69 protein-coding genes and 3 tRNA genes (1 of these 72 only partly in view) are annotated in these 81,362 nt (G+C 32.4%); 34 read left to right on the top strand and 38 right to left on the bottom strand.

The features are described from left to right. Positions 1-2,929, bottom strand: a 2,929-nt coding sequence (locus SLH33_RS07580) for a VCBS domain-containing protein (protein WP_320418479.1), incomplete at its 3' end; no start/stop codon positions are given. Between the two features lie 367 nt (positions 2,930-3,296). Continuing rightward, positions 3,297-4,031 carry a TerB family tellurite resistance protein gene (locus SLH33_RS07575; RefSeq protein ID WP_320418478.1) on the bottom strand — a complete coding sequence of 245 codons (735 nt, stop codon included), beginning with the start codon at positions 4,029-4,031 and terminating at the stop codon, positions 3,297-3,299. A gap of 147 nt (positions 4,032-4,178) precedes the next feature. Here SLH33_RS07575 and SLH33_RS07570 point away from each other — a divergent pair, with 147 nt between their 5' ends. The 5 genes from SLH33_RS07570 to SLH33_RS07550 all read left to right on the top strand — a co-directional run bounded on the left by SLH33_RS07570 (position 4,179) and on the right by SLH33_RS07550 (position 7,810). After that, positions 4,179-4,589 (top strand): BrxA/BrxB family bacilliredoxin, encoded by a 411-nt coding sequence (locus SLH33_RS07570; protein ID WP_320418477.1) that lies wholly within the window; start codon positions 4,179-4,181, stop codon positions 4,587-4,589. A gap of 94 nt (positions 4,590-4,683) precedes the next feature. Continuing rightward, positions 4,684-5,145, top strand: coding sequence for an Lrp/AsnC ligand binding domain-containing protein (locus SLH33_RS07565; RefSeq protein ID WP_320418476.1), 462 nt, complete (start codon positions 4,684-4,686; stop codon positions 5,143-5,145). A 9-nt stretch (positions 5,146-5,154) separates the two neighbouring features. Next, a complete protein-coding gene (locus SLH33_RS07560) occupies positions 5,155-5,736 on the top strand; it encodes a HupE/UreJ family protein (protein ID WP_320418475.1) in 582 nt (193 codons plus the stop codon). Between the two features lie 57 nt (positions 5,737-5,793). Next, a complete protein-coding gene (locus SLH33_RS07555) occupies positions 5,794-6,219 on the top strand; it encodes a dCMP deaminase family protein (protein WP_320418474.1) in 426 nt (141 codons plus the stop codon). Continuing rightward, positions 6,209-7,810, top strand: coding sequence for a S41 family peptidase (locus SLH33_RS07550; RefSeq protein WP_320418473.1), 1,602 nt, complete (start codon positions 6,209-6,211; stop codon positions 7,808-7,810). The genes SLH33_RS07555 and SLH33_RS07550 overlap by 11 nt, the downstream gene beginning before the upstream one ends. On the opposite strand, the gene SLH33_RS07545 is transcribed toward SLH33_RS07550, so the two are convergent. The 7 genes from SLH33_RS07545 to SLH33_RS07515 are packed head-to-tail and all read right to left on the bottom strand — an operon-like array spanning position 7,811 to position 13,819. Continuing rightward, positions 7,811-8,371: an MOSC domain-containing protein gene (locus tag SLH33_RS07545; RefSeq protein WP_320418472.1), complete on the bottom strand. Its 561-nt coding sequence runs from the start codon at positions 8,369-8,371 to the stop codon at positions 7,811-7,813. Between the two features lie 3 nt (positions 8,372-8,374). Beyond that, positions 8,375-9,871: a GH3 auxin-responsive promoter family protein gene (locus SLH33_RS07540; protein WP_320418471.1), complete on the bottom strand. Its 1,497-nt coding sequence runs from the start codon at positions 9,869-9,871 to the stop codon at positions 8,375-8,377. Between the two features lie 46 nt (positions 9,872-9,917). After that, positions 9,918-10,781, bottom strand: a complete 864-nt coding sequence (locus SLH33_RS07535; RefSeq protein ID WP_320418470.1) for a M23 family metallopeptidase — start codon at positions 10,779-10,781, stop codon at positions 9,918-9,920. Positions 10,782-10,827: 46 nt separating this feature from the next. Continuing rightward, positions 10,828-11,412: a nicotinate (nicotinamide) nucleotide adenylyltransferase gene (gene nadD, locus SLH33_RS07530; protein ID WP_320418469.1), complete on the bottom strand. Its 585-nt coding sequence runs from the start codon at positions 11,410-11,412 to the stop codon at positions 10,828-10,830. Then, positions 11,413-12,021 (bottom strand): guanylate kinase, encoded by a 609-nt coding sequence (gene gmk, locus SLH33_RS07525; protein ID WP_320418468.1) that lies wholly within the window; start codon positions 12,019-12,021, stop codon positions 11,413-11,415. It lies immediately after the preceding gene. Position 12,022: 1 nt separating this feature from the next. Beyond that, positions 12,023-12,889 (bottom strand): YicC/YloC family endoribonuclease, encoded by an 867-nt coding sequence (locus SLH33_RS07520; protein WP_320418467.1) that lies wholly within the window; start codon positions 12,887-12,889, stop codon positions 12,023-12,025. Positions 12,890-12,919: 30 nt separating this feature from the next. Next, positions 12,920-13,819, bottom strand: a complete 900-nt coding sequence (locus SLH33_RS07515; RefSeq protein WP_320418466.1) for a DMT family transporter — start codon at positions 13,817-13,819, stop codon at positions 12,920-12,922. A 91-nt stretch (positions 13,820-13,910) separates the two neighbouring features. Here SLH33_RS07515 and SLH33_RS07510 point away from each other — a divergent pair, with 91 nt between their 5' ends. Then, a complete protein-coding gene (locus SLH33_RS07510; protein ID WP_320418465.1) occupies positions 13,911-14,942 on the top strand; it encodes a glycosyltransferase family 9 protein in 1,032 nt (343 codons plus the stop codon). 170 nt (positions 14,943-15,112) lie between these two features. On the opposite strand, the gene lysM is transcribed toward SLH33_RS07510, so the two are convergent. Then, positions 15,113-15,583 (bottom strand): peptidoglycan-binding protein LysM, encoded by a 471-nt coding sequence (gene lysM, locus SLH33_RS07505; protein WP_320418464.1) that lies wholly within the window; start codon positions 15,581-15,583, stop codon positions 15,113-15,115. 95 nt (positions 15,584-15,678) lie between these two features. Then, positions 15,679-16,731 carry a thiamine-phosphate kinase gene (gene thiL, locus SLH33_RS07500; RefSeq protein ID WP_320418463.1) on the bottom strand — a complete coding sequence of 351 codons (1,053 nt, stop codon included), beginning with the start codon at positions 16,729-16,731 and terminating at the stop codon, positions 15,679-15,681. Between the two features lie 97 nt (positions 16,732-16,828). On the opposite strand from thiL, the gene SLH33_RS07495 reads away from it, so the two are divergent. The 8 genes from SLH33_RS07495 to sufD all read left to right on the top strand — a co-directional run bounded on the left by SLH33_RS07495 (position 16,829) and on the right by sufD (position 25,339). Continuing rightward, a complete protein-coding gene (locus tag SLH33_RS07495) occupies positions 16,829-18,064 on the top strand; it encodes a choice-of-anchor B family protein (RefSeq protein ID WP_320418462.1) in 1,236 nt (411 codons plus the stop codon). Further along, positions 18,064-19,377, top strand: a complete 1,314-nt coding sequence (locus tag SLH33_RS07490) for a hypothetical protein (RefSeq protein WP_320418461.1) — start codon at positions 18,064-18,066, stop codon at positions 19,375-19,377. Before SLH33_RS07495 ends, SLH33_RS07490 begins: the two co-directional genes overlap by 1 nt. Positions 19,378-19,379: 2 nt before the next feature. After that, a complete protein-coding gene (locus SLH33_RS07485) occupies positions 19,380-20,138 on the top strand; it encodes an MbnP family protein (RefSeq protein WP_320418460.1) in 759 nt (252 codons plus the stop codon). Then, positions 20,138-21,202 carry a cytochrome-c peroxidase gene (locus SLH33_RS07480; RefSeq protein WP_320418459.1) on the top strand — a complete coding sequence of 355 codons (1,065 nt, stop codon included), beginning with the start codon at positions 20,138-20,140 and terminating at the stop codon, positions 21,200-21,202. The genes SLH33_RS07485 and SLH33_RS07480 overlap by 1 nt, the downstream gene beginning before the upstream one ends. A gap of 101 nt (positions 21,203-21,303) precedes the next feature. Next, positions 21,304-21,633: an iron-sulfur cluster assembly accessory protein gene (locus SLH33_RS07475; protein WP_320418458.1), complete on the top strand. Its 330-nt coding sequence runs from the start codon at positions 21,304-21,306 to the stop codon at positions 21,631-21,633. 35 nt (positions 21,634-21,668) lie between these two features. Next, positions 21,669-23,117, top strand: coding sequence for a Fe-S cluster assembly protein SufB (sufB, locus tag SLH33_RS07470; protein WP_320418457.1), 1,449 nt, complete (start codon positions 21,669-21,671; stop codon positions 23,115-23,117). Positions 23,118-23,168: 51 nt separating this feature from the next. Next, the gene (sufC, locus tag SLH33_RS07465; protein WP_320418456.1) at positions 23,169-23,918 is read left to right on the top strand and encodes a Fe-S cluster assembly ATPase SufC; all 750 of its coding nucleotides are present in this window, start codon (positions 23,169-23,171) and stop codon (positions 23,916-23,918) included. Between the two features lie 107 nt (positions 23,919-24,025). Further along, positions 24,026-25,339: a Fe-S cluster assembly protein SufD gene (sufD, locus tag SLH33_RS07460; protein ID WP_320418485.1), complete on the top strand. Its 1,314-nt coding sequence runs from the start codon at positions 24,026-24,028 to the stop codon at positions 25,337-25,339. Between the two features lie 31 nt (positions 25,340-25,370). Here the strand turns inward: sufD and SLH33_RS07455 are convergent, their stop codons facing one another. The 8 genes from SLH33_RS07455 to SLH33_RS07420 all read right to left on the bottom strand — a co-directional run bounded on the left by SLH33_RS07455 (position 25,371) and on the right by SLH33_RS07420 (position 33,202). After that, the gene (locus SLH33_RS07455; protein WP_320418455.1) at positions 25,371-25,889 is read right to left on the bottom strand and encodes a GNAT family N-acetyltransferase; all 519 of its coding nucleotides are present in this window, start codon (positions 25,887-25,889) and stop codon (positions 25,371-25,373) included. A gap of 3 nt (positions 25,890-25,892) precedes the next feature. Then, positions 25,893-26,264, bottom strand: coding sequence for a VOC family protein (locus SLH33_RS07450; RefSeq protein ID WP_320418454.1), 372 nt, complete (start codon positions 26,262-26,264; stop codon positions 25,893-25,895). Positions 26,265-26,274: 10 nt separating this feature from the next. After that, a complete protein-coding gene (locus tag SLH33_RS07445) occupies positions 26,275-26,721 on the bottom strand; it encodes an SRPBCC domain-containing protein (protein ID WP_320418453.1) in 447 nt (148 codons plus the stop codon). Between the two features lie 58 nt (positions 26,722-26,779). Further along, a complete protein-coding gene (locus SLH33_RS07440; protein WP_320418452.1) occupies positions 26,780-27,436 on the bottom strand; it encodes a hypothetical protein in 657 nt (218 codons plus the stop codon). A gap of 263 nt (positions 27,437-27,699) precedes the next feature. Further along, entirely contained in the window at positions 27,700-28,287 is a 588-nt protein-coding gene (locus SLH33_RS07435; protein ID WP_320418451.1) for an acyltransferase, read from the bottom strand. Between the two features lie 47 nt (positions 28,288-28,334). After that, positions 28,335-29,084: an energy transducer TonB gene (locus tag SLH33_RS07430; RefSeq protein ID WP_320418450.1), complete on the bottom strand. Its 750-nt coding sequence runs from the start codon at positions 29,082-29,084 to the stop codon at positions 28,335-28,337. Positions 29,085-29,185: 101 nt separating this feature from the next. Then, positions 29,186-30,397 carry a 2-oxoglutarate dehydrogenase complex dihydrolipoyllysine-residue succinyltransferase gene (gene odhB / locus SLH33_RS07425; protein WP_320418449.1) on the bottom strand — a complete coding sequence of 404 codons (1,212 nt, stop codon included), beginning with the start codon at positions 30,395-30,397 and terminating at the stop codon, positions 29,186-29,188. Between the two features lie 78 nt (positions 30,398-30,475). Next, positions 30,476-33,202, bottom strand: coding sequence for a 2-oxoglutarate dehydrogenase E1 component (locus tag SLH33_RS07420; RefSeq protein WP_320418448.1), 2,727 nt, complete (start codon positions 33,200-33,202; stop codon positions 30,476-30,478). 269 nt (positions 33,203-33,471) lie between these two features. Between SLH33_RS07420 and SLH33_RS07415 the strand changes: the two genes are divergently transcribed. The 5 genes from SLH33_RS07415 to bioA all read left to right on the top strand — a co-directional run bounded on the left by SLH33_RS07415 (position 33,472) and on the right by bioA (position 36,910). Further along, positions 33,472-33,545, top strand: a tRNA-Asn gene (locus SLH33_RS07415). Positions 33,546-33,606: 61 nt separating this feature from the next. Further along, a tRNA-Asn gene (locus SLH33_RS07410) sits at positions 33,607-33,680 on the top strand. A gap of 50 nt (positions 33,681-33,730) precedes the next feature. After that, positions 33,731-34,870, top strand: coding sequence for a pyridoxal phosphate-dependent aminotransferase family protein (locus SLH33_RS07405; protein WP_320418447.1), 1,140 nt, complete (start codon positions 33,731-33,733; stop codon positions 34,868-34,870). Positions 34,871-34,946: 76 nt separating this feature from the next. After that, positions 34,947-35,561: a dethiobiotin synthase gene (bioD, locus tag SLH33_RS07400; RefSeq protein WP_320418446.1), complete on the top strand. Its 615-nt coding sequence runs from the start codon at positions 34,947-34,949 to the stop codon at positions 35,559-35,561. An 83-nt stretch (positions 35,562-35,644) separates the two neighbouring features. Next, positions 35,645-36,910, top strand: coding sequence for an adenosylmethionine--8-amino-7-oxononanoate transaminase (gene bioA, locus SLH33_RS07395; protein WP_320418484.1), 1,266 nt, complete (start codon positions 35,645-35,647; stop codon positions 36,908-36,910). Here bioA and SLH33_RS07390 read toward each other — a convergent pair. Beyond that, positions 36,896-37,342, bottom strand: a complete 447-nt coding sequence (locus SLH33_RS07390) for a cytochrome c oxidase assembly factor Coa1 family protein (protein WP_320418445.1) — start codon at positions 37,340-37,342, stop codon at positions 36,896-36,898. The genes bioA and SLH33_RS07390 overlap by 15 nt on opposite strands. A gap of 78 nt (positions 37,343-37,420) precedes the next feature. Between SLH33_RS07390 and SLH33_RS07385 the strand changes: the two genes are divergently transcribed. The 3 genes from SLH33_RS07385 to SLH33_RS07375 all read left to right on the top strand — a co-directional run bounded on the left by SLH33_RS07385 (position 37,421) and on the right by SLH33_RS07375 (position 40,708). Then, positions 37,421-38,587, top strand: a complete 1,167-nt coding sequence (locus SLH33_RS07385; protein WP_320418444.1) for a beta-ketoacyl synthase N-terminal-like domain-containing protein — start codon at positions 37,421-37,423, stop codon at positions 38,585-38,587. 52 nt (positions 38,588-38,639) lie between these two features. Continuing rightward, positions 38,640-39,737, top strand: a complete 1,098-nt coding sequence (gene bioB / locus SLH33_RS07380) for a biotin synthase BioB (protein WP_320418443.1) — start codon at positions 38,640-38,642, stop codon at positions 39,735-39,737. 101 nt (positions 39,738-39,838) lie between these two features. After that, positions 39,839-40,708 (top strand): cupin-like domain-containing protein, encoded by an 870-nt coding sequence (locus tag SLH33_RS07375; RefSeq protein WP_320418442.1) that lies wholly within the window; start codon positions 39,839-39,841, stop codon positions 40,706-40,708. 293 nt (positions 40,709-41,001) lie between these two features. On the opposite strand, the gene SLH33_RS07370 is transcribed toward SLH33_RS07375, so the two are convergent. From SLH33_RS07370 to SLH33_RS07350, 5 genes are all read right to left on the bottom strand, one after another. After that, the gene (locus tag SLH33_RS07370) at positions 41,002-41,217 is read right to left on the bottom strand and encodes a hypothetical protein (protein WP_320418441.1); all 216 of its coding nucleotides are present in this window, start codon (positions 41,215-41,217) and stop codon (positions 41,002-41,004) included. 80 nt (positions 41,218-41,297) lie between these two features. Further along, entirely contained in the window at positions 41,298-42,839 is a 1,542-nt protein-coding gene (locus SLH33_RS07365; RefSeq protein ID WP_320418440.1) for a glycine--tRNA ligase, read from the bottom strand. A gap of 99 nt (positions 42,840-42,938) precedes the next feature. After that, entirely contained in the window at positions 42,939-43,841 is a 903-nt protein-coding gene (locus SLH33_RS07360; RefSeq protein ID WP_320418439.1) for a hypothetical protein, read from the bottom strand. 92 nt (positions 43,842-43,933) lie between these two features. Continuing rightward, positions 43,934-44,833 (bottom strand): hypothetical protein, encoded by a 900-nt coding sequence (locus SLH33_RS07355; RefSeq protein WP_320418438.1) that lies wholly within the window; start codon positions 44,831-44,833, stop codon positions 43,934-43,936. 51 nt (positions 44,834-44,884) lie between these two features. Further along, positions 44,885-45,445 carry a class I SAM-dependent methyltransferase gene (locus SLH33_RS07350; protein ID WP_320418437.1) on the bottom strand — a complete coding sequence of 187 codons (561 nt, stop codon included), beginning with the start codon at positions 45,443-45,445 and terminating at the stop codon, positions 44,885-44,887. 50 nt (positions 45,446-45,495) lie between these two features. On the opposite strand from SLH33_RS07350, the gene SLH33_RS07345 reads away from it, so the two are divergent. Then, positions 45,496-46,188 (top strand): ComF family protein, encoded by a 693-nt coding sequence (locus SLH33_RS07345; RefSeq protein ID WP_320418436.1) that lies wholly within the window; start codon positions 45,496-45,498, stop codon positions 46,186-46,188. Positions 46,189-46,229: 41 nt separating this feature from the next. Continuing rightward, positions 46,230-47,828: an Ig-like domain-containing protein gene (locus SLH33_RS07340; protein WP_320418435.1), complete on the top strand. Its 1,599-nt coding sequence runs from the start codon at positions 46,230-46,232 to the stop codon at positions 47,826-47,828. A gap of 54 nt (positions 47,829-47,882) precedes the next feature. Here SLH33_RS07340 and SLH33_RS07335 read toward each other — a convergent pair whose 3' ends face one another. The 6 genes from SLH33_RS07335 to SLH33_RS07310 all read right to left on the bottom strand — a co-directional run bounded on the left by SLH33_RS07335 (position 47,883) and on the right by SLH33_RS07310 (position 56,284). Then, on the bottom strand, positions 47,883-49,574 hold the full coding sequence (locus SLH33_RS07335) for a glutamine--tRNA ligase/YqeY domain fusion protein (RefSeq protein ID WP_320418434.1): 1,692 nt from the start codon (positions 49,572-49,574) through the stop codon (positions 47,883-47,885). A gap of 155 nt (positions 49,575-49,729) precedes the next feature. Continuing rightward, positions 49,730-51,583 (bottom strand): M1 family metallopeptidase, encoded by a 1,854-nt coding sequence (locus SLH33_RS07330; protein WP_320418433.1) that lies wholly within the window; start codon positions 51,581-51,583, stop codon positions 49,730-49,732. Positions 51,584-51,688: 105 nt separating this feature from the next. Beyond that, positions 51,689-53,329: a S8 family peptidase gene (locus SLH33_RS07325; RefSeq protein ID WP_320418432.1), complete on the bottom strand. Its 1,641-nt coding sequence runs from the start codon at positions 53,327-53,329 to the stop codon at positions 51,689-51,691. A gap of 10 nt (positions 53,330-53,339) precedes the next feature. After that, positions 53,340-54,185 (bottom strand): MBL fold metallo-hydrolase, encoded by an 846-nt coding sequence (locus tag SLH33_RS07320; protein WP_320418431.1) that lies wholly within the window; start codon positions 54,183-54,185, stop codon positions 53,340-53,342. Positions 54,186-54,267: 82 nt separating this feature from the next. Beyond that, complete coding sequence (locus SLH33_RS07315; RefSeq protein ID WP_320418430.1) at positions 54,268-55,197, bottom strand: hypothetical protein; 930 nt, start codon at positions 55,195-55,197, stop codon at positions 54,268-54,270. Between the two features lie 127 nt (positions 55,198-55,324). Beyond that, complete coding sequence (locus SLH33_RS07310) at positions 55,325-56,284, bottom strand: hypothetical protein (protein WP_320418429.1); 960 nt, start codon at positions 56,282-56,284, stop codon at positions 55,325-55,327. Between the two features lie 245 nt (positions 56,285-56,529). On the opposite strand from SLH33_RS07310, the gene SLH33_RS07305 reads away from it, so the two are divergent. Both SLH33_RS07305 and SLH33_RS07300 read left to right on the top strand, forming a co-directional pair. Then, on the top strand, positions 56,530-57,423 hold the full coding sequence (locus SLH33_RS07305) for a serine hydrolase (RefSeq protein ID WP_320418428.1): 894 nt from the start codon (positions 56,530-56,532) through the stop codon (positions 57,421-57,423). A 21-nt stretch (positions 57,424-57,444) separates the two neighbouring features. Next, the gene (locus SLH33_RS07300) at positions 57,445-60,237 is read left to right on the top strand and encodes an Npt1/Npt2 family nucleotide transporter (protein WP_320418427.1); all 2,793 of its coding nucleotides are present in this window, start codon (positions 57,445-57,447) and stop codon (positions 60,235-60,237) included. Positions 60,238-60,263: 26 nt separating this feature from the next. Here the strand turns inward: SLH33_RS07300 and SLH33_RS07295 are convergent, their stop codons facing one another. From SLH33_RS07295 to SLH33_RS07275, 5 genes are all read right to left on the bottom strand, one after another. Continuing rightward, on the bottom strand, positions 60,264-61,514 hold the full coding sequence (locus SLH33_RS07295) for a serine hydrolase (protein ID WP_320418426.1): 1,251 nt from the start codon (positions 61,512-61,514) through the stop codon (positions 60,264-60,266). Between the two features lie 6 nt (positions 61,515-61,520). Further along, positions 61,521-64,406 carry a PEP/pyruvate-binding domain-containing protein gene (locus tag SLH33_RS07290; protein WP_320418425.1) on the bottom strand — a complete coding sequence of 962 codons (2,886 nt, stop codon included), beginning with the start codon at positions 64,404-64,406 and terminating at the stop codon, positions 61,521-61,523. 119 nt (positions 64,407-64,525) lie between these two features. Then, positions 64,526-64,596, bottom strand: a tRNA-Cys gene (locus SLH33_RS07285). A gap of 52 nt (positions 64,597-64,648) precedes the next feature. Next, positions 64,649-65,011 (bottom strand): dihydroneopterin aldolase, encoded by a 363-nt coding sequence (folB, locus tag SLH33_RS07280; RefSeq protein ID WP_320418424.1) that lies wholly within the window; start codon positions 65,009-65,011, stop codon positions 64,649-64,651. A 30-nt stretch (positions 65,012-65,041) separates the two neighbouring features. Then, positions 65,042-67,870 carry a VPS10 domain-containing protein gene (locus SLH33_RS07275; RefSeq protein ID WP_320418423.1) on the bottom strand — a complete coding sequence of 943 codons (2,829 nt, stop codon included), beginning with the start codon at positions 67,868-67,870 and terminating at the stop codon, positions 65,042-65,044. A gap of 81 nt (positions 67,871-67,951) precedes the next feature. On the opposite strand from SLH33_RS07275, the gene SLH33_RS07270 reads away from it, so the two are divergent. The 7 genes from SLH33_RS07270 (at position 67,952) to SLH33_RS07240 (ending at position 75,784) form a co-directional block, all read left to right on the top strand. After that, positions 67,952-68,854 carry a RimK family alpha-L-glutamate ligase gene (locus SLH33_RS07270; protein WP_320418422.1) on the top strand — a complete coding sequence of 301 codons (903 nt, stop codon included), beginning with the start codon at positions 67,952-67,954 and terminating at the stop codon, positions 68,852-68,854. Next, on the top strand, positions 68,821-69,786 hold the full coding sequence (locus SLH33_RS07265) for a succinylglutamate desuccinylase/aspartoacylase family protein (RefSeq protein WP_320418421.1): 966 nt from the start codon (positions 68,821-68,823) through the stop codon (positions 69,784-69,786). The genes SLH33_RS07270 and SLH33_RS07265 overlap by 34 nt, the downstream gene beginning before the upstream one ends. A 168-nt stretch (positions 69,787-69,954) precedes the next feature. Beyond that, on the top strand, positions 69,955-71,289 hold the full coding sequence (locus SLH33_RS07260) for a DEAD/DEAH box helicase (protein WP_320418420.1): 1,335 nt from the start codon (positions 69,955-69,957) through the stop codon (positions 71,287-71,289). Between the two features lie 22 nt (positions 71,290-71,311). Next, a complete protein-coding gene (locus SLH33_RS07255) occupies positions 71,312-71,896 on the top strand; it encodes a Crp/Fnr family transcriptional regulator (protein ID WP_320418419.1) in 585 nt (194 codons plus the stop codon). Positions 71,897-71,969: 73 nt separating this feature from the next. Next, positions 71,970-73,265, top strand: a complete 1,296-nt coding sequence (locus SLH33_RS07250; RefSeq protein ID WP_320418418.1) for an aminopeptidase P family protein — start codon at positions 71,970-71,972, stop codon at positions 73,263-73,265. 64 nt (positions 73,266-73,329) lie between these two features. Continuing rightward, entirely contained in the window at positions 73,330-75,075 is a 1,746-nt protein-coding gene (locus SLH33_RS07245) for a DUF4153 domain-containing protein (RefSeq protein WP_320418417.1), read from the top strand. Continuing rightward, positions 75,068-75,784, top strand: coding sequence for a 3'-5' exonuclease (locus tag SLH33_RS07240; protein WP_320418416.1), 717 nt, complete (start codon positions 75,068-75,070; stop codon positions 75,782-75,784). The genes SLH33_RS07245 and SLH33_RS07240 overlap by 8 nt, the downstream gene beginning before the upstream one ends. A gap of 85 nt (positions 75,785-75,869) precedes the next feature. On the opposite strand, the gene SLH33_RS07235 is transcribed toward SLH33_RS07240, so the two are convergent. Both SLH33_RS07235 and SLH33_RS07230 read right to left on the bottom strand, forming a co-directional pair. After that, positions 75,870-77,603: an SGNH/GDSL hydrolase family protein gene (locus tag SLH33_RS07235; protein WP_320418415.1), complete on the bottom strand. Its 1,734-nt coding sequence runs from the start codon at positions 77,601-77,603 to the stop codon at positions 75,870-75,872. A 14-nt stretch (positions 77,604-77,617) separates the two neighbouring features. After that, complete coding sequence (locus SLH33_RS07230; RefSeq protein WP_320418414.1) at positions 77,618-80,368, bottom strand: TonB-dependent receptor; 2,751 nt, start codon at positions 80,366-80,368, stop codon at positions 77,618-77,620. A 179-nt stretch (positions 80,369-80,547) separates the two neighbouring features. Between SLH33_RS07230 and SLH33_RS07225 the strand changes: the two genes are divergently transcribed. Beyond that, positions 80,548-81,362 carry the 5' portion of a bifunctional riboflavin kinase/FAD synthetase gene (locus SLH33_RS07225; protein ID WP_320418413.1) on the top strand. Its footprint extends 118 nt past the window's final position, so 815 of the gene's 933 nt are visible here — the first part of the coding sequence; it begins with the start codon at positions 80,548-80,550; its stop codon lies off the right edge, out of view.

Genomic DNA, 81,362 nt, shown 5'->3' with positions numbered 1-81,362 from the left:
TCACTCCTGTAGTAGGGGAACTCGTATCGGCAATCGTTGCCGTTCCACTGACAATACTCCATATTCCTGTACCTACCGTAGGCGTATTGGCTGCCATGGTAAACCCTGGGGTGTTACATTGGGTTTGGTCGGTGCCTGCTGCCGCTGTTGTAGGCAACGCATCGTTGGTCAGTACCACATCATCCGTACTATCGGTACAGCTTCCGTTGCTGATCGTCCATCGTAAAGTCACCGTATCGCCTGCCGCTACCGTCACTCCTGTAGTAGGGGAACTCGTATCGGCAATCGTTGCCGTTCCACTGACAATACTCCATATTCCTGTACCTACCGTAGGCGTATTGGCTGCCATGGTAAACCCTGGGGTGTTACATTGGGTTTGGTCGGTGCCTGCTGCCGCTGTCGTAGGCAACGCATCGACCGTCGTGGTGATTCCCGTACTTAAAGACTCACATCCTGTGGTGGTATTTACCACGCGAACCGTTACCTCTTGGCCATTACTTAAGCCTGTAGTCGTATAGGTAGCTGTAGCTGATTCCGCTTGTACGCTTACTCCGTCTACAAAGAACTCATACACATCTCCTCCCGTACCCGTAAAGGTCACACTTTCTCCCGCACAGATCGTGTTGTCTGCGTCACTACTGCTTAATCCTGCTGTGGGTAACGCATTAACCGTAATAGTACCGGTTGCTTCACCCGAAGTACATGCTCCTGTTAAGGGAATGGTATAATTAAAAACTCCTACAGCAGATGGAGTTCCTGAAATTGTAATAGTATCAGCATTCCATGTAGCGCTAACACCAGCTGGCAATCCGTTAGCTCCTGAAACTCCGTCATTTGCTATACCTGTAGCTCCCGCTGTTGTATGTGTAATATTTGTCATAACTGTATTGACACATGCATCAGGTTCACTAGAAGGTAATGATGCCGTACAGTTAGTTCCGTTTATTGTTATAATTAAGTTCGCATTATCTGAATTAAGTCCATCAAAAATTACATAATTAAATGTTTCTGTTAATGTTTGACCCGCTTCAAGGTTGTTTACATCTGTATTTGCTATGTCTAGGGTATAACTATACGTTCCGTCTGAATTAATGGTAATTGTACCATATGTTCCTACATAAGTTAAACCTGTAGCAGGGGGTACTACATTTCCTTCTAATTCTATTACTAAAACAGAAGATTGGTCTTGCCAAAAAATATCAGATACTCCAGCTATTTGTCCTCCTGGGTCTGGATCTGTTACATTAGGCCCGTAACTATATATAAGTTTTAGCTGATCTATAGGCTCTGTAAAAAACACATTAATATTACCTGTTGCATCTTCAGGTGGTGCAACACCAGTACCATAAAAAGTAGGGTTTCCAGAATCATTAACATCTGCAGTAGTTACATAGGTAAAAGCAGATGCTGTGCCCGACAAACTTCCTTCAATTCTAATTTGATCTTGCCAAGAAGTAGCTTGGGAATAATCTATATCAACTAATAAAAATCCAAGATTATAAACCGGTTCACTAAAGGCAATTGTTAAATCTGTTGTTGCTCCCGGAATATTGGTTGCTGGATCAATATTATAAAGTAAATAACCATAATGACCTCCATTTGTAGAATAATATACAACCTGATTATCTATAGTACCAATTGAATTTATATCTTCTGTAGTAAAATTGAGTGTTACCCCATTAACCACCTTAACTTGACCTCCAACAGCTTCAAAATTAGCAAATTCATTTTCCCATGTTAAGGTTGACAACCCTCTATCTATAGCATCTGCTCCGCTCGGACCATCATCTGTAATTACATTTCCTGTAGTGCTATTATTTACATTAAATGTTACGGTATTGGTATTATCTTGTGCTACTGGTGGCTCTGTAACCCCAGTGATATCTATTTCTAGTATTCCATAATCTGAGGCTCCTACTGAATTTACTGCTGTATAAGAAAAAATATCTTGAATTATTTCTCCATCTCTAAGACCTGTTACAGTTGGGTTTGTTTCATCAACATCATATGTATAGCTTCCATTTGCTTGCATTGTAATTGTACCATATAAAGTAGAATATGTGGATCCTATAACACTTGAATATAAGTTTACATCATCAACTATTAGTGGAGAAGCTGAAGTACTATCATTAGTTAGCACATTCCCCGTAATTACACCTGTGTTACTTGCAGAAACAGAATTAACATCATCAACAATGTTTGTTGTATGCACTCTTACTGTTGTTTGTGCACTTGCTGTATCTCCATTGCCATCTTGTATAGTTATACTCATTACTCTATCACCATTAGAGTATGGATTTGCTAAATCTCCATAATATAAAAGTGATAGAAAAGTTTCAAATTCGGCATTTGAAATTATACCGCCTGAATTCTCTGTTATGGTAAAGGTTGTATTTGTGTTTTGAGTAACTCTTATTACTGAGCCTCCTATACTATAAAGAAAGGTATCAAGGGTTGGATTAAAATAAAAAAGGTTAAACCCAGAACCATTATATATGGCCAGTAACTCTTCATTGGGTGTATCAAGTATCCCTGTAAAATTAATTGTTGCAGTAACAATACCTGTGTCTGAGGTAACTGTTGCACCATCTGTTAATGGAAAAACATTTGTAGTTGTTGGTTCTAACGTATAGGTATAGTCTGTTCCTGCTCCTGACCCATTTAAATCTATTGTTGGTAAAGCAAAAGAATTAATGCTCCTTGAAAGTTTTAAATTTTCAGAATCATTTATCTTATTAAACTCATAAAATAGCTTATTAGGTTTTTCTTTGAAAGGTGTTTTGCTTTTTACAACTGTATGTAATAAAGAATCTTTTAGTGATTTAGAAAGTAAATAATTAGCGCTTGCTATGGTTGGATTTAATAAAACTATTAAAAGCAACCAAATTATAGACGCTTTAACATTTTTACGAGTATACTTTTGCTCCATAAAACAATAATTTTGCCTATTGTTATTTTAACTTTAGGTTAATATTTATTTCATAGGGAAAAGTATCCTAATCCACACTTTATATTTTCTATAAAGAATAGCAATTCTCCCCCACTATGTAAATCATTTCCTTAGCTTAAGTATCTTATTTTCACAAGTATAAATATAATTAAAAATAATTAATGTAATTACTTTTAATTTTTTATTTGTAAATAATAGACCTTAATTAATATAAAAACTAAAATTATTGAACTTGTGAAGTATATTTTTAATTAATGGTTGAATGTTACTTATTATTCTGTGAAATGCATTTATATGTCGACGAAAAGCATTTTACTTTGGTTTAAAAAGAACAAAGAGGGATGAGTTAACTCATCCCTCTTTGTTCTTTTATTTTTTCATAGGCCGATTGTATTTTCTGGAATTTCTCTTTGGCGGCTATCTTATCTTCTTTTGATGCATTTTCTAATCGGTCTGGATGATATTTTTTTGCTAACTTCCTATATGCTTTTTTTATTTCATCATCTGTAGCTTTTTCTGACACTCCTAACACTTCATATTCATAGTCTGAATTTTGTGAATAGGTTGTTGACTGACTTTGTCTTTGTTGATAATAAAGAGAACGCAAATACAAATAATCTTGCATTCTTATAGACATGTAACTTGCAATTTTTCTAATCTCCAGCTCTTCTGCTGGTGTTACTTGACCATCTGAATACGCTACTCCAAATAAAAATTTTACCAATTGTACTCTTGCACCGTAAGGCATGAACTGACCAATTCTAGCGCATGTTTCACGAGTAGAAATTCTTTCTTTCATTACTTCTCTAAACTGAGCAAATGCTCTGTTTGCCTTATCTTTACCGTAGGTATTAGCAAAATACTGCCTTACATAATCTAATTCAACTTTATTAATATATCCATCAGCTTTTATAATTACTGATGCCAAAACAAGTAAACTGGTTTCAAAATCTTCCGGACGGTCATAAGAAGATCTTCTTGAAGCTCCAGGACCTCTATTAGTGTATATAGTTGTAGATGCTGATCCGAAAAATTTAAAAAGGAAAAAGAGTAAAATCAGTATAAGAAAAATTCCGTTCATAATTTTATTTAAAAGCTTCAAAGATAATGAGATTATTACTTTATTATCTATTTACCTTTTCTTTAATGTTTTGTTTTTATTAATTTTTCATGACTTGTTTAGTGGTTGTGTTTGGTGTATCTTTGCTTTGATAAAATTTGAATTATTATGTATCCAGAAGAATTAGTAAAACCAATGCGCGACCAATTAATTAACGCTGGTTTTGACGCATTATATACTGCTGAAGATGTTGACAATGCTTTAGCAAAAGAAGGAACTACGTTAGTAATGGTAAACTCTGTTTGTGGTTGTGCCGCAGGTACAGCACGCCCAGGAGCTATTGCTTCTTTAAAAGCAAACAAAAAGCCTGCTAACTTAACAACTGTTTTTGCTGGAGTTGAAAAAGAATCAACGGCCAAAGCACGTGAGTATATGATTCCTTTTCCTCCATCATCGCCAGCTATTGCGTTGTTTAAAGACGGAAAATTAGTGCACATGTTAGAGCGTCATCATATTGAAGGTCGTTCTGCTGAAATGATTGCTGAGAATTTAGCACAAGCTTATGAAGAGTATTGTTAGTTGAGAAACAAGACTTTTAAAGATAAGATTAAAGACTAAAAATCCACTCGATTGAGTGGATTTTTTTTACTTTTATCACTTATGTAAAGAGAATATGAACAAAAAACTTAAAATAGACGGTATTGATAAAATTATCATCAAAAGATTGGTTGAAGATGCTCGAACCCCTATATTAAGCATTGCACGTGAAGTAGGTATTTCTGGTGCTGCCATTCATCAACGGTTACGAAAATTAGAAGAATCTGATTTAATTGATGGCTACAAAATGGTACTGAATCCAAAAGCTTTAGGGTATTCCACCACCGCTTTTGTAGGAGTTTTTCTAGATTCTGCCAGTTTATATTCTTCAGCAATAAAACGCTTAAAAGAAATCCCAGAAGTTGTTGAAAGCCATTACACCACGGGTAATTATGCCGTTTTTATTAAAATAATGTGTAAAAACAATGAAGACTTGATGCACTTACTTAATAAAGATATTCAAACTATAAAAGGTGTTTCAAGAACAGAAACATTTATATCTTTGGATCAACAAATAGACAGACAAATTAAAATTTAATCCCTCTCTATGAACGAATTTATTTTCTACTTTAAAATGGGCTTATTTCATGTTTTAGACATTAAAGCCTATGACCATATTTTATTTTTAATTGTATTAGCCGTAGTATATCAATTTAAACAATGGAAGAAAGTTTTATGGTTAATTACATTATTTACTATTGGACATTCCTTAACCTTAGCGCTTTCTGCCTATGGTATTTTAAACGTTAGGGCTGCTCTAGTTGAATTTTTGATTCCTCTAACTATTTTTATCACAGGATTAATGAATGTATTAACAGCCAGAAAAGCATCTGTTGGTAAAGAAAATCAAAATTTATTTTTTGCTTTGTTCTTCGGATTGATTCACGGACTTGGTTTTTCTAATTATTTTAAGATGATGATTGGAAAAAGCTCTGATAAATTAGTGCCTTTATTAGAATTTGCTGTGGGAGTAGAAGCTGCACAAATTATTATTGTTGTTGCTATTTTATTAATTGGCGCATTAGTTCAATCAATTTTTGGAGTAAATAGAAGAGATTGGATTTTAGTAGCTTCATCCATCGTAATTGGATTTGCAATACAAATGATGATTGATCGTGTTTTTTGGTAAATAATTAACGTAATTACACTTAATTTCTAACTATTTTAGCTACATAAACCTAAAAATTTGACGCAGAAAGAACTAAAATACGCTAAAACTTATTTGAAAATGGCGTTTGAATGGGGGCAATTATCTCATTGTGAGCGCAAAAAAGTTGGAGCTATTATTGTAAAAGACCGAATGATTATTTCTGATGGTTTTAACGGAACTCCAACAGGTTTTGAAAACCCTTGCGAAGATGAAGAAGGATATACCAAATGGTACGTTTTGCATGCAGAAGCTAATGCTATTTTAAAAGTAGCTAACTCAACACAATCATGTAACGGAGCCACTCTTTACTTAACATTATCTCCTTGTCAACAATGTAGTAAACTTATACATCAAGCAGGTATAAAAAGAGTAGTATATGCTAATAAATACAAAGATATTTCCGGATTAGAATTTTTAGAAAAAGCAGGTGTAGAACTTATTTATTTGCCAAATGAACAATAATAACTTACCCATATATTTAGCCATAGCCGTGGTTTTTGGAATACTATTAGGAACGTTTTTTAACGCTAGTGCTCCTATACCATTAATTCAAAGTTCTGCCAAAGAACAAAAAATAAAACGATTGATCAATTACATTCAACATGATTATGTAGACGATGTAAATACAGATGAATTGTTAGACGAAGCTATTGCCAAAATTTTAGATAAGTTAGATCCTCACTCTGTGTATATCCCAAAAGAAAACCTACAAGCAATTACAGAAAGTATGCAAGGTAATTTTGTGGGAATTGGTGTACAATTTAGAATGATAAATGATTCTATTACTATAATTCAGCCTATAAAAGGTGGTCCAAGTATTAAAAAAGGAATCAAAGCTGGAGACAGAATTTTACTAGCTGATAAAGACACATTATTTGGAAAAAAACTAAGGAGTAATCAAATTCTTAAAATTTTAAAAGGAAAACCGAACACAAACGTTAAATTACAACTATACAGAAAAAGCAATGATAGTATTTTTAATGTTACTATAACACGAGATAAAATAAATATTAAGAGTGTAGATATAGCCTATATGCTTAATGACAGTGTTGGGTATATTAAATTAGATCGCTTTGCCCGTAATACTTATGATGAATTTAAAACCTCATTAAATAAGTTGTTAAACAATGGTATGACCGATTTAGTGTTAGACTTACGTGGTAATGGTGGCGGTTATATTGATATTGCCAATAGTATAGCTGACGAGTTTTTAGAAGATGGAAAATTGATTGTTTTTACCAAAAACAATAAAGGCAGAGTTAATAAATCTTATGCTACAGATGAAGGTGATTTTGAAAAAGGCGGATTGTACGTTTTAATTGATGAAAATTCAGCCTCTGCATCAGAAATTGTAGCGGGTGCACTTCAAGATAATGACAAAGGAATTATTATCGGTCGACGTTCTTTTGGTAAAGGTTTAGTGCAAGAAGAAATGGAATTAGGTGATGGTTCTGCGGTTCGTTTAACAACTGCACGTTACTACACTCCTACAGGACGTTCTATTCAAAAACCATACAAATCATTAACTGATGAGGAAGATGCTACTGCTTATTTTGCTGAAGATTCTCAAAACGACTCTTATGATGATGATATTCACCAACGTTATCAAAGTGGAGAACTATTTAATAAAGACAGTATAAAAACTGTTGATAGCTTAAAATACACCACTCCAAAGGGCAAAACAGTTTATGGAGGTGGCGGAATCATTCCCGATGTATTTGTAGCTATTGATACTACCGATTATTTACCAGCTATCTTTTTTAAGCCGTTAAATGATTTTGCGTTTACGTATGTTGACGAAAACAGAAGAAAATTAAAAAACTATAACATCAATGGTTTTATAAAAGATTTTGATAGCGACAATTCAGTATCAAACAAATTTCTGTCTAAACTTAAAGATTTCAACCCTTCTCAAAGAACAAAAGATAAACTGCGTAAATTTTTGAAAATTTCAATTGCTCGTGAGCTTTTTGATGATGAAGGTTTATATAAAATCAATCATTTAGACGATAAAATGATTGAAAAAGTATTGGAATTAGAAAAAGAGAATTAATTAGTTTTCTCCTTTTTCTTCTCTTTTAGATTGATAAACCTCAGCAATGGTTTTGTTTTTAGGATAGCTTTTTATTTGTTCTAAAGTATCACCTGCTTTTACATAACCCGTTTGTAATACTTTAAAATAAACTCCCGGATAATCTTGTTGCCAAAATTGTTTAACAATTTTCATATTATTGAACCGAACACCTAATTTCATACAAGGTTGACGTGGTTTGGTTGCTTCTAAAACCACTTCTCCTATTTTAAATGTATCACCAACATGAATTTTGCTTTCATCTAAATCATCAATCGTTAGGTTTTCACCAAACATACCTAACTCCCATTCTAAATTCGGATACAACTCTTTCCAGTAATCGTAATGTTTTAGTGAATATCCATACACTGCTTGATCAATACCACCGTGGTATTTTCTGTCACAAATTGAATCGTCTCTTACATCTTCAATATCTAAAAATATAGGATCTTTTACCGAAAATTTGTAAATCCCGGTAGTTACCAACTTTCCTTTCCAGTTGATTTCTTTTTTATTGCCAATATTTGTTGAGATAATTTTCATTTTTTATTCTACTAAAAAGTTTTGCAAAACATCTGCAATTTTACGATTATCTGATAATTGCGGAATTTTATTTTGACCTCCAAACTTGCCAATCGATTTCATATACTCATGAAACCCTCCTTTTTTTACCTTTCGGATGATAAGCGGACGCAATACTTTACCATCAATCAAATCTTGATAATAAATATTTTGTTCTTGCATAGAAGCATCAATTTTTGATGCCATTTCTTCAAGATTTTCAGGCTCATTTTCAAATTCAATAAACCATTCGTGATAGGGTAATCCGCTTTCCGGATTTACTTGTGGAGCCACTGTAAACTCACTCACATTTACATCTGTACCCACAATAACACCATTCAAGGCTTTTTCAACTTCTTTACCAATTACATGCTCTCCAAATGCTGAAATAAAATGTTTAATTCGTCCAGTTACCTTAATTCTGTAAGGATCTAACGAGGTAAATTCAACTGTATCACCAATATTATAGCCCCAAAGTCCTGCTGTAGTATTTAATATAATTACATAATTCACTCCAAGTTTTACATCTTTCAATGAAATACGAGTTGGATTTTCATCAAAGAATTCTTCCGCAGGAATAAATTCATAAAAAATACCAGAATTTAACTGTAATAGCATTCCTTTTTCTTGCTGGGAATCTTGATATGCAATAAAACCTTCAGAAGCTGGGTATAGCTCAATATAATCGATCTTTTTACCAATTAAAGCTTCAAATTTGTTCTTGTAAGGCTCAAAATTTACGCCTCCGTAAATAAAGAAGTTGAAGTTTGGAAAGATCTCTGAAACCGTTTTGCCAGTTTTTTCAATCAACTTTTCAAAATACATTTGTACCCAAGACGGAATTCCGCTAATCACGGTCATATCTTCAGGTAATGTTTCTTCAACAATTTTATCAACTTTGGTATCCCAATCTTCAATACAATTGGTTTCCCAACTTGGGAAACGATTTTTAAGTAAATAATTAGGTACATAGTGTGCAACAATTCCACTTAAACGTCCTAATTTTATTCCGTTTTTATCATCTAACACAGGACTTCCTTGTAAAAAAATCATCTTACCATTTACAAAACTAGCATCGTTTTTTTCGGCAATGTAAAATAACAAAGCATTACGAGCTGCTTTGATATGTGTTGGCATAGATTCTTTAGTAATAGGAATATATTTTGCTCCGGATGTGGTTCCTGATGTTTTTGCAAAATAGATAGGTTTTCCTTTCCACAATACGTTTTCTTCTCCCGTAAGAATTCTATCTACATACGGTCTTAATCCTTCGTAATCATTAATAGGAACTCGTTTTTTAAAGTCTTCATAATTATTAATTGATACAAAATCATGGTCTTTACCAAAGGCTGTTTTGCAACCTTCAGAAATTAAATATTGAAAAACTTTTTCTTGAGTTTTATGTGGATTATTTGCCCATCGATATACACTTCTTCGCACCGATTTAGCAAATGGAATAGCAATTAACGATTTAATGCTCATTATCTATGTATCTTATTAAAAAAAAGAGTGTAAAAGCACTCTGTTATTATTCAAAATCTATGTAGTTAACAGGATTAACTGGATAACCGTTGTTCCAAAGTTCAAAATGTAAATGCGGACCTGTAGTCAATTCTCCTGTAGAACCTACACTTGCAATTACTTCACCAGATTTTACAAAATCTCCTTGATTTTTTAACAAATTACCATTGTGTTTGTAAACTGAAACAAACTCGCTAGAATGTTGCACCATAATAACGTAACCGGTTTCTGCTGTCCATTCTGCAAAAATTACTGTTCCGTCTGCAACAGCTTTTACCGGAGTATCTGTTTTTGCAACAATATCAATAGCATAGTGCTTTTCAACTGCATCAAATTTTTGGGTTATACTACCCGTAACTGGTGCAAAAAACACAATATTTGCTTTATCATTAGCTCCATTAGTGAACAGAAACAAATCATCATCTTCTACTTGTTCTCTAAACAAAGAATCGGTTTTAGTAGCGTTTAATTTTGATTCATCTATTCTTTTCTTCTGAGATTCTGCCTGAACGGAATCAATATCTTCTGGCTCTATTTCTCCCGTTAAAACAGGTTTAATAGCTTTAGCGTAATTTTCTAGAATAGCAAGCTTGGTTTTTAATGAATCTGATTCATATGTAAGTCTAGTTGCTTTTCTTTTTAGTTCTGTTGATGAATATCCGGGAATATACTCTCGTAAAGAAGTAAAAGCTATTAATAATGTAGTTAGTGTAATTAAGATAATAGAAAATACACCTCCTAAAACAAATACATTTAGTCGTGATAATTTTAATGAAAAGCGTTCTTGAAATGTATCTTCATTTAAAATAACTAACCTATACTTATCGGTTAGTTTTTGTTTTAGTTTACTTTTTTTGTTGTCTTTTGCCACAAATAATTGGTTTAAGTTTCAAATATACAACGAAAAAATAGCAGAACTATTTTTTATAAAAATTCATCTCATCAATATACTTCCAAACTTCTTCAGATAGTAAGGGACGTACATTTTTACTTTCTTTAATGGCATTTCTAATCATAGTTGAAGAAACCTCTACAATAGGTGCATTTACTCTATGAATTTTAGGATGATTGTTGAATTGTGTTTCTATAATTCCGTCAGAAATTCTTGGATATACATAAATATCGTAATCATCTAAAATAGCTTCATAATTCTTCCACTTATGAAAGCTTTTCAAATTATCTTCTCCCATAATTAAATTAAATTTAACATTTGGGAACTTTTCTGATATATGTGCTAAGGTATTGACAGTATAATTGGGTTGTGGTAACTTAAATTCAATATCCGATGGTTTGATTTTGTCATATTCCTCGGTTGCTTTGTACACCATTTCAAACCGATGGTGATTATCAAGCAATGAATTTTTCTTTTTAAAAGGATTATGAGGTGTTACCACCATCCAAATTTCATCTAAATCAGAATTTTCTACCATGTGATTGGCAATAATTAAATGCCCAACATGAATAGGGTTGAAAGTACCAAAATACAATCCGATGTTTTTCATTTATTCTTCCTCGAAGTTTGCTTTTGTAGGTAACTCTAAAAAATTGGCTACTAAATTTTCAGCTTCATTTAAAGCTACTTCTAAATCGTAGTTTTTAATAATTTTATCAAACTGTGGTGCTGTTGCTAACTCTACTGAAGCTTTTGCAATTCGCATGTTGATTTTGTCTTCACTTTCAGTACTACGTTTTTTTAAACGTATTTTAAGTTCATCAACGCTTGGTGGTTTTACAAATACAGCCAATGTTTCTTCCGGAAACTTCTTTTTAATTCGTAATCCGCCAGCAACATCAATATCAAAAATTACGTGTTTTCCTTTTGCCCAAATACGCTCAACTTCTGTTTTAAGCGTACCATAAAAATTATCTCGGTACACTTCTTCCCACTCTAAAAACTCATCATTTTTAATTTTTTGAATAAATTCTTTTGCTGAGATAAAATAATAGTCAATTCCGTCTTTTTCCTCTCCTCTCGGTTCACGAGAAGTGGCAGAAATTGAAAACTCTAAATTAAAACGTTCTTGTTTTAATAAATGACGTACAATAGTAGTTTTACCAGAGCCCGAAGGTGCTGAAAACACAAATAATTTACCTTTAAAATCTTTCGTCATTTTACAATACGTTTAATATTTGTTCTTTAATTTTTTCTAGTTCATCTTTCATTTGGATAACCAATTTCTGCATCGGCGCAAAATTTGCTTTTGATCCAGTAGTATTGATCTCTCTACCGATTTCCTGAACTATAAATCCTAACTTCTTACCATTAGAGTCGTTGGACTCTAACGCTTGCAAAAAGTAGTCCAAATGATTAGCTAAACGCACTTTTTCTTCATTAATATCTAACTTTTCTAAATAATAGATAAGTTCTTGTTCAAAACGATTTTCATCTGTTTCAACTTTCAAGTCATCAATAGCCTTACGCAAACGAACTTTTACATTAGCAATCCGTTCACCATCCATTGCTTTGACCTCTTCTAAACACGCTTTAATGTTAGTAATTCGTTGTTTAAAATCTTCTTCTAAAGCTGCTGCTTCATCGGTTCTATATTGATTGATTTCTTTTAAAGCTATATCAATATGAGTATCTATTTGCTTCCATTCATCTTCATCAAGCTCTTCACGTTCCGTTTTTAAGGCATCTGGCATTCTAACTGCCATTTTCATTAGCTCAACATCATCCGACTTTCCAGTTTGCACAATGTTTCTCATTTGTTGAATATACTCTGTTACTACTCCTTTATTAATAGTAGTTGTAGTTTCATCAGCAGTCATTTCAACATAAATTGAAAAATCTATTTTTCCTCTTACCAAAGACGAAGCTATTTTCTTTCTAACATCTAACTCCTTTTCTTTATAATAAGACGGAATACGTGTATTAAGATCCAGATTTTTACTGTTTAATGATTTTATTTCTATCGTTACCTTCTTAGTTGGTAATTGTAATACGGATTTACCGTACCCTGTCATTGATTGAATCATGCCTTGGATTTGTTGATGGACAAAGATACATTATTTACTTGTACCTACCGGTACCTGTTTAGACACCAAATACACCCCCAAGAATATGAGAAGTGTAGCTATTAACTTTATAGCATTTAAACTATCACTACCAACAATCAATGCATATATGGTAGCTATAACTGGTTGTAAATAAATAAAAACGCTCACCGTAGTAGGTTTAAGTTTTGAAAGTGCAAACAGGTTAAATAAATAAGTGATACAAGTAGTAAACAATACTACAAATCCTGCTTTAACATAAATAGTTGTTGGCATTTGAATCCATTGAACTTCAGAAAGCTCTTGATAACCAAAGGGAAGTACAAATAACAACCCAAACAAATACAACCATTTTACAAACATAATAGGGTTATATTTAGCTATGAGCCTTTTTACTATTACCAAATACATTGCATACGAAGCAGCATTGATAAACACCAAAAAATTACCCAACATCATATTTTTTGCATTGGTTAAAGATTTGTTTCCGTATAGAATCAGTACTAAGGCACCAATTAAACCTACCAATACACCTATAACCTTTCGTTGGGTAAGTTTTTCTTTGATAATGATACTTGAAAAAATCAGCACTAAAATGGGGGTAGTTACCATAATTACCGCTCCGTTAATTGGAGAGGTATAACTTAACCCTTTAAAGAAAGTGAGCATATTTAATCCAACTCCAAAAAAAGCTGCGAGCGCAATTCTTTTATAATCAGTTTTTTCTATGGATTTTGCTTTCACAAATAATCCAATACTCCAAAAAACTAACGTAGCTCCAAATACCCGTAATAAAATGAATCCGAAAGGTTTGATATATTGAGGCATTACCTCTTTGGCAACTGTAAACGTTATACCATAAATTATGGTAGCTATTGATGTTGCGGTTAATGCTAGTAATCTTTGATTCATCCCACAAAAAAGTCTTTTAAAAAAAGGCTAAGGTCGTATAAATTTTCCTTCTTTTAACAAAAAGATTACTTTTACAACAAATAAAAAATTGGTGATAAAAAACAAACATATTATTGTTATCAGACTTTCTGCTATGGGTGATGTAGCGATGACAGTTCCTGTAATTAGAGCATTTGTAGAGCAACATCCTGATGTAAAAATAACTTTTGTTTCAAAAGGTTTTTTAAAACCATTGTTTGAAGACATTAAAAACGTCTCTTTTTTTTCTGCAGAAACAGATAAAAAACATAAAGGTTTTTTGGGTTTATATCGATTATTTTCTGAACTGAAACAACTCAACCCAACTCATATTGCTGATTTACACAATGTATTACGCTCAAAAATAGTTAGAACTTTTTTTAGGCTTTCAGGTTATCCTGTCGCATTTATTGATAAAGGAAGAGCTGAAAAAAAAGCATTAACGAGAACCAAAAACAAAGTATTTAAGCAATTAAAAACTTCACACCAACGATACGCTGATGTATTTGAAAAATTAGGTTTTCCCATAGCGCTTTCAAATCCAATGCCTATTAAAAAACCTCAACTAAATAATATCATTACTTCTCTTACTGGAGAAAAAACATCAAAATGGATTGGTATTGCTCCTTTTGCTGCTTTTGCATCAAAAGTGTATCCGTTGGATTTAATGGAAAAGGTAATAAAAGAACTTTCTGAAAAAAACTACAAAGTACTTTTATTTGGAGGCAAATCTGATGCTACATTACTTGAACCTTTAGCAGAAAAGTACCAAAATGTAATATCGGTAGCAGGAAAACTAGGTGGATTAAAAAATGAAATTGATTTAATTTCTAACCTTGATTTAATGCTGTCTATGGATAGTGGTAATGCTCATTTTGCCGCTATGCAACAGGTAAAAACAATTACACTTTGGGGAGGAACACATCCGTATGCTGGGTTTGCACCTTTTAATCAACCTAATGATTATTGCATTTTACCCGATTTAGAGAAATATCCAAACTTACCTTGTTCTGTTTATGGTAATAAAATTTGTGATGGCTACGAAGATGTTATGCGAAGTATTACTCCTAAAAAAGTGGTTGATAAAATAACTTCTATTTTATAGATAACTGATTTTACTTTGGAAATTGAATATCTAAGCTGTGTTTATCGCAAGCTAATTATTTGAGCACGTTTATACTTAAAATAGTAAATAATTATAACTTACTCGAATGCTAAAAACAAAAAAAGCAGCATTTTACAATGCTGCTTTTCCTTTGGTTGATTAACTTTTGATTAGTCCACTAAAGGTGGTATTCTTAATACTTGCCCTGGATAAATTTTATCTGGGTGCGATAACATTGGTTTGTTTGCTTCAAAAATTACTGGATACTTCATTGGATCTCCGTAATATGATTTTGCAATTTTACTTAAAGAATCACCTTTTTCAACAGTATGGAACTGAGCCATTTCTGCCTCATTTACTTCCTCTACTTCTGCAACTGTCATATTATCTTCTACCGATGCAATTCCATCAGTATTACCAACAACTAAAACCACTTTTTCTTTAGTTGCTAAATCTGCTGCTTCGCCAAATACAGTCGCTTTATCATCATCAACAGTAACTTCTAAATCGTTTACTTCTAATTCTAAAGCTCTAACAGCATTCTCTAATTTTGCAGCTTTTTCAGCAGCTTCTTCTTCTGTAGTTTTTCCGATACCGAACACTTTTGCTCCGGCATTTTTAATGAATGAAAATAATCCCATTTCTTTTTTAATTTTTTTTGATTAATAATTTGTTTTTCGGATTACCAAGATACAAATTTTAGACCATTTTTTAACATTTTAATTTTTTTTTGATCTTACTCTTCACCAGAAAATGAGTTCCAGCCTTGTGCTTTTAACTTAATTTCTTGATTTGCACGCGTTACCAAGTGTAAACCTTCTTTTTCTTCGGTTATATGACCTATGACTGTTAAATTAGGATTTCCTTTAATTTTATCAAAATCATTGATAGAAACTGTGAAAAGTAATTCATAATCTTCTCCTCCGCTTAAAGCAACCATTGTAGAATCAATATTAAATTCCTCGCAAGTAGAAATTACCTTTGGGTCTAACGGAAATTTATCTTCATACACCTTACAGCCAACTTTGCTTTGGGTACAGATGTGAAATAGTTCAGAGGATAATCCGTCAGAAATATCAATCATAGAGGTTGGCTTTACTTCTAAATCCTTTAACAATTCAGGTATATCTTTTCTTGCTTCAGGCTTTAACTGTCTCTCAATGATGTACGTATAGTTCTCTAAATCTGGTTGACTTTGTGGGTTTACTTGAAAAACCTGTTTTTCTCGTTCTAAAACTTGCAGCCCTAAATAAGCACCACCTAAATCTCCAGTAACTACAATTAAATCGGTTGGTTGAGCTCCATTTCTATAAACAATATCTTCTTTTTTAGCTGTACCTATTGCTGTAATAGAAATTAACATTCCTTTGGTAGATGAAGTAGTATCTCCTCCTGCCAAATCAATTTTATAAGTATCACATGCTAATTGAATTCCAGCGTATAACTCTTCTAATGCTTCTAATGGAAAACGATTAGAAACCGCCAATGAAACCGTAATCTGTTGAGCTTCGGCATTCATTGCATACACATCTGATAAGTTAACCATTACTGCTTTGTACCCTAAATGTTTTAAAGGCATGTAACTTAAATCAAAATGTACTCCTTCTACCAACAAGTCAGTAGTAACAACAACTTCGTTATTTTCTGGTGAAATAACAGCGCAGTCATCTCCCACTCCTTTAACCGTAGATGAATGATATATTTTAAAATGTTTAGTTAAGTGATTAATTAAACCAAACTCTCCTAGTTCAGCTAATGAAGTTCTATCTTGATTTTTATCTTCTAACATACTGCAAAGATAATTGTTATATAATATTTTAACGGATTAATTGTTTTAGTAATTAAATAATATTATAAATTTGAGTCTTATACTTAAAAACACCCCTATGAAAAGATTGTTATTTTATTTAATAAGCATTCCCTTTTTAGTTTCATGTTCCTCATCGACACCTGAACCAGACTCTCCTGAACCAACTACTAATTCAAGAGTTTTATGTGAAAATGGATTTGCGGACGAATATCCATGTAATAATTATGATTTAATGGGGCACATTCCTGTATCAACTTTAGCTAATTCAATGGGAACACCAGAAGGAAGTGATGTTTGGGGATGGACAGACCCAACAAACAATAAAGAATATGCTTTAGTTGCTACTACAAATAGCACAGCTTTTGTAGATGTTTCTAACCCTACAAATCCTATTTTTTTAGGCAGATTAGATACTAATGCTGGCACAAACTACTGGCGTGATGTAAAAGTTTTTAACAACTTTGCCTTTATTGTTGCTGATGGAGTTGGTGAACATGGTATGCAAGTATTTGATTTAACTCGTCTAAGAAATGTTAATAACCCTCCAGTAAATTTTACTGCTGATGCTGTTTATTCTGGTGTTGAAAGTTGCCATAATGTAGTAATTAATGAAGACAAAGGAGTTGCTTATTTAGTAGGTTGTAGAAGCACTAATGGCGGCGGGCCTATTTTTGTAGATATTACAAATCCAACAAATCCAACCTATTTAGGTCAACATACAGATGATGGATATTCTCATGATGCCCAAGTAATAACTTATAACGGATCGGATTCTGAACATGTTGGCAAAGAAATTTATATTGGAAGTAACGAAAATGAAATTTTAGTGTTAGATGTTACAGACAAATCAAACCCTGTAAAATTATCTTCATTAAACTATCCACAAGTGGCGTATGCTCATCAAGGTTGGTTTACCGAAGATCACAGGTATTTTATTCTTGGTGATGAATTAGATGAACAAAATTTCGGAATGAATACTCGTACTCTAATTTTTGATTTGCAAGATTTAGAAAACCCTGTATTATCATCTACCTATTTAGGGCCAACAGCAGCTATCGATCATAACGGATATGTTGCACAAAACAACTTCTATATAGCTAATTATACTGCAGGGATGCGTGTACTTGATATTTCTAATATTGGAGCATCTTCCAATTCTATGACCGAAATAGGGTATTTTGACACATACCCGAGTAATAATGGGACAAGTTTTAATGGTGCATGGAGTGTCTATCCTTATTTCCCTAGTGGAAATATAATTATTAATGACATTAACGGTGGTTTATTTATTGTCCGTAAGTCTGGCACTTAATGAAGAAATATTTAATAATATTATTTCTAAGTTTAATTGTTAGTTGCTCAAAAGAGCAAATTTCAATTCCGAATAGACAACCAACTGTTAGTAATATTAAAACGTTTGGTGGTACAGGAAATGAAGTCGCTAATTCAGTGATTGCAACTTCAGATGGTGGATACGTTATTTTAGGGTTCACATTAAGTAATGATGGTGATATTATCAACAAAACAGATGAAAGTGCAGATTTTCTTGTTCTAAAATATTCTTCTAATGATGAGCTACTATGGAGTAAAACCTATGGAGGAAGTGATGATGATAGAGGGCAAGATATTATTCAAACTCAAGATGGTGGTTATGCTGTTTTAGGCTATAGTAGAAGTAATGATATCGATGTTTCAGAAAACTTTGGCAATCAAGATTATTGGTTAGCAAAATTAGATGTTAACGGAAATCTTCAATGGCAAAAATCATTTGGTTATTCAGGAAGAGACATAGGAACTTGTTTAATTCAAACCGATGACAATGGTTATTTAATTACGGGTGAACTTGATGTTACTGCATCTAGTGGCGAGGGTAATTCTAGAACTGCAAGTAGACATGCCGGGGGTGATTATTGGGCTATCAAACTTAATAGCAATGGAAGTAAAGAATGGAGCAGATACTATGGAGGTACGTTTACTGATACTCCGCAAGGAATAGCAAAAACAGATGATGGTGGATTTATTATTGTAGGAACTTCCGATAGTAGCGATACAGATATTACTAACAACAAGGGAACTTACGATTTTTGGGTAATCAAAATTTCTGGTGATGGAAATTTAGTTTGGGAAAAGAATTTTGGAGGTTCAGAAATAGACGAAGCCAGAGCAATTACTGCGACAAGTGATGGCAATTTTTTAATTGTTGGTGATACCAGAAGTACAGATAAAGACGTTACTCTAAATAATGGCGGTGCGGATTTATGGCTCATTAAAATTTCTACCGAAGGAAATCTTATCTGGGAAAAAACTTTTGGTGGTAGTAGTTTTGATGTAGCACGTTCTATCAACCCAACATTTGATGGCGGTTATATCATTTCAGGAAGTTCTAGAAGTTTAGACAACGGTTTTTCAAATCAAGGGCAAAATGACGCTTGGTTACTTAAAATTTCTTCAGAAGGAAGTCAAGAATGGCAAAAATTTGTAGGTGGTAGTGAAATTGATTTTTTTTACGACGCTGTGCAACTTCAAAGTGGAAATTATATCGCTATTGGAGAAAGCTCTAGTAATAATATAGATATTCCAGAAAACAAAGGCTTTTCTGACATTTTAATCGTAAAAGTAAAATAATAATGAAAAAATTAGTAATATTCTTTTTAGGTTTATCAACCTTATTTTCATGTAGTTCTGATAATGATGAACAACCTAAAACCACATCTGTAACTATTAATTTTACTCATAGTTGGGAAGACACACCCGTTACAAGTGCCGATTTTAATGATATAAAATTCACTAATGAACATGGAGAAGAATTGAGCATTGAAAGACTTCGCTACATAATTTCAAATATTCACCTAACTAGTACAAGCGGACCAAGTTTCAAAATCAATGACTATTTATTGGTAGATTTAGGAGAAGAACAAAACCTAACTTTTACCACAGAAACTACCATCCCAAACGGAACATACAATCTTGCTTTTACTTTTGGGTTTACTGATGAAGATAATCAGGACGGAATTTATCTTGATTTGAACTCTACAAGCTTTAATGTTCCAATGATGATGGGTGGTGGATATCACTACATGCAGTTTGATGGAAAATTTATAGATGTTAATGATGCTGAAGTTGGTTTTAACTACCACGCAATTCGTGCTGTTGATAATTCAGATCCTGATAATTTAATTTTAAAAGACACCTCATTTGGTGTAACATTGAGTGAAGTTGTAGTAGTAAACAATACAGCCACAATGACTGTTAACATGAATATTGCTGAATGGTTTAAAAACCCTAACGAATGGGATTTAAATCAGTTAAACCAAATGTTGATGCCAAATTATGAAGCGCAACTTTTAATGAGCGAAAACGGTAAAACAGTTTTTAGTCTGCAATAATGAAAAAATGGGTGCATATTCTTGTCATTTCTGTATTGGTTTCTTGCTCTTCGGATGGAAATCAAGAGGAAGAATATGTGCCTGTTCCAACATCTTTAAATATTCCTCAGTTGTTTCAGGAAAAACTAATTCAACCTGTAATTCCTACTAACAATCCGTTAACCGAAGAAGGAATCGCTCTAGGAAAAAAGCTCTTTTTTGACACAATTTTATCAAAAGACAATTCCCAATCATGCGCTACTTGCCATGATCCTCAAAAATCATTTACCGACAATTTACAATTTAGCCTTGGAGTTGATGAATTAGAAGGCACACGAAATGCGATGCCATTATTCAACTTAGCATGGAATTTCGATGAGCGTTTTAATTGGGGAGGTGATGCTTTTGGTATAGAAGCCCAAGCATTTGAGCCTGTAACAAATCCTGTAGAAATGGATAGTAAATGGACAGATGTTGAGCAAAAATTACAAAATCACCCTGAATATCCAACGCTATTCAAACAAGTTTTTGGAATTTCAACTATTGATTCTACATTGGTGGTAAAAGCCATTGCTCAATTTGAACGTACTTTAATTTCTGGCAATTCAAAATTTGATAAATATCTTAATGGTGAAGCCTCTTTGACTCCTGAAGAGTTAAATGGTTTTACTGTTTTTATGGATGAAAACAGAGGAGATTGTTTCCATTGTCACGGAAGTGAAAATAATCCACTATGGACAGATAATCAATTTCATAATAACGGATTAGACGAAACTTTTACCGATTTAGGTTTGGGTGCCGTAACTGGTGACCCTAATGATAACGGTAAATTCAAATCTCCTTCGCTAAGAAATTTAGCCTTTACCGCTCCGTACATGCATGATGGTCGTTTTCAAACTTTAGACGAGGTAATTAATCATTATTCCGAAGGACTAAAAAACTCTCCAACCATTGATCCGTTGATGAAAAAAATTGACCAAGGCGGCGTGCAATTAACCACCCAAGACAAGGCGGATTTAAAAGCTTTTTTGCTTACACTTTCCGACAACGACTTTATTACAAGTACTGATTTCAATCAACAATAAATTTTATCAATTGTTACATTAAAATTATCATTTAAACTATCTATGGTGAAATGATAGTTATGTCGTATATTTGCACTCCAATTTAGATTTAATCTATTTTTATGATAAAGGTTTCAGATACAGCAAAAAAGAAAGTTATTGAGTTAATGACTGACGATGGTTTTGATGCCACAACCGACTTTGTACGCGTTGGCGTTAAGAGTGGTGGGTGTTCTGGATTATCGTATGATTTGAATTTTGACAAAAATCAAGAAGAAAACGATAAGGTTTTTGAAGATAATAACATTAAAATTATTGTCGACAAAAAGAGCTTTTTGTACTTGGTAGGAACCACTTTAGAGTATTCTGGAGGTTTAAATGGTAAAGGATTTGTGTTTAACAACCCAAATGCTAACCGTACATGTGGTTGTGGAGAAAGTTTTTCTCTGTAACTACTGATTTTATTGATAATTGATTACTGAAAAGAATGAGTAAGTATACTGAAGACGATTTAAGAGAAGAGTTAAAAACCAAAGAATACGAGTACGGTTTTTATACAGATATAGAAAGTGAAAAGTTTCCGAAAGGTTTAAACGAAGATATTGTACGTGCTATTTCTAAAAAGAAAAATGAGCCAGAATGGATGACCGAATGGCGTTTAGAAGCTTTTAGAATTTGGCAACAAATGGAAGAACCTGAGTGGGCAAACGTGAAATACGAAAAGCCTAACTTTCAAGATATTTCTTACTACTCTGCTCCAAAAAAGAAACCAAAACTAAACAGTTTAGATGAGGTTGACCCAGAAATGTTGGCAACTTTCGAAAAACTAGGTATTTCTTTAGAAGAGCAAAAACGTTTAGCTAATGTGGCTGTTGATATTGTGATGGATTCTGTTTCTGTAGCAACAACATTTAAGGAAACTTTAGCTGAAAAAGGAATTATTTTCATGCCAATTTCAGAAGCAATTCAAGAGCATCCTGAATTGGTAAAAAAATACATTGGTTCGGTAGTACCGTCAACCGATAATTTTTATGCAGCATTAAATTCAGCTGTGTTTTCTGATGGTTCTTTCTGTTATATCCCAAAAGGAGTTCGTTGTCCTATGGAATTATCAACCTATTTCCGAATTAACGAAGGAGGAACAGGTCAGTTTGAAAGAACATTGGTAATTGCTGATGAGGCAAGTTATGTTTCGTATTTAGAAGGATGTACTGCTCCACAACGTGATGAAAACCAATTACACGCAGCGGTTGTTGAATTAATCGCTTTGGATGATGCAGAAATTAAATATTCAACAGTACAAAACTGGTTCCCTGGCGATGCCAAAGGAAAAGGTGGAGTTTTCAACTTTGTAACCAAACGTGGTTTATGTGAAACCAATGCCAAAATTTCTTGGACGCAGGTTGAAACAGGATCTGCAGTAACTTGGAAATATCCAAGTTGTGTACTAAAAGGAAACAATTCAGTTGGTGAATTCTACTCTATTGCGGTAACTAACAATTATCAGCAAGCAGATACAGGTACTAAAATGATTCACTTAGGTAAAAACACCAAGTCTACAATTATTTCTAAAGGAATTTCAGCAGGAAAATCACAAAATAGTTACCGTGGATTGGTACAAATTGGCCCAAGAGCAGAAAATGCACGTAACTTTTCACAATGTGATAGCTTGCTAATGGGTAACGAATGTGGCGCACACACTTTCCCATACATTGAAGCGAAGAATAAATCGGCTCAAATTGAGCACGAAGCAACTACTAGTAAAATTGGAGAAGACCAGTTATTCTACTGTAATCAAAGAGGAATTGATACTGAAAAAGCTATCGCTTTAATTGTAAATGGTTTCAGTAAAGAAGTATTGAATAAATTACCAATGGAGTTTGCAGTAGAAGCTCAAAAATTATTAGAAATTTCGTTAGAAGGATCAGTTGGATAAAAAAATTAGAAAAAACGCTTAACGCATATAGCCAAAAGCAAATAGCATATTATGTTAAAAATAAAAAACTTACACGCAGAAGTAGAAGAAAAATCAATCTTAAAAGGATTGAATTTAGAGGTTAAAGCAGGAGAAGTTCACGCAATTATGGGACCTAACGGTGCTGGTAAAAGTACTATGGCCTCTGTTATTGCAGGAAAAGAAGAATACGAAGTAACGGAAGGAAACATTGAATTAAACGGTGAAGATATTAGCGAATTAGCTCCAGAAGAAAGAGCACACAAAGGTGTGTTTTTATCATTCCAATATCCAGTAGAAATTCCAGGAGTTACAGTTACTAACTTTATTAAAACTGCTATTAACGAATCTCGTAAAGCACAAGGTTTAGAGGAAATGCCTGCTAAAGATATGTTGAAGAAGATTCGTGAAAAATCTGAGTTATTAGAAATTGACCGTAAGTTTTTATCACGTTCATTAAACGAAGGTTTTTCGGGAGGTGAAAAGAAGCGTAACGAAATCTTCCAAATGGCAATGTTAGAGCCTAAATTAGCCATCTTAGATGAAACCGATTCTGGTTTAGATATTGATGCGTTACGTATTGTTGCTAACGGTGTAAATAAATTAAAATCTAAAGACAACGCGGTAATTGTTATTACACACTACCAACGTTTATTAGATTATATAGTACCTGATTATGTACACGTTTTACACGATGGTAAAATTGTAAAAACAGGTGATGCTTCTTTAGCAATGGAGCTTGAAGAAAAAGGTTACGACTGGATTAAAAACGAATTAGTGTAAAACGTACTTGTCTGTTCCCACAAAGGAGGGAAACGTAAGTTCAGCGCAAATTTTAAGTTTCAACAATACGATTCTGCAGCCAATGCAGAATGACAGAAGAAAGAAGAATGGAGTTAAAAGAAAAAATAGTATCATCATATGTAGCCTTTGAAAATGGAAAAAACATCAATTCAGATGTGCATGAAATCCGTTCAAAAGCGTTACAAAACTTCGAAAAGTTAGGATTTCCTACTAAAAAACTAGAAGCTTGGAAATACACTTCTTTAAATTCAGTTTTAAAAGAAGATTACAGTATTTTTCCAAAAGCTGAAAAAGCTGTTGAGTTAGCTGATGTAAAGAAGTATTTTATTCACGATATTGATTCGTATAAAATCGTGTTTATTGATGGTAAATACAGCTCGTTTTTATCAAATACTACACATGATGGTAAAGACATTTGTTTATTATCATCTGCTTTATCAAAACCAAAATATAAAGCTGTTATTGAAAATTACTTTAACAAAGTAGCTAAAGAAGACAACATGACTTCTTTAAATACTGCTTTTGCTAGTGAAGGAGCTTATATTTATATTCCTAAAAATGTTGAAGTTGAAAAACCAATTCAAATCATCAACTTTACTACAGGAACTGAGGCTGCAACAATGTTACAACCACGTAATTTAATCATTGCTGAAAGAAATGCGCATGTACAAATTATTGAGCGCCATCAAAGTTTAACAGATGCTCCTGTATTAACTAACTCGGTTACCGAAATCTACGTTGATACACATGCCAATGTTGATTATTATAAAATTCAGAATGATAAAGTAAATGCTTCTTTAGTTGACAACACTTACATTGAACAACAAAAAGAAAGTAACTGTTCGGTACATACTTTTTCTTTTGGAGGAAACATTACACGTAACAACTTAAACTTCTTTCAAAAAGGAGAACACATTAATTCTGTATTAAAAGGTGTAACTATTATTGAAGGAAAACAACACGTAGATCATCATACGTTAGTACATCATATTGAGCCTAATTGTGAAAGTCATCAAGATTATAAAGGAATTTATGGTGAGCGTTCTACAGGTGTTTTCAACGGAAAGGTAATTGTTGAGAAAGAAGCTCAAAAAACGAATGCTTATCAACAAAACAACAATGTTTTAATTAGCGATAAAGCTACCATTAATGCAAAACCTCAATTAGAAATTTTTGCTGATGATGTAAAATGTTCTCACGGTTGTACTATTGGTCAATTAGATGATCAAGCCTTATTTTACATGCAACAACGTGGAATTCCGAAGAAAGAAGCAAATGCTTTATTAATGTATGCTTTTGCTAATACTGTTTTAGAGAGTGTAAATATTCCGGAAGTAAAACAACGAATAACAAAGTTAATAGCACAAAAACTAGGCGTTAATATTGGCTTTGACTTATAAAAACTAAAAACCGACTTTTCAGTCGGTTTTTTTATTTCTTTATTTTAAATAACATAAGCTCTTCATCATCATTCGGAATTTTGGTGAATTTCTCAAAAGTTAATCCGAGTTTTTTTAACAGCTTTTGAGACGACGAATTATCTTTTACGGTAATAGCACTTATCTCCTCTATTCCAAAGTCGTTAAACGCAAGATTTTTTACTTTATTTGAAGCTTCAAAAGCATACCCTTTACCTTCAAACTGTGGTAAAAATGAAAAACCAATATCTACTCCATCTAGTCCTTCTCTATCATATAAACCGCAACATCCCATTTTAGTGTTATCTTCTTTATTAATTACGGTAAAATTACCATATCCTAATCTTTCTAATTGAGGTAACATTCGGTTTTTTATATAATTTTCTGCATCTTCAAGAGTACGGACTTTTCTATCGCCGATAAACTGAATCCATTTTGGAGTGTTTAACAATTCCAAAATAAAAGCTCCATCTTCTACTTGTGTTGGTTTTAAAATTAGTCGTTCTGTTTCGTAAGATTTGTATTGAGTCATTTTTTATACGTGTTGGTCGACCAAGATAACATTTCCATCTGGATCAAAAAATACAATACTGGCAGGTCCTGAAGAATTTTCATCTGCCTCGCTATCCAACTTAATATGATTCGCTTTTAAATGCTTTTGAATATCACGTACATCATCAAAATCATTTAACTTATTAGCATTTTCATCCCAACCAGGGTTAAAAGTTAAAATGTTGTTTTCAAACATACCCTGAAACAAACCAATAAGCGAATTTCCGTTTTTCATAATTAGGTAGTTATGTACCATACTTCCTGCAAAAACGGAAAACCCTAAGGTTTCATAAAAGTCTTTAGATTTTTGTAAATCTTTTACCGCCAAACTGATTGAAAATGCCCCTAGTTTCATTGTGATATTTTTAATTTCTTTCTTCGAAAGGAATGATAATTCCTTTTTCTACGTAATTTTTCAAACCGTTTAATAGCAATGCCCAACAATATGAGGAGTGTTTGAAATGATTATTTTGCTCGTGCCAATCTTTATGGAAAAAATGCACCCATGTACTGCCTTCTTTTTCAAACAGATCAAAACCAAATGTAGTTGGGTTCCAGTCAGGGTCAGACTTGGTCATTTTAATATAAAAAGATTCATTTTCTTTACATTGTGTTACTTTTCCAAACCAGTTATAGGGCTCTCCAAAATGAAAGTTATATTCCGCTCCTAATTCTGGTGTTCCTGTACACTGTAATGGCCACCAATGAATCAATTGGTTAGGTTGTGTAATTGCTTTAAAAACTTTGTTTGACAATGCTTTAATTTGAAAATTATGATAAATAGTAAATTGTTGGTTGATATTTATCTTCATACTCATTAAATTACTTTGCTATTAAAGTTAGAAAAATTATAATAAACCAAAAAAAGAATTACAAAAGCAATTTATTATCTTTTTTTATCAAAGCCTGTATTAGAAAATAGTATGCTATATTATACAAAAACACACTCAACATAATAAAAAGAGTATTGGTTCCATCAATTTTTTTTGCTCCAGAAAGCGCATCAGAAAAAACAAATATCATAATAGATATAAACATTTCTTTATTACCAAATTGAGATCCATTGCTTACAAGTTTTGAAAATGAAATAGCTAACAAAAATAATAGGGTAATTGATGTTAGGATTGATAAAAAAAAGAAGCTTGTATTTACATACATACTATACATTACTACTCCCATTATTGTTATTGATAGTGTAAATATTAATCCTATAAATTTATGATCATTTTTTTCTTTATAGGACAGTAATAAACTAATCCATGAAATTCTTAAAGCTATAAGGCTAAGCATTCCTAGAAGAGTATATTCATTGAGGGAAAACAAAGCTCCTGTTACTAGAATAAAAAAAGATAGGATATAAAAATTTACATTAATTTTTTTTACTGAAAAGAAATAAAATATTATTAAACATGATAAGCTTAACACTCTAGGAAAAATTAAAAAAGCTCTTTCATCTATATAAATCATCCATAAATCAACCAACCAAAAAAAAATAAAGAAAGTGATTATGATTATCTTTTTATACATTAAATAAGTCTTCTTTTTAAGTGAAAGCCTAAAATAAGAAAAATTCCTCCACTTTTACACCGTATAGTATATAATGAGCAATTTATTTACACAAATTGTCAGGCTAATTTATAATAAAAACACATTGATTTTACTGCATAAAAAAACCCACTCTAGATGAGTGGGAAAAATTGCTATGAAAAAGAAAAAGAAAGTGGTTTTTTAACCACATTCCAAATATAAAACCTTTTTTCACTCTACCAAATTTTTTTAACAAAAATTATTTAACTGTTAATTTTCTCTACACTTTTGTTATTTAATTTATATATATCATGATTTTCTGGACATTCTGCTACTCCTTCTTTATTAAATTTTAATCGATGACCATACTCGCTAACCCAACCTATTTGTTTTGACGGATTACCAACAACCAAAGCATAAGGCAAAACTTCTTTAGTTACTACTGCTCCTGCGCCAATCAAAGCATATTCACCTATATTGTTTCCACAAACTATAGTTGCATTTGCCCCAATACTTGCTCCCTTTTTTACCAAAGTGGGTTTAAACTCATTTTTTCGGTTTACTGCACTTCTAGGGTTTATTACATTCGTAAATACCATTGATGGTCCTAAAAACACATCATCTTCACAAATTACTCCTGTGTATATAGAAACATTATTCTGTACCTTAACATTGTTACCTAACTTAACATTAGGAGAAACTACAACGTTTTGTCCTAAATTGCAATTATTACCAATTATTGAATTAGGCATGATATGGCTAAAGTGCCAAATTTTTGTTCCCTCACCTATTTTACAACCTTCATCAATGACAGCTGTTTCGTGAGCAAAATATGTATGTTTATGACTCATGCTAACAAAAATAAAAAACTCAACCGAATTGGTTGAGTTTTTATATTCTATTCTACCCTAAAAGTAATTGGTAATGTATATTTTACTTTTACTGGTTTTCCGTTTTGTCTTCCTGGTGTAAATTGTGGAATTTTACTAACTATTTTCTGTGCTTCTTTGCTTAACCTAGGATGCGGTGCTCTGACTTTCACCTCAACTACTTCTCCATTTTTATCGATAACAAATTCAGTGAAAATTCTTTTCTTACCAGGAGATAAACCTAATTCATTTGCTAGATCAGCATTAAAATATCGCTGCACTAAACGATTCATCTTTTTATCAAAACATTTTCTAGTCTCTGTTTGACTCATCCCCTCACATCCTTCAAATACAGGAATTTCTTGGACATTGCTATAATTTACAGGATTGGGATCATCTTCTTTATCAATAAAGTTTTCATCAACTGTAGTAAGCCCATCGATAAAAGAAGGTTCATCCGGCGTAGGATCAATAATAGGTAAATCATTAACATCTAATGGTTTATCAACTACATCTACTTTAGTAATTTCAATTATTTGAGTTCGTTTTTTTGGTTTAACTCTTTTTTGCGGAATCTCTTTTACATATACAAATGGTTTATCAAGTGTAATAACAGTATTAATTTCTTCTCCTCTATCAGGTTCTTTAATAGCTACATTTTCTGATTGGTGTTCTAATGAAATAAACACAATAAATAATACCAATACTAACCCAAGTTGGGTAAATACAGTAGAGAACTTTTCCAATTGTTGTTTGGGATGTTTTTTGAATTTTTTCATGATACACAGTTTTAATGTTAAAACTTTGTTAAAACAAGAAACATGCCAATAAAAAAGCAGCTCAAAAAGCTGCTTTAACATTAATATTTTTTCGAAATAATTTACATTTCTAATGCTTTCGTTGGATTTCCGTCCATCAATAATTCTACTGGATTTTCTAAAGCTTCTTTAACCGCTACTAAGAATCCAACAGACTCTTTACCGTCAATAATTCTATGGTCATACGATAAAGCAACGTACATAATTGGTTGAATTACTACTTGACCATCCACCGCCATAGGACGATTAACAATATTATGCATTCCTAAAATTGCACTTTGTGGTGGATTAATGATTGGTGTAGATAACATAGAACCAAATACACCTCCGTTAGTAATTGTAAACGTACCTCCAGTCATTTCATCAACAGTAATTTGACCATCACGAGCACGTAACGCTAAACGTTTTACTTCGCTTTCAACTCCTCTAAAGGTTAAGTTTTCTGCATTTCTAATTACAGGAACCATTAATCCTTTTGGCCCTGAAACAGCAATAGAAATATCTTGGAATTCAAAAGAAACCATTTCTTTACCATCAATCATTGAGTTTACAGCTGGATACATTTGTAATGCACGTACAACTGCTTTTGTAAAGAAGCTCATAAAACCTAAACTAACTCCGTGTTTAGCTTTAAAATCATCTTTAAATTGCTTACGTAAATCAAAAATTGGTTGCATATTAACTTCGTTAAACGTAGTTAACATAGCTGTTTCGTTCTTTACAGAAACTAAACGCTCAGCAACTTTTCTACGCAACATAGATAGTTTTTTACGCTCAACTCCACGGTTACCCATTCCTGGAGTTCCCATAGATGGCACAGCTTTTACAGCATCGTCTTTAGTTACTCTACCGTCTTTACCAGTACCTTGTACATCAGAAGCACTCATCCCTTTTTCAGCTAATACTTTTTTAGCTGCAGGAGATGCTGTTCCTGTTGCATACGTTTCTTTCTTAGGTTCAACTTTAGCAGGCTCTTCTTTCTTTTCTTCAGCTTTCGGAGCTTCCTTTTTTTCCACTCCTCCTTCTGGTTTTGCAGCACTCATATCAATATGACAAACTACTGCTCCAACCGCTACTGCATCACCTTCTTCTGCTTTTAAAGTGATAATTCCACTCTCTTCAGCAGGTAATTCTAAAGTTGCTTTGTCAGAATCTACTTCAGCAATTGGTTGATCTTTTTCAACATAATCACCATCTTCAACTAACCAAGTTGCAATTTCTACTTCTGTAATTGATTCCCCTGGAGAAGGAACTTTCATTTCTAAAACACTCATGTTTCTTTATTTTTAGTTTTGCTGATTTTGTTTCAGCATCCAATTTATTTGGTTTATTTTATTTTCTTTTTTTAATAACTAATCAAATACTTGATCTATTATTGCTTGATGACGTTCTTTAAATCGTGTACTTGAACCTGCTGCTGGAGCAGATCTGTATTTTTCTGTAGCACTTTCTAATTTAGCTAATTCAAAACGTTCTAACATATACCCCCAAGCTCCCATATTTTTAGGCTCTTCTTGTGCCCAAACATAGCGATCTACATTTGGATATCTATTCATTACTTCTTGAATTTTTTCTAAATGCAATGGAAACAACTGTTCTATTCTAATTAAGGCTACATCTTCTCTTCCTAAATTTTCTCGCTCTGCTAATAAATCGTAATAGAATTTACCTGTACAAAACACCATTTTTTTCACTTTAGAAGTATTTATAGTATCATCAATCACTTCTTGGAAAGTTCCATTTGCTAAATCTTCAATAGTATTTACTGCTTTAGGATGACGTAATAAACTCTTAGGTGTAAATATAACTAATGGTTTTCTAAAACTTCTTTTTATTTGACGGCGTAAAATGTGATATATATTTGCAGGTGTTGAACAATTTGCAATTGTCCAGTTATCTATTGCACTTGATTGTAAAAAACGTTCAATTCTTGCTGATGAATGCTCTGGTCCTTGTCCTTCATAACCGTGAGGCAACAACATTACCAATCCGTTTTGTAATTTCCACTTGTCTTCTGCTGAGGAAATATACTGGTCAAAAACAATTTGTGCTCCGTTAGCAAAATCACCAAACTGTGCTTCCCATATTGTTAGCGTGTTAGGTGCAGCCATTGCATAACCATAATCAAACCCTAAAACTCCATATTCTGATAAATGTGAATTATATATGGTGAAATTTCCTTTATTTTTCGGATTTGTATTTAATAAGTTTACACGCTCTAAAGTTTCTTCATCACGCATAATAGCATGACGGTGTGAAAAAGTACCTCGCTCAACATCTTCTCCAGAAATACGAACATCATAACCTTCTTCTAACAATGTTCCGTAAGCTAAATTTTCAGCAGTACCCCAATCTAAAGAATTGTCTTCAAAAACCATTTTTTCACGGCCATTCAAAATACGCTCTGCTTTACGCACAAACTTATGTCCCTCTGGAGTTGTAGATATTACTTTAGCAATATCTTTTAAGGCATCAACTGAATATGTGGTATCAATGGGTTGTAACATATCTGTTAATTGCTTACGCACAAAACCTTTCCAAACGTCTGGCATAAAATCTTGAATTTTTGAAGTCGATTTCTTTTTAGACTCTGCAAATTCTTCTTCTAAATGGTTTTTAAAATCCTCAGTAATTTGAGTCACATAGTCTGCAGTTACACTTCCTTCTTTTATAAGTTTAGCAGCGTAAATTTCTTTAGCATTCTTGTGTTTTGAAATAGCTTTATATAGTTTTGGTTGTGTAAAACGCGGTTCATCTCCTTCATTATGACCGTATTTTCTATATCCTAACAAATCTATATATACATCTTTATTAAACTTTGCACGGTATTCAACAGCCATAGCCATTGCATGGCATACTGCTTCTGCATCATCTGCATTAACATGTAATACTGGTGAGAGTGTTACTTTAGCAACATCTGTACAATACGTACTTGAACGTGCATCTAAATAATTGGTTGTAAAACCTACTTGATTATTTACTACCACATGCAATGTACCTCCTGTTTTATAGCCATTTAAAGTCATCATTTGAGCTACTTCATAGACTATTCCTTGGCCAGCAATTGCAGCATCTCCATGTACTAAAACAGGTAAAATTTTGCTATTATCTCCGTTATAGTTTAGATCAATTTTTGCGCGAGTAATTCCTTCTGCAATAGCATCAACAGTTTCTAAATGGGAAGGGTTAGGCACCAAATTCATTTTCATTTTCTGTCCGCCTTTATACTCTTTGCTTAGTGTTAATCCAAGATGATATTTAACATCTCCGTCAATAGATTCATCTTCAAAATCTTTTCCTTCAAACTCACTAAATAAATCTCTAACGGGTTTTTTAAAAATGTTAACCAAGGTATTTAAGCGACCACGGTGTGCCATTCCTAATACACACTCCTCAACACCAAACTTCTCAGCTGCATCTCTAAGTGCAACACTTAATCCGGGAATTAGTGTTTCTCCTCCTTCTACAGAAAAACGTTTTTGACCCACATATTTTGTTTGCAAAAAGCTTTCAAAAGTTGAAGCTTGGTTTAATTTTGAAAGAATATATTTTTTGGAATCTAAGTCGTAGTTCGGATGATTATCATTTTGATTTAAACGGTTTTGCCACCACTTAATTTCTTCTGGGTTACGTAAGTACATATATTCAACCCCTATACTATCACAATAAATAGCTTGAAGATGATCAATAATTTCCGATAACGTTTTAACTCCTATTCCTAATATTTTTCCAGCACTAAAAACTGTTTCTAAATCATCTTTAGATAATCCAAAATTTTCAATATCTAGAGTTGGTGAATATTTTCTGCGCTCACGAACAGGGTTTGTTTTGGTAAAAAGATGCCCTCTCGTTCTGTAACCGTTAATTAAATCTATTACTAAAAATTCTTTTTGCACTACTACAGGCACCTCAATTGAAGTTTCTTCTTCATGCAAAGAATAATTTTCATTTGCTAAGTCATACCCTTGAAAAAAACTTCTCCAACTTGGCTCTACTGCATCTGGATTTTTTTGATATTGCTCATATAAATCACCAATAAAACCTGTGTGTGCTGCGTTTAAGAACGAAAACTTGTCCATATATACTATCGTACTTTTCTTTATTAAGAATAATGAACACAAAAGTACAACTTTTGATAAAAACAAGATATTTTTTTACTGTTATTTTGTTAATATTAATAGAAAATAATTTTGTTGTTTTTTGTTTTTAAAATGTACAGAAACAGATTTTTATCATGTCTTTTTTATTTTATCTAGTTTTATAATACTATTTTTAATAAAAAAATTTGCAGATATAAAAAAACTGCTTAAATTTGCACTCGCATTTAAAACGAGGTTCGTTTTTAAATTCCTCCTTAGCTCAGTTGGTTAGAGCATCTGACTGTTAATCAGAGGGTCCTTGGTTCGAGCCCAAGAGGAGGAGCAAAGGCAAAGTAGAAGCCGATAATTTCTACATTTTACATATATTTGTTCTAACAGAACATTCCTCTTTAGCTCAGTTGGTTAGAGCATCTGACTGTTAATCAGAGGGTCCTTGGTTCGAGCCCAAGAAGAGGAGCTAAAAAAAGACTTACACAACTATGTGCAAGTCTTTTTTATTTTTACCATATGATATTTCCAAAAAAACTCGAACAAAAATTAAAACTGAGAGAAGAAAATGAAGCGTTACGAACCTTGGATTCAAAAAACGAGTTAGTTGATTTTTCTTCTAATGATTATTTAGGTTTTACGAAGTCTGAACTCATTTTTGACAAAACACATCAGTTTTTAATTGAAAAAAACTTTAAGTTGAATGGAGCAACCGGATCAAGGTTATTGACTGGGAATCATCTTTTATATAGTGAAGTAGAAGTTTTTTTAGCTGATTTTCACAACACTGAAAGCACTTTGGTTTTCAACTCTGGTTACGATGCTAATATTGGTTTTTTTGCGTCAGTTCCTCAAAGAGGAGATGTTATTTTATACGACGAATTTATTCATGCTTCAATTAGAGATGGAATTCAACTTTCAAATGCAAAAGCGTATAAATTTCAGCATAATACTATTGAGGAGCTCGAAAAATTATTGATTCGACATTCTGAACTTGTTTCAGAATCTCATTCAAACATATATGTAGTCACAGAATCTGTTTTTTCCATGGATGGAGATTCCCCTGATTTAGCGGCAATGATAGAAATTATTAAAAAAAACAATGCTTATTTGATTGTTGATGAAGCTCATGCTATGGGAGTTTTTGGCGCTGGATTAGTTCAAAAATTAAATTTAGAAAATGAAGTTTTTGCTCGTATTATCACTTTTGGTAAAGCATTAGGCTGCCACGGAGCAGCGATTTTAGGAAGCAAAAAGCTCACCCGATATTTAGTAAATTTTGCTCGTAGTTTTATTTACACTACAGGTTTATCACCTCATTCTTTAGCAACTATCAAAACCTCTTATGAGCAATTAGATGATGATTCAACGGATAAACTACATCAAAATATTCATCATTTTAAATCAGAAATTGAGCGATTGGAGCTGAAAAACCTTTTTATCGAAAGCAATTCAGCTATTCATTGTTGTGTAATATCAGGAAACACAAAAACTAAAAACATCGCTAATCAATTACAACAAAACGGATTTAATATAAAACCTATACTCTCTCCTACAGTTACTGAAGGAAAAGAACGATTACGTTTTTGCTTGCACAGTTATAATTCTACCCAAGAAATTACTCAGGTTTTAGAGAACCTTGCTACTTTTGCAATCTAAACGTCATTGCGAACGAAGTGAAGCAATCTGCTTCTATAAATAGAGATTACTTCGTCGCAATGCTCCTCGTAATGACATGAAACAACAAAAATATTTTATCACAGGAATTTCTACAGAAGTAGGAAAAACCATTGCTTCTGCAATTATTACAGAAGCCCTGGAAGCTGATTATTGGAAACCTATTCAATCTGGAGATTTGGATTATTCAGACACCCATAAAGTTCAAAAGTTGATTTCTAACAAAAAATCAGTTTTTTATCCTAATTCTTATGCATTGCAAACTCCTATGAGTCCACATGCATCTGCTGAAATTGACGGTACACAAATAGAACTCAAAAACATCAAAGAACCAAAAACTAAAAATCATTTGGTTATTGAAGGTGCTGGCGGATTATTAGTTCCGTTGAACGACACCAATACTATTTTAGATGTTATCAAACCAGATTACAAAGTAATTGTGGTCTCTCGTCATTATTTAGGAAGCATCAATCACACCTTGTTAACCATTAATTTATTAAAAGAAAAAGGATTTGATGTATCCTTAGTTTTTAGTGGAAACGAGCATCCAACAACAGAAAGTATCATTAAAAAAATGACAGATGTTCCTGTAATTGGAAGAATTGAAGAAGAACCATATTTTGATCAAAATGTAATCAAAGAATACGCTGAATTATTTAGAGATAAATTATAAATGTCATTCCTGCGAAGGCAGGAATTTCACAAAAGTAACCAACAATTAAAAAGATTCCTGCCTTCGCAGGAATGACAGATCATATGAACTTAACCGAAAGAGACAAAAAACACCTTTGGCATCCGTTAACACAACACCAATTACATCCAAATCATTTGGCAATCACCAAAGCCAAAGATGCGTTGTTGTATGACGATCAAGGGAATGAATATATTGACGGAATAGCATCTTGGTATACTTGCATGTACGGTCACTGTAACGAATATATTACCCAAAAGGTTTCCGAACAAATGCAACAACTGGATCATGTAGTTTTTGCAGGATTCACACACGAACCCGCTATCAAGTTATCAGAAGAACTCATTAAAATTCTTCCTGAGAATCAAGAAAAGATCTTTTTTTCAGATAACGGTTCAACATCGGTTGATGTAGCCATTAAAATGGCGTTGCAATATCATTTTAATCAAGGTGAAAAAAGAGGAAAAATCATTGCTTTAGAAGATGGATTTCATGGAGACACCTTCGGTGCAATGTCTGTTTCCGGACTTTCGGTATACAACGGGCCTTTTGAAGATTTTTTTATTGATGTAGAAAGAATTCCAGTTCCTACTCAAGAAAATTTTGAAGAAGTAAAAACTCAGTTTTTGCAATTGATTTCAGAACACAAAGTTGCTGCTTTCATCTACGAACCTTTGGTTCAAGGTGCTGCGGCTATGAAAATGTTTGACGCCAAATTCTTAAATGAACTTATTGAAATCGCCCATAAAAACAACGTTTTAGCCATTGCTGATGAAGTGATGACTGGCTTTGGAAAAACAGGGAAGCATTTTGCATCCGATTACCTTGAAAATAAGCCAGATATTATTTGTATGTCAAAATCACTGACCGCTGGTTTGGTTCCTATGGCAATTACGAGTTGTTCTCAAAAAGTATATGATGCTTTTTTAAGTCATGATATTGCTAAAGGATTTTTCCACGGACACACCTATTCTGCAAATCCAGTAGCGTGTATTGCTGCCTTGGCAGGAATTGAATTATTACAATCAGAAGAAATCCAGCAAAATATTCAACGAATTATTAAATCACATCAAGAATTTGATGCGAAAATTAAGCAACATTCTAAAGTCAAATCAACTCGACAAAAAGGTGTTATTTATGCTTTAGATTTAAATGTTGAAATGGAACGTTACGGAGATTTACGCTATAAGTTATTCAACTTTTTTATGGAAAACGGCGTGTTTTTGCGTCCGTTAGGAAATACCATATACATTTTAGCTCCGTTTGTAATTACAAACGACCAGCTTCAAAAAGTGTATTCGGTTATTGAAAAGGTTTTAGATACTTTCTAAAATCTTTTCTTTTTCTAAAAGGTTTATTTCCTCACCAGTTTCTTTAATACTAACATATAAATCTTCATAAACCCATTCCTTATTCACTCTTATTCCTCTTACAATTAGTGTAGCTTCTCCTTTTTCACCCTTAATTGGAATAGAAAAATCTACATCTCCATTATCATTGTTAACAGAAATATTACCATTTGGAAAACCATTGGTTTCAATATTGTCTCCTATTAATTCTATAAGTTTTTCATTCTTATTAGCAATTTCAATAGCATCATCAATAGGAGATATTTCCTCCATTTTACTTACCACTCCAAAAATGGTAGCTCCAATACCGAAAACAAATAGGAGAATAAAAATTAAACACCCAGAGCAACATCCTAAAGGTAAAGCCCAAGGCCAGTTTCTGGAAAACCAATTTTTTTGATATTGTTCACTCATAGTTTTCCGAGCAAGATAGCTAAATTATTTACTTAAAAATAACCATAGAAAACATATTTTTGTCAAAATTACTTTAATTTGATAAATCCAATATCCATAACATCATTTGCCTCAATTTCTGCTTTAGGAAGTACTTCTGAAGAAGTTTGGAAAGCGTATTTAGACAACAATCACAGAATTTCAACAAAAGATTTTGGTGATTTTTCTGCTTGGGTTGCACAACTTTCTAATGATGATAAAAAAATTATTGAGCAAATAAAAAACTCAGATAATAAGTATAAAAACTTAGATGACACTGTTTTGTTTGCGCTGTATGCTTCGAGAAAAGCAGTTGAAAAAGCAGGTTGGAAACCAGAAGATAACTTCGGAATTAATATCGGTTCTTCTCGTGGCGCCACTTCTTTATTTGAAAAATATCACAAGGAATTTTTAGACAAAGGAGTATCCTCAACGTTAAGTTCACCTACAACTACCTTAGGAAATATTTCCTCATGGGTGGCACACGATTTACAAACCAACGGTCCTGAGGTTTCACATTCCATTACTTGTTCCACAGCATTGCATTCATTATTAAACGGAGTTGCATGGGTTAATTCTGGAATGTGCGATAAGTTTTTAGTGGGCGGTAGCGAAGCTCCGTTAACCGATTTTACGGTAGCACAAATGCAAGCTTTGAAAGTGTACGCGAAAAGGTCGTTGAGCGAAGTCGAAACGTATCCATGTAAAGCTTTAGATTTAGAAAAAACTAAAAACACTATGGTTTTAGGCGAAGGAGCTTCTGTAATCTGTTTAGAAAAAGGAGAAAGCACCAAGGCGATTGCTAAAATTGAAGGAATTGGATACGCAACAGAAGTTTTAAAACACAACACTTCCGTAACTGCAGATGCAGAATGTTTTCAAAAATCGATGAAAATGGCAACACAACACATCAATTTGGAAGAAGTTGATGCTATTGTGATGCATGCTCCAGGAACGATTAAAGGCGATTCTTCCGAAGTAAATGCAATCAAAAAAGTTTTTGGAAATCGTACTCCGTTTTTAACCACCAATAAATGGAAACTAGGCCATACATTTGGTGCTTCAGGACTATTAAGTTTAGAACTAGCTTTATTAATGCTACAACATCAACAAGCAGTTCGAGTTCCTTTTGCGCAAGAACAAATTCAGCCTAAAAAACTGAACAAAATATTAGTAAATGCTGTAGGTTTTGGCGGAAATGCTGTTTCGGTTTTAATTTCAAAATAAGCCAAAAATAAATTTACTTTTCCTACTTTTGAATTTGACAAACAACGATTTTATGAGTGAAATAAGACACGATTGGACGAAAGAAGAAATTCTAGCTGTATATAACAAACCTTTAATGGAGCTTTTATATGAAGCTTCAACTATTCATAGAAAACACCACGACCCTAACACTGTACAAGTAAGCACCTTAATCTCTATCAAAACCGGTGGATGTTCAGAAGATTGCGGATATTGCCCACAAGCTGCTCGTTATCATACTGATATTGAAGGCAACGATTTAATGACCGTGAATCAGGTAAAAGCACAAGCGTTACGTGCTAAAGAAAGCGGTTCATCTAGAGTTTGCATGGGAGCTTCTTGGAGAAACGTAAAAGACGGACCTGAATTTGATCAAGTATTGGAAATGGTTCGTACAATTAACAAGTTAGATATGGAGGTTTGCTGTACCTTAGGAATGGTAACCGAAAACCAAGCTAAACGTTTAGCAGAAGCTGGTTTATATGCGTATAATCATAATATTGACACTTCGGAAGATTATTACGATGATGTAATTTCTACTCGTGCCTTCAAAGACAGAATTGACACCATTGAAAACGTTCGTAAAACAAATGTTACAGTTTGTTCCGGTGGAATTATTGGTATGGGAGAATCTTTAGAAGACAGAGCAGGAATGTTAGAAACGTTAACGCGTTTTTCTCCGCACCCTGAATCGGTTCCGATAAATGCTTTGGTAGCTGTTGAAGGAACTCCGTTAGAAGACCAACCACCTGTAAATATTTTTGAAATGGTGCGTATGGTTGCTACTGCTCGTATTGTGTTACCAGAATCTCAAGTACGTTTATCTGCAGGTAGAACGCAAATGAGCAGAGAAGGTCAAGCTATGTGCTTCTTTGCAGGAGCAAATTCAATTTTTGCAGGAGATAAGTTATTAACTACTCCAAATCCAGATATTAATGAAGACATGAAAATGTTTGAAGAATTAGGGTTGAATACGCAAAAAGCATTTTATAAACACGAGCAACGAGAATCGGTAGAAGCAGCTAATTCTCAATATCAAGATTTAGGAGAAAAACCAAAATGGACAAGACCAGATCATAAAATTGAGCGTAACGAAGCTAAAAAACAAGAAGCCAAAGTTTTAAGATCTTAAAAACATAAAACCATCATAATTTGATGGTTTTTTTTTGCAACCTATGTTACAAGAAATTAAGTAACGTTTTCTTAACTTTGCTGTTTTAAAATTGTGAATGCATGGAACTACAATTGCAACAAGTAGACAGAGTTGAAACCATAACCAAAGAAGATTTTATCAAAAACTATTTTAAACCTCAAAAACCTGTTGTTATTGAGCGTTTTATCGAAGATTGGCCAGCATACTCCAAGTGGTCTTTAGACTATATGAAGGAAATTGCAGGAGACAAAACAGTTCCGTTATATGATGATAGACCGGTAGATTATAAAGATGGTTTTAACGAACCACATGCAACTATGAAAATGAGAGAGTATGTAGATTTGTTAAAACGAGAACCTACAAAATTTAGAATATTTTTGTGGAATGTTTTAAAAGAGGTTCCACAGTTACAAAAAGATTTTACATTTCCAGATTTTGGACTGAAATTAATGAAAGGATTACCAATGCTTTTCTTTGGAGGTCGAGATTCGTATACTTTTATGCATTATGATATTGATTTAGCCAATATTTTTCACTTCCATTTTGAAGGGAAGAAAAAGTGTATTTTGTTTGATCAAAAACAAAATAAACACTTGTATAAAATTCCGCATTCATTAATTACACGTGAAGATATAGATTTTAATGATCCTGATTTTGAAAAATGGCCCGCATTAAAAAATGCAAAAGGTTTTATTGCTGAATTAGAGCATGGAAATGTGTTGTACATGCCTGAAGGATATTGGCATTATATGCGTTATGTTACACCGGGTTTTTCAATGAGTTTGCGTGCTATTGCTCGAAATCCAAAAAATTTAGGAAAAGCCGTATACAATGTATTTATAATGCGTAGCATTGATAACATTATGCGAAGAATTCGTGGCCAAAAATGGATTGACTGGAAAAACGAACAGGCCATTACAAGAACTAATAAAGCAAATAATATAGTTTAAATTATAATTAGCATACCCCAAAAACTTAATTTTTGGGGTATATTTTTTATAAGAGATAATATTACCACTGAAAATTTTAAGTTTTAATTAAAATAAAAAACTAAATATTTTCTTAAATTAGTTGCTTAAAGAAAAAGAATTATGAAAAAATGCCCTCATTGTTCTTCTGTGGAAAGAAGAAGAACAAGAAGAAACGGATTTGTTAGATACATTCCTTTAGTAAAAACTTATTATTGTTTGCATTGTGGAAAAAAATACCATTGGGTATCTTTGATAAATTTTCCTATTAAAACTTAATCCTTACTTTTTTCATTACCTATTATATACTTTTTATACTTACCATCTCTATATCTATAATAAATAAATATAGGCATTAATATAAAAGACATAAAAAACACTCCTAAGCCCATTACTATTTGTGCTTTGGGGTATTCCATGTATAATAAACAAGCCCCAACAATCATCCATATTAAAAAAATGATAAAAAGGGTTATAACAAGTTTTTTCATCTTTTAAAATTTGTTACAAAATTACAAATAAAAAAAATCCTAAGCTTTTGACTTAGGATTGATTTTACTTTAATAACAACTTACATTTTCATTAACCAAGAGCGCATATCTACTTCTTGTTTAATTATATCTCTTAGTTCTTCTATTTTAACTCTTTGTTGTTCCATAGTGTCACGATGACGAATAGTTACTGTATTGTCTTCTAACGTATCATGGTCAACGGTTATACAGAAAGGTGTTCCGTTTGCATCTTGACGACGGTATCTTCTACCTACAGCATCTTTTTCATCATACGTAATATTAAAATCCCACTTTAAATCGTCAACTATTTTACGTGCTATTTCTGGTAATCCATCTTTCTTTACTAATGGCAAAACTGCCGCTTTAAATGGCGCTAAAACAGCTGGTAATTTTAAAACTGTACGTGTGGTTCCGTTTTCTAATTCTTCCTCTTGTAATGAATTAGAAAAAACGGCTAAGAACATACGATCTAAACCTATAGAAGTTTCTACTACGTAGGGTATATAACTTGTATTTTCTTCTGGATCAAAATATTGTAATTTCTTTCCTGAAAACTTTTCGTGCTGACTTAAATCAAAATCGGTACGTGAGTGAATTCCTTCTAATTCTTTAAAACCGAATGGAAATTTGAATTCAATATCAGCTGCTGCATCTGCATAATGTGCTAATTTTTCATGATCATGGAAGCGGTAATTATCTTTACCCATTCCTAATGATAAATGCCATTTTAAACGGGTTTCTTTCCAGTTTTCATACCATTCTTTTTGAGTGCCTGGTTTTACAAAAAATTGCATTTCCATTTGCTCAAACTCGCGCATTCTAAAAATAAACTGACGCGCCACAATTTCATTACGAAAAGCCTTACCTGTTTGTGCAATTCCGAAAGGTATTTTCATACGACCCGTTTTTTGCACATTTAAGAAATTTACAAAGATTCCTTGTGCTGTTTCTGGGCGTAGGTATACTTGCATTGAACTATCTGCAGAAGCTCCTAACTGAGTGCCAAACATTAAATTGAATTGCTTAACATCTGTCCAGTTTTTACTTCCAGAAAGCGGACAAGCAATTTCTAATTCTTCTATCAATGTTTTCACATCTGCTAAATCTTCATTTTCTAAGGACTTTGCTAAACGAGAAAGAATGGTATTTATCTTTTCTTGATAACCTAAAACTCTAGCGTTTGTTGAAAGAAATTCTTCTTTATTGAAAGCATCACCAAAGCGTTTTTCTGCTTTTTTTACTTCTTTTTCAATTTTAGCTTCAATTTTAGCACAATAGTCTTCTACTAAAACATCGGCTCTATATCTTTTTTTACTATCCTTATTATCAATTAACGGATCGTTAAAAGCATCTACATGCCCAGAGGCTTTCCAAGTGGTAGGATGCATTAAAATTGAGGCATCTATACCTACAATATTTTCGTGCATTTGCACCATTGCTTTCCACCAATATTCTCGGATATTCTTTTTTAACTCTACTCCGTTTTGTGCATAATCATATACCGCACTTAAACCATCATAAATTTCAGATGATTGAAAGATATAACCGTACTCTTTAGCGTGCGATATTACATTTTTGAATTGATCTTCTTGTTTTGCCATATTGCAAAAATAAAATAAGGTTTTTATATAAAGTAATTAAACATAAAAAAAGTGAAGAAGTTATATTCTTCACTTTTTTATTTATTTGAAATATTGATATTATCTTAATTTTATAGAGGAGTTACCTGAGAAAACACCATCTACAAAAACATTTACAATATATTCTCCATTCTTAATAAGATCTCTGTTTACTAATATTAAAGAAACAACATTTAATTCATTGTTTTCATAATTAGCTTTTATTTCATCGCTATATTCTATTTCTAAACCATTTTTGAGCGTTGTGATATCTTCTGGAGCTACAACCTTTTTTTCTATATCGTGAATTTGAACGTATATAGTTTTTTCTCCAGGCACTGTAAATTCATTTTTTGGCAATTTAAAGTTTACCTTAAAAGCATCTGTTCTATTAGATCTAGAAGTAGTTGTTAGTCTTCCGCTACTTCTTTCTTTCATTGCTGTTACATCAATGTTTTCAACTTTTAATGCTCCAGCATAATTTATTTTTGCTTGCAACTCTTGTGCATATTTTAATAGCGAGTCATTTTTTGCTGCCAATTGTTTTGTTATAGAGTCTTGTAAATTCAACTCATTGGTAACTGCCTTTTTTGCATCTTCTAATTCTTTATTTAATATATTAAGAGAGTCTACTTTATTAAACAAAATTCTGTTTTGTCGTTCAAGAGTAGCTACTTGTCTACGGTATTTTCTTATCAGTTTAAAGTTGTTTGTTTTTAAATTTTTAACAGAATCTCTAAGAGCAATAATTTTATTTACTTCTTTAATTAGTCTTTTTGAAAGTTCTTTCTTTTTAACAGATAAATCTTTATAATCATTGATAATTTCATCTAATTCTTGCTGAAGTGCTAACTTCTCTTCTACAAAAGCATTTTCTAATTTTACATAATCGTCATTTTTTTTGTAAGCATAGAAAAGTAAAATAATTAATAATCCTACTAAGAGGTATTTTAAACCATCTTTCTTTTTTGGGGATTCGTTCATTATAAATAAAGTTATGGGTTAATGATTTTCTAAAAATAGTAACGTTTTTTAATTATGAAAATTATTTTATTAATAAAAAAAAAGTTAATTTTTTATCTAAGCTCTAAAACCTTATTTCCTATTAATTTATCTTCTAAATATACATTAAGTTGATAAGCTCCTTCAGAAATATGATTTCTATCAACCTCAATTAAAGAAACTAAAGATATTTCTGGGCTAGAAAAGTTTACTTCAATCTCTTTGCTATAGGAAATGTTTTTTTTGGTTTTCAACCATATTTTTCCAGTAGGAGAAATTGTATTTTTATGATTGTCTAGTATACTGATGTAGATTTTTTTTACTCTTGAAGCAACTAATTCATTTGTAAGTAAGTTAAAAGACACTTTAAAAGCATCCGTTCTGTTTGATCTTGAAGTTGAGGTGTATTTATCATTACTCTTTCTTTTCATAGCAGTAAATTCTAAACCATCAATTTCTATTACAGATGCTTTCTTTATTATTTCTTCTAATTGCTGTTGACTTTTCTTTAAGTTGCTGTATTTTTTTATAATTTGCTCATTAATAACACTTTGCTTATCTAACTCCTTTTTTACTGTTACATTTTCAACTTGCAAAACACTATTAATTTCATTTAAAGAATCTATTTGAAAGAAAAGTATTCTATTTTCTTTTTCCAAATCTGAAACTCTTCTTCTAAACCCTTTAATTAAGTTGTAATTTTTCTCTTCTAAATTTTTAATAGAATCTCTTAGCTGTATAACTCTATTTCTTTTATTTCTTAAATTACTAGAAATAGATATTTTTTGATCAATAACCTCATCATAGTCATTAATAATTTTGCTAAGCTCTTTTTCTAACTCATTTTTTTCTTCTTTGAATGCTAACTGAAGAGTTTGATAGTCTTTTGTGTTTTGATAAGATAAAAAACCGATAGCAAAAATTAAAAGCAATAGAAATATAACAATACCTCTATTTTTATTTTTTGAGTTCATTATGTGGGGAATAATTAATGTGGTAACAAAATATATTACCCCGCTAAAATACTATTTTTTAGTACACTTATACACAAAAGCCGGTGGAAAGTTTAAAGGTTCAAAACTTAATGAAATATTTTCTCCAAAGATTTTTTTAAGTTTTTTATAATATGATAAGCTATATTGAAACTGCATAAAGTAGCCCTTATTTTTTAAGATATTATAAGATGCTCTTAATATGTTTTCAGATAAATTACTAGGTAATATGGTTAAAGGCAAGCTGGATATAATATAATCTGCTTGATCAAAACCCAACTTATTTAATTCTTCTTTTACATCTTCTGCAGAAGCTTTTAAAACTTTTAATTGCGGATTGTTAATTTGAAGTAATTCATTATAAAAAGTATCGTTTATTTCGAAGCAGACTAACATTGTACTAGGTTGTAGCTTTTTTAAAATGTATTTTGTAATAGCTCCGTTACCCGGACCTAATTCAACTATAACTTTAGCATTTTTAAAATTTACTGGTTTTAATATTTCATTAGCTAAAAAACGAGAACTTGGTACTACAGTGCCTGATGTTTTATAGTTTTTTAATGCTTCTTTAAAAAATTTAATCTTTTTGCTCAAAATAAATACCCTTACTTTTTTGTATATTTCATGAAAGTAGGTACGCAAATATGCAATTTTTAAAAGACTTTACTAAATTGTTTTATCCTGAATTATGTGTTGGGTGTAATTCCAACCTCTATTCCAGTGAGTTAATATTGTGTTCTAGCTGTAGGTTTGATCTGCCTATCTTAGATATTGAAGATCCAGAAAAAAATTTAGTGGCTTCATCATTTTACGGGAGAATACCTATAAAACACGCAGTATCTTTGCTTTCTTTTCAAAAAGAAAATACTACTCAAAAATTAATTCATCATCTCAAGTATAAAAACAATCAAGAAATCGGAAGCTTTTTAGGACAATGGTTTAGGAACCACTTAAAAGAAAAGAACTTTTTTTCGGATATAGATTATATTATTCCTGTTCCTTTACATCCAAAAAAACTACAAAAAAGAGGTTATAATCAAGTTACGACCTTCGGAAAAAGTTTGAGCAAAGAACTTGAAATTTCTTATCAAGAGAATATTTTACAACGAGTAGATTTATCATCAACACAAACCTTAAAAAAGCGTTTTGAACGCTTTTCTAATGAAAACACTAAGTTCAAACTCACCAATCTTACTTTTTTTGAAAACAAACATGTTTTATTAGTGGATGATGTAATTACTACCGGCGCCACGCTTGAAGCTTGTTGTAATGAATTGTTAAAAACTAAAAATATTACTATTAGTATAGCCACTATGGCATTTACTGAAAAAACCTAAGTGTTTTTTAGTACTTTTGATGTCAAACTAAAAACATTATTGTGAAGTTATTTTACAGGCTTTTAATACTATCTATTTTATCGGTTTTAACTATTGAATGCGCTCGAAAAGGAAGACCTGAAGGAGGTCCTAAAGATGAAACCGCACCTATTATGGTTACCGCAAAACCTGCAAATGAATCGGTAAATTTTGATGCTAAAAACATTAGAATTTATTTTGATGAATACATCGTTTTAAAAGACTTAACTAAACAACTGGTTATTTCTCCTCCATTAAAAAACCCTCCTTTAATTACTCCACAAGGAACCCCAAGTAAATACATCAATATTAAAATTTTAGACACTTTACAACCTAATACTACGTATACTTTTAACTTTGGTAATGCAGTACAAGACAATAATGAAAATAACAAATTAGAAAACTTTAAATATGTTTTTTCAACAGGAACTTATATTGATTCTTTAACTACAAAAGGAACCATTAATGATGCCTTAACTGGTAAACTAAAGAAAAATGTAAGCATTTTGTTATACAGATTAGATTCTACTTATACCGATTCTATCATGTATAAACAAAAACCTAGTTACGTTGCTAATACTGCCGATTCGTTAAACTTTCAGTTTACCAATTTAAAGGAAGGTAAATATGTAATTATGGGGTTAGATGAAGAAAATAGAGATTATATTTTTAACCCAAAAACTGATAAAATAGGATTTTTAACAGATACAATTTCTTTACCAAAAGATAGTATTATTACAAATTCTCTTACTGTTTTTAAAGAAATTCAACCCTATACTTTTAAAAGGGCTAAAGAAGTTACTAAAGGTAAAATTGAGTTTGGTTTTGAAGGAAAACAAACCGATATGAAAGTAGAATTACTTTCTCAAGTTCCTTCAGATTTTAAATCGTATACACAATTTGAAAAAGAAAAGGACACCCTTAATTATTGGCACACTCCTATTGACGTAGATTCTTTAAATTTTAGGGTTGCCAATAAAGAATTTATTGATAGTGTAACTGTTCGTTTACGAAAGAAAAAAATCGATTCGCTAGTTGTAAATTCAACAATAAGCAGTACGTTACATTTAAACGATACCGTATTTTTAACAACCAATAATCCTGTTGAACTTATTGATAATTCAAAAATTTCTTTGTTTGATAAAGATACCACTGAAGTAGCTTATGAACTGTATAAGAAAGAAATCAATAAAATTGCGTTACTGTTTGATAAAAAACCGAAAAATAGCTATACGTTAAAAGTATTACCCAAAGCTATTACCGATCTTTATAATACTTCAAATGATACTCTGAGCTACAAGTTTTCTACTAAAGAAGTGGAAGATTACGGAACCATTGCTCTAACCATTCAAAAAGAAACGGAGAGTCCGGTAATTATTCAATTATTAGACAAAAATAAAGTGATTAGAACTGATTATGTAACTAATCCACGCATTGTAGAATTTACCTTATTAGAACCTAAAGAATATACAATTAGGGCAATTATTGACACAAATGGTAACAAAGTATGGGATACTGGTAATTTCTTACAGAAAATTCAGCCAGAACGTATTGTCTATTATACGGAAAATTTAAAATTAAGGGCTAACTGGTCGTTTAACGAAACCTTTATTATAAAATAAAAAACATCCGAAGTAGGCTTACTTCGGATGTTTTGTTTTATTTGAATAATTTAACTACTTGTTCTTTTTTGCCCAAGTATCGCGCAATCCAACTGTTTTATTAAAAACTAATTTTTCTGGAGTAGCATCGTCATCTACATTAAAGTAACCTAAACGCTGAAACTGAAAACGATCTCCAACTTTTGCTGTTTGTAAACTTGGTTCAACAAAAGCATTGATAACCTCCAAAGAATTCGGATTTAAAAACTCCATAAAATCTTTGTCTTTGTGTGCATCCGGAGCTTCATCAGAAAATAATCTATCATACACTCTTACCTCAGCTTTTACTGCATGTTTTACAGAAACCCAATGAATAGTTCCTTTTACTTTGCGTTTGCTTTCTTCTGTACCGCTACCCGATTTACTTAACGGATCGTATGTACAATGAATTTCGGTAATATTACCGTTTTCATCTTTTACACAACTTTCTCCTTTAATTATATACGCGTTTTTTAAACGAACTTCTTTACCTATGGTTAATCGGAAATACTTTTTATTAGCTTCTTCTTTAAAATCGTCTCTTTCGATGTATAATTCGCGTGAAAAAGGAACTTCTCTCGACCCTGAATTTTCATCCTCCGGATTATTCTCAGCAATCAAGATTTCTTCTTTATCTTCCGGATAATTGGTAATGACCAATTTTACCGCATCCAACACTGCCATTACTCTATCAGCAGTTTTGTTTAAATCTTCACGAATTTTAAATTCTAACAACGCTACATCAATCACGTTTTCACGTTTTGAAACTCCAACAGTTTCAATGAAACTACGAATAGCAGCCGGTGTATACCCCCTACGACGTAATCCTGAAATAGTTGGCATACGCGGATCGTCCCATCCTGAAACAATACCTTCTTCAACCAACTTTAACAACTTACGCTTACTCATTACAGTATAGCTTAAGTTTAAACGAGAAAACTCGCGTTGTTTAGGCACTAATGGATATTCTCCGTTACTATATTCATACACATTATCACGGAACCAATTGTATAAATCGCGGTGAGGTTTAAATTCTAACGAACAAAGTGAGTGTGAAACTTGCTCAATATAATCGCTCTCACCATGCGTCCAATCGTACATTGGGTAAATAACCCAATCGGTACCTGTTCTATGATGGGGTTTGTGTAGAATTCGGTACATAATAGGGTCACGCAACAACATGTTTGGTGATGCCATATCTATTTTAGCACGCAAAACATGTTCACCTTCTTTAAACTCACCGTTTTTCATTCGCGTGAACAAATCTAAATTTTCCTCAACGCTTCTATGTCTGTATGGACTCGCAACACCTGGTTCGGTGGGTGTACCTTTTTGTTGAGCCATAGCTTCTGATGATTGCGAGTCAACATAGGCTTTACCATCTTTAATTAATTGTACTGCCCAATCGTATAATTGCTGAAAATAATCAGAAGAATAACGTTCGTCTGCCCATTGATACCCTAACCAAGCTACATCACGCTTAATAGCATCTACATATTCTTGCTCTTCTTTAGCTGGATTGGTATCGTCAAAACGTAAGTTTACCGGAGCATTATATTTTTCTCCTAAGCCAAAGCTAATTCCGATAGCTTTTGTGTGCCCTATATGTAAATATCCGTTAGGTTCTGGTGGAAAACGAAAACGTAAATTTTCTTTTGGCATACCATTAGCCAAATCTTCTTCAATAATTTGCTCAATAAAATTGAGTGATTTTTTTTCTTCTGACATATAATCAACGTTATTTGACGCAAAAGTAGTTATTTATAAAGAAAAAAAGCAGTGAAAATTCACTGCTTTTTTATTTTTTGCGTTAGGGATTGAATGGTGTGTTTGAGCTCTTTTGCTTTTGCAAAAAGCGAGTAGTGAAAGCCCGCTCGAACGCCCTACTTTTTATTGTTTTCTAAGTTAACATCTGCCATTAAACCAGAAGGATCTATTTGAACAGACTGTACTGATTTTGCAGCAGCAAACGTGTAGGTTGGATATGCCCATCCCCAATCTTTTAAAGTGGTTGCTTTGGTTTGCTTGCATTCACGCATCATTTCTAAGGGAATGTTGAATTGCTCTTTGCTTCCATCTGTATAAGTTACTTCTAAATCAATTGGCATTGGCATTGCCCCGATTCTTTCTAAAGTGATTTCTTTATCGTTTACTGATTTTACTCCGTAATCAATTGTATGTGTGGTTTGCGTCCATTCATTCAAATACCAGTCTAAATGAATTCCTGAAACTTTCTCTGCTGTACGCTTAATATCGTTTGGTGTTGGGTGTTTAAACGCAAAATCATCAAAGTATTTTTTTAACGTTTTAGCTACATTATCAGCCCCAATGATATATTCTAACTGGCTTAAAAAGATGTTTCCTTTACTATAACTTGCAATCCCGTAAGCCATGTTTCTTTCATAACGATCGGCATGTGTTGTTAAAGGTTCTTCTAACCCTGAATTTACCACATATCTATACCCTCTATACGAACCTTCATGCGGATTTGCTTTTCCTTCTCCCAAAATAATATTTTCTGCCTTGTTTGAAATATAGGTGGTAAATCCTTCATCCATCCATGGATGTTTACTTTCATTGGATGCTAATAAAAACTGGAACCAGGTATGTGCCATTTCATGCGCTGTAACACCAAATAAACTACCCCAAGAACGTTGTCCTGTAATTAAAGTACATTGTGCATACTCCATTCCGCCATCTCCTCCTTGAATTACAGAATATTGTTTATATGGATATGGACCCACATGCTCGCTATAATACTTCATTAATTCAGCTGTTTTTGGCTGTAACTTTTTCCATCCTTCTAGGAATTGCTCTTCCATGGTTTTCTTATATAAAAAGTGTAAGTCTATACCATTATCCATTTTAAAAACATCATGCTGATATTCCGGGTCTGCTGCCCAAGTAAAATCGTGAATATTTTCTCCTTTAAAGTTCCATGTTAATTTATCTCCAGAAGGAAGTTTTAACGCTTTGGTTGTATCTTCATAACCATGACCTACTTCTTGCGGATTTTGAAGTTTTCCTGTTCCGCCCACAACATAGTTTTTATCAATATGAAGAGTTACATCAAAGTCTCCCCAGACTCCGTGGAATTCACGTGCAATATAGGGTGATGTATGCCAACCTTCAAAATCATATTCCGCCATTTTTGGGTACCACTGAGTCATTGACAACGCAACTCCTTCTCTACTATTTCTTCCAGAACGACGAATTTGTAACGGTACTTGCCCATCAAAATCCATTGTAAATGTTACGCTTTCTCCTGGTTGAATAGGCTTATTTAACGCTACTTCTAAAACAGTACCCACAGTTTCGTGCTTAACTTCCGTTCCGTTTTGTTTTAAAGAGTTTACTTTAATGAATCCTATTTCAGAAGGATTTAACTTAGCAATTCTACTTTCAAACTTTGGTTGCTCTTTTGTACCAATGTTATTCACCATTCGTCCATCAGGATCTTGAATGGTATGTAAACGAGCATCCATTTGCGAATTGGGTTGAAAAGCATTGAAGTATAAGTGATAAAACACCTTGTCTAACACATCAGGTGAATTGTTGGTGTACACTAAGGTTTGCTTTCCTTTATACTGATAGTTATTCACATCCATGTCAATATCCATCGTATAATCAACATGTTGTTGCCAATAATTATCTTTTTTTACAGATGTTGTTTTTTGTGCAGTTGATGCACAAGAAACCATCAATAATAAAGAAATTGAATAGATTATTTTTTTCATCTTGAAGATTTTAATGATGAGATTCCTGCCTTCGCAGGAATAACAATTATAATTAAAAAAAGAGCATTGATCAATGCTCTTTTTATGTTCTTTTTATTTTACGGATTATTTTCCGTTTACCATTCTATCTGCCATACGTAATGCATTGTATGCATTTACCACACGACCCGATACTGATAATTCTGAGAAAGGAACTAATTCTCCATCAGGATTTTCTCTTGATGCTGAACCAGGTTTTACCACTTCTAAATCAATTTTAGTTCCTGAATTCATTAAAATGTGCTTAACCTGACTAGCTGATAACTGCGGATAGTACGAGCGAATTAATGCTGCAACTCCTGCTGTTGAAGGAGAAGCCATTGAAGTACCACTAAATTTTTTGTACTCTCCATCTGGTGTTGTTGAATGAATTTTTACTCCAGGAGCAAAAACATCTACATTCTTTTTACCATAGTTTGAGAAACTTGCTGGTAAATCCTTATCATAGTTAGAGCTCATTGCTCCTACGGTTAAGAAATTATCTGAAATTTCATTTAATAAATCAGGTGAATCATTCGGGAATGTTTTTTCTACATCAATATTTTTACCATCATTTCCTGCTGCATTTACAATTAATACATCTTTTGAAGCTGCATATTTAATAGCATCAAAAACCCATTCTTTATTTGGTGAGAATGCTTTACCAAAACTTGTATTAATTACTTTTGCTCCGTTATCTACTGCATAACGAATACCTAAAGCTACGTCTTTATCGTACTCATCTCCATCAGAAACTGAACGTACTGCCATAATTTTTACGTTACTAGCTACACCGTCCATTCCTTTACCGTTAGCTCTTGTTGCCGCAATGATACCAGAAACGTGAGAACCGTGAGCTTCATCTTTAACAGAGTGGCCAGTGTTACCATCACCATAACCTGGTTTGTCATTAATATCATAAGCATTGTCTCCTACTGCTGTACGGTAATCAGTTTTTAAATTATCTCCATTAATAGTAGCTTCTGCTTTTTTAACTAAACTACTTAATTCACCTTTTGCATCAGCTAATGTTAGTCCAAAACTATTCATTCTTTGAGCAGTTGCTATGGCTTTTTTCAATTCTTCATCAGAAGTATTAATAGCATCAATTTCTTTAATAGTATATTCTGACTTGCCAAAATATTTAGTTAACGTTTCATCTGCTTTAGTAACTGCTTCCAAAATTCCTCCGTAGCGTGCTTTATTCGTTTTAGCTTCCGCTACTTTTTCTTCTTGATATGCTTTTACTTCTTCGTACAATTCAGCACTAGCAATAGATGGTTTCATTAAAATACGTTCGTATTCTAAATGTTCTTTATAAGAACTTCCTAAAAAGTTCCATCCGTTAATATCATCAACATATCCATTTTTATCATCATCAATTCCGTTACCTGCAATTTCTTTGGTATTCACCCAAGCTACGTCTTTTAAATCTTCATGCTTTAAGTCAGTACCACTATCTACAACTCCAACAATTACCGGAACTCCTGTTTTCCCTTTTAAGAAATCATATGCTTTGATAACACTCATACCAGGAATGGTATCAGTAGCTAAATCTAAATGTTGCCAATTATCTTTTTCATAATCCGTTAATTCGGCTTTTTTAGCTGGAATGTTAATAGCTACATTAGTTCCTTGCGGAACAGGAATTTTATTATAGGCTGTTTTACAACTTGCTAAAGTTGCAATGGCTACAGCAGAATAAAATACGGGTTTTAAAACTCTCATAATCTCTATCTTAATTAAATATGTCTGTAAATTTATAACTCTCTTTTAAGCGCACTCCTTTTTCGGTGTGCTTTACGGTAATTAATTCGTTGTGTGCATCGTGTTCTAAAAATAAATAGAACTCATTATCTGCTGCCTCTTTTAAAAAGGATTCTTTTTCTTTAAGTGTTAATAACGGACGAGTATCATACCCCATCACATACGGTAACGGAACGTGACCTGCTGTTGGTAATAAATCTGCCATAAACACTACTGTTTTGCCTTGATATCGAATTTTAGGCAACATTTGTTTTTCTGTATGACCGTCTTTAAACAATACATCAAAACCTACATAATCTCTTGTATTAAGGTGCAAGAAATTTAGTTGACCACTTTCTTCAATAGGTAAAATGTTTTCTTTTAAAAAGGATGCTTTTTCTCGCGCATTTGGGTGCACTGCCCAGTCCCAATGACGTTGGTTACTCCAAAAACGAGCATTTTTAAATGCCGGTTCATAACCTGATCGGTCTTTATTCCATTGTATAGCTCCTCCACAATGATCAAAATGTAGGTGTGTTAGAAATACATCGGTAATATCATCTCGATGAAAACCATATTTAGCCAAAGATTTGTCTAGAGTATAATCTCCATACAAATAATAATAGCCAAAAAATTTGTCTGATTGTTTGTTGCCAATCCCGGTATCAATTAAAGTAAGCCGATCTCCATCTTCAATAAGCATGCAACGCATTGCCATTTCAATCATGTTATTGGCATCGGCAGGATTGGTTTTTTGCCAAATAGTTTTAGGAACAACACCAAACATTGCTCCACCATCTAACTTAAAATTTCCGGTTTCAATAGGGTAAATGCGCATAATTAACAAAGATGCACTTTTTTTACGATATGATTTGTTAATAAAAATAAAAAAAGATGCAGAATCTGCATCTTTTTATGTGTTATTGTGATTTGTTTTTTTCTAGCAGGTATCCAATAGAAAAGTTAGCATCCCAGTCAAAAATGATTTGTGTGCAATTTGTAGCATCATAAATAGCCTTGTACATTACTAAACCTGATTGCAATTTTTTTCCTTTTTCTTTTGCTACTTTGGCAAAATCTTCTGCATATGGACTTAGCTGAGTGTACCTTTCTTTACCTATACGAACTGAGGCTGCTAAATGATAAGGGACACCACCAATTATAAAACATCTTTGTCTTTTCTTTTTTGGTATTTCCATAGCTGTGGCTTTGACGGCTTCATATACCACTGAGTCTTCAATACCTTTTTGGTAATATTTTGATCCTAAAGTTTCTTTTGTGGTAATTTTTCCTTCTTCAATATATCCTATTTTGAGATTTCCTGATCCCATATCAACTATAAATGAAGAATCCTTAAACTGTTCTGGCAAAAGTGCTTGTAAAGCATATTTACCTTCTTGTTCTGGTGTTATTATTTCAACTTGATATTTTAATTCTTTAAGTTCATGTACTATTTTTTGTGTAATCTCTTCTTTCAATGCTCCTGAGCTTACCACAAAAGAAATATCTTGTTTTTGCAACCCAAATAACATAAACTTATCAATGTAATCTTTAAGTTTTAAATTAACTTCAGAAGAGTTGGTCATACCTTCTGAAATTAAACTACTACCAAATTCTCTTCTTTTTAGTTCCCAATTGTTGTCTTTATCTACTTCAATTACAAAAGAATTAAATCCTGAATTTCCTAATTCAATAACCCCCTTAAGCTTTCCGTCTTTTGGTTTTATAGGTGAGTATTCAAATTTTGTGGGTGAATATTTTTTATTAACAGTTTGTTTGGTATTTATTTTACAAGAAAAAAAACTTGTTATTATTAATAAGAACAAGCCAATTTGGAAGTTTTTTTTCATAAAATAAACAATATTAACAGGTGTTGTGGTATTATAAAAACTGTAAATAACGGTTTTTATCTCTTACAAAGATATGAATACTTTATAGATAAATTTGTTGGGTTTTGTATAAATACAAAACAATTTTTTAAAAAGGTGTTTCTAATAAATATCCTATAGAAAAATTAGCATCCCAATCAAAAACAACTTCTTGTACATTACTTGCATCTAGTATGGCTTTATAGATATTTAACCCTGAAAACACTTTTTTCTGATCATCATTAATTAGTGAATTGTAATTGGTTAAATCTTTATGAATAAGTGTAAACCTTTCATCATCTTCTCTGGTATGTTTTGCCAATTGATACGGAACACCTCCTAGTAAAAAACATTTAGATTTTAATTGATTAGGAATGGTAAGAGTTTTCTTTTTTACATCTTCATAAACAACATCATGGGGTACTCCTTTCTTATAGTATTTTGTCCCGTATGTTTCTTTTGATATAAATTTATTATCTTTTACATAAGCTATTTTTGTGTTTCCAGAACCCATATCAACTACAAAAGAGGTATTATAAAATTTCTTGGGTAGCACCGATTTTAATGCGTATACTCCTTCTTGTTCTGGTGTTACAATATCTATATTATAACCTATATGCTGTAATTGCTCTACTAATGCTTTTGTTACTGCTTCTTTTGCCGCTCCAGAGCTAACTACAAAATATATTTCTTTACCACTTACCCCATATTCAATTATCTTTTGAATATGATCTCTCAATTTAGAGTTTATCTCTGCTGCATCCGCTTCTCCTTCAAGAAGTAAGCTAGAACCATATTCTTTTTTCTTAAGAATCCAGTTTTTACTTTTATCCATTTCAATGATAAATGAATTGAGCCCAGAAGCTCCTAACTCTACAACTCCTTTTAATTTTCCATGTAATGGTGAATTAGGAATAAAAGAAAATTTATAATTGTTTATTGAAGATTGTTCTTCTTTTACCAACAAACCATTACTAGCTTTTGATATGTTTGTTTTTTTATTGGTTGTACAAGAAAAAAAACTAATTAACAAAATAGTTAATACACACAAATAGGCATACCTTTTCATTAAAATAACTTTAAAAATTTCAGAAAATAACCAAGAGTAAAAATCTTTAGCAAAAAGAAATATTCTCTTAATTTATTTGGGGGAAGTTTTGCAAAGATACATATTTTTTTTAAATTAAAAAACAGTGTTTTTCCTGAGCTTATTTAACTTCTATAAAATAGAAGTCGGTTTTTTAAGTTATATATTTGTACCCTTTTACCGTTTGGTATGTTATTTGTTTATAAAACCATTTAATATTGATGATTATGAAGTTTAGAGTTTTTTTAATTGTTTTATTACACACCTTTTTATTAACAGCTCAAACAACTGAGCTGCCAATTAAATCTGCAACAGTATTACCTTTAGAAGTACTTGAAGATGAATCTTTAGAAAAGACATTAATCGATGAAGTGAACAAAAATGCTCTTTGGAAGAAATTAATTTCAAGTAATCTTTTATCTATCGGTTTAGTAGATATGTCTAATAGTGACGACATTAAATATGCAGGAATTAATGATGATACTATGATGTATGCTGCTAGTTTACCAAAGATTGCTGTTTTATTAGCTGCTATGGATGCCATAGAAAAAGGAGAACTAGCTTATACAGATGAAATTAAAAAAGATTTGCGGTTAATGATAAGCAAATCTAACAATCAAGCATCAACCCGAATGATTGACCGGTTAGGGTATGAAAAAATAGAAGAAGTTTTACGTGCGCCTAAACACAAATTATATGATGAAAAAGCTGGTGGTGGACTATGGGTTGGTAAACGATATGCTGCGGGTGGCAAACGCTACCCTGAGCCTTTAAAAGGATTGAGTCATGCCGCAACTACTTTAAAGGTTTCTAGTTTTTATTATCAATTAGCAATGGGTAATCTATTAAGCGATGAAAGCTGTAGAGAAATGTTGGATATTATGAAAGATCCTGCTTTACACCACAAGTTTGTTAACACATTAGACAGAATTGCTCCTAACGCTACCTTGTATAGAAAATCTGGTTCTTGGAAGAATTTCCACTCAGACTCAATTCTTGTGTGGGGACCCAATAGAAAATATATTTTAGTAGCCTTAGTTGACAATAATTTAGGAGAAAAAATTATTAGAAATTTAGTGGAACCAATAGAAAATGTATTAAAAAAATCACGTTCTTTATAATTGATTTCTGAATTATAGTTAGTGATACAAAAACTTCTTTATAAAGCTTTTGGAATACGTGCAAATGAAGTAAGTATTTCACTACTTATGCAGTTATATATCTTTTTGATTATAACTGCATTACTTATAGTAAAACCTGCTGTGAATGCAATATTTCTTAATACTTTAGGTTCAGAAAATCTTCCTTTAGGATATGTATTAGTAGCAGCAGTAGCAGTGATAGCAACTTATTTTTATAGTTCAATTACTAAATATTGGTCACTTAAAACAGTAATAGCTACTTCTTTAGTACTTTTTTCTATAAGTTTTATATTGTTAGCATATGTTGGGTCGCATAATCAGTTATCGTCATTTGCTTTATATTTTTATTATGTTTTTGTTTCATTATTTGCTGTTTTAGCAACCTCACAATTTTGGGTGCTTGCTAATATTGTTTTTAATGTAAGAGAAGGTAAACGGTTATTTGGCTTTATTGGTGCAGGTGCTATAGCTGGAGGTGTTTTTGGTGGTTACCTTACCAGTTACATTGCCACCAAACACAATGTATATGCCACCATTTATGTAGCTAGTTTTTTATTATTAGCTTGTGTTATTTTACTCCAATTTATTTGGAAACTACGTATAAAAAAACTAAATATTTTTACTCTTGAAAAAAGAAGATTTAACAAAGAGAATAAAACAAAAGGCACAAGAGAATTAATTTTCAACTCTAGGCATTTAGTGTATATTGCTGTTATTACAGGTATTTCTGTAATTGTAGCAAAATTAGTAGATTTCCAGTTTAGTGATTATGCCCACAAAGCTTTTGACAATTCTGAAAAACTTACTTCTTTTTTCGGTTTTTGGTTTTCAACATTTAATTTAATATCGCTGTTTATTCAACTGTTTTTAACTAGCAAAATAGTACATAAAACAGGAGTAGCTTTTACCTTACTTATCCTTCCTCTAGGAATTTCTTTAGGATGTATTTTATTCTTTCTCTTTCCTGAATTATGGGTAATGATTTTAATTAAAGGTGCAGATGGTGTATTTAAACAATCTGTTAATAAATCAGCAATGGAAATGGCTATTTTACCTGTTCCTAACACCATTAAAAATCACGCTAAATCTTATATCGATTTAGCTGTAGATAGTATAGCAACTGGTTTTTCTGGAGTTTTACTGATTTTACTTATCAAGTATTTAAGAGTAGCTCCTCAATATATTATAGGAATTACTATTTTCTTAATTTTAGTTTGGTTAGTATTTATTTTTAAATTAAAAGATACTTATTTCAATTCTTTTGTAACCAATATTGAAAGAAAACTTAGCAATACATCAGCTAAACTGTATGATTCAAGACAAAGAAGAGAAACTACTATACAATCTGCAACAAGAATTATTAATTCTGGTGATGAAGAGTCCATTCTATCTTTACTACATTCTATTAGCTCTTACCGAATATCTAACTTAAAAAACAACATTGTTGGTTTACTTACTCACCCAAGTAATAAGGTAAAGGTTGCTGCCATTCATTTGTTAGATACTCACGGACATAAAGGTTCAAAAGAAAAAGTAGAAGAACTTTTAAATACAGAGGATATTGAAGTTTTAAATGCTGCTTTTAGGTACTTAATACACCACCAATCAACAGATGAAACTTCCTTATTTAAAAAGTATTTAGATCATTCGAATGAAAATTTAGCCAATGCTGCTCTTTTAACCTTAGCAGAAGAATCAAAAGAACATCCGGAGTTTAAATCAAAATTTCATTTAGAAAGTAGAATAGAAAATAAAATTAAAGAGATTCTGGAAGGAATCCAAACACCTTCAAGAGAATTAATTGGTCAGGTTTTGTTACTTATTGGATATAGTAATACCTCAAGATTTTATTCCTTTATTTCAAAAAACTTTAATAATAATACTCCTTATATAATTAAAAAAGCGATTAAAGCTAGCGGACTTACTTCAGATAAACAATTTGTAAACATACTACTCTATTATTTAGGTAAGAAAAAGTATAGAAAAGCAGCTATTAAAGCTTTTGTTGATTTTGGACCGAAAATATGTAATTTACTTATTGAATTAGATAAGAAAGATATTCTTAAAGAGTCTCAAAAAAGACATTTACCAAAGGTTGTTAAAGCTTTTAAAAGTCAAAATTCGGTAAAAGTTTTACAGCGATTATTGAGAAGTAAAGATGTTGTTACGCGTTTGTCTGCTGCCAGACAATTAAGAGAGTTAAAGGCAAAAAACAATCAATTGTTTATCAATAATAGAAGAATTAGAAAAGCAATTCTATCAGAATGTAAACAATATCATTTTTCTGTAAACGCTATGCACACCCTTAAAAAGGGTAATAGCAGCGTAAAAAAAACAAAAGAGAATTTAATAGACATTCTTCATCAAGAAACTCAATACAACCTAAAAACCATTTTTACTTTGTTAGACTTTTTATATCAAAAAAGTGAAATAGCTCTAACATATGCTGGTTTGTTAAGTAAAAACCAAGAAGTTCAAATAAGCTCTTTAGAGTTGTTAGAAAATATTTTAGAAAATAAGCTAAAAACTAGAATTTTTCCTATTGTTGAGTATCATATTTCTAATGATGTTCCTAACGAATATAGCCCTATTCAGCCTAAAGTTATTCCCGAAAGAGCATTACTCTCTAGCTTGATTAGAAATAGAACGCAAACAACGTTAATTGCTGTTCTTTCGCTTATTGAAAGCTTACAAAACAAAAAATACAGGTCTTTAATTAAAGCTCTTACCAAACACTCAAATGTTACTGTAAGAAATCAAGCACAAAAAGCTTATCAAGCTATTCAAGGCTAGATTTCTAAGTTTAAACATTTTCTAAATTAAGATGGATTGATTATTCTATCAATTCTAGTGGCTAAACCCATATGTGCTCCTGCTGAGTTTTTATTAAGTACATTACTCATCAAACAAACAATATATTTTTTTCCTTTAGGATGCTCCACAATAATTACCGAGTTCATGTAATTATACACATTTCCTGCATATTTCGCACAATCCGGATTTTTTTCTCTGTCGCACTTATATAAACTTCCAGATTTGAAGTAGACCGCAGCACTGTCTAGTTTTCTTGAATGTGCATATCTAATTCTTCTATCAGTTAAATATAATAAGCGTTTTATTTCTAAACTTGTACGTTCGTCAATCACTTTACCTTGTTCAAGTTGCACCAAATATTTCATCAAGCCCACAGGAGTTCCAATACTTCCTCCTTTTCTTCCAATGTATTTTCCGGCAGGTCTTGTAAACAAACCTCCCAAGCGCCATTCGTCTTTAGTAATTCCTAATTTACGCAATGGTTCATTGGCAACTCTATGCATTAGGTTAGTTAAAGAATCTCTTGGTGTTTCTTTAAAATATTGTTCTGCTTGTTCTTCAGTTAATTCAAAATAATCTTGTTCAAATGCTGCCATTAATATGGCCTCTCTAAAAACAACACTTGCAGCCCCATTATTACTTACAGAAACCATATGGTCTATCCATTCATAAAGTGAAAACACATCTGAAGCTACTACTCTTCTCTTTCTATAGGTATCTTTTTCAATGTTATACACTGGAATAGTATGATGATCTCCTAAGCCCCAATATCTAGAGGATACTTTTATATTTTTTAGATAATAAGCTCTTTCTTCCCAAGAATCAGGGCAAAGATTACTTAATTGTGTCATAATAGCATTTAAAACTGCTATTTTTCCAACACTTCCAGGTTGATATCCTACATTTTCTCTGAAAGCTGCATATTTTAAACTATCAGGATTTGTCATGTCTAAAACTGTAGCCGAATAACCTCTTCTGGGAAATAATCTTTTGATCTCTCTTTCAAATTCTGGAGTAGAAGTTAATAGCATATTTAAACTATCGTTTTTTCTTGAAAGCAAATTCAACTGAATTTCTGCCATTGTTTTGTAGGATCCAGGTCTTAATCTTCTGTTTTTAATGCTATCATCATGCATTTTCTTTAAACGATATAATCTTGCTATTCCGGTATATTCATATCCATCTATAGGATAAGAAACAAATCCTAGACTTATACCAATGCTTATGGCTACAAAAAGAGTAGTTAGTTTTTTCATGTTAAATTATATTTTAGTGGTCAATGCAATTGTTGTGTCAGCATCAACTTTTGGTGTGATTGAATTTAAATAAGAGGAACTTTTGGCTGTTTTATTTTCTACAAAAGGTCTTATTTGAAAAAGCCATAGTTTATCATTTTTAAAACCGAATTCAACATCATAGGCTTGATTATCGGGCATTTTATTTCGAATAGTTTTGGCTAATTCTCTAATATGTTTAATGTTTTTTTGATTTAAAATAGGACTCTCAAAAGTTGCTATATGTGGTTGTGTACTTCCTGTTTGTGGTAAACGGATATAATCATTCTCTCTTGCAGGCGTTAATAAATAATCATCGTTTTGAGTGATTAATCGGGTTTCTGCTCGTTGTCCGTCTACTGCACCTCCGGCTCCTCTACTAAAAGCAACTGTTAAATCATCGCTATTTCCTGAATTCACTCCAGTGGTTATCATTACCCCAGAATAATCAACATCAACACTTGGAATAATTAAAATGGAAGGAAAAACATTTTCTGGGTTCGCTAAATAGCTTTGTCTCCATTTAAAACTTCTTTCTGTATATGGTGAAGCCCATACTTGCTTAATCCCATTGATAATTGCCTCTTCTGAAAGAATATTAAACAAGGTTAAATTTAAACCTGCTCCTGTAAATTCTTTAAGATCTTCCATGTTAGTATCACTTCTTAAAAATACAGGTATACTTCCTATTTTATTTCCAAAAACTTGAATGAATTGCGATTTAAGATCGTTAACAAAATCATCTTGAAGGGGAATGTTAATAATTGCTTTATGGAGTTTTTTTAATGCTCTTAATTGAAAGTTTGCTATTTTTTTTGAAGATATTCCTTTGGCTTTCATTTCGTTTGCTTGAGCAAACGTGTCGTTTAAATATGCCCAATAACTTTTATCTTCTTCAGGCATTATTTGATTCATATGTTCTCTAAAAATTCCGAAAGGAATGATCAACCCTTCTACTACCTTCTCTGGAAACATCTTCTTTAATTCTGCTAAATTTGCTGCTTTAGGTCCACAAAGTTTTCCGGAATAAGAAGCATCAATAGTTTTCATATCTACCACTTGCTTTTTATCCAGCTCAATTTTATCAGTTGGCACGGTAATAATACTTGTATTTTGTTCTTTTTTAGCAAATAATTGTTTTTCCTCATCAGACATTTCTAAGGCGGTTTTCATTAACACATTCCCTTTGTTAGAAACAGCATAAAACACTTCTTGTCCGTGGTATTTTTTTAAATCTTTTAGGTTTTGATAAGATAAAGCAGCATTAGGAATTCCTAAATTCCTTGCTAATAATTGAACATGCGATACCAAGTTACCTTCAGAAACGGTCATGATTCCTGCCACTGGCTTTAAATCAGAAGGTGGTTTTTGGAATATATAAATATGATTAGCATTTACCTTTACATACTCTGGATTTTCATCTACAACTATCAATTTACCATAGGCGTAGCCAGGATTTAATCCGTGAATAGCACTTTGGTTATCAATTTTCATTACTTTATTTTCAATATGAGAAATATTAGCAACAAATCCTCCTAGTTTACTTACCTCGTCTCCTAAGCTTAATGCTACACTACTACGAACTCTGTCATCAATAAAACCATAAGCTAACGGTTCAAATTCGGTATATATATCAACAATGTCTTGATATTTTGCTTTTACCATAGCAGCACTCCATTCAACCATGCTTCTGCTAACTAATAAAACTTCATTTAACTGCTCAATGGTAAGAGTTTCTTTATTTTTAATTTTATCCAGTTGATTTTGAACTCTACCATATTCCCAAGATTCTATAAGCCCTGTTCCTGCTGCTGCACATGAAAGAGATGATATTTTATATAAATTTTCTTCTAAATTCTCTGTTTGCCATTTTTGTGCTTCTTTTAGTAAGGTAGATTCTAAATTATTAGATAAATCCAATAGCTGTAATCTGTCACTCGTCTTTGGATAATCGTTTATGCCTAAACGAATAGCGTACAATGCATCTGATATTTCAGATACTAATATTTTGGGTGATGTATTCTTATTGTTGTTCTCTAAAAAATTTAATAGAACCTCTGTAGTGTTATTTTTTGGTAAGTCTTTAATATGTGAAGCTAATGTGGTAAAATCTATAGGTTTATAATAGGATTTCATAGCTGATAGTAACTTATAAAAACCCTTTTTTTGTTCCGATGTTAATTTAGATTTATTTTCTTCAATAAATTTTTTAACCAATTGAATGTCTGAAGCCTGTGGTTGCCCATGAATTTTGATTCTTATATCCATAAAACTAGGCACTTCTTCTGCAAGCAATTTAGATTCACTACGAATTTTCTGAGTTAAATTTGTGTCTTCATTATGTGGAATATCTTTTAAAGCTTGACGTAAAACATAGTAGTTCTTATCAATAAAATCAGTATCTTTTAATAGCCATTCAAAAAATTCTTTCCCCCAAACTTTTTCATCTTCAGATTGAATAGCTCCTCGGTAGTATTGTCCTCTTCTTAAAATCCAACCATCATCTGTATTTGCTAAATATTTTCCTATTTGATATTGCTTAAGTCTACTATAATCATTTTTTGAATCTAAGAACTCTTTTTTATTTAATCCTGTAAGTATTTCACCAAAAAATAAATGATTCGTTTTTCTTAATTCTAAAGCACTTTCTTTAAAAGTAGCATGCTGATTTCCTCCTCCAATGCTATCAGGACATGGATCTTTAGGATCTCTTATAGTTCCATCTTTACAGAACCATTTAATTCTGTAGTAAGGACCTCGAACATCTTTTTTATAGATTCGAATTAATTTTTCAATTTCTTTGGAAGATTTTTCTTGAGCTAAAGAGGAAGCTAAAACAAAGAAAAACAAACACATAGTAAGCTTCTTAATCATATAACACTAATTTAATTTCAAAATTAGGTATTAATTACTCAAAAATTAACTCAATGAAATTTATACTTAGCTCATTTGGTGAAGGATATAAAAAAAGCGTATCAAATTGATACGCTTTGAGGTGCCGAGCGGATTCGAACCGCTGTAGATGGTGTTGCAGACCACTGCCTAGCCACTCGGCCACGGCACCTTTTGATAAGGACTGCAAATTTACAATTTTTCTTTGTTAGCGCAACTTTTTTTTAACTTTTACGCTTTTTTGATAAAATAATTTCAACCTCACCTACATTTCCTCCAATAGGTGGATTGATTTTAGCTACACTCACCGTTGCTTTTTTTACCATTGATATTTCTTTAAAAATACGATTTATAATGCGCTGCGCTACGTGTTCTAACAGCTTTGAACGAATAGCCATTTCTTCTTTCGCTATTTTGTTTAAATGCACATAATCTACTGTGTGCTTTAAAATATCTGTCTTTGCTGATTTTAATAGATTTGCTTTTACCTCTATATCAACTCTATATTCTGAACCAATTTTAGCTTCTTCATCTAAACAACCGTGATTGGTAAAAACCTTTATATTGTTAACTCTAATTGTTCCCATTAAAACGAATTTTTGGCAAAAGTAACTTTTTTACTTTACTTCAAAAGTTTGTTGTTCACCATCAATTTTAACTGTATATTTTCCTTTTGGCAAATACATTTTTCCGTTTTTAGCTTCTTTTAAAACAGCATCTTTATTTTTCTTTTTATAGGCTTTTAATCCTTTGTCATTAAAAGAAACATCAAAAAGAACTTCATTAAATCCTTTAGTGGCATCAACAGTTACCGAATTTACTTTTACCTCATCAGAAAAAATATCAACAGTAACTTTTCTGCTTGAATTCACATAAAAAGGAATGTTTAATTCTGGTGTGTTAGGTTCTAACCATTTACTCCAAGAACTTCCCCAAGAGTTACGTTTTGTAATATTTTCTACTGAAAAAATATGAGTTGACTTTTTCTTAACCTCATCTGTAAAATCTTGTAAAGATGCTATGTTAGCTTTGTACAAACTACGTCCGTGAGTTCCTATTACCAAATGTTTTACTTCCGGTTGAACTACTAAATCATGCACCGCAACATTAGGTAAGTTTTTGTTGAAGATCTCCCAAGATTCTCCTCTGTTTAATGATGTATACAATCCGTTATCAGTACCTACATACAATACCTTTTCATTTGCAGGATCTTCTTTGATTACATTTACCGGTGAATTTGGAATGTTACCGCTAATGTTTTTCCAAGTTTTACCATAATCATCAGACATGTACACGTATGGTGTAAAATCATCCCATCTATAGCCGTTTAAGGTTACATAAACGCGTTCTTTTTTATGTTTTGATGCAATTACGCGACTTACCCATAAATCTTTAGGGAAAGAATTAGAAATTTTATCCCAAGTTCCTCCTCCGTTCTTAGTAATATGAACTAATCCATCATCAGAGCCCACATAAATTAATCCGAATTGGAACGGACTTTCACTAATCGATGTAAGGGTTCCATACGCTACGTTTCCTTTTTTTCCTCCGTTAGTTAAATCGGCAGAAATAGTTTCCCAATCATCGCCTTGGTTTAAAGAACGGTGCAACTTGTTTCCTCCTAAATATAGAATATCTTGGTTATGCTTTGATAGATGAATTGGCGTTTGCCAGTTAAATCTGTACGGACTTTCACCTAAAGAATGCTTTGGTTGGATGTATTTGTTTTTGCCTGATTTTCTATCAATTCGGTAATAATTTCCAAATTGATATCCTGTATACACGATATTCGGATTTCTATCATCAACTTGCACGTGCATTCCATCACCACCCATAATAGATTCGTATGGATTTTGACCCGATTGTTGCCAAGATTTATCAATTTTAGCATTGTGTTTAGCTACCCAAACTCCGTTGTCTTGCAATCCACCATATACTCTATATGGTTTTTGATTGTCTACATACACCGAGTAAAATTGCCCAACAGCAGGTTGATTTAATTTTATCCAATTCTCTCCATCATCATATGAAATATTCAACCCACCATCATTACCATCTAGTAGATGACCTTGTTTTTTGGGATTTACCCAAAGCGCTTGATGATCGGCATGTACATTTTCTCTACTGATAGATTTGAATGTTTTTCCTCCATCTTTCGATTTTAAAATAGGCACACCTAATACGTAAATTCCGTTTTTATCTTGCGGATCTACTCTGATTTCTCCAAAATAATATCCGTAAGAATAATATAAATCGTCTAAGTAACCTTCATGTGTTTTTTTCCATGATTTTCCTCCGTTTTCTGTTTTAAAAACCTCCGCACCAATTACTGGAGTGTCAAATAATAACGAGTTAGCATCTTCTAAATATTTAGCTAAATCGACTGGTTTTACAGTTCCTGCACGAACCATTTGTTTTACATTTTCTGCTCGGTACTTTTCCTGAAAACCGTTCATTTTAAGGTACGAATTCAGTTTTTTATCTGAAAGATTTAAAAACTCGGTAGTACTCATCGTTTTAAAATCTTCTTTAGTCATGACATTGCTATCTTTTTTCTTTTCTTCCTTTTTTCTTCGGAATTGACTATCGTGAAACGCATACACCGTATTTTCATCAAAAACAGCTAACCCAATTCTTCCAACACCACTTCCGTTAGGAAATCCGTTATTTTCAGAAATTTTTGTCCACGTGCTTCCTGCATCGGTAGATTTATAAATCGCTGAATGTTCACCATCACCATCAAAGTTCCATGCTTTTCTATCGCGTTCCCAAGCAGCAGCATATAAAACGCTAAAATTATTTGGAGCTTGTTGCATATCTATTATCCCCGTATTTTCATTAATGAACAACGTTTTTGTCCAAGTTTTACCGCCATCGGTAGTTTTAAAAATTCCTCTTTCTGCATTTGGAGAGTACAAATGACCAATGACACCAATAACTACCTCATCAGGATTATTTGGATTGATTAAAATTCGACCTATATGATGCGAATCATGTAACCCAACATTTGTCCATGTTTTTCCTTTATCGGTAGATTTTAAAATCCCGATACCCGCATAAGATGAACGTGACGAATTATTTTCACCCGTTCCTACCCAAATGGTTCCGTTTTTCCAATCTACAGCAATATCTCCAATATTTTGCGTTGGAGAGTTATCTAATACGGGAGTAAAAGTTGTTCCGTTATTGTTAGTATACCACAAACCACCCGAAGCATAGCCTACATAAAATTCGGTTGTGTTATTTGGGTTTACATCAATATCAACTACACGTCCACTCATTACTGTTGGACCTATGTTTTCAAAAGGAATATTCTTTACTAATGATTGTGCAACCATTTGTTCTTTTTGCTGTAATGCTTTTTGAACAATTTCTGAAGAAGTTGCGGGTTGTTGTGCAAAAATACTTGGCGATAATAAAAGTAGTAATTGTGTAAGTTTTTTCATTTGGAAAATAGATATGATTCCTTCAAAAATAAAAAATAGTTTTTGATTTATATTTTTAATTAGCTTTGTAAAAAAACCACTATGAATGTTTTTATCCTATCTTTAAGTGGATATATTTATTCAACTAATAGAATTTTTAAAGAAGCTAAAAAAAGGGGACATAAAGTTTCTATTATAGACCATACTAAATGCTCTATCAGGCTAAATAACGGAAAGAAAGAAATTATTTTTGAAGGAGATAATATTATTAATGAACCTGATATAATCATTCCTAGAATTGGCACTTCTGTAAATAAACACGGATCTACCATAGTAAAAGAGTTTGAAATGAATGGTGTATATAGTACTGCTAGCTCTCAAGGTATTGCTTGTTCACATAGCAAAGTGCAAACTTTACAGTTATTAAATGATAAAAAATTACCCATTCCTAATACTATTTACTCTGTAAATAAAGATAATGTTTCAGAACAGATAGATTTTTTAGGTGGCGCTCCATTAATTATTAAAATACAAGATGGAACACAAGGCGTAGGTGTAATGTTAGCTGAAAGCAAAAAATCAGCAAAATCAATTATTGACACTTTTTATGGTTTGCACACTAGCATTTTGCTACAAGAGTATATTAAAGAGAGTAATAGTGAAGATATACGTGTTTTTGTTGTGGGTGATAAAGTTGTTTCTTCTATGAAAAGAAAAGGAAAAGATGATGATTTTAGATCTAATATTCATAAAGGAGGTAGCGGTGTTAAAGCAAATTTAACAGAGGAAGAGCAACGCATTGCAGTAAAAGCTGCCCATTATTTAGGGTTGCCTGTAGCAGGTGTAGATTTGATTAGATCCAATCGTGGTCCATTAGTCCTTGAGGTAAATTCAACTCCAGGTTTGCAAGGTATAGAAGCATATACCAAAATAAATGTTGCTGAAGAAATTATAAAATATTTAGAATATAAATGTTCAAACAAAATTTCAAAAATCAAGAGGTAATCATCAGGGGACAAAAAATTGGTCTCGGTGAATCTAAATTAATTAAAATACCTATTGATAGACTTCCAACCGGTACTTTGATAGAAATTCCAGTATATGTTTTTAACGGAAAAGAAGCTGGACCTACCGTTTTGCTTCAAGGAGGGTTGCATGGTGATGAAACCAATAGCGTAGAATTGGTAAGGCGTATGTTAATTGATAAAAACTATAAAATATACCGTGGGTGTGTAATAGTTGTGCCCTTACTTAACGTATTCGGTTTTTTAAGTTTTTCAAGAGACATGCATGGGAAAGATGTAAACAGAAGTTTTCCTGGGTCTAAAAAAGGCTCATTAGCAAGTAGAATGGCCTATTATTTAATGAAAGAACTTACTGAAAATGTAGATTTTGGAATTGATTATCATACAGGAGGAGAACAACGCAGTAATTTTCCTCAAATTCGCTATACTCCGCAAGATGACAAAGCAAAAAAACTCGCCGAAATTTTTAATGCTCCTTTTGTCTTCGAATCTTCTTTAATTTCAAAATCCTTTAGGAATGAATGTTTTAAACACGGAATTCCTATCATTGTTTATGAAGGAGGAGAATCTTTAAGACTCAATGAAAATGCTATTCAAGAAGGAATTAACGGCACGCTTCGAATTTTACGTTATTTTAACATGATTCATGAAAATGTAGTTATTCCTGAAAATCCTATTTCTATAAAAATCAATTCTAGAAGATGGATTAGAGCTAAAGTTGCGGGTATTTTTAACACTTCAGTTAAAAACGGTGAGCAAGTAAAAAAAGGAGAAGTTATCGGTCATATTATGGACACGTATGGAGAAACTAACTTCGCCATCAAGTCTCCTTATGACGGATATATTATTGCTCGCAATAACTTTCCAATTGTAAATATGGGAGATCCTTTATTTCACTTAGGCTCTTCATAAATTTCTTTTTTTCTAGCTAGTTTAAAAACTAGACAAAAGAAAAATCATATAATAAAGAAAAGCTTCTAATCATTTAGATGCTTTCTTATTTTTAAAAGTGAGTATAAATAGCCGTACCTTTGCGCTTCAATAGAAATAAAACTTAATTTATTTCTTGGATACATATTTATGACATTTAAATCATTAGGGTTAAAAGAAGAGCTATTAAAAGCAGTTAAAGAAAAAGGATACACAACCCCATCTCCAATACAAGAAGAAGCAATCCCTGTAATATTAGAAAGAAAAGATGTGTTAGCATCTGCTCAAACAGGAACAGGAAAAACAGCCGGATTTACTTTACCTATTTTACAAATTATAACAGATACTAAAAACCCGAAATACAGACCAATTCGCGCACTAATACTAACTCCTACAAGAGAATTAGCTGCTCAGATTTACGATAATGTTAGAGATTACAGTAAGTATATCAATATAAAATCTACCGTAATATTCGGTGGTGTAAAACCCAAAGCGCAAATAGCAACTTTAAAAGGTGGTATTGATGTATTAGTTGCTACACCTGGTAGGTTATTAGATTTATATGATCAAAAAGCATTATCATTAAAAAGAGTTGATATTTTAATTTTAGATGAAGCCGATAGAATGTTAGACATGGGCTTTGTTCGTGATATTAAAAAGATAATTGGTTTTTTACCTACTCAACGACAAAACCTACTGTTTTCAGCTACTTTTTCTAAAGAAATTAAAGAATTAGCTAAAGGAATTTTAACCAATCCTGTAATGGTGGAAGCTGCACCTGAAAATACTACTGCTGAAATGGTAGCACAAAAAATGTATCAGGTTCCTAAAAGTAAAAAAGCAGCAATGATCACCCAATTAATTTCAGATGGGAATTGGAGTCAAGTACTTGTTTTCACCAGAACCAAACATGGTGCTAACAAATTAGCAGAAAAACTTAATAAAAAAGATATTTCTGCTGCCGCAATACATGGTAATAAAAGTCAAGGAGCTAGGACTAAAGCTTTAAAAGGATTTAAGGATAATACCATTCGTGTTTTGGTGGCAACAGATATTGCTGCTCGTGGTTTAGATATTCCTCTGTTACCACATGTTATCAATTACGAGTTACCAAACATTCCAGAAGATTACGTACACAGAATAGGTAGAACAGGTAGAGCTGGAGCTAGCGGAGAAGCTATTTCTTTAGTTTCTGATGAAGAATTAACATATGTTAGAAACATTGAGAAACTACTAAACCAAAAACTAGAAATTGGTGAGTTGAGAGGTTTTGATATTTCTACGGATGATGAGCCAAAGCAAAATACTCCTTCAACAAAAAAACCAAAAGAAAATAAACCTCGTCAAAAAGATTCAAAAAAGAAAAATTTTAAACCCAGAAGAAAACCCAACGAAGAAAAAGGGTCTACTCCAGTAAAAAAACACAGAGGTAGTAATTCTAAAAACAGATTTAATAGAAAACCTAAAAGAAATAAGGATAGTTAATATTTTATACTTTTAATTTTCAATGGACACGTTTAAAATCAACTTCGGCGAATATTTACAAAGCATCATCAATGATGAGAAGCTTGATGCTTTAATTCCTGAAATTTTAAATTCTTTTGAATATTTACAACTGAATAGGAACGACTATTTTGTTTCTAAAGGTGAGATATGTTCACATTTCTGTTTTATTGAAAGCGGAATTTTACAACATTCCATTGAGGTTTTAGAAGAAGAAAAAACCACGTATTTGGCTTTAAAAAATTCTTGTACTTCTGCCTTAAAAAGCTTTTTACAAAAAAGTCCGTCTCGGAAAAATATTAAAGCCTTAAGTGATTGTGATTTGTTAGTTATAAAAGTTGATGCTTTTCACCACCTTCTAAAAAACAACAAAGCTTTTCATCAGTTTTACTATAATTTAATTGAAAATCAGATTTTTTTGATTGATGATTATCGTATTGATTTACTCACGCTAACACCAGAAGAACGTTATAAAAAACTACTTGCTAACGAACCTAAATTGCTACAAGAGGTTTCTCTGCATTATTTAGCTTCTTTTTTAGGCATTTCTACCCGACACATGAGCAGGATTAGAAAAAACATAAAATAACGCCATTTGGCTTCGTAGCTAAATCATAGTTTATGTATTTTTGAGGTAGATGAATCAAAAATCATAATTCAACATGAAATACCATCCAATAAACAAAGATTTATTTATTAAAAACCGTAAAAACTTTATGGCTCAAATGAAGCCTAATAGTTTAGCTGTTTTTAACTCAAATGATATTTATCCGGTAAGTGCTGATAGTACGTTACCTTTTGAACAACATAGAGACATTTTTTTCTTAAGTGGTGTTGACCAAGAAGAAAGTGTGCTTGTGTTATTTCCAAATTGCCCAAAAGAGCATTTACAAGAAGTGTTGTTTTTACGTGAAACCAATGAGCATATTGCTGTTTGGGAAGGTGAAAAACTAACCAAAGAAAAAGCTTTTGAAACCAGCGGAATTAAATCAGTATTCTGGTTACAAGATCTAGAAAAAGTTTTAGCTGAAATGATGGCCTTGGCAGAAACTGTTTACATAAATACCAATGAACATTACCGCGCCAATGTAGAAACTGAAACTCGTGAAGCTCGTTTTACTAAGTGGTTATTGCAAAAATACCCTGCACATTCAGTAGCTAAGAGTAATCCTATTTTACAAAGATTACGTTCTGTTAAAGATCAAATTGAATTAGACTTAATTCAAACCGCTTGTGATATTACCGAAAAAGGATTCCGCAGGATTTTAAATTTTGTAAAACCAGGTGTTTGGGAATATGAAATTGAAGCCGAATTTATTCACGAATTCATTCGAAACAGATCAAAGAAATTTGCTTACACCCCAATTATTGCCAGTGGATCCAATGCAAACGTGTTACATTATATAGAAAATAACCAACAATGTAAAGCAGGAGAATTGATTTTATTAGACGTAGGTGCTGAATATGCTAATTACTCGTCAGACATGTCACGTACAATACCTGTTTCTGGTAAATTTACTGACAGACAAAAAGCAGTATATAATGCGGTTAACAGAGTAAAAGATGCAGCTACCAAAATGTTAGTTCCGGGAACTTTATGGGCAGATTATCATGTTGAAGTGGGTAAACTAATGACTTCGGAATTGTTAGGTTTAGGTTTACTAGATAAAGCTGATGTACAAAATGAAGATCCGAAATGGCCTGCATACAAAAAGTATTTTATGCACGGAACCTCACATCATATGGGGTTAGATACGCATGACTACGGATTGTTACATGAACCAGTGCAAGCCAATATGGTATTTACCGTAGAACCTGGAATTTATATTCCGGATGAAGGTTTTGGAATTCGTTTAGAAGATGATGTGGTTATTCAAGAAAAAGGAGAACCTTTTAACTTAATGCGAAACATACCAATTGAAGCCGAAGAAATTGAAGATTTAATGAACCAGTCGTAAGACTGGTTTTTTTTATGCATTTTATTTTCTGAAAAAAATTCTACCTTTATAAAAAACTGAAACTATGAAACTCATCCCTTCTTTTGGTGAAATTACCCAAAGAAGTAAGGAAGCCTTACAACGTTTTCCTATTACTTTGGCTTGGGCTGTTATTGGTACTTTATATACTTTAATTACCATTGAAAGCAAAACTTTTGACAATACGTTTTCTGGCAAAGTTATCCTCACTTTTATTTTAGGTATCAGCTGGTTAATTGCTACTCGTTTCTTTGAAGAACAATTCAAAAAAGATAAAGAATGGATATTTCTACTAACCCTTACCTTTCTATTTATATTTTTTAGTACGTTAACCACTACTAAAGACATGAATAATGTTAATATTACACGATTCATTCTCTTTTTTTTAGCTGGTCATTTACTCGTTTTTGTTTCTCCGTTTATTTTTAAATATGATAAAAATGCATATTTCAATTACTTAAAAACCATTTTTACAGCTATTGTACGAAGCTTATTCTTTTCCTTAATCTTATACCTAGGTATTATATTGGCTTTGTTGGCCATAAGGCATTTGTTTAACGTTTATTTTGACGGAAAGCGCTATTTTCAAGTATTTGTAGTTTGCATGGGTATTGTAAACACTTGGATATATCTTTCTGATTTTCCGAAGGAAATTCATAATCAAACAACAATACATTACACCAAAGCGTTAGAAGTTTTGGTAAAGTACATTTTAATTCCGTTAGTAATTTTATACCTCATCATTTTATATGCCTATAGCTTAAAAATTGTTATCAATTGGAGTTTACCTAAAGGTTGGGTATCTTATTTAGTAACTGCTTTAGCATTTTTAGGTTTTGTAATTCAGTTGTTGGTAAACCCTGTAGAAAAAACCATTAATTCTAGGGCAATTCGAAGATTTCATCCGTGGTTTTATATTTTATTACTTCCGTTATTAGTGCTTTTATTTGTAGCTATTTTTCGTAGAATATCAGAATATGGTATTACTGAGAATCGATATTTTGTAGCAGTACTAGCTTGTTATGTTTTGGCTATGACTTTGTATATGCTTATCAGTAAACATAAGCAAACACGTTTCTTTATGCTGATTTTAGCAGGTTTGATGATGCTAGTTTCCTTCGGATTTTGGGGTGCTTTTTCTGTGGCTACTAAAAGTCAGGTAAAAGAGTTTACTAAAGTATACAATGATATCAAATCGACCAATTTTACTACTACTCATAAGAAAAAGAACAGGTTGAGATCTATCATCCAATATTTAAATGACAAAAATGATATTGATAAACTAGAGCCAATTATTGGTTACAATCCTAAACATACCTTCAAAGAAGTTACTTGGTGGAGTTTAACCTCTAAATTAATGGATAGTTTGAATATTAATGTTGAAAACGAATCTAGATTAGCTGAAGAAATTAGATATTATAACTTAGATGAAATTAATGCAATTATCCATATTAAAAACTATGATTATTTAAAGCGAATGCATTTTAATCATTTTAACGATAAAAGAAATAGCATTAACGATTATACTTTTTCTTTAAAAAAGAATTCTAAGCTCATTTTAGTAAGTAAAAATGAAAATGAGGTTGGTTTTATTGATTGTACACAACTGGTTGATTCCTTAAAAAAACAAGAGCGAACCAATGCTGTTAATGAAGAGGTAATGACTGTAACAACAGCCTTTAAAAATGTTGACATCAAAATTATTTTTAAAGATGTTTCATTGGAAAAAGAAAATAATAAAGAGCATATCTATTCAGGAAGTGCTTATGTTTTAATAAAAGAGCATGATTAGTAAAAACACCCTACAAAACATTTTGTTTTTAGATATAGAAACTGTACCCCAGCATGAAGATTGGAGTGATGTCTCAAAAGAAATGCAAACGTTTTATGAACTCAAAACTCAATACCAACGAAAAGAAGAGTTTACTGCCGAAGAATTTTATCATAGGGCGGGTATTTGGGCTGAATTTGGAAAAATTGTTTGTATTTCCGTAGCTTATTTTGTTGAAAAAAATGGAAATACCCAATTACGAGTTACCTCATATGCAGGTAATGATGAAAGAAAAATTCTGCTTGATTTCAAGCAACTCATAAACAAGCATTTTAACACCCAAAAGCATTTATTATGTGCGCACAACGGTAAAGAATTTGACTTTCCATATATAGCTAGAAGAATGATTATTAATGAAATTCTTCTACCAAAAAAACTAAATCTTTTTGGTAAAAAACCTTGGGAAATACAACATTTAGACACTATGGATTTATGGAAGTTTGGTGACTATAAGCATTTTACTTCTTTAAAATTATTAACTCATATTCTTGGAATTCCATCACCAAAACAAGATATTGATGGTAGCGAAGTTGCTAATGTTTATTACAAACAAAAAAACTTACCCAGAATTGTGGAGTATTGTGAGCGTGACACTGTTGCAGTTGCACAATTATTATTAAAATTTAATAATATTCCATTAATAAAAAACGAAAACATAGTAAAGGTTTAGAAGTATAGTATATTTATGCATCTTTAATAGCAAAAAAGGCTGAGGTATAAACCCTCAGCCTTTTCACATTATGATTAAAATCTGCTTAACGTAAAGCAGGAGAATAATTCGTTGGGAAATCATCAGCTTTTGCTAATCCATTAGTAGCTTCGGTAAAATTAGTTCCAAAACCAGGAATATCAATTACTCCATCTCCATCTTCATCAATACCATCCATAGCTTCTAAAATTTTGTTTGCCATTAGAGCATAACCTCTAGAGGTTAAATGCACTCCATCCAAACTAATCAAACCACCTGTAGCTAAAGCTGTTGTAAGAGTATAATCATCAAATTTAACTCCAATAGTAGAAGCATTTTGTAAAATACCATTTAAATCTACTAAAATTACATTAGCATTAGCTGCTACTATATTTTCAATTGTCGCATTATATGCATCAGTCGCTGTTTTTACCTCTGCTTGCTCCTGTGGTGTTAACACCCATTTATCTGACAAAGGAAGCGTTATCCCTTCTGCAGAGAATTGCCCTGCTAAAGTTGCCGGTAATAATCCACCACTTTGAGTTATTAAAGCTGCTGCATGACCTTCATTTACCGTTCCTATAATACCACTACTTGGTAATACAAATAAATCAGCTGAAGTAGCTGTTCTGGCTTTTCCGTATTGTTGTCCTAATAACTGAGCAACTAACGGAGCAGCTTGTGGTGGTAAACCTAAAGACTCTACAAACGGCACAAATGTAGGACTTGCTTGGAGTCCGTCAATAATAAACTGTGTTAGATCAGTAGCATCTTCATCATAAATTACCATAGCATTTGCTTCTGTTTCAGAAAAAACGATAGAACGTTCTGGTTGTCCTGCTCCTGCATATACTTGATTAATAGCTCCAAAAACACTATTTAATAACGGTATTTGAGCTGAAAGCATTGGATCAGAAGGATCTAAAGGATTATAAGGAACTGTAGTAAAATGTGCTAAGGAGGTTATATATGGAAGGTTTCCAACTACTCCTTTAGCTCCACCAGCAGTTAAAGTGGTTACCATGCCATTAAATACACTAGCAAATACATTTGGATCTGTAATATCTGAACTGCCATAAGTAGAAGGATCAAGATTTCCTGTTTGGTTAACCCCAACACCTCCAGACAATGCATACCCTAAAACATCATTACCTCCTATTTCAGACAATGTAAAGAATGTTGGTTGCTTCATTGCTACTTCTGTTAAAACATTATTGTTTCCACTATTTCCTGGACTCATCCTTACGTAATAAGGATTTGCTGTTGGTGGAGTTTCCATTAAACCTGCTGGACTTCCATATCCATCTGCAACAAAGTGAAAACTTTTTGCCCCTGGAATTCCAAAGTTATTAAATGCTATAGCATTAGATGCAGGCATCCCTACTATAGTACTAGGAGTAGCATCTAATCTTTCTGGTCCAGGACTATCTGCTAAGGCATTAAAATATAATCTAGGTTCTAAGCCAGCTGGCACTTCACCTAATTGAGGGTTAAACATTCCTCCAATATTATCTTCCATTAAAGGTTGTGAAAACTCTCCTCCACCAGCCATAGCAAATTTAGAAGCTAAAATATTTGGAAATGAGTTTTGTTGAGCAGCTTGAAACAAAGCACCATCACTAAAACCTGCTGTAAATGAAGCTCCAACAGATACATAATTAGAAAAATCTACTCCATTTGTATTTAAGGCTACGTTTGGACCAGTAGGCTCTATGATAGGGTCTAATTCATTATTAACATCACAAGATACTACTCCTAATGAAAGTAAGAATAACCCAATATATTTATTATATCTTTTCATTTTAAATCTTTTTATTAGTTATTAATTGTCCAAGACACATAGAATTGTGAACCCACAGCACCAATACCAGGTGCACTAAAATACTCTTGACCGGTTAAATTAGACCCTCCAAATTTAAAAACAGATTTTATAGAAGGAATTTCATAATTTATTTGTGCGTCTAATACTGTTCTTGAATCTACATTTGCCTCTAAGAAGGTTGATTGCCATAAGTATTCATCTTGCCAACGAAGATTAACATTAAAACCAAAGTTTTCAAATAAATTTGGGTGACCAAATTGTAGTTTTACTTTGTGTTCTGGTGTATTAAAAGCTGGTTCAAAGTCTGGATCTGAAGTTTCATCAAAATCAAACTTAGACCAGGTATAGTTCAAACCTACTGTATATCCGTTAAATATTTTAGTATTTAATCCTAACCCAACCCCGTAAGAGCTTACATCTGCATTTGAATTAGTTCTAAAACCAAACTCTGCTAAATCTCCATTTCTTGCTGCTCTTTCAGCATCTGCATCTGGCGTACCATCAGGGTTAAAAGTTCCATATAATGGCACAGATACATCTTTAATAGAAATGAAATCTTGATAATCATTATAGTATGCGCTTAAATCTAATCCTATTTTATTTTCTCCTGTTGGAATTGCAGCACGATACCCTACTTCAAAAGAAGTTACTTTTTCTGGTTTAACTAAGTCAAAATTAGATTTTACTAAATCACTTTCATCTCCACTTCGATTATACTCATCAACAGAATTTGAAGAAAAAGATCTTTCAAAAGCATCTCTACCACTAATATCATAGGAGTTACCTGATTGGTCTTGTAGAGCAACAGAATATCTATCTAAGTTATCTGGCGCTGTTCCTAATAAATAACTTGCTCCAGTTGCTAAACCTATGTATTGATCTTGAGTAGTTGGATTTCTAAAACCTGTTTGAAAAGAAGCTCTGAAATTATGGTTTTTACTTTCACCAGCTGCATATGCTAAAGAGACACGAGGAGAAAAATTACCATCAAAGTTTTGCGCTTTATCATAACGGATAGAGGCAGTCAATTTTAATCTGTCATCCATCATTTTCTTTTGTAATTGAGAGTATAAACCATACTCATCATAAGTAATACGACCATCATAATCTGTATAGATAGTTCCAAAAGAGTTCAATCTATATTGTCTGTAAGAACCACCAAATTGAACTTCTGCCCAGTCTATATAATCACGTAAGTTTAAGTTAGCATCTGCATGATACAAGCTAGTTTGATCTCTAAATTTAGAACCTGTAACTAAATCAGGATCGTTAGTAACTTTTTCAAATGCTTGACGGAATCCTGCAGTACCAGGTAATAACCTACCACTATCTGCTTGATTTCTTGCCGCAACATGTGAACCTGTCATAAGGTACGTTGCTGCATATTCTTCAAACCATTGTTGGTCTGGTTTCCATTGTCTGTTAATGTTAATAGCAGCAAAACGTGTGTCGTAAGAATCTCCTGCATCTTCACCAGTATAATAACCTCTTACAAAGAAGTTTTTACCTCTAACCTCTAATTTATGTTGCTCCATAAAGAAATTAGCAATATTATAACGGTTTTGCCCTTGATAAATAGTATTTCCTCTACCATATTTAGTGTTCCAAATAATTTCAACTCTATCATTTCCTAAAGGTCTGTAGTGCAAAGAACCTCCAAACTTCATACTTTTAGCTTCATTACTCATTAAGTCAACTTCATTGTACCCTGTTCTACTAACTTTACCTATAGCACCACCTAAATTTACAGCAACTTCATCTCCATAAACATTTACACCGTCATACCCTGGATCATCCCCTACTTGTGGGTTCTCTGCGTTTCTAGTTCCTGGAATATATGTTCCACCAATTCCAGTAGTATTTCTGTAATCTGTAGCATGCCACTCTTCTCCTTCTAAATAAGACAATGTTGCTTTTGCAGCAAAATAATCATTAAATGTATGCGCCATACGAATGCTGGTGTCGTAAAACTCATTATCTCCAGCTGCTTCTTGGCTTGTAAGGCCTGTTTTTAACACTACACTAATCCCTTGTTCGTTAAAAGGACTTTTGCTAGTCATTAACATAATACCATTAAAAGCATTCGCTCCATATAATGCAGAAGCTGCCCCAGGTAATATTTCAACACTTTTTACATCTAATTCAGATAATCCTAATAAATTTCCTAAAGCAAAGTTAAGTGCTGGAGAAGCATTATCCATACCATCTACTAATTGCACAAAACGCTCGTTAGCAAACGATGCAAAACCACGAGTGTTTACTGATTTAAATGTTAAACTACTTGTGTTAATATCCACCCCTTTTAAATTCTCTAAACCTTCGTAAAAAGATGGAGAAGAAGTGTTTTTAATTGCTCTAGCATCAAAACGTTCAATAGTTACAGGAGATTCCATAACTCGTTCTGGTGTTCTTGATGCAGACACAACCACTTCATCTAATGCTGTTGCGTTTTCACTTAAATCAACCGTTATGTCTTGGTTGTTTTGGGTAATTTCTACTGTTTTAGTTTGGTAACCTAAAGAAGAAATTTCAATGGTAAATGGAGGTGTATCTGTAACTTCCAATATAAATTTACCATCAAAATCTGTAGTGGTTCCTACAGACTTTCTAGAAACTTTAATGTTGGCTCCTGGTAAAGGGCCTCCTAAAGATGCATCGTTAACTGTACCTGTTACGGTTGTTTGTGCAACCATAATAGTGCTCCCTAACAGTAAGAATGCAGCAATTAATAATTTTTTGATCATAATGTAAATATTTGTTAACTGAACTGCAAAATACAATTTTTTTTCATTTGTAAAATATTTGACCTATTTTTTTGATGTTCTCTCACAAACAAGCGTATTTTTTTATTAAATTAATAGTTGTTTTTTATTGTTTTAATATTAATTTTTTACTTGTAAATTTGTGCAAATTATCGTAAAGCTTGGAAATCGTCCATTCAATTTTTGACTTTATTTCTCCCCAAAAAACCTATGTTACTATTGGTACTTTTGATGGGGTACATATTGGTCATCAAAAAATAATAGAAAAATTAGTAGCAGAAGCTAAAGCAAACCAGAAAAAATCTGTACTTCTTACTTTTTTCCCGCATCCGCGCATGGTATTGCAAAAAGAGGCTAATATAGAACTTATCAATACTATTAGCGAACGCGCAGCATTGCTTGAAAAAACAGGGTTAGATTATTTAATTATTCATCCTTTTAGTAAAGAGTTTTCGCGACTTACAGCTTTGGATTTTGTAAGAGATATACTAGTGAATAAGTTAAATACCTCAAAATTAATTATTGGTTACGATCATCATTTTGGTAAGAACAGAGAAGGAAATATTGAGCAGCTAACAGAATATTCACTATTATATGATTTCATTGTAGAGGAAATTCCTGCCCAAGATATTGATAGTGTTGCTGTGAGTTCTACCAAAATTAGAAGAGCTTTAGCTGGAGGTGAATTAAAAACAGCTAATAAATATTTAGGATATAACTTTTCTTTAAAAGGAAAAGTGGTCAATGGAAAACAACTAGGAGGTAAAATAGGTTTTCCAACTGCTAATATTGATGTAGAAGAGGAATACAAGCTCATTCCTAAAACAGGAGTGTATGTTGTGAAATCTACCATCCATAACCAAGAAGTTTTTGGTATGATGAATATTGGAAATAGACCAACTGTTGATGGGAATCATCAAACTATAGAAGTTCATTTCTTTGATTTTGAAGAAGATTTGTACGGAGACATACTCAA

The organism is Tenacibaculum sp. IB213877, assembly GCF_034043975.1.
GTDB lineage: Bacteria > Bacteroidota > Bacteroidia > Flavobacteriales > Flavobacteriaceae > Polaribacter.
This window is presented reverse-complemented; position numbering and strand designations above follow the sequence as displayed.

Coding starts and splice junctions, on each gene's coding strand:
- SLH33_RS07575 (WP_320418478.1), bottom strand. CDS start 4,031: ATGAACGGAATTTTTCTTATACTGATTTTACTCTTTTTCCTTTTTAAA.
- SLH33_RS07570 (WP_320418477.1), top strand. CDS start 4,179: ATGTATCCAGAAGAATTAGTAAAACCAATGCGCGACCAATTAATTAAC.
- SLH33_RS07565 (WP_320418476.1), top strand. CDS start 4,684: ATGAACAAAAAACTTAAAATAGACGGTATTGATAAAATTATCATCAAA.
- SLH33_RS07560 (WP_320418475.1), top strand. CDS start 5,155: ATGAACGAATTTATTTTCTACTTTAAAATGGGCTTATTTCATGTTTTA.
- SLH33_RS07550 (WP_320418473.1), top strand. CDS start 6,209: ATGAACAATAATAACTTACCCATATATTTAGCCATAGCCGTGGTTTTT.
- SLH33_RS07545 (WP_320418472.1), bottom strand. CDS start 8,371: ATGAAAATTATCTCAACAAATATTGGCAATAAAAAAGAAATCAACTGG.
- SLH33_RS07540 (WP_320418471.1), bottom strand. CDS start 9,871: ATGAGCATTAAATCGTTAATTGCTATTCCATTTGCTAAATCGGTGCGA.
- nadD (WP_320418469.1), bottom strand. CDS start 11,412: ATGAAAAACATCGGATTGTATTTTGGTACTTTCAACCCTATTCATGTT.
- gmk (WP_320418468.1), bottom strand. CDS start 12,021: ATGACGAAAGATTTTAAAGGTAAATTATTTGTGTTTTCAGCACCTTCG.
- SLH33_RS07520 (WP_320418467.1), bottom strand. CDS start 12,889: ATGATTCAATCAATGACAGGGTACGGTAAATCCGTATTACAATTACCA.
- SLH33_RS07515 (WP_320418466.1), bottom strand. CDS start 13,819: ATGAATCAAAGATTACTAGCATTAACCGCAACATCAATAGCTACCATA.
- lysM (WP_320418464.1), bottom strand. CDS start 15,583: ATGGGATTATTTTCATTCATTAAAAATGCCGGAGCAAAAGTGTTCGGT.
- thiL (WP_320418463.1), bottom strand. CDS start 16,731: ATGTTAGAAGATAAAAATCAAGATAGAACTTCATTAGCTGAACTAGGA.
- SLH33_RS07495 (WP_320418462.1), top strand. CDS start 16,829: ATGAAAAGATTGTTATTTTATTTAATAAGCATTCCCTTTTTAGTTTCA.
- SLH33_RS07490 (WP_320418461.1), top strand. CDS start 18,064: ATGAAGAAATATTTAATAATATTATTTCTAAGTTTAATTGTTAGTTGC.
- SLH33_RS07485 (WP_320418460.1), top strand. CDS start 19,380: ATGAAAAAATTAGTAATATTCTTTTTAGGTTTATCAACCTTATTTTCA.
- SLH33_RS07480 (WP_320418459.1), top strand. CDS start 20,138: ATGAAAAAATGGGTGCATATTCTTGTCATTTCTGTATTGGTTTCTTGC.
- SLH33_RS07475 (WP_320418458.1), top strand. CDS start 21,304: ATGATAAAGGTTTCAGATACAGCAAAAAAGAAAGTTATTGAGTTAATG.
- sufB (WP_320418457.1), top strand. CDS start 21,669: ATGAGTAAGTATACTGAAGACGATTTAAGAGAAGAGTTAAAAACCAAA.
- sufC (WP_320418456.1), top strand. CDS start 23,169: ATGTTAAAAATAAAAAACTTACACGCAGAAGTAGAAGAAAAATCAATC.
- sufD (WP_320418485.1), top strand. CDS start 24,026: ATGGAGTTAAAAGAAAAAATAGTATCATCATATGTAGCCTTTGAAAAT.
- SLH33_RS07455 (WP_320418455.1), bottom strand. CDS start 25,889: ATGACTCAATACAAATCTTACGAAACAGAACGACTAATTTTAAAACCA.
- SLH33_RS07450 (WP_320418454.1), bottom strand. CDS start 26,264: ATGAAACTAGGGGCATTTTCAATCAGTTTGGCGGTAAAAGATTTACAA.
- SLH33_RS07445 (WP_320418453.1), bottom strand. CDS start 26,721: ATGAAGATAAATATCAACCAACAATTTACTATTTATCATAATTTTCAA.
- SLH33_RS07440 (WP_320418452.1), bottom strand. CDS start 27,436: ATGTATAAAAAGATAATCATAATCACTTTCTTTATTTTTTTTTGGTTG.
- SLH33_RS07435 (WP_320418451.1), bottom strand. CDS start 28,287: ATGAGTCATAAACATACATATTTTGCTCACGAAACAGCTGTCATTGAT.
- SLH33_RS07430 (WP_320418450.1), bottom strand. CDS start 29,084: ATGAAAAAATTCAAAAAACATCCCAAACAACAATTGGAAAAGTTCTCT.
- odhB (WP_320418449.1), bottom strand. CDS start 30,397: ATGAGTGTTTTAGAAATGAAAGTTCCTTCTCCAGGGGAATCAATTACA.
- SLH33_RS07420 (WP_320418448.1), bottom strand. CDS start 33,202: ATGGACAAGTTTTCGTTCTTAAACGCAGCACACACAGGTTTTATTGGT.
- SLH33_RS07405 (WP_320418447.1), top strand. CDS start 33,731: ATGATATTTCCAAAAAAACTCGAACAAAAATTAAAACTGAGAGAAGAA.
- bioD (WP_320418446.1), top strand. CDS start 34,947: ATGAAACAACAAAAATATTTTATCACAGGAATTTCTACAGAAGTAGGA.
- bioA (WP_320418484.1), top strand. CDS start 35,645: ATGAACTTAACCGAAAGAGACAAAAAACACCTTTGGCATCCGTTAACA.
- SLH33_RS07390 (WP_320418445.1), bottom strand. CDS start 37,342: ATGAGTGAACAATATCAAAAAAATTGGTTTTCCAGAAACTGGCCTTGG.
- bioB (WP_320418443.1), top strand. CDS start 38,640: ATGAGTGAAATAAGACACGATTGGACGAAAGAAGAAATTCTAGCTGTA.
- SLH33_RS07375 (WP_320418442.1), top strand. CDS start 39,839: ATGGAACTACAATTGCAACAAGTAGACAGAGTTGAAACCATAACCAAA.
- SLH33_RS07370 (WP_320418441.1), bottom strand. CDS start 41,217: ATGAAAAAACTTGTTATAACCCTTTTTATCATTTTTTTAATATGGATG.
- SLH33_RS07365 (WP_320418440.1), bottom strand. CDS start 42,839: ATGGCAAAACAAGAAGATCAATTCAAAAATGTAATATCGCACGCTAAA.
- SLH33_RS07360 (WP_320418439.1), bottom strand. CDS start 43,841: ATGAACGAATCCCCAAAAAAGAAAGATGGTTTAAAATACCTCTTAGTA.
- SLH33_RS07355 (WP_320418438.1), bottom strand. CDS start 44,833: ATGAACTCAAAAAATAAAAATAGAGGTATTGTTATATTTCTATTGCTT.
- SLH33_RS07345 (WP_320418436.1), top strand. CDS start 45,496: ATGCAATTTTTAAAAGACTTTACTAAATTGTTTTATCCTGAATTATGT.
- SLH33_RS07335 (WP_320418434.1), bottom strand. CDS start 49,574: ATGTCAGAAGAAAAAAAATCACTCAATTTTATTGAGCAAATTATTGAA.
- SLH33_RS07330 (WP_320418433.1), bottom strand. CDS start 51,583: ATGAAAAAAATAATCTATTCAATTTCTTTATTATTGATGGTTTCTTGT.
- SLH33_RS07325 (WP_320418432.1), bottom strand. CDS start 53,329: ATGAGAGTTTTAAAACCCGTATTTTATTCTGCTGTAGCCATTGCAACT.
- SLH33_RS07320 (WP_320418431.1), bottom strand. CDS start 54,185: ATGCGCATTTACCCTATTGAAACCGGAAATTTTAAGTTAGATGGTGGA.
- SLH33_RS07315 (WP_320418430.1), bottom strand. CDS start 55,197: ATGAAAAAAAACTTCCAAATTGGCTTGTTCTTATTAATAATAACAAGT.
- SLH33_RS07310 (WP_320418429.1), bottom strand. CDS start 56,284: ATGAAAAGGTATGCCTATTTGTGTGTATTAACTATTTTGTTAATTAGT.
- SLH33_RS07305 (WP_320418428.1), top strand. CDS start 56,530: ATGAAGTTTAGAGTTTTTTTAATTGTTTTATTACACACCTTTTTATTA.
- SLH33_RS07295 (WP_320418426.1), bottom strand. CDS start 61,514: ATGAAAAAACTAACTACTCTTTTTGTAGCCATAAGCATTGGTATAAGT.
- SLH33_RS07290 (WP_320418425.1), bottom strand. CDS start 64,406: ATGATTAAGAAGCTTACTATGTGTTTGTTTTTCTTTGTTTTAGCTTCC.
- folB (WP_320418424.1), bottom strand. CDS start 65,011: ATGGGAACAATTAGAGTTAACAATATAAAGGTTTTTACCAATCACGGT.
- SLH33_RS07275 (WP_320418423.1), bottom strand. CDS start 67,870: ATGAAAAAACTTACACAATTACTACTTTTATTATCGCCAAGTATTTTT.
- SLH33_RS07270 (WP_320418422.1), top strand. CDS start 67,952: ATGAATGTTTTTATCCTATCTTTAAGTGGATATATTTATTCAACTAAT.
- SLH33_RS07265 (WP_320418421.1), top strand. CDS start 68,821: ATGTTCAAACAAAATTTCAAAAATCAAGAGGTAATCATCAGGGGACAA.
- SLH33_RS07260 (WP_320418420.1), top strand. CDS start 69,955: ATGACATTTAAATCATTAGGGTTAAAAGAAGAGCTATTAAAAGCAGTT.
- SLH33_RS07255 (WP_320418419.1), top strand. CDS start 71,312: ATGGACACGTTTAAAATCAACTTCGGCGAATATTTACAAAGCATCATC.
- SLH33_RS07250 (WP_320418418.1), top strand. CDS start 71,970: ATGAAATACCATCCAATAAACAAAGATTTATTTATTAAAAACCGTAAA.
- SLH33_RS07245 (WP_320418417.1), top strand. CDS start 73,330: ATGAAACTCATCCCTTCTTTTGGTGAAATTACCCAAAGAAGTAAGGAA.
- SLH33_RS07240 (WP_320418416.1), top strand. CDS start 75,068: ATGATTAGTAAAAACACCCTACAAAACATTTTGTTTTTAGATATAGAA.
- SLH33_RS07235 (WP_320418415.1), bottom strand. CDS start 77,603: ATGAAAAGATATAATAAATATATTGGGTTATTCTTACTTTCATTAGGA.
- SLH33_RS07230 (WP_320418414.1), bottom strand. CDS start 80,368: ATGATCAAAAAATTATTAATTGCTGCATTCTTACTGTTAGGGAGCACT.